The sequence below is a fragment of the Pseudidiomarina halophila genome, from assembly GCF_003987215.1.
In the GTDB taxonomy this organism is placed as follows: Bacteria; Pseudomonadota; Gammaproteobacteria; order Enterobacterales; family Alteromonadaceae; genus Pseudidiomarina; species Pseudidiomarina halophila.
Window position 1 is genome coordinate 974,858 of sequence record NZ_PIPW01000001.1, and the last position, 115,343, is coordinate 1,090,200.

Annotated in this window: 97 protein-coding genes and 1 other RNA gene (2 of these 98 running past the window's edge); 39 read left to right on the forward strand and 59 right to left on the reverse strand. The window is 50.5% G+C overall.

What is annotated here, in order from left to right:
• Together CWI69_RS04660 and CWI69_RS04665 are read right to left on the reverse strand one after the other, a co-directional pair.
• A protein-coding gene (locus CWI69_RS04660) for an acyl-CoA dehydrogenase family protein (RefSeq protein ID WP_126762325.1) crosses the window boundary here: on the reverse strand, window positions 1–582 show its 5' portion. Its footprint begins 645 nt before the window's first position; only the first 582 of its 1,227 coding nucleotides appear in the window; it begins with the start codon at window positions 580–582; its stop codon lies off the left edge, out of view.
• Between the two features lie 53 nt (window positions 583–635).
• Window positions 636–1,559 (reverse strand): LysR family transcriptional regulator, encoded by a 924-nt coding sequence (locus tag CWI69_RS04665; RefSeq protein ID WP_126762327.1) that lies wholly within the window; start codon window positions 1,557–1,559, stop codon window positions 636–638.
• A 164-nt stretch (window positions 1,560–1,723) separates the two neighbouring features.
• On the opposite strand from CWI69_RS04665, the gene CWI69_RS04670 reads away from it, so the two are divergent.
• Window positions 1,724–2,284: an FMN-dependent NADH-azoreductase gene (locus CWI69_RS04670; RefSeq protein ID WP_126762848.1), complete on the forward strand. Its 561-nt coding sequence runs from the start codon at window positions 1,724–1,726 to the stop codon at window positions 2,282–2,284.
• A 7-nt stretch (window positions 2,285–2,291) separates the two neighbouring features.
• Here CWI69_RS04670 and CWI69_RS04675 read toward each other — a convergent pair whose 3' ends face one another.
• The 12 genes from CWI69_RS04675 to sdhC form a co-directional block, all read right to left on the reverse strand.
• Entirely contained in the window at window positions 2,292–3,248 is a 957-nt protein-coding gene (locus CWI69_RS04675; RefSeq protein WP_126762329.1) for an MBL fold metallo-hydrolase, read from the reverse strand.
• Between the two features lie 128 nt (window positions 3,249–3,376).
• The gene (locus CWI69_RS04680) at window positions 3,377–4,681 is read right to left on the reverse strand and encodes a hypothetical protein (protein WP_126762331.1); all 1,305 of its coding nucleotides are present in this window, start codon (window positions 4,679–4,681) and stop codon (window positions 3,377–3,379) included.
• 141 nt (window positions 4,682–4,822) lie between these two features.
• The gene (locus CWI69_RS04685) at window positions 4,823–5,113 is read right to left on the reverse strand and encodes an excalibur calcium-binding domain-containing protein (RefSeq protein WP_126762333.1); all 291 of its coding nucleotides are present in this window, start codon (window positions 5,111–5,113) and stop codon (window positions 4,823–4,825) included.
• 110 nt (window positions 5,114–5,223) lie between these two features.
• Window positions 5,224–6,111, reverse strand: coding sequence for a DMT family transporter (locus CWI69_RS04690; protein ID WP_198678883.1), 888 nt, complete (start codon window positions 6,109–6,111; stop codon window positions 5,224–5,226).
• A 120-nt stretch (window positions 6,112–6,231) separates the two neighbouring features.
• Window positions 6,232–7,104, reverse strand: coding sequence for a succinate--CoA ligase subunit alpha (gene sucD, locus CWI69_RS04695; RefSeq protein WP_126762334.1), 873 nt, complete (start codon window positions 7,102–7,104; stop codon window positions 6,232–6,234).
• Window positions 7,104–8,270, reverse strand: a complete 1,167-nt coding sequence (sucC, locus tag CWI69_RS04700) for an ADP-forming succinate--CoA ligase subunit beta (RefSeq protein ID WP_126762336.1) — start codon at window positions 8,268–8,270, stop codon at window positions 7,104–7,106. Before sucC ends, sucD begins: the two co-directional genes overlap by 1 nt.
• A gap of 145 nt (window positions 8,271–8,415) precedes the next feature.
• Window positions 8,416–10,065, reverse strand: a complete 1,650-nt coding sequence (gene odhB / locus CWI69_RS04705; RefSeq protein ID WP_126762338.1) for a 2-oxoglutarate dehydrogenase complex dihydrolipoyllysine-residue succinyltransferase — start codon at window positions 10,063–10,065, stop codon at window positions 8,416–8,418.
• Between the two features lie 13 nt (window positions 10,066–10,078).
• Window positions 10,079–12,886 carry a 2-oxoglutarate dehydrogenase E1 component gene (locus tag CWI69_RS04710; RefSeq protein WP_126762340.1) on the reverse strand — a complete coding sequence of 936 codons (2,808 nt, stop codon included), beginning with the start codon at window positions 12,884–12,886 and terminating at the stop codon, window positions 10,079–10,081.
• Between the two features lie 101 nt (window positions 12,887–12,987).
• Window positions 12,988–13,707, reverse strand: a complete 720-nt coding sequence (locus CWI69_RS04715) for a succinate dehydrogenase iron-sulfur subunit (protein ID WP_126762342.1) — start codon at window positions 13,705–13,707, stop codon at window positions 12,988–12,990.
• Between the two features lie 15 nt (window positions 13,708–13,722).
• Window positions 13,723–15,489 (reverse strand): succinate dehydrogenase flavoprotein subunit, encoded by a 1,767-nt coding sequence (gene sdhA / locus CWI69_RS04720; RefSeq protein WP_126762344.1) that lies wholly within the window; start codon window positions 15,487–15,489, stop codon window positions 13,723–13,725.
• On the reverse strand, window positions 15,490–15,846 hold the full coding sequence (gene sdhD, locus CWI69_RS04725) for a succinate dehydrogenase, hydrophobic membrane anchor protein (RefSeq protein ID WP_126762849.1): 357 nt from the start codon (window positions 15,844–15,846) through the stop codon (window positions 15,490–15,492).
• Window positions 15,847–15,848: 2 nt separating this feature from the next.
• Entirely contained in the window at window positions 15,849–16,223 is a 375-nt protein-coding gene (gene sdhC / locus CWI69_RS04730) for a succinate dehydrogenase, cytochrome b556 subunit (protein WP_126762345.1), read from the reverse strand.
• Between the two features lie 482 nt (window positions 16,224–16,705).
• Here sdhC and CWI69_RS04735 point away from each other — a divergent pair, with 482 nt between their 5' ends.
• The 4 genes from CWI69_RS04735 (at window position 16,706) to CWI69_RS04750 (ending at window position 25,678) form a co-directional block, all read left to right on the forward strand.
• Window positions 16,706–17,986 (forward strand): citrate synthase, encoded by a 1,281-nt coding sequence (locus tag CWI69_RS04735; RefSeq protein ID WP_126762347.1) that lies wholly within the window; start codon window positions 16,706–16,708, stop codon window positions 17,984–17,986.
• 278 nt (window positions 17,987–18,264) lie between these two features.
• The gene (locus CWI69_RS04740) at window positions 18,265–19,365 is read left to right on the forward strand and encodes an efflux RND transporter periplasmic adaptor subunit (protein WP_126762349.1); all 1,101 of its coding nucleotides are present in this window, start codon (window positions 18,265–18,267) and stop codon (window positions 19,363–19,365) included.
• A complete protein-coding gene (locus CWI69_RS04745; protein WP_126762351.1) occupies window positions 19,362–22,616 on the forward strand; it encodes an efflux RND transporter permease subunit in 3,255 nt (1,084 codons plus the stop codon). The genes CWI69_RS04740 and CWI69_RS04745 overlap by 4 nt, the downstream gene beginning before the upstream one ends.
• Entirely contained in the window at window positions 22,613–25,678 is a 3,066-nt protein-coding gene (locus tag CWI69_RS04750; protein ID WP_126762353.1) for an efflux RND transporter permease subunit, read from the forward strand. The genes CWI69_RS04745 and CWI69_RS04750 overlap by 4 nt, the downstream gene beginning before the upstream one ends.
• Here the strand turns inward: CWI69_RS04750 and kdsB are convergent.
• Genes kdsB through CWI69_RS04775 form a run of 5 tightly spaced genes read right to left on the reverse strand, consistent with a single transcriptional unit; the run spans window position 25,656 to window position 31,730 of the window.
• Window positions 25,656–26,408 carry a 3-deoxy-manno-octulosonate cytidylyltransferase gene (gene kdsB, locus CWI69_RS04755; RefSeq protein ID WP_126762354.1) on the reverse strand — a complete coding sequence of 251 codons (753 nt, stop codon included), beginning with the start codon at window positions 26,406–26,408 and terminating at the stop codon, window positions 25,656–25,658. The genes CWI69_RS04750 and kdsB overlap by 23 nt on opposite strands.
• Complete coding sequence (locus CWI69_RS04760) at window positions 26,405–26,602, reverse strand: Trm112 family protein (RefSeq protein ID WP_198678884.1); 198 nt, start codon at window positions 26,600–26,602, stop codon at window positions 26,405–26,407. Before CWI69_RS04760 ends, kdsB begins: the two co-directional genes overlap by 4 nt.
• Window positions 26,589–27,602, reverse strand: coding sequence for a tetraacyldisaccharide 4'-kinase (gene lpxK / locus CWI69_RS04765; protein ID WP_126762356.1), 1,014 nt, complete (start codon window positions 27,600–27,602; stop codon window positions 26,589–26,591). Before lpxK ends, CWI69_RS04760 begins: the two co-directional genes overlap by 14 nt.
• The gene (gene msbA, locus CWI69_RS04770; protein ID WP_126762358.1) at window positions 27,602–29,353 is read right to left on the reverse strand and encodes a lipid A export permease/ATP-binding protein MsbA; all 1,752 of its coding nucleotides are present in this window, start codon (window positions 29,351–29,353) and stop codon (window positions 27,602–27,604) included. Before msbA ends, lpxK begins: the two co-directional genes overlap by 1 nt.
• A gap of 58 nt (window positions 29,354–29,411) precedes the next feature.
• Window positions 29,412–31,730, reverse strand: a complete 2,319-nt coding sequence (locus CWI69_RS04775; RefSeq protein WP_126762360.1) for a DNA internalization-related competence protein ComEC/Rec2 — start codon at window positions 31,728–31,730, stop codon at window positions 29,412–29,414.
• 41 nt (window positions 31,731–31,771) lie between these two features.
• On the opposite strand from CWI69_RS04775, the gene CWI69_RS04780 reads away from it, so the two are divergent.
• The gene (locus CWI69_RS04780; RefSeq protein WP_126762362.1) at window positions 31,772–32,290 is read left to right on the forward strand and encodes a DUF2062 domain-containing protein; all 519 of its coding nucleotides are present in this window, start codon (window positions 31,772–31,774) and stop codon (window positions 32,288–32,290) included.
• Here CWI69_RS04780 and CWI69_RS04785 read toward each other — a convergent pair.
• Genes CWI69_RS04785 through CWI69_RS04795 form a run of 3 tightly spaced genes read right to left on the reverse strand, consistent with a single transcriptional unit; the run spans window position 32,280 to window position 35,452 of the window.
• Window positions 32,280–33,506: a lipoprotein-releasing ABC transporter permease subunit gene (locus CWI69_RS04785; protein ID WP_241971028.1), complete on the reverse strand. Its 1,227-nt coding sequence runs from the start codon at window positions 33,504–33,506 to the stop codon at window positions 32,280–32,282. The genes CWI69_RS04780 and CWI69_RS04785 overlap by 11 nt on opposite strands.
• Window positions 33,503–34,201 (reverse strand): lipoprotein-releasing ABC transporter ATP-binding protein LolD, encoded by a 699-nt coding sequence (lolD, locus tag CWI69_RS04790; protein ID WP_126762364.1) that lies wholly within the window; start codon window positions 34,199–34,201, stop codon window positions 33,503–33,505. Before lolD ends, CWI69_RS04785 begins: the two co-directional genes overlap by 4 nt.
• A gap of 6 nt (window positions 34,202–34,207) precedes the next feature.
• Window positions 34,208–35,452 (reverse strand): lipoprotein-releasing ABC transporter permease subunit, encoded by a 1,245-nt coding sequence (locus tag CWI69_RS04795; RefSeq protein ID WP_126762366.1) that lies wholly within the window; start codon window positions 35,450–35,452, stop codon window positions 34,208–34,210.
• Window positions 35,453–35,595: 143 nt separating this feature from the next.
• Here CWI69_RS04795 and mfd point away from each other — a divergent pair, with 143 nt between their 5' ends.
• The 7 genes from mfd to CWI69_RS04830 all read left to right on the forward strand — a co-directional run bounded on the left by mfd (window position 35,596) and on the right by CWI69_RS04830 (window position 44,344).
• Window positions 35,596–39,069: a transcription-repair coupling factor gene (gene mfd, locus CWI69_RS04800; protein ID WP_126762368.1), complete on the forward strand. Its 3,474-nt coding sequence runs from the start codon at window positions 35,596–35,598 to the stop codon at window positions 39,067–39,069.
• Window positions 39,070–39,079: 10 nt separating this feature from the next.
• A complete protein-coding gene (locus CWI69_RS04805; protein ID WP_157984240.1) occupies window positions 39,080–40,216 on the forward strand; it encodes a CsiV family protein in 1,137 nt (378 codons plus the stop codon).
• 22 nt (window positions 40,217–40,238) lie between these two features.
• Window positions 40,239–40,733 (forward strand): MarR family winged helix-turn-helix transcriptional regulator, encoded by a 495-nt coding sequence (locus tag CWI69_RS04810; RefSeq protein WP_126762371.1) that lies wholly within the window; start codon window positions 40,239–40,241, stop codon window positions 40,731–40,733.
• Window positions 40,702–42,501 (forward strand): ExeM/NucH family extracellular endonuclease, encoded by a 1,800-nt coding sequence (locus CWI69_RS04815; RefSeq protein WP_126762374.1) that lies wholly within the window; start codon window positions 40,702–40,704, stop codon window positions 42,499–42,501. Before CWI69_RS04810 ends, CWI69_RS04815 begins: the two co-directional genes overlap by 32 nt.
• 69 nt (window positions 42,502–42,570) lie before the next feature.
• On the forward strand, window positions 42,571–43,116 hold the full coding sequence (locus CWI69_RS04820) for an RNA polymerase sigma factor (RefSeq protein ID WP_157984241.1): 546 nt from the start codon (window positions 42,571–42,573) through the stop codon (window positions 43,114–43,116).
• Window positions 43,113–43,508 carry a hypothetical protein gene (locus CWI69_RS04825; protein WP_126762378.1) on the forward strand — a complete coding sequence of 132 codons (396 nt, stop codon included), beginning with the start codon at window positions 43,113–43,115 and terminating at the stop codon, window positions 43,506–43,508. Before CWI69_RS04820 ends, CWI69_RS04825 begins: the two co-directional genes overlap by 4 nt.
• Window positions 43,508–44,344: a PDZ domain-containing protein gene (locus CWI69_RS04830; RefSeq protein WP_126762380.1), complete on the forward strand. Its 837-nt coding sequence runs from the start codon at window positions 43,508–43,510 to the stop codon at window positions 44,342–44,344. The genes CWI69_RS04825 and CWI69_RS04830 overlap by 1 nt, the downstream gene beginning before the upstream one ends.
• 63 nt (window positions 44,345–44,407) lie before the next feature.
• Here CWI69_RS04830 and CWI69_RS04835 read toward each other — a convergent pair whose 3' ends face one another.
• Window positions 44,408–44,863, reverse strand: a complete 456-nt coding sequence (locus CWI69_RS04835) for an Hsp20 family protein (RefSeq protein WP_126762382.1) — start codon at window positions 44,861–44,863, stop codon at window positions 44,408–44,410.
• A 212-nt stretch (window positions 44,864–45,075) separates the two neighbouring features.
• Between CWI69_RS04835 and CWI69_RS04840 the strand changes: the two genes are divergently transcribed.
• On the forward strand, window positions 45,076–46,434 hold the full coding sequence (locus tag CWI69_RS04840) for an alkaline phosphatase (protein ID WP_241971029.1): 1,359 nt from the start codon (window positions 45,076–45,078) through the stop codon (window positions 46,432–46,434).
• Window positions 46,435–46,455: 21 nt separating this feature from the next.
• On the opposite strand, the gene asnB is transcribed toward CWI69_RS04840, so the two are convergent.
• From asnB to CWI69_RS04860, 4 genes are all read right to left on the reverse strand, one after another.
• Window positions 46,456–48,471, reverse strand: coding sequence for an asparagine synthase (glutamine-hydrolyzing) (gene asnB / locus CWI69_RS04845; RefSeq protein ID WP_126762384.1), 2,016 nt, complete (start codon window positions 48,469–48,471; stop codon window positions 46,456–46,458).
• A 21-nt stretch (window positions 48,472–48,492) separates the two neighbouring features.
• Window positions 48,493–49,557, reverse strand: a complete 1,065-nt coding sequence (locus tag CWI69_RS04850) for an aspartate/ornithine carbamoyltransferase family protein (protein ID WP_126762386.1) — start codon at window positions 49,555–49,557, stop codon at window positions 48,493–48,495.
• 125 nt (window positions 49,558–49,682) lie between these two features.
• Complete coding sequence (locus tag CWI69_RS04855) at window positions 49,683–51,122, reverse strand: sodium:solute symporter family protein (RefSeq protein ID WP_126762388.1); 1,440 nt, start codon at window positions 51,120–51,122, stop codon at window positions 49,683–49,685.
• Window positions 51,115–51,588 (reverse strand): hypothetical protein, encoded by a 474-nt coding sequence (locus tag CWI69_RS04860; protein WP_126762390.1) that lies wholly within the window; start codon window positions 51,586–51,588, stop codon window positions 51,115–51,117. The genes CWI69_RS04855 and CWI69_RS04860 overlap by 8 nt, the downstream gene beginning before the upstream one ends.
• 131 nt (window positions 51,589–51,719) lie before the next feature.
• Between CWI69_RS04860 and CWI69_RS04865 the strand changes: the two genes are divergently transcribed.
• Both CWI69_RS04865 and CWI69_RS04870 read left to right on the forward strand, forming a co-directional pair.
• Complete coding sequence (locus CWI69_RS04865; RefSeq protein WP_126762392.1) at window positions 51,720–52,130, forward strand: 2-amino-4-hydroxy-6-hydroxymethyldihydropteridine diphosphokinase; 411 nt, start codon at window positions 51,720–51,722, stop codon at window positions 52,128–52,130.
• Window positions 52,127–52,858 (forward strand): SDR family NAD(P)-dependent oxidoreductase, encoded by a 732-nt coding sequence (locus CWI69_RS04870; RefSeq protein WP_126762394.1) that lies wholly within the window; start codon window positions 52,127–52,129, stop codon window positions 52,856–52,858. The genes CWI69_RS04865 and CWI69_RS04870 overlap by 4 nt, the downstream gene beginning before the upstream one ends.
• Window positions 52,859–52,921: 63 nt before the next feature.
• On the opposite strand, the gene acnA is transcribed toward CWI69_RS04870, so the two are convergent.
• Window positions 52,922–55,603: an aconitate hydratase AcnA gene (acnA, locus tag CWI69_RS04875; RefSeq protein WP_126762396.1), complete on the reverse strand. Its 2,682-nt coding sequence runs from the start codon at window positions 55,601–55,603 to the stop codon at window positions 52,922–52,924.
• A 231-nt stretch (window positions 55,604–55,834) separates the two neighbouring features.
• Between acnA and CWI69_RS04880 the strand changes: the two genes are divergently transcribed.
• Both CWI69_RS04880 and tesB read left to right on the forward strand, forming a co-directional pair.
• A complete protein-coding gene (locus tag CWI69_RS04880; RefSeq protein WP_126762853.1) occupies window positions 55,835–56,707 on the forward strand; it encodes a sensor domain-containing protein in 873 nt (290 codons plus the stop codon).
• Between the two features lie 75 nt (window positions 56,708–56,782).
• Window positions 56,783–57,649 (forward strand): acyl-CoA thioesterase II, encoded by an 867-nt coding sequence (gene tesB, locus CWI69_RS04885; RefSeq protein WP_126762398.1) that lies wholly within the window; start codon window positions 56,783–56,785, stop codon window positions 57,647–57,649.
• A 328-nt stretch (window positions 57,650–57,977) separates the two neighbouring features.
• Here tesB and CWI69_RS04895 read toward each other — a convergent pair whose 3' ends face one another.
• The 8 genes from CWI69_RS04895 to udk form a co-directional block, all read right to left on the reverse strand.
• Window positions 57,978–58,439 (reverse strand): hypothetical protein, encoded by a 462-nt coding sequence (locus CWI69_RS04895; protein ID WP_126762402.1) that lies wholly within the window; start codon window positions 58,437–58,439, stop codon window positions 57,978–57,980.
• A complete protein-coding gene (locus tag CWI69_RS04900; protein ID WP_126762405.1) occupies window positions 58,436–58,762 on the reverse strand; it encodes a hypothetical protein in 327 nt (108 codons plus the stop codon). Before CWI69_RS04900 ends, CWI69_RS04895 begins: the two co-directional genes overlap by 4 nt.
• Before the next feature lie 328 nt (window positions 58,763–59,090).
• On the reverse strand, window positions 59,091–59,459 hold the full coding sequence (locus tag CWI69_RS04910; protein ID WP_126762407.1) for a hypothetical protein: 369 nt from the start codon (window positions 59,457–59,459) through the stop codon (window positions 59,091–59,093).
• Between the two features lie 12 nt (window positions 59,460–59,471).
• Complete coding sequence (locus CWI69_RS04915) at window positions 59,472–62,210, reverse strand: RHS repeat domain-containing protein (RefSeq protein WP_126762409.1); 2,739 nt, start codon at window positions 62,208–62,210, stop codon at window positions 59,472–59,474.
• Window positions 62,201–64,186: a hypothetical protein gene (locus CWI69_RS04920; protein WP_126762411.1), complete on the reverse strand. Its 1,986-nt coding sequence runs from the start codon at window positions 64,184–64,186 to the stop codon at window positions 62,201–62,203. Before CWI69_RS04920 ends, CWI69_RS04915 begins: the two co-directional genes overlap by 10 nt.
• Window position 64,187: 1 nt before the next feature.
• Window positions 64,188–64,757, reverse strand: a complete 570-nt coding sequence (locus CWI69_RS04925; RefSeq protein WP_126762413.1) for a hypothetical protein — start codon at window positions 64,755–64,757, stop codon at window positions 64,188–64,190.
• A 153-nt stretch (window positions 64,758–64,910) separates the two neighbouring features.
• The gene (locus tag CWI69_RS04930) at window positions 64,911–66,155 is read right to left on the reverse strand and encodes a NupC/NupG family nucleoside CNT transporter (RefSeq protein WP_126762415.1); all 1,245 of its coding nucleotides are present in this window, start codon (window positions 66,153–66,155) and stop codon (window positions 64,911–64,913) included.
• 27 nt (window positions 66,156–66,182) lie between these two features.
• Window positions 66,183–66,815: a uridine kinase gene (udk, locus tag CWI69_RS04935; RefSeq protein WP_126762417.1), complete on the reverse strand. Its 633-nt coding sequence runs from the start codon at window positions 66,813–66,815 to the stop codon at window positions 66,183–66,185.
• 176 nt (window positions 66,816–66,991) lie between these two features.
• Between udk and CWI69_RS04940 the strand changes: the two genes are divergently transcribed.
• The 4 genes from CWI69_RS04940 to CWI69_RS04955 all read left to right on the forward strand — a co-directional run bounded on the left by CWI69_RS04940 (window position 66,992) and on the right by CWI69_RS04955 (window position 73,499).
• A complete protein-coding gene (locus CWI69_RS04940) occupies window positions 66,992–69,778 on the forward strand; it encodes a M16 family metallopeptidase (RefSeq protein WP_126762419.1) in 2,787 nt (928 codons plus the stop codon).
• A gap of 126 nt (window positions 69,779–69,904) precedes the next feature.
• The gene (locus tag CWI69_RS04945) at window positions 69,905–71,029 is read left to right on the forward strand and encodes an S-(hydroxymethyl)glutathione dehydrogenase/class III alcohol dehydrogenase (RefSeq protein WP_126762421.1); all 1,125 of its coding nucleotides are present in this window, start codon (window positions 69,905–69,907) and stop codon (window positions 71,027–71,029) included.
• Between the two features lie 14 nt (window positions 71,030–71,043).
• Complete coding sequence (gene fghA / locus CWI69_RS04950; RefSeq protein ID WP_126762423.1) at window positions 71,044–71,892, forward strand: S-formylglutathione hydrolase; 849 nt, start codon at window positions 71,044–71,046, stop codon at window positions 71,890–71,892.
• 89 nt (window positions 71,893–71,981) lie between these two features.
• Complete coding sequence (locus tag CWI69_RS04955; RefSeq protein WP_126762425.1) at window positions 71,982–73,499, forward strand: putative bifunctional diguanylate cyclase/phosphodiesterase; 1,518 nt, start codon at window positions 71,982–71,984, stop codon at window positions 73,497–73,499.
• Here the strand turns inward: CWI69_RS04955 and CWI69_RS04960 are convergent.
• The gene (locus CWI69_RS04960; RefSeq protein ID WP_198678886.1) at window positions 73,474–74,397 is read right to left on the reverse strand and encodes a GGDEF domain-containing protein; all 924 of its coding nucleotides are present in this window, start codon (window positions 74,395–74,397) and stop codon (window positions 73,474–73,476) included. The two genes, CWI69_RS04955 and CWI69_RS04960, sit on opposite strands and share 26 nt — an antisense overlap.
• A 66-nt stretch (window positions 74,398–74,463) precedes the next feature.
• Here CWI69_RS04960 and CWI69_RS04965 point away from each other — a divergent pair, with 66 nt between their 5' ends.
• The gene (locus CWI69_RS04965) at window positions 74,464–77,349 is read left to right on the forward strand and encodes a ligand-binding sensor domain-containing protein (protein WP_198678887.1); all 2,886 of its coding nucleotides are present in this window, start codon (window positions 74,464–74,466) and stop codon (window positions 77,347–77,349) included.
• 20 nt (window positions 77,350–77,369) lie between these two features.
• Here the strand turns inward: CWI69_RS04965 and CWI69_RS04970 are convergent, their stop codons facing one another.
• Complete coding sequence (locus CWI69_RS04970; RefSeq protein WP_157984242.1) at window positions 77,370–77,804, reverse strand: SixA phosphatase family protein; 435 nt, start codon at window positions 77,802–77,804, stop codon at window positions 77,370–77,372.
• A 158-nt stretch (window positions 77,805–77,962) separates the two neighbouring features.
• Between CWI69_RS04970 and CWI69_RS04975 the strand changes: the two genes are divergently transcribed.
• Genes CWI69_RS04975 through CWI69_RS04990 form a run of 4 tightly spaced genes read left to right on the forward strand, consistent with a single transcriptional unit; the run spans window position 77,963 to window position 82,534 of the window.
• On the forward strand, window positions 77,963–78,217 hold the full coding sequence (locus tag CWI69_RS04975; protein ID WP_198678888.1) for a hypothetical protein: 255 nt from the start codon (window positions 77,963–77,965) through the stop codon (window positions 78,215–78,217).
• Between the two features lie 20 nt (window positions 78,218–78,237).
• Complete coding sequence (locus tag CWI69_RS04980; protein WP_241971031.1) at window positions 78,238–78,945, forward strand: ABC transporter ATP-binding protein; 708 nt, start codon at window positions 78,238–78,240, stop codon at window positions 78,943–78,945.
• A complete protein-coding gene (locus CWI69_RS04985; protein WP_126762433.1) occupies window positions 78,942–81,293 on the forward strand; it encodes an ABC transporter permease in 2,352 nt (783 codons plus the stop codon). Before CWI69_RS04980 ends, CWI69_RS04985 begins: the two co-directional genes overlap by 4 nt.
• 29 nt (window positions 81,294–81,322) lie before the next feature.
• Window positions 81,323–82,534 (forward strand): efflux RND transporter periplasmic adaptor subunit, encoded by a 1,212-nt coding sequence (locus CWI69_RS04990; protein WP_126762435.1) that lies wholly within the window; start codon window positions 81,323–81,325, stop codon window positions 82,532–82,534.
• A gap of 104 nt (window positions 82,535–82,638) precedes the next feature.
• Here CWI69_RS04990 and CWI69_RS04995 read toward each other — a convergent pair whose 3' ends face one another.
• The 3 genes from CWI69_RS04995 to CWI69_RS05005 all read right to left on the reverse strand — a co-directional run bounded on the left by CWI69_RS04995 (window position 82,639) and on the right by CWI69_RS05005 (window position 83,932).
• Window positions 82,639–83,019 (reverse strand): thiol-disulfide oxidoreductase DCC family protein, encoded by a 381-nt coding sequence (locus CWI69_RS04995; RefSeq protein WP_198678907.1) that lies wholly within the window; start codon window positions 83,017–83,019, stop codon window positions 82,639–82,641.
• A gap of 77 nt (window positions 83,020–83,096) precedes the next feature.
• Window positions 83,097–83,225: a DUF3149 domain-containing protein gene (locus CWI69_RS05000; protein WP_126762439.1), complete on the reverse strand. Its 129-nt coding sequence runs from the start codon at window positions 83,223–83,225 to the stop codon at window positions 83,097–83,099.
• Between the two features lie 11 nt (window positions 83,226–83,236).
• Window positions 83,237–83,932 (reverse strand): OmpW/AlkL family protein, encoded by a 696-nt coding sequence (locus CWI69_RS05005; RefSeq protein WP_126762441.1) that lies wholly within the window; start codon window positions 83,930–83,932, stop codon window positions 83,237–83,239.
• Window positions 83,933–84,112: 180 nt separating this feature from the next.
• Here CWI69_RS05005 and CWI69_RS05010 point away from each other — a divergent pair, with 180 nt between their 5' ends.
• Window positions 84,113–84,607, forward strand: coding sequence for a DUF4199 domain-containing protein (locus tag CWI69_RS05010; RefSeq protein WP_126762443.1), 495 nt, complete (start codon window positions 84,113–84,115; stop codon window positions 84,605–84,607).
• Between the two features lie 24 nt (window positions 84,608–84,631).
• Here CWI69_RS05010 and CWI69_RS05015 read toward each other — a convergent pair whose 3' ends face one another.
• A complete protein-coding gene (locus CWI69_RS05015) occupies window positions 84,632–84,811 on the reverse strand; it encodes a hypothetical protein (RefSeq protein ID WP_126762444.1) in 180 nt (59 codons plus the stop codon).
• A gap of 119 nt (window positions 84,812–84,930) precedes the next feature.
• Here CWI69_RS05015 and CWI69_RS05020 point away from each other — a divergent pair, with 119 nt between their 5' ends.
• Window positions 84,931–85,827 (forward strand): LysR family transcriptional regulator, encoded by an 897-nt coding sequence (locus tag CWI69_RS05020; protein WP_198678889.1) that lies wholly within the window; start codon window positions 84,931–84,933, stop codon window positions 85,825–85,827.
• Here the strand turns inward: CWI69_RS05020 and CWI69_RS05025 are convergent.
• Complete coding sequence (locus CWI69_RS05025) at window positions 85,824–86,132, reverse strand: DUF6768 family protein (RefSeq protein ID WP_126762448.1); 309 nt, start codon at window positions 86,130–86,132, stop codon at window positions 85,824–85,826. The genes CWI69_RS05020 and CWI69_RS05025 overlap by 4 nt on opposite strands.
• A gap of 219 nt (window positions 86,133–86,351) precedes the next feature.
• Between CWI69_RS05025 and CWI69_RS05030 the strand changes: the two genes are divergently transcribed.
• Window positions 86,352–87,284, forward strand: a complete 933-nt coding sequence (locus CWI69_RS05030) for an ATP-grasp domain-containing protein (RefSeq protein WP_126762450.1) — start codon at window positions 86,352–86,354, stop codon at window positions 87,282–87,284.
• A 69-nt stretch (window positions 87,285–87,353) separates the two neighbouring features.
• On the opposite strand, the gene CWI69_RS05035 is transcribed toward CWI69_RS05030, so the two are convergent.
• Together CWI69_RS05035 and CWI69_RS05040 are read right to left on the reverse strand one after the other, a co-directional pair.
• Window positions 87,354–88,709, reverse strand: a complete 1,356-nt coding sequence (locus CWI69_RS05035) for a diguanylate cyclase (RefSeq protein WP_126762451.1) — start codon at window positions 88,707–88,709, stop codon at window positions 87,354–87,356.
• Window positions 88,710–88,853: 144 nt separating this feature from the next.
• Window positions 88,854–89,879 (reverse strand): zinc-dependent alcohol dehydrogenase family protein, encoded by a 1,026-nt coding sequence (locus tag CWI69_RS05040; protein ID WP_126762453.1) that lies wholly within the window; start codon window positions 89,877–89,879, stop codon window positions 88,854–88,856.
• A gap of 238 nt (window positions 89,880–90,117) precedes the next feature.
• On the opposite strand from CWI69_RS05040, the gene CWI69_RS05045 reads away from it, so the two are divergent.
• Window positions 90,118–91,167, forward strand: a complete 1,050-nt coding sequence (locus CWI69_RS05045) for an NAD(P)-dependent alcohol dehydrogenase (protein WP_126762455.1) — start codon at window positions 90,118–90,120, stop codon at window positions 91,165–91,167.
• Window positions 91,168–91,282: 115 nt separating this feature from the next.
• On the opposite strand, the gene ssrA is transcribed toward CWI69_RS05045, so the two are convergent.
• The 5 genes from ssrA to CWI69_RS05070 all read right to left on the reverse strand — a co-directional run bounded on the left by ssrA (window position 91,283) and on the right by CWI69_RS05070 (window position 95,246).
• Window positions 91,283–91,642: a transfer-messenger RNA gene (ssrA, locus tag CWI69_RS05050) on the reverse strand.
• Between the two features lie 66 nt (window positions 91,643–91,708).
• Window positions 91,709–92,362 carry an isoprenoid biosynthesis glyoxalase ElbB gene (gene elbB, locus CWI69_RS05055; RefSeq protein WP_126762457.1) on the reverse strand — a complete coding sequence of 218 codons (654 nt, stop codon included), beginning with the start codon at window positions 92,360–92,362 and terminating at the stop codon, window positions 91,709–91,711.
• A gap of 55 nt (window positions 92,363–92,417) precedes the next feature.
• Entirely contained in the window at window positions 92,418–92,828 is a 411-nt protein-coding gene (locus CWI69_RS05060) for a VOC family protein (protein WP_126762459.1), read from the reverse strand.
• Entirely contained in the window at window positions 92,825–93,928 is a 1,104-nt protein-coding gene (locus tag CWI69_RS05065) for an oxidoreductase (protein ID WP_126762461.1), read from the reverse strand. The genes CWI69_RS05060 and CWI69_RS05065 overlap by 4 nt, the downstream gene beginning before the upstream one ends.
• Window positions 93,929–94,094: 166 nt before the next feature.
• Window positions 94,095–95,246: a peptidase C39 family protein gene (locus tag CWI69_RS05070; protein ID WP_126762463.1), complete on the reverse strand. Its 1,152-nt coding sequence runs from the start codon at window positions 95,244–95,246 to the stop codon at window positions 94,095–94,097.
• 115 nt (window positions 95,247–95,361) lie between these two features.
• On the opposite strand from CWI69_RS05070, the gene purM reads away from it, so the two are divergent.
• Entirely contained in the window at window positions 95,362–96,408 is a 1,047-nt protein-coding gene (gene purM / locus CWI69_RS05075) for a phosphoribosylformylglycinamidine cyclo-ligase (protein WP_126762465.1), read from the forward strand.
• Entirely contained in the window at window positions 96,405–97,043 is a 639-nt protein-coding gene (gene purN, locus CWI69_RS05080) for a phosphoribosylglycinamide formyltransferase (protein WP_126762467.1), read from the forward strand. The genes purM and purN overlap by 4 nt, the downstream gene beginning before the upstream one ends.
• Here purN and CWI69_RS05085 read toward each other — a convergent pair.
• A complete protein-coding gene (locus CWI69_RS05085) occupies window positions 97,040–97,744 on the reverse strand; it encodes a DUF3108 domain-containing protein (RefSeq protein ID WP_126762468.1) in 705 nt (234 codons plus the stop codon). The two genes, purN and CWI69_RS05085, sit on opposite strands and share 4 nt — an antisense overlap.
• Before the next feature lie 166 nt (window positions 97,745–97,910).
• Here CWI69_RS05085 and fadE point away from each other — a divergent pair, with 166 nt between their 5' ends.
• Complete coding sequence (gene fadE, locus CWI69_RS05090) at window positions 97,911–100,367, forward strand: acyl-CoA dehydrogenase FadE (RefSeq protein ID WP_126762470.1); 2,457 nt, start codon at window positions 97,911–97,913, stop codon at window positions 100,365–100,367.
• 66 nt (window positions 100,368–100,433) lie between these two features.
• On the opposite strand, the gene CWI69_RS05095 is transcribed toward fadE, so the two are convergent.
• Together CWI69_RS05095 and CWI69_RS05100 are read right to left on the reverse strand one after the other, a co-directional pair.
• Complete coding sequence (locus CWI69_RS05095) at window positions 100,434–101,066, reverse strand: peroxiredoxin (RefSeq protein ID WP_126762472.1); 633 nt, start codon at window positions 101,064–101,066, stop codon at window positions 100,434–100,436.
• A gap of 32 nt (window positions 101,067–101,098) precedes the next feature.
• A complete protein-coding gene (locus tag CWI69_RS05100) occupies window positions 101,099–101,995 on the reverse strand; it encodes an MBL fold metallo-hydrolase (RefSeq protein WP_126762474.1) in 897 nt (298 codons plus the stop codon).
• Between the two features lie 188 nt (window positions 101,996–102,183).
• Here CWI69_RS05100 and CWI69_RS05105 point away from each other — a divergent pair, with 188 nt between their 5' ends.
• On the forward strand, window positions 102,184–103,743 hold the full coding sequence (locus CWI69_RS05105) for an AbgT family transporter (protein WP_126762476.1): 1,560 nt from the start codon (window positions 102,184–102,186) through the stop codon (window positions 103,741–103,743).
• Here the strand turns inward: CWI69_RS05105 and CWI69_RS05110 are convergent.
• The 3 genes from CWI69_RS05110 to CWI69_RS05120 are packed head-to-tail and all read right to left on the reverse strand — an operon-like array spanning window position 103,731 to window position 107,609.
• Entirely contained in the window at window positions 103,731–104,933 is a 1,203-nt protein-coding gene (locus CWI69_RS05110) for a multidrug effflux MFS transporter (protein ID WP_126762478.1), read from the reverse strand. The genes CWI69_RS05105 and CWI69_RS05110 overlap by 13 nt on opposite strands.
• A complete protein-coding gene (locus CWI69_RS05115) occupies window positions 104,930–106,675 on the reverse strand; it encodes a bifunctional metallophosphatase/5'-nucleotidase (RefSeq protein ID WP_126762479.1) in 1,746 nt (581 codons plus the stop codon). Before CWI69_RS05115 ends, CWI69_RS05110 begins: the two co-directional genes overlap by 4 nt.
• Before the next feature lies 1 nt (window position 106,676).
• Window positions 106,677–107,609, reverse strand: a complete 933-nt coding sequence (locus CWI69_RS05120; protein WP_126762480.1) for an isopenicillin N synthase family dioxygenase — start codon at window positions 107,607–107,609, stop codon at window positions 106,677–106,679.
• Window positions 107,610–107,780: 171 nt separating this feature from the next.
• Between CWI69_RS05120 and CWI69_RS05125 the strand changes: the two genes are divergently transcribed.
• Both CWI69_RS05125 and argE read left to right on the forward strand, forming a co-directional pair.
• Complete coding sequence (locus tag CWI69_RS05125) at window positions 107,781–108,368, forward strand: outer membrane beta-barrel protein (RefSeq protein ID WP_126762481.1); 588 nt, start codon at window positions 107,781–107,783, stop codon at window positions 108,366–108,368.
• A 50-nt stretch (window positions 108,369–108,418) separates the two neighbouring features.
• Window positions 108,419–109,588, forward strand: a complete 1,170-nt coding sequence (gene argE / locus CWI69_RS05130; protein ID WP_126762483.1) for an acetylornithine deacetylase — start codon at window positions 108,419–108,421, stop codon at window positions 109,586–109,588.
• Here argE and rnhB read toward each other — a convergent pair.
• Window positions 109,585–110,151: a ribonuclease HII gene (gene rnhB, locus CWI69_RS05135; RefSeq protein ID WP_126762485.1), complete on the reverse strand. Its 567-nt coding sequence runs from the start codon at window positions 110,149–110,151 to the stop codon at window positions 109,585–109,587. The genes argE and rnhB overlap by 4 nt on opposite strands.
• Window positions 110,152–110,230: 79 nt before the next feature.
• Between rnhB and CWI69_RS05140 the strand changes: the two genes are divergently transcribed.
• Window positions 110,231–111,769, forward strand: coding sequence for an AbgT family transporter (locus CWI69_RS05140; RefSeq protein WP_126762487.1), 1,539 nt, complete (start codon window positions 110,231–110,233; stop codon window positions 111,767–111,769).
• A gap of 3 nt (window positions 111,770–111,772) precedes the next feature.
• On the forward strand, window positions 111,773–112,558 hold the full coding sequence (locus CWI69_RS05145) for an SDR family oxidoreductase (protein ID WP_126762489.1): 786 nt from the start codon (window positions 111,773–111,775) through the stop codon (window positions 112,556–112,558).
• On the opposite strand, the gene CWI69_RS05150 is transcribed toward CWI69_RS05145, so the two are convergent.
• Complete coding sequence (locus CWI69_RS05150; protein ID WP_126762491.1) at window positions 112,555–113,703, reverse strand: energy transducer TonB; 1,149 nt, start codon at window positions 113,701–113,703, stop codon at window positions 112,555–112,557. The two genes, CWI69_RS05145 and CWI69_RS05150, sit on opposite strands and share 4 nt — an antisense overlap.
• A 121-nt stretch (window positions 113,704–113,824) precedes the next feature.
• On the reverse strand, window positions 113,825–115,343 hold the 3' portion of the coding sequence (locus CWI69_RS05155) for a dihydrolipoyllysine-residue acetyltransferase (RefSeq protein WP_126762493.1). It continues 98 nt past the right edge of the window; 1,519 of the gene's 1,617 nt are visible here — the last part of the coding sequence; its start codon lies beyond the right edge, outside the window; it ends in the stop codon at window positions 113,825–113,827.

Sequence of the window (115,343 nt, forward strand, 5' to 3'; positions counted from 1 at the left end):
TCCAGCATCAGTAAGACCCATTACAATGGCAAATTTAGCATCCGGATGACCTAGCCCCGTCGACCACCATTTGCGGCCATTGACGACCACGTCATCGCCATCAGCCACAATCGAGGTTTGCATATTCGTGGCGTCTGAAGAGGCAACGTCCGGCTCAGTCATGCAGAAAACTGAACGTATTTCACCGGCCAGCAAAGGTTGTAACCAACGCTCTTTTTGCGCGGCGCTGCCAAAGTGGTACAGCACCTCCATATTGCCGGTATCCGGAGCATTGCAGTTAAATACCTCCGGCGCGAGCAGACTATGACCCATGACTTCTGCCAAAGGTGCATACTCAGTGGTGGTCAGACCCGCACCAAGTTTCGCATCCGGTAAAAACAGGTTCCATAACCCCTGTTCCTGCGCTTTCGCTTTTAACTCGGCAACCACCGGTGGCACTTGCCAATCCCGCCAGTTACCGTCCGGGTTGAGGCGTCGGATCTCTTTATGGTAGTTCGCTTCAATTGGTTCGATGTTTTCTTTTATAAACTTAATCAGACGCTTACGGTAATCAAGAGTCTTATCGCTGGGGCTAAAATCCATCTTGTTTCTGGCCTTTTTCAAACAATCGTTTAAACGATTGTAGAGAGCATTGCTTATCCGATCAATAACGAACGTTGCGCAAGCGCAGGAATATGCTCCACCATGTAATCAATAAATACCCGCACGGCAGGCAACAGCCCGCGCCGATGAGGGTAAACCAGGTGCATAATGCCAACAGGTAACTGCCAGTTCGGCAGGACACGCTGCAACTGCCCTGCCGCCACTGCGTCAGCACACAGGTAATTCGGCAGTGCAACTAAGCCTTCGCCCTGCACCGCCGCTTCACGCAGCACTAGCATGTCGTCAGTAATCAACCGCGGATTGAAACTAATACTCAGCTGCTCGCCGTTCTCAGCACTTAGCGGGTAAGTATAACGCCCACTGGTGTAATGTAATGACAGATGCGGAAACTGCAGTAAATCCAACGGATGTTGCGGTGTGCCGAAGCGGGCCAGAAGTGCCGGAGCGCCATAAAGCGTGCCGGGAGAGTCCGCCAGTGGGCGGGCAATCAGACTTGAATCTTCAATAGACGAGCGTACGCGCAAAGCAACGTCGATGCTCTCATCAATGAGATTGATCGGACGGTTAGTCACCGTGAGTTGTACGTTCACCTCAGGATAAGCCTGCATGAAAGGGGGTAACAGCACGGTCAGCAAACTCTGGCTCAAGGCATAGGGTGAACTGACATTTACCGTGCCACGCGGGGTTTCACGGACCAACTGGGTCACCTGTTGCGCTGCCTCCGCGGCGCTCACCAAAGCTTCGCAATGGATAAGAAAAGCCTGACCAATATCAGTCAATTTTAAGCCTTTGCGCGTGCGATGTACCAAACGAATGCCCTGCTCATCTTCCAGTTCCGTTAACCGTCGACTGACCGTTGATTTGGGCATTCCCAGCTCACGCGCACCTGCGCTGATGCTGCCGGCAGCGACCACGCGGGCAAAAATTAAGTAGTTGGTGAGATCGGGTAATGACATGGTGAACTCCGCCCTGGTAGCCAAGTGTTAATGGCCAGCTAAAAGTAACTACCTTGTTCCGTTATTGGAACGATAGTTTCCATTATAACCATCTACCACCATTTTTGGAACTTGATAGACTGCCTCCATATGAAGAACACAGCGCACCCAATTTGGAGTTTATGATGAACATTTTGCATTTAGATTCAGGTTTATTCTTAGAGCAGTCGGTCAGCCGCAAGTTGAGTCAGCAGATCGTAAAACGGATCAGCGGCGAACAGGATCAGGTCGTTTACCGTGATTTGGTCAACAGTCCGGTTCCACACCTCGATGCTGAAACCTTGTTAGCTGAGCATGACCCATTGGCGCAAACCCTGCTGGACGAACTCTTTGCCGCAGATGTGGTGGTCATTGGCGCACCTATGTATAACTTCACTATTCCAACCCAGCTTAAAGCCTGGCTTGACCGGGTGTTGAAGGCGGGCGTCACTTTTAATTACACGGAACAAGGTCCAAAAGGCCTGCTGCAAGGCAAGAAAGTTTATCTCGCCTCAGGTCGTGGTGGTATTTACAGCAAGGGTGAAGCTGCAGCAATGGACCATCAGGAAAGCTATCTGCGTCAGGCATTAGGCTTTATTGGCCTGACCGATGTACAGATCATCCGTGCGGAAGGGGTTAATTTAGGCGAACAGCCCCGTCAGCAAGCTCTGGCAGCCGCTGACGAAGCTATTGCGCAACTCGCTTAAGTCCTGCTTATTCGATCCGGGTGGTATAGTTGGCGGGTACCCAACGGTATCCGTCAGCTTCCGCCTTCATGCGACCAATCCCCGGAAAGGAAATATGCGCCCCGGCAATCCAATGGCCTTCTTCGGCGATACGTTTAAATAGTTTTAGCCGCTGCTCACGCGCTTGTTCAGGGTTACTGTCGTAAGCGATAGTCACCTCTGGATGAGGGAACTGTACCGCAGCCACATGTAAGGTATCCCCCCAGATCACCATGGTCTGGTCATTACTTTCAACATGGTAAACACTATGACCGGGCGTGTGGCCAGGAGTTGGATTTACCACAATACCCTCATGTAGTTGCTCACCGTCGGCAAATGTTACAAATGCATCTGCGGCTTGATAAGGAGCAAACAGACGCATTGCGTTTTGGAAACTTCCCCGGCGCTCTTCCGCAACTTTTGCCATTTCGTCTTCGTTCAACCAATAATTCGCGTCACGCTCGTGGGCATAAACCGTAGCGTTAGGGAATGCCCGTTGCTCGCCATCAAGCAACCCACCAATATGGTCACCGTGCATGTGAGTAATATAAATTGCATCGATGTCAGCCGCGGTATAACCCGCCGCTTCAATATGATCCTTTAACTGGCCTAGACTCGGACGCACGCCACTACCGATGCCGGTATCGACAAGGATCAAATGCTCACCGGTGTTGACTAAAAATCCATTGATCGAGCCTTCAACGGGCGACGTTAAATACTCTTTCGCAAGTGCCGCGTTGATTTTATCTTCATCCCAATGCAGCAACCGGGCTGCAGCCATGTCGCTGGTACCATCGTTCAGTGCGGTAATGCGAAACTCTCCGACATTCATGTGATAGTAGCCAGGAGCCTGACTAACAGTGTGATCATCTGCCGCAGTTGCAGCGCTTAAAGTGGCACAGCTAAACACCAAAAGTGGTGCTAAAATTTGCTTTGCATAACCCATAGTTTTTGTCTCCTTCACTGACAAAAAGATCTGAAAAGAATCTGCCAAACGTTGATTACAGATTCATTAGGTATGGCAACAGGCTGAAAATAGTTCAACTTATTTCACCACTCAGCGGCAGAAATTAACTAGGGAGCAATACCGGTCACCGCGGGTAACTGCTGGTAACGCAGTTCAACACGGGTACGCAGCTGCTCAGCAAAGGCTTCATCGGTCAGCTGCGCCAGTAATTTGAAGTACAGCTGATACGTATCAGCATAAGGGTCTTCGGCAAGTTCCTGCACGTACATATACCAGAGGAAGAAAAGCCCGTGTGGATACTGCAGTTTAATCTGCTGATCAATATCCGCTGCCCACAGCAAGCCACACGCATAGTGCACCTCGAATGTATCCTCACTTGTAGCGCACTTTTGTTTTGCGCCCTGCAGGCGATGATTTAAATACACACCATTGGTGCGGATTGTACGTAGATAGCTCAGTGCCATAAATTCTGCTGCCCCTTCATGAATCCAGGCCTGCTCGTTGCTGAATTGCCCGGCCTGATACAGATGGGCGAACTCATGGGCAACAAACCACAAGGTATCCTCAACAAAATAAGGTGCGGTCACGCGTTCAGCCATGCTGTGCCCGTACCAGTGCAACAACATTTGATTACCGATCACCCCACCCTGATAGCCAAAGCGGCCGTCAGTTGTTGGGCTAAATGACGCCAGTAGCATAGGGCGTTCGGTTAAGTGCGGCATCCGTTGATTGAAGTAAGCGGTAAGCGGCGGTACGTCCTGACGCAGGCGTTGCTTCAGCGAGGCGGGTAAAATAGGGTCAATAATGGTTTCAAAACCATTTTTCGCTGTCGCATCTGCAGCCTGAGGTCCAACATAGACCACCTGCCCGTCACTGGCCGATTCCTGCCAGTTCAGCTCGCCGCGAACCGCTTGCTCGGGTAAACGAATATAATCGCTTAGCGGTGCTTGCATGGTGAAATTATAGGAAAACGCCAGCGCACTTGAGCAACTTTGCGGACATACCTTAAACCGGCCAGTAAACCAGGCGGTGCCACCGTCACTAAACGTTGAAAACGGCGCGTAATCCTTGCGCAATGCAACATAGGTGGGATCCAGTTGAAAGGCGACGCTGTTAAATGCTTGCCCGTCAGAGCGCGCCACATACTCGTTGCCGGTTTCGCTATCAACGGCGAGATAATAATTTGGCTCGATAGGTGCCCATCGTTGTAATCTTGAAGTGTCTGGATTGCGGATAAAGGTGACCCGCTCGACCGGCTCTTCAAAATGATACGCGACAAACCATTCGTCTTGTTCTGTTTTACTTACTTCAACCTCAACAATTGCTTTTGAATTGGCATCCATCCAGGCAGCAGCAAGCCAAATACCTATGGCGCATGCCAACAAAACAAGGAGAACAAGTTTTTTATGCATTACGAAAACCCAGGTTTAATGTTCAGATTAAGCATACGTCGTCAGTTGCGCTCTGCCCAGTAAAAAAGTGTTAACTTGAGAGGATTTCAAAAATGGGAATCGGTAGTCGTCGCAATGCGTTGGCAGAACTGTTCATACCAACTATTCTGGAGCAAAATGCTGTTCGCAAGGAATGCCGTTAGCGTTATCATCCAGCTGCGTCTCGGGGCAGTTACTCAGAAAGAACATGGCCTCGTCGCGGGAGCGCATTTCGCTACAGAACCTGCGGCCATCGCAACGATACTGTGGATCGCGTTTAAAAACTGCCCCCTGCACACCTTGCACAATCTCTTTTATGAAACCGCGTTCCTCGCCCTTTTCGGCCGCCTCCTGATTCAGATGATAATTCCAGGCCGCCAGCGCCAATATCGCTAACAAAATCCACTTTTTCATTATTGTGTCTCCGCAGGACAACTTTGCTTGTGGTAAGTTTTAGTTAGTTATTCTTTTAAAATCTAGCGTAGCGTATTACGAGAAATAGTAAAACTATGAATAAAGGTGAGTTATTTTGTTTGTCTTTTGTTGGATCTGCTTTTGATCACCACGAAAATACTCAAAAGGATGACCGCGCTGGCAATAACAAACCGGCTTTCGATGGGTTCATTAACAAACAGGATACCGCCTAACGCAGCAATAATGGGCACACTTAACTGACCTACGGCGGCGGTGGTGACGCGCAGATGCGGAAGTACTTTGAACCAGATAGCATAACCCACAGCCGAGGTTAGTGCGCCCGACGTTAAAGCTAAGACAACTGCCGGCAATGACCATTGCTGTTGCCATTCGATGATGAACAGCACCGGCGATGCGAGCAGCACTGCGCGATAAAAATGAATCCTGGTATCAAGTAAGGGTGTCGGTGACCCGCGACCTAGGGTGCTATATGCGCCCCAGGCGGCTCCGGCCAGCACCATGGCAAGCAGCGAGACCACGGATACCGGCGCAGCCAATTGCGGCCAGACCAAATAGACGAACCCTGACAAGGCACAGGCTACACCCAGGATTTCCACCACTGAATAACGCTCACCACGCCAGGCCGAAATCGCCAACATACTAAACTGCACGGCGGTAAACAGCACCAGTGCGCCAACGCCAGTCGCTATACCTACGTATGCGTAAGCGAAGGCCAGCGCATAGGTGACCAGCCATAGCGCTCCCCACCAGGATAACGAAGCCTGTGTTTCAGGCCGCAGCTGTTGCACAGCAATCTGCTTGCGCCGCGTAAAGAAAACCAGCAATGCCAGCACCATGGCTCCACTGACCAGGCGCAGCAAGGTAAACCGTGCCGGATCCATTTGGTATTCCGCGAGCGCCCAACGACACAATACTGAATTGCCAGCAAAGGCGACCAAGGCCAACAAGGTAAGGCTAAGTTTGGTAAATCCTGCCACCTGAAAAATTCCTTTGAAAACTCGTTAAACGGCTTGCGCAGACAAAAAAGGCACTGACGTTGCCGACAGTGCCTTTTCAATTGCTATCCTATTACGGAAAAACGTGCGGATAAAAAACCCTTACCAACCCGTTTTTTCGCGCAACGCTTTGCCGATTTCAGCCAGGCTACGTACGGTTTTTACGCCAGCAGCTTCAAGTGCAGCAAATTTCTCATCAGCAGTACCTTTACCACCAGAGATGATGGCGCCTGCGTGGCCCATACGTTTACCCGGAGGTGCAGTAACACCAGCGATGTAAGATACAACAGGCTTGGTTACGTGATCTTTGATGTACTCAGCAGCTTCTTCTTCTGCGGTACCACCAATTTCGCCGATCATAACGATAGCTTCAGTTTCTGGATCTTTTTCGAACAACTCAAGGATGTCGATAAAGTTTGAACCAGGAATCGGGTCACCACCGATACCAACACAGCTGGACTGGCCGAAACCTTCATCTGTAGTTTGCTTAACCGCTTCATAAGTCAGGGTACCTGAACGTGAAACGATACCCACTTTACCTTTCTTGTGGATATGGCCAGGCATGATACCGATCTTACACTCATCAGGCGTAATGACACCCGGGCAGTTCGGACCAATCATGCGCACGCCTTTGTGCGTCAGATATTCTTTCACGTACAGCATATCCAGGGTCGGAATGCCTTCAGTGATACAGACGATAAGCTCGATACCTGCATCAGCAGCTTCAATGATGGAATCTTTACAGAACGGAGCTGGTACATAAATAACTGATGCAGTCGCACCAGTTGCTTCTACCGCTTCGCGAACTGTATTGAATACCGGTAATCCAAGGTGCGTTTGACCGCCTTTACCCGGAGTTACACCGCCGACCATTTGTGTACCATAGTCAATTGCTTGCTCAGAGTGAAATGTACCCTGGCCGCCAGTGAAACCCTGGCAGATAACTTTGGTGTTTTTATCGATCAAGATAGACATTATTGACCTCCTGCCGCAGCAACCACTTTATCTGCAGCGTCAGACAAGCTCTCTGCTGCGATAATGTTCAGGCCACTTTCTGCTAATTTCTGACGACCAAGTTCTGCGTTATTACCTTCAAGACGCACAACTACTGGAACTTTAACGCCGACTTCTTCTACTGCGCCCATGATGCCTTCAGCAATCATGTCGCAACGGACGATACCGCCGAAGATGTTAACCAACACGGCTTTTACAGCGCTGTCAGACAGGATGATTTTGAACGCTTCGGTAACACGCTCTTTCGTCGCACCGCCACCAACATCGAGGAAGTTTGCCGGTTCGCCACCTGCAAGCTTAACGATATCCATGGTACCCATGGCAAGGCCTGCACCGTTGACCATACAGCCAATGTTGCCGTCAAGCGCAACGTAGTTCAGTTCCCACTTAGCAGCTTGCGCTTCACGCTCGTCTTCCTGCGACGGATCGTGCATTTCTTTGATTTTCGGCTGGCGGTATAGCGCGTTGCTATCGATATTGATTTTACCGTCGAGACAATGCAGGTTGCCTTGCTCGGTGATCACCAACGGATTGATTTCGAGCAGTGCGAAGTCGTACTGTTCGAACATCTTCGCCAAACCTAAAAAGATTTTGGTGAACTGCTTCACCTGGTCGGGATTAAGACCTAACTTGAAACCAAGCTCACGACCTTGGAACGGCTGTGCGCCAACGGTCGGGTCAATCACTGCTTTCAGGATTTTTTCAGGTGTCTCTTCAGCAACTTTTTCAATCTCAACGCCACCTTCAGTTGACGCCATGAACACGATCTTACGTGTTGCACGGTCAACGACGGCACCGAGATACAGTTCAGAAGCGATATCGGTCAGGCTTTCAACCAAGATTTTTGATACTGGCTGACCGTTAGCGTCTGTTTGGTACGTTACTAAGTTTTTACCTAACCAGTTGCTCGCGAACGCGTGCACGTCGTCAAGGCTGGAAACAAGTTTCACACCGCCCGCTTTACCGCGGCCACCGGCGTGTACCTGGGTTTTGACAACCCAACGATCACCGCCAATTTTCTTGGCAGCTTCAACGGCTTCATCCGCAGTGTCAACTGCGTAGCCTTCAGATACTGGCAAACCGAACTCTTTAAAGAGTTGTTTGGCCTGATACTCATGCAAATTCATGATGATCTTCCGATTCGTTTGAACAACAAAAGCAGCGTCATGCTGCTTACCCGAAAATTCGCGCGTATTTTACAGTTTTGCGCGGCAAAAAGACAGCCGCAAGCGTGAATGTAACAAGATTACGACGCTGCGGCTGTGCTCAATGTTAAATGTCCAACAGCAAACGCTGCGGATCTTCTAACAATTCTTTGATGGTAACCAGGAAGCCAACTGACTCCTTACCATCTACGATGCGGTGGTCATAGGATAATGCCAGGTACATCATAGGTAGAATCTCAACTTTGCCATCCACTGCCATCGGCCGGTCCTGGATCTTATGCATGCCCAGGATTGCACTTTGCGGTGGATTCAAAATTGGTGTCGACAACAATGAGCCGAATACGCCACCGTTAGTGATGGTGAAGTTACCGCCTTGCATGTCATCCATGGTCAGTTTCCCGTCACGACCTTTCAGTGCCAGGTCGCGAATACCATTTTCAATATCAGCGATGCTCATCTTGTCCGCATCACGTAATACCGGAGTAACCAGCCCGCGAGGAGTAGATACCGCGATGCTGATATCGAAATAGTTATGGTAAACGATATCATCGCCATCAATTGAGGCGTTGACTTCCGGGAAGCGTTTCAAAGCTTCGGTGACGGCTTTTACGTAGAAGCCCATGAAACCTAAACGGGTGTCATGACGCTTCTCAAACTCGTCTTTGTATTTCTTACGCAAGTCCATGATCGGCTTCATGTTGACTTCGTTAAACGTGGTCAGCATTGCAGTCGCGTTCTTCGCCTCCAACAGGCGTTTGGCGATCGTTTTACGCAAACGCGTCATAGGTACGCGCTTCTGATCGCGATCACCGGCTGCGGGTGCACTGCTTTCGCTCTTCGCGGCAGCTGGTGCTTCTTTCTTACCGCCGTCTTTAACATGTTTCTCAACGTCTTCTTTGGTCACGCGACCGCCTTTGCCAGTGCCTTTAACGTCAGACACTTTCAAATTATTCTCAGCCAGCAAACGACGCACTGCCGGACCAGCAACTTCTTTGTCGCTGGCATCGTCTGAAGATTCAGATTCTTCTCCAGAGTCACCATTCTCCGTAGTAGAACTACCGCCTACGTCGTCGTCAGCGGCGCCTTCGCCGCCCGCTTCAACAATACCGATAACGTCGTCGGCACCAACTGTAGCGCCCTCATCCTGCTTAATTTCTGCAAGTACGCCATCGGCAGGAGCTACTACTTCCAGCACAACCTTGTCGGTTTCGATATCGACCAGATTCTGGTCGCGGGTGACTTTATCGCCCGCTTTAACGTGCCAGGTAGAAATTGTCGCATCGGCAACAGATTCTGGTAGTTGCGGAACTTTAACTTCAAGCTTTTCACCTGAACCTGCTTTCTTGTCAGACTTGCCATCAGATTTCTTGTCAGATTTGTCGTCAGACTTTTTGTCAGACTTCTTGTCAGATTTCTCATCAGACTTCTTGTCAGACTTGTCATCAGATTTCTTGTCAGATTTGTCATCAGACTTTTTATCAGACTTGTCGTCTGAATCATCTGACGAGCCATTACCGTCACCTTTTTCAAGTTTGCCGATAACTTCGTCGGCACCGACGGTAGCGCCTTCTTCAGCGATGATTTCGCCGATTACGCCATCTTCAGGTGCGACAACTTCAAGCACCACTTTGTCAGTTTCAATGTCGACCAGATTTTGATCGCGAGAGACTTTATCTCCTGGCTTTACGTGCCAGGTAGCGACTGTTGCATCAGCAACAGATTCAGGTAATTGTGGAACTTTTATATCAATAGCCATGGTCAATTATCACCTATTTAATGGTTAGCGCGTCATCGACTAATTTCTGTTGTTGTTTGTTATGCTCAGAGAGATAACCCACTGCTGGTGCGGCAGATGCTTCGCGACCAGCGTACGTCAGGTCTGCTCCTTTCGGAATTGCTGCACGGAAGTGGTGTTGGCTACTGTACCAAGCACCCTGGTTCTGCGGCTCTTCCTGACACCAAACAAAATCTTTCACGTGTTTGTATGCTTTCAGAATTTCTGCGACTTCTTCTGCCGGGAACGGATACAGCTGTTCAATCCGAATCAATGCAACATCCCCGGTCTCGCGCTCACGACGCTCTTTCAGGAGATCGTAGTACACTTTTCCGGAGCAGAATACCACGCGTTTGACTTTCTTCGCTTCCAGCGCATCGATCTCAGCAATCGCGTTCTGGAATACGCCGTCACTCATATCTTCCAGCGATGAAACAGCAAGCGGATGACGTAGCAATGATTTCGGCGTCATAACAATCAACGGCCGGCGAACCGGACGTAAGTGTTGGCGGCGCAGCATATGGAACACTTGCGCTGGCGTAGTTGGCACACAGACTGACCAGTTATGATCTGCCGACAATTGCAGGAAACGCTCAAGTCGGGCTGAACTGTGTTCCGGCCCCTGACCTTCGTAACCATGCGGAAGCAACAGCGTGAGTCCACACAAACGCCCCCACTTTTGCTCGCCGGAGCTTAAGAACTGGTCAATGACCACCTGAGCACCGTTCACGAAATCACCGAACTGCGCTTCCCACATCACCAATGCTTTTGGCTCTGCTGTAGCATAACCATACTCAAATGCTACGACCCCGGCTTCGGATAACACCGAGTCGTAAATTTCGATTTGGCCCTGACCTTCGCGAATATTATTCAGCGGCATATAGGTCGAAGCGTCTTTTTGGTTGTGTAGCACTGCGTGACGGTGGAAGAACGTTCCACGGCCGGAGTCCTGTCCAGTCAGGCGAATATGTACACCCTGATCAACCAGCGATGCATATGCCAGAGTTTCGGCGAAACCCCAGTCAGCTTTCTTCTCGCCTTTGGCCATTTTCAGACGTTCGTCATAAACTTTCTTCACCCGCGAATGCAGCTTATGGTCTTCTGGTACCGTGCTCATTTTCGTACCAAGTTCTGTGATCTGCGTTTTGCTAATCTTGGCGTCGTATTCAACGTCCCATTCATTACCAAGATACTCAGACCAGTCACTTGAGTGCGATTTCATCTCGCGGAATTCATCGACCACGATCTCACCTTTATCCAACAAGTCGCGGTATTCGCTGACCAGGGACTCTTCGCGGTCTTCGTCAATAACTCCAGCTTTAACCAAACGCTCAGCATAAATACTGCGCGCAACGGGGTGTTTTTTCACCTTTGCGTACATCAGTGGCTGCGTTGCACTCGGTTCATCGGCTTCGTTGTGACCATGACGGCGATAGCACACGAGGTCGATCATGACATCGCGTTTAAAGGTATTGCGGTAGTCGATAGCCAATTGCGTAACAAATACCACAGCTTCCGGATCATCAGCATTGACATGAAAAATAGGCGCCTGAACCATTTTCGCAATATCAGTACAGTATTGCGTCGACCGGCTATCTTCACGCTTAGACGTGGTAAAACCGACCTGATTGTTAATCACGATGCGAATTGAACCGCCCACCTGGAAAGCACGCGTCTTCGACATGTTAAAGGTTTCTTGCACAACACCCTGACCAGCAATTGCGGCGTCACCGTGGATGGTGATAGGTAAGACTTTCGCACCGTCTTTATCACCCAGTCGATCCATTCGAGCGCGTACCGAACCCATAACCACCGGATTCACAATTTCCAGGTGCGAAGGATTAAAGGCAAGGGCCAGGTGAACATCGCCACCAGGCGTGGCAAAGTCAGACGAAAAACCCATGTGATATTTAACATCACCGGAGCCTTTGTTGGTGCCGTGTTTACCCGCGAACTCGTCAAACAAATCCTGCGGCTTTTTACCCAATACATTCACCAGCACGTTCAGACGACCGCGGTGAGCCATACCGATGACGGCTTCTTTAGTGCCCTGTTCACCCGCGCGGCTCAGCAGCGCTTTCAACATTGGCACCAGGCTATCACCACCTTCCAGTGAGAATCGCTTCGCGCCCGGGAACTTAGAGCCAAGGTACTTTTCAAGACCGTCAGCTGCGATCAGCTCTTTAAGAATTTTCTTTTGATGATCCGCTTTAAATTCTGGTTGGCCACGCATACCTTCGAGTCGTTGCTGAATCCAGCGTTTCTCTTCAGTCGAGACAATGTGCATGTATTCAGCACCAATTGACCCACAGTAGATCTGCTCCAGAAGTTTATGGATTTCTCCCAACTTCATGGTTTCCTGACCAACCGCAAGTGAGCCAACGTTGAATTCGGTGTCGTAGTCATCCTTCGATAAATCGTGATGCTCTAACGACAAATCCGGAACCTGTTCTTGTTTCCACAAATCCAGCGGATCGAGATTGGCATGTTGATGACCGCGGAAACGGTACGCATTGATAAGTTGCAATACGCGCACTTGTTTAAAATCAGGAGCGCCGGAAACAACCGTACCTGCTTGCTTAAATTTATTTTTAGCAAGGGTCCGGAATTGTTCACGAATTTCACTGTGTTTGGTGTCCTGGCCGCCGCCTTCACGAGGCAACTGATCGAAAAACTCGCGCCACTCATCACCAACTGCATTAGGATCGTCGAGGTAAACTTCAAAAAGCTCCTCAACATAGGCCATGTTACCACCAGCCAGGTGGGAGGATTCTAGCCAGGCTTGCATTACGCCATCTTGCATCGCTGTTCCTTCACACTCGTTTATAAAAAAATAGCCATCCGAGCTGGATGGCTATTTCGATACAGCTCGGCCATTACTATAGCAAAATCAGCGCGATTAAACTAAACCGCGCGACTCAATAGCATGGATTTGATGTGTCCAATAGCCTTTGTAGGGTTCAAACCTTTCGGGCAAACATTGACGCAGTTCATGATTCCGTGGCAACGAAATACGCTGAATGCATCGTCTAACTCGCTCAGACGCTCATCGGTCGCGGTATCGCGGCTATCAATTAAAAACCGATAGGCTTGCAACAGACCTGCTGGACCAACGAACTTATCCGGGTTCCACCAAAATGATGGACAGGATGTAGAACAACATGCACAAAGAATACATTCGTACAAACCATCCAACTTTGCCCGCTCTTCAGGCGACTGCAAACGCTCACGCGCGGGTGGCGTTTTGTCGTCATTAATCAGATAAGGTTTGATTTTTTCGTATTGCTTGTAAAACTGTGTCATGTCGACAATTAAGTCACGAATGACTGGCAACCCTGGTAGTGGACGAACCACTACTTTCTTGGCACCGCCCTTTAGGGCTGACAATGGCGTAATACATGCTAAGCCATTTTTGCCGTTCATATTCAAACCGTCAGAACCACAAACACCTTCACGGCATGAGCGACGGAATGCCAACGTCGGGTCTTGTTCTTTCAATTTCAACAAGACATCCAGCACCATCATGTCACGCCCTTCTTCCACTTCAAGGGTGTAATCTTTCATGTAAGGCGCGTTATCAACATCCGGGTTGTAACGATAAACTGAAATGTTCAACGTCTTCATCGTTTCCACCTAATTTTAGTAAGTCCGCGCTTTTGGCGGGAATGCTTCACGCAACTTCGGCTGCATATTTACTTCGCGGGTCGTCATTGACTCATCCGCCGGACGGTAAACCGTATGTACTAACCACTTCTCGTCATCACGATCAGGGTAGTCAGCGCGACTATGAGCGCCACGGCTTTCGGTACGGAAGTTCGCAGCTACTGCCGTCGAGTACGCAGTTTCCATGAGGTTATCAAGTTCTAAACACTCGATACGTTGCGTGTTGAATTCTTTACTGGTGTCATCCAGGCGTGCATTTTTCAAACGTTCACGAATAGTTTCCAGCTCTTTCAAACCTTCCGCCATTGAGTCGCCTTCACGGAATACCGAGAAGTTAAGCTGCATGCAGGCTTGCAGATCTTTCTTGATCTGTACCGGGTCTTCGCCGTCTTTGTTGTTTTCCCAGCGGTTCAAGCGGGCCAATGCAGCATCGATGTCTTCTTCAGTCGCATCACGTGCTTCAGTGTTCGCAGCCAGAGCTTCACCAAGGTGCAGACCGGTCGCGCGACCAAAGACCACCAGGTCAAGTAGCGAGTTACCGCCAAGGCGGTTGGCACCGTGGACAGATACGCAAGCAATCTCGCCGCAGGCAAACAAGCCCTGAATTGGCGTGGTGTTGCCTTTGTCATCGACCTGTAATGCCTGGCCATGCACGTTAGTTGGGATACCACCCATCATGTAATGACAGGTTGGAATGACTGGAATAGGCTCTTCCGCCGGGTCGACGTGGGCAAAGGTCTTCGCCAGGTCACAAACCCCTGGAAGACGACTTTCAAGCACATCGCGACCCAGGTGATCAAGTTTCAACTTGATATGAGGACCATCCGGGCCTTCACAACCACGGCCTTCACGGATTTCGCTCATCATGGCGCGCGCAACAACATCGCGGGAAGCCAAATCTTTCGCATTCGGAGCATAACGCTCCATGAAGCGTTCACCGTCTTTATTCAGCAGGTAACCGCCCTCACCGCGACAACCTTCGGTCACCAGTGAGCCCGCGCCGGCAATACCGGTCGGGTGGAACTGCCACATTTCCATATCCTGAACAGGTACACCGGCACGCAATGCCATACCGATACCGTCGCCAGTATTAATGTGAGCATTGGTGGTCGACGAATAAATACGCCCAGCACCACCAGTGGCCAGAATAACGGCTTTTGCTTTGATGAAAAATACTTCACCGGTTTCAATATCGAGCGCCGTAGTACCTACTATTGCGCCGTCTTGGTTTTTAACCAGGTCGAGTGCAAACCACTCGGAAAATACCGTTGTTTTGTTTTTAATGTTTTGCTGGTAAAGCAAGTGCAACAATGCGTGACCTGTGCGGTCTGCTGCTGCAGCGGTACGTGCCGCCTGCTCGCCACCAAAAGCTTTCGACTGACCACCAAATGGGCGCTGATAAACCTTACCATTTTCAAAGCGTGAAAACGGCAAACCCATGTTTTCCATTTCTAAAATAGCTTCGGGACCTGTCTTACACATGTACTCGATGGCATCCTGGTCACCGATGTAATCCGAACCTTTGACGGTATCGAACATGTGCCATTCCCAGTTATCTTCGTGGGCATTACCAAGGGCAACGGTGATACCACCTTGTGCCGAAACAGTATGCGAACGAGTTGGGAACACCTTCGACATCAGCGCACAACTCATGCCGGATTCAGAAATTTGTAATGCTGCTCGCATACCTGCGCCGCCAGCACCGATGACTACTGCATCATATTCAAGTGTTTTTACGCTCACTTACACACCCTCCACAGGCCACACTACGAGTAAACCGGCGAGCCAGTACACGATGAGCGCGACGCTTACTACGAATTGAATGAAAGCTCGTAAGCCAGAAATCTTGACGTAATCGGTGATCACCTGCCAGATACCAATCCAGCCATGGATTAACACTGAGGTTAACGCCAACATAGTAAAGATTTTCATGCCGAGGTGAGCAAATAAATTGGTCCAGACCGCATAATTCAGCGTGTCTGCGGAAACCAGAAAGCTCACCATGAAAATCGTGTACAACGCCATAATAATGGCGCTTGCGCGTAACAGAACAAAGTCATGGGTTCCGCTACGACCGAATGTTCCTGCTGCCTTTACCATTTTCACCATAACCACACCCCCGCCAATACAGATAGTACGATGCCCAGCACAAATGAAATTTGTGCGGTAATACGACCGGAAACGAGCTCTTCAAAATAGCCCATGTCCATTATCATGTGCCGTATACCGGCGACCAGATGATAGCCAAGTGCGGTAAGGATGCCCCAGAGGATAAACTTAGCAATGAAGCCGGTGAACAATTCATGCACCATTGCAAAGCCTTCCGCTGATTGCAGCGAAGTTGCCAATGCCCAAACGAGCAGACCCACGGAAATCAGCATGATAAGACCAGAGATCCGATGAAGGATTGAACTGATCGCTGCTGCGGGTTGGCGAATAGTCATTAAATTTAAATTTACAGGTCTTTGTTTTTTCACGATTGTTGTGCCTTTAGGAAAAGCATTTTAAACATGCTCGGAACTTCAAACATCCTCGTCCCATGCATAACTTGCTATAACTTCTATAACGCGTTGAAGGTTAAGAGGACCCTGTTAGATCGCCGCCAAAGTATATAAGCCATAGCCTTCAATTACAATTCTCCATGGCCGACTTTCCAAGAAAAACGTTAATTTTTCCGGTTTAGATCAACAGACTGGAAAGTCGTTGTTGATGCAACCCTACCTTAGTCGTATACACAGAAGTTCTTCAAGCAAGTATAAACTTAGCAAGAGACACGATAGACTGTGCACAGTGTCATCCAAATGCCACATTGATGCGTAATCATGGCAGTTTTACTTGACGGAACGCAGGGTTTTGCAACCAATTAAACAGCTGTTTGAATTGACAGCAGCGGTAAAGATCAAGTAAATTCTATCGCCCTTTTTAGTGATGAAGCAGACTCAAACAAGGAGATTTCCTTATGGCTGATCGTAAAGCCACCCTGCAGATTGACGGCCAATCCATTGAGCTACCAGTGTTATCTGGTACAGCCGGCTATGATGTAGTTGACGTGCGTACTCTAGGCAAACACGGTTACTTCACCTTTGATCCAGGCTTTCTGGCCACCGGTTCTTGTGAATCAAAAATCACTTATATTGATGGTGAGAAAGGTATTCTACTGCATCGCGGATACCCGATTGATCAGCTGGCAACACAAGCGGATTATCTCGAAGTATGTTACATGCTGCTTCATGGCGAAGCGCCAAACGCAAAACAATACGATGACTTTAAGCAGACCATTACCAAGCACACCATGGTGCATCAGGGCTTGCATAACTTCTTTAATGGCTTCCGCCGTGACGCGCATCCGATGGCGATGTTGTGTGCAGTGACGGGAGCGCTGTCATCGTTCTATCACGATGACCTTGATATCCATGACGAGAAACAGCGCCGTCGCAGCGCGTACCGGTTGATTGCTAAGATGCCAACCATCGCCGCAATGGCCTACAAGTTCAGCATTGGTCAGCCGTTTGTTTATCCTAAGAACGACTTATCCTACTCAGAAAACTTCCTGAACATGATGTTCTCGGTACCTGCTGAAAACTATAAAGTGAATCCGGTGATTGCTAAGGCAATGGATCGTATCTTCACCTTACATGCTGATCATGAACAAAACGCGTCAACTTCCACTGTGCGTTTAGCTGGCTCTTCTGGTGCCAACCCTTATGCATGTATCGCCGCTGGTGTCGCTTCACTTTGGGGCCCTGCCCATGGTGGCGCAAACGAAGCTTGCCTGCGTATGCTGAAAGAAATCGGCAGTGTCGATAATATTCCAAAATACATTGATAAAGCGAAAGACAAAGATGACCCGTTCCGGTTGATGGGCTTCGGTCACCGTGTTTACAAAAACTTTGACCCACGCGCAACAGTGATGCGGGACAGCGCGCACGAAGTCTTGAAAGAGCTGAACATCAGCGATCCATTATTGGATGTCGCAATGGAGCTCGAGCGTATTGCGCTGGAAGACCCGTACTTTGTTGAGAAGAAATTGTACCCGAATGTCGATTTCTACTCCGGCATTATTTTAAAAGCCATTGGCATTCCTACCAACATGTTTACCGTGATTTTCGCATTATCACGGACCGTAGGTTGGATCTCGCATTGGCATGAAATGATGGGTGAAACGAACCAGAAGATTGGTCGTCCGCGTCAGCTTTATACCGGTGAAGCACAACGCGAATTTACACCTATCAAGCGTTAACTTAGCAACTTTCACCACTAGTTAGTCAAAAAGCACGCTTCGGCGTGCTTTTTTTATTTCCACGCATCACAAATGTAACTATTTGTTACATTCACGCCCCTAGCATTAGCTCTATCCATTTGTTTTTTATAGCTTTATCGTTTTCAGTTTTTGTATTTTTAAAGTTGGCACACAACCTGCATAAACTTCTACATCTTCGCCAACGTCTTAAGCATTAATAACGAAACGAACAGCGAATAGCGAACATTGATTGCAAGAGTAAATACAGGGACCAAATAATGACTACCAAACCAGTACACATCACCCCACGTTTTGTCGGTCTGACCGCTTTAATTCTGACTTCAAGTCTGTTGCTAAACGGTTGCGGTCAGGCCGACGCCTCAAATCAAGCTGCTACCACCGAAGAAGAGGTGGTGGTCCGTATCCCAGTAGCGACTGAGCAGGTCGTACGCGGCGCAATTACCTCGAGTTTTAGAACAACAGCGACTCTCGAAGCGCGCGACGAAACTGACATTATCAGTAAAGCTAACGGGATTGTTGAAGAAATCTATGTCGAAGAGGGCCAGCAGGTCGAGAAAGGTCAGCTGTTAGCCAAACTCCGCGACGAGGAATATCGGATTCAACTGGCCCAGGCGCAAGCCGAGCTGAATAGTATCGAGCAAGAGCTGCGCCGCGTTAAAGATATGGCGGAGCGCGATATGATCAGTGCCGATGCCTATGACAAATTGCGTTATCAGGCTGATTTGTTGCAAGCGCGCTACGATATGGCCAAATTAAATCTCACCGAAACCGAGATTCGCGCACCTATTGCCGGAGTTATCGCCAGCCGTTATGCAAAAACCGGCAATATGATCAGTCAATATCAAGCCAAGAAACTTTTCCATATCATCGCCCTGGATGAACTTGAAGGAAATGTTTACTTACCGGAACGTGAACTGCAATTTGTCGCTGTCGGCCAAACTGCGCAGCTACGTCTAAGTGCCCTGCCGAATCAGGTCATCGAAGCTCAGGTCGAGCGCATCAGTCCGATGGTCGATACCCAATCCGGCACCTTTAAAGTTGTGCTGAAAGTAAGTAATCCTGAGCTTAAGTTGAAAGCCGGTATGTTTGCCCATGTCAGTCTGCATTATGCGACCCATGAAGATGCCATTACGGTGCCGCGCTACGCTGTACAAAGCCTTGACGGTCAGCACTCGGTATTCACCGTTGACCAGGAAGGTGTCGCCCATAAAGTTGACGTGCAATTAGGCTTTGAAGATGAAACCCATGTCGAAATTCTCGATGGTGTACAGGCGGGTGACCAACTGGTCGTCAGTGGTCAGGCCAACCTCAAAGATGCGGCGCTGGTTGAAGTTATCAAGAGTGAGCAGCAGTCATGAGTTTAGCCCGTTTAGCAGTGCGGCGGCCTGTGACGGTCGCCATGTTTACCCTGGCAGTCCTGTTATTCGGTATGGTGTCGCTTGGTCGTATCCCGGTCACCCTGCTCCCTGATCTGGCCTACCCAACTCTCACCGTGCGTACCGATTATCCCGGTGGCGCCCCCGGTGAGGTTGAGCAACTGGTCAGTAAACCGGTAGAAGAAGCATTAGGTACGGTTAAAGGTGTGCGCCGTATTGAGTCGATTTCGCGGGCGGGACAAAGTGACGTGCTGCTTGAGTTCGCCTGGGGCACCAATATGGATATGGCCAGCCTTGATGTGCGCGAAAAAATGGACCTGGTCAACTTACCTCTCGATATCGAAAAACCAACCCTGCTTCGCTTTAACCCAGCCGAAGAGCCTATTTACCGGTTGACTCTGGGCTTCGATACCGTCGAAGAACCTAATGTTGCTGAATTAAAACGCCTCCGCACCTTCGCCGAAGAAGAACTCAAACGTCATCTTGAAAGTATTGAAGGCGTGGCATCCGTGCGCCTCGGTGGCGGCCTTGAGGACGAAATACAGGTTTTAGTGGATGAGCAGCAAGCGACCCAGCTGCAAGTTCCGATGAGCCTGATCATGCAACGTCTGCGCGAGGAAAACATCAACTTGTCCGGCGGCCGCCTGGAAGCACAGCGGGCCGAATACCTGGTGCGAACGCTAAATCAATTCCAGAATCTGGATGATATTCGTGGTATTTATATCGCGACCCGGAATGATCGCCCGATCCTGTTGCGTGATATCGCCTCAGTCGAAAACAGCTACAAAGAACGCGATTCCATCAGCCGTATTGGCGGCCGTGAGGCCGTCGAGGTTTCTCTTTATAAAGAAGGCGATGCTAATACGGTGCAGGTATCTAAAGCGATTCAGGCGCACCTGCAGCATCTGCAAGCCAGTAAGCTCATTCCTGACCTGTATCAGATTGAATCCATTGCCGATCAAGCGGTGTTTATAGAAGCTGCAATTGCCGAAGTACGCGATGCAGCCATCATCGGTGGCCTGCTGGCGATGGTGATTATCTATCTGTTCTTACAGAGGTTGTGGCCCACCGTCATTATTTCGTTAGCCATTCCGGTATCTATCATCGCCACTTTTAACCTGATGCATGGCTATCAGATTTCACTCAACATGATGTCGTTAGGCGGTATCGCGCTGGCGGTAGGTATGCTGGTGGATAATGCCATCGTGGTACTGGAAAACATTGCCCGTCACCGCGAGGATAAAGCTGAAGCGGAAGCCGCTGAAACCGGCACCACTGAAGTGACTGGGGCCATTATTGCTTCAACACTCACCACCATGGCGGTATTTTTTCCACTGGTTTTCGTCGAAGGTCTGGCCGGGCAGCTCTTTGCTGATCAGGCACTCACGGTAACCTTCTCATTACTTGCGTCGTTATTCGTCGCATTGACCCTGATACCGATGTTGTCCGCGAAACAACGCAGTGCCGATGCCAGCATTACTGACCGTCAGCACTTCCCGGCGGCACAGAAACGTCAGGGCTGGCGTTTCTGGGTCATGACCCCGTTGTTGCTGATTTTCCGTTGGCTACCGCTATTTATCGTCGCTGTTATCACCCTGGCGTGGCGCAGCCTCGGTAAACTCCTTGGCTGGATCGTGACACCTGCACTGCGCGGGTTCGATTGGGGCTATCAGCGCCTGGCTGCAAGCTACCAAAAGCTGCTTAGCACCGCATTGGCCCATGCCAAATTAACCCTGGCGGCAATTGTTGTCGTTGCTGCAGCTTGCTACGCGCTGGTTCCGCTCTTGCCAGTCAGCTTATTGCCGAGCATGGCGCAGGGTGAGTTCTATGTTGAAGTTGAACTGCAACCCGGTGCCACCATTTATGAAACTGACGCAGTATTAACTGGTTTTGCCAGCTACCTGGCGGCCCAGCCGGAACTTGCCGACACCGTCGAACGGTCCTACAGCATTGCCGGCACCGGTAGCCTGTTAAACGCAGCTCCGGGTCAAAATGGCAATCAATGGGGCCGTTTTAACGTGGTAATGAAAGACAGTAGTGACGTCTTTGCTGAACAGCGCCTGCAAAATGAATTACGTGAGTATGCGCAGCAACTACCTGGGGTGGAAATTAAGTTTGGCCGCCCTGAGTTATTCAGCTTCAGTAGCCCTATAGCTATTGAAGTGACGGGCTATGATATCCAGCTATTGCAACAGGCTGCACAAAGTATCGTTGGAAATCTGGCCCAACATGACCAGTTTGCCGATATCCGTATGAATATGAGCGAAGGCCAGCCGGAAATCGCTATTTACTTTGATCATGCCCGCCTGGCTCAGTACGGCTTAACCAGCGCGACAGTATCTGAACTGCTGGCAACCAAGATTGGCGGCCGGGTGGCGACACAATTCAGTCTGGATGATCGAAAAATCGACATACTGGTGCGTAGTCAGGCTGGCGATCGTGACTCTTTGCAGGATCTGCAACAGCTGGTAATCAATCCGGGCTCTGCCCGCGAGATCCCGCTGCAGGCTGTCGCGGAAATCAAACAAATTATGGGTCCTAGCGAGATCACCCGCATCGATCAGCAGCGTACAGCAGTGGTGCAGGCAAATCTGGCTTATGGTGATTTAGGCAGCGCCGTTACTCTGGCTCAGCAAGTTGTTGCCGACACGCAGCTCCCTCTGACCATCAAAGCCAACGTTGCCGGGCAGAGCGAAGAAATGCAACGCTCATTCCAGTCATTACAGTTCGCGCTATTACTGGCGATATTCCTGGTCTATCTGATTATGGCATCGCAGTTCGAGTCCCTGCTCCACCCGTTCTTTATCTTGTTCAGTGTGCCGCTGGCAGGAGCAGGTTCTGTACTTGGCCTTTACCTGGTTGGCACTGAGCTGAGTGTCATCGTGTTTATCGGCTTAATTATGCTAGCCGGTATTGTGGTCAATAACGCCATCGTGCTGGTCGATCGTATTAATCAGCTGCGGCAGCAAGGCAGCGGCCGTTACGATGCTGTCTTCCAGGCCGCCCAACAACGCTTACGACCGATTCTAATGACCATGTTTACCACAGTGCTCGGTTTGTTGCCTCTTGCGATTGGCTTAGGTGAAGGCGCTGAAATTCGGGCGCCAATGGCAATCAGCGTCATTGCCGGGTTGTTATTCTCCACCCTGCTGACATTGTTCTTCATTCCTTGTCTGTATTTGCTGGTAGATCGCAAACAGGTCAGTCCGGCAGTTGCGGAGAGCACGTCATGAATGCTGCAAAGTTAGGTGCGACTTTGGCGCAATTCGCGTTGCGCCGGCCGGTAACCATCTGCATGGTGTTTTTATCAATGCTGCTACTTGGCGCAATTAGTTCGCGTCTGTTGCCGCTGGAGAAGTTTCCCGGTATTGAAATCCCGGAGATTATGGTCACCGTGCCTTACCCCAACTCGACTCCGCAAGAAGTTGAGCGCTTAATCACGCGGCCGTTGGAAGAAGCTCTGGCTACGCTGAGCAACGTAAAGCGTATGCGGTCTTCGTCAAGCAGCGATAACGCCCAGATTTCCCTGCAATTTGAATGGGGCGAAGACGTTAACGCTAAGGGTATCGAAGCCCGCGAAAAGGTCGACGGTATCTTGCATTTACTGCCCGATGATATTGAACGGGTGCAGGTACTGCAATTTAATACCGAAGACATGCCCGTGTTTCAGCTGCGGATCTCCAGTCAACGCGATTTAAGTAACGCTTACGATCTGCTCGACCGCAGTCTGCGTCGCCCGATTGAGCGCGTCGACGGCGTCTCGCAGGTCACGCTCTATGGTGTCGACAAGCAACATATTGTGATCCGTCTCGAACAGCAGAAGCTGTTGCAGCATAACTTAACGGCGGCAGACATTACTGCCCGTCTGCAACAGGCAAATTTCGCCCTGACCGCAGGTTATCTGGAGAGTCCGAACGAACGCATTCTGGTGAATCCGGTGGGCGAATTCCAATCGGAATATGAAATCCGTAACCTGCCCATCACCAGCCAGTTGAAACTTAGTGATATCGCCACGGTAAGTCGCGAAATGCCGCGCCGGGTGGATGGGCGCCATCTTGATCAAACCTATGCTATCGGCATGGATATCTTTAAAGAGTCCAGCGCCAACCTGGTGGATGTCTCAGCACGGGTGATGGATGTGGTCAACGAGATCCGCAAGGATCCACAGTTCAACGGCATCAACCTTTATGTCATGAATGACACCGCCGACGGCGTTACCACTTCGCTTAACGATCTGTTGATGGCTGGCCTGCTTGGTGCCCTGTTGTCTTTTATTGTGCTGTATTTATTTCTGCGCAATATCGTTATTACTCTGGTGGTCGTGCTGTCGGTCCCTATTGCCATCTGTATCGCCCTTGGCGGTATGTATTTCCTGGGCTACTCACTCAACGTGCTGTCGTTGATGGGTCTCATGCTGGCCATCGGTATGCTGGTGGATAACGCGGTGGTCATCACCGAAAGTATTCAACATGAGCGTGAAGCTGGATTTGATGCCGAAGAGGCTACCTTGCGCGGCGTCGGTAACGTTTCCATGGCGGTCATTGCCGGTACTTTAACCACCGCCATCGTATTTTTGCCCAACATCTTTGGTAAAAAAATCGATCTCACGATTTTCCTTGAGCACACCGCGGTCGCTATTTGCCTGTCATTACTGGCATCACTGCTGGTGGCGCAGACCCTGATCCCACTGCTGGCGAGCAAACTCAACCGGGCAATGAAGCCACGGCGCAAGGCGGAGCATTCGAAGCCGTCGCGCTACCGCAGGTTGCTCGAGTGGAGTTGGCGCCATCCGCGCTGGACGGGCGTGTTTGCAGTTGCAATTTTAGCCAGTATTGCGGTGCCTTTTGTTGGTGTTAGCGGTGATCAGGAGCCGCAGGGCTTCAACGATCGTATGTTCATCAACTACAACTTGCACCAGCAGTACAACCTCGCTGAAGTGGAAGATGAAGTAGCACGCTTCGAGGACTTTCTGTACCAGAATCAGGACGCCTTTTATATCGATGCGGTCTACAGCTATTACACCCCTAGCTACGCCATTTCGACGGTGCTACTCAAACCTGATCGTCCGATCAAACTGAGTGCATTAATGGATCAAATGCGTGAGCAATTTCCGAAAATGCTGCGCAGCGAACCGCAGTTTGGCTTTGGTGGTGGTGGTGGTGAAGGTGTGCGGGTAACGCTCACCGGCCAATCCACCGACGTGCTGGAAGGTCTGGCCGAGCGTTTTGTGCCCGTGATTGCCGGTATTGAAGGACTTACAGACGTACGCAGTGAGACCGAAGCTGGTCAATTTGAATATCTGGTGCGGATTGATCGTGAACGCGTGCATCGATTAGGGCTAAGCAGTGCACAAGTCGCACGCCAGGTAGCAACGGCCTTGCGGGGACAGCGTTTACGCTCGTTCCGCGGTGACCCAAATGGCGAAATCCCGATGCGCGTTGCCTTCGACAAAGAGCTGGAATTTTCACTTGAAGCCTTACAGAATCTACCAGTGATGCAGCACCAGGGACGTGTGGTGCCATTGCATGCTGTTGCCTCATTCGAAGTACAACCGCGCCTGGGTGAAATTCGCCGCCTGGACCGGCGCACCTCGCTGGCGATTCAGGCCAATTTAAGTGACGAGCTGCCACTTAACGAAGCGCGCGACAAACTCAACGCCGCGCTGGGCCAGTTGAGTTTGCCGGACGGCTACACCTGGAGTCTGGACGGTAGTTTTCAGCGTCAGCAAGAAGCGGAAAACGTGATGTTGGTCAATACCCTACTCGCCGTAGCACTGATTTATATCGTGATGGCGGCGCTGTTTGAATCGGTGTTGCTGCCGACGGCAGTGATTACCTCACTGCTGTTTTCCATCGTTGGCGTATTCTGGGCGCTGTTTTTAACCGGTCAATCGATCACGGTGATGGCAATGATCGGCATCCTGATTCTGATGGGAATTGTGGTGAACAACGGCATTGTCCTGGTGGATCGTATTAATCAGTTGCTGGCGGAAGGCTATGAACTGCGGGAAGCGGTTATCGATGGTAGTGTCAGCCGTTTACGTCCGATCTTAATGACAGTCGCAACCACTGTGCTTGGCTTACTACCCTTAGCTTTTGGTACCACGCAAATTGGCGGTGATGGCCCACCCTACGCCCCCATGGCAATTTCGATTATCGGTGGTTTGCTGCTATCGACCCTGACCAGTTTGTTTCTGGTGCCTTATGTTTACGTTCGCCTGCTTTGGTGGCGGGAACGCTGGCACGCTCTTAAACAGCGCGCCAGCACTATGGTTAGTCGAGTGATTGCTGGTTAGCCCGATCCAGGTCGGCTGGTGTATCAATGCCAGCCGGCGGATTGACAATGGCTTCGGCGACATGAATACGCTCGCCATACCAAAGCACCCGCAACTGTTCGAGTGATTCAATTGCCTCGAGTGGGCTGGGTGCCCACTCGATGTAGCGCCAGACAAAACCAGCACGGTACGCATAAATGCCAATATGGCGTTTATAAGCGGCGTGCTCGCCCATGCGCTCCTGTGGGAATGCGTCACGCTCATAGGGAATAGGCGCTCGTGAGAAATATAAGGCATAACCGTTGGCATCGGTCACCACTTTCACCGCATTAGGGTTCTTCACTTCTTCCAGATGACTGATGGGCACGGCGAGAGTGGCCATATGTGCCGCCCGCTGATTCATTAAGTTATCGGCAACCTGACGAATAATTTCTGGTGGAATAAAAGGCTCATCCCCCTGCACATTGACCACGACGTGATCATCAGCAATGGCCAGGTAGTCGATAACTTCAGCTATTCGCTCGGTGCCTGACTGGTGATGTGCAGCAGTTAGCATGGCGCGGCCACCAAAAGCTTCAACCGCATCGACGATGCGTTGATCATCAGTAGCAACAATCACTTCTGCCGCACCTGCGGCCGCTGCTCGTTCATAAACCCGTTGGATCATCGACTTTGAGCCGATCATCGCTAACGGCTTACCGGGTAAACGTGTGGACGCATAACGCGCCGGGATAATTACGGTAAAACTCATTTGGGAATTTGCTCCAAATCCTGGGTGCTCAGTTGCCGTGCTTCACTGGTCAACAGTATAGGAATTTCATTACGTACCGGAAAGGCCAGACGATCGCCGCGACAGACGAGCTCTTTGCTTGCTGGTAACCAAACCAAGCGGCCCTTACACAGCGGACAAGCCAGTAAAGCCAGAGTGCGTTCATCCAGTGGCATGCTTAAACTCCTTTATCTTCACTTCCAGCTGCTGCCAGAATGCATCAGGTAAGGTTGCGCTGACAGGTAAATAATAGCAATGCTGATGGGCAAAACCACGCCATTTGGTTGCATCCTTTTCAGTCATCAGCAGCACATCATAGGCCGAGAACTGGGCGAGATCAGCAGCAGTAAACTGGTAATGGTCCGGATAGTCACGCGTCGAAAATGAACGTGACTCAAGATTTTGCACGGTTGTGAAAAAACGTTGTGGGTTACCAATTCCTGCCAGGGCCAGAGTTTTTCCTGCAGGCAGTGTCGCCACTTCAGCGTCATCCGTTACCCGCCGCCATGCTTTCGCGGTTAAGCTCATAGGATAGCTATGTGCTCTAGCGCCACGCAAAAACCCCTGATCGGTTTTATCACTACCGTTAAGGATAACCGCGTCAACCTGCTGCAACCGGGCAGCAGGTTCACGCAACGGTCCTATCGGTAACCGCCAGCCATTACCTAAGCCGCGTTCAGCATCCACCACAGCAATTTCGAACTGCCGGGGTAGTGCGTAATGTTGCAGCCCGTCATCGCTGATAATCACCGTGGTCTCAGGGGCTTCCTCGAGCACCCGGACAGCGGCCGCACGACGATCAGGCGCGACTATGACAGGTACCTGGGTACGTTGGGCCAGTAACAAGGGTTCGTCGCCGCAGGCTGCAGCCGGTGTTGTCCGTTGCACGCGCAACGGAAACGGGCCTTTGCCACCATAGCCGCGGGCAATAATCGCCGGGCATTCGCCCTGCGCTTTCAGATGTTCTACCAACGCGAGGGTGACGGGCGTTTTTCCGGTCCCGCCCACACTGATATTTCCCACCACGATAACCGGCACTGGCAAGGGTTTTGCAGGACGCAGCCGGTAGCGCCAACGTCTTAGCGTACTTAACACCACAAACACTGCGTGCAGCGGTAGTAACAACCAAAGGTATGCTGGTACATCTTTGCGATACCAGACACGCTGCAGAGCCATTAACTAAGCTCACCACTGAATTGCAGACTATAGAGCTGATAATAGGCACCTTGCTTATCCAGCAGTTGCTGATGACTGCCCCGTTCAATCACTGCACCATCTTCCAGCACCAAAATTTCGTCAGCTTTTTCGATGGTGGATAAGCGGTGCGCGATCACAATTGAGGTGCGATCCTGCTGCAGTGCTTGCAGCGCGCTTTGAATATGCCGCTCGGATTCGGAATCCAGCGCTGAAGTAGCCTCATCAAGAATCAAAATCGGGGCGTCACGCAACAACGCTCGCGCGATCGCAATACGTTGACGCTGACCACCAGATAGCATGACACCGTTCTCACCGACGGTGGTGTCTAAGCCATTTGGCATATTATCGGTAAATTCGGTCACATAAGCCCGCTCTGCAGCAGTACGGATGTCATCCAGAGTGACTTTGCCATGCGCACCATAGGCAATATTGTTGGCGATACTATCGTTAAACAGGGTTACGTGTTGTGACACCAGGGCAAACTGCCGGCGCAATGACTTCAAGCGATAGTCATAGATATCCCTGTCGTCGAGCTTAATGACACCTTCCTGCGGTGTATAAAACCGCGTCAGCAGGTTCGATATCGTTGATTTACCGCTACCCGAACGCCCCACCAGCGCCAGGGTTTTACCCGGCTCAACATGGAAGCTGACATCTGCCAGGGCCGGGCTTTCAGTGCCGTCATAGCTAAAGTTCACATGCTCAAATTTAATATCACCTTTGGCACGATCAACATTGCGTTTGCCCGTGTCAGCTTCGGCATATTCATCCAGTACACTGAAAATACTTTGCGCGGCGGCAATCCCGCGCTGGAAATCACTATTCACCGTGGTTAGCCGCTTCAGCGGCTGTAATAACATAATCATCGCGGTAAGCAAAGTGGTAAATGCACCGGCAGAAAGTTGTGCCAGCATGTCGGGGAAACTCGCCAGCACCAGCACCATAGACAAACTAAAGGATGCTATTAATTGAATTAATGAGGTACTCAGACTTTGCGCATTAATCAACTTCATATTCTGGTTGCGGGTAATGTTGTTAATGGTCGAGAAACGTTTTGACTCACGTTTCTGGCCTTCGTACATGACCACCACTTTGTGCCCGTTCAACATTTGTTCAGCGGTCGTGGTGACATCACCCATTGCTGTTTGAATGCGGCTGGAGACCTTACGAAAACGTTTTGATACCACCGCGACGATTTTTGCAATCACCGGGCCCACCAATAAAAACACCAGCGACAGTTGCCAGCTGTGATAAAACATCAGGCCCAGCAGACCAACGACGAAGGCACCATCACGGATCAATATCAATACTGCACGACTGCTGGCTTCAGCTACCTGTTGAGTGGTGTAGGTGATTTTTGATAGCAGATCGCCGGTGGAATGACGGTCATGAAAAGATACCGGCAGTTTCATCATGTGATCAAACAGCTGCTGGCGCAGAGTTGTCACCACCCGAAAACCGACCCAATTGAGAAAATAGGTGGAAACGAAGTTAAACAGCCCGCGCAAAATAAATATCACCGGCACAAAAATCGCACCGTACAACAGAATTTTTGGATTACTCTTGGTCAAGCCATCGTCAATTAACGTCTCAATTTGTGAGAAGAAAAAAGTATCGACAGCGGCATAACCAATCATTCCGAAAATAGAAAGAATAAAGGCTGCGCGATAGGGTTTTATATACCCCATTAAGCGACGGAACGTCTTTTGTTTTACAGTCTCTGCATTCATGCGTCAGATTCTACTGGCAAATAATGCAATCATTCTAACCGTTTTCTGCTCTCACTGGCTAGTTTCTGCGAACGGAGGACGCGGTTTCAGCGTGAGGGTCAACATCAAACCAGCTGCCAAACTGCTGTGCCAGAGGTTGTCTGGCATGCCAGCGGGTACCATCGGTCCATAGCGTGATTTGCCCTCCGCGGGCCGTGTCCAGCAGCGTAATGCGATGTTCAGCATAGCGCGCGGCAACGTCTGGGTGGACCTGACCATAAGGATTGTTGCGTCCACGGCTCGCCAATGCCAGTGAGGGTTTAACATGCCGAATAAAATACCCCTCGGATGAAGTTTTGCTGCCGTGGTGAGGAACCAGCAGAATATCTGCGGTTAACGGTGCCAGCGTAGCCAGCAATTGCCGTTCCGCCGACTTCTCAATATCACCAGTTATCAGAAACCTTACCGAATCGAACTGCAGTAACAGGACACAGGAGGAGTTATTGTGGCGGTTACCAACGCCAGACTCATCCCGCGGATGCAGTACCCGCCAACTGACCTCACGCCAGACGCCACTTTGTCCTGCGATGCAAGGTGTACCGCTGGATCCGCCATACCACCGCAACCGGGAATAGCGTTGCTGCAAACGGCTATAGCCGCCTTCATGATCACGGTCGGTGTGGGTGATGAAAGCCAGTTCAGGACGCAAGCGTTTAGCTTGCAGAAAGGGCACAATAACGCGATCCGCCATCGCTACCGAACCGTCCCAGCTGGCGCCGGTGTCGATCAGCAGCGCATGCCCCTGACGTTGCAGCACCAATGCTGTGCCTTGTTCAACGTCCAGCACGTTTACCAGCAACTGCCGCGGCTCCGGCAGCGCAGCAACCACCAGCTGCCCAAACAGAAGCGTCAGTAGTGCTATTCCACGCCAGCGCCAGGCTAACGGAACAATAACTATTACCACAGCAGCAACTAACCACGGCCAATGGGGTAAAGCTGAAGCATCCAGCCACTGCCAGGGATGTTCCGCCAGCCAATTCAGCAATGGCCAAAGCTGGTTAAAGGGCCATTGCGCCAACAGGAATATCTGTTCAGCAACAGCAAGCTGCCCCAGTGCGACTGCCAGTACGCCAAATAATCCCAGCGGCAAGACCCAAAAACTTACCAGTGGTACTACAACCAGATTAATCAGTGCCGCGGCGACGGGTACTCCAGCAAACCATAGTGCCATCAAAGGCCAGAACAGTAGCGTCATCAGCCATTCAAAGCGCCACCACTCACGTAGCTTCGCCCAGCGTCCGCGATAGCGGCGCCAACGCCAGTTCATAAATACGATCGCTGCAACAGCGCTCACCGATAGCCAAAAGCCAGTCGTTAACGGCGCCATAGGTTCAACCAACACCACCACTGTTGCCGCACGCAACAACAGCCGCGGTGGACTCGCCCGCCAACCGAGTTGTTTATGCAGCAATACTACAGTTAACATCAGCACCGCACGCAAGGTGGCAATAGCGAAACCCGCCAGCCAGGCATAAGCAAAGGCAACCAGCAGAGCTACCCACGGTGCGTAATGCCACAAGTTACTCAGATCGCGCCGGCGCCGACTGCGAATAACTACGGCAATACTGTGCCACAGAAAAAGCAGCGCAAAACCGGCCACCAATGACAGATGTAAACCAGAAATCGCGATTAAATGCGCCAGTCCCGTTTGCTGCACTGTGGTCCACGCGTCTGGCGACATTTGATAGCGCTCCCCCACTAGCAATGCCAGCAGAGGTCCGCGTTGCACGACATTAGTCAGCGCGGCGTCAACGCCACTTACCAACCGTTGTCGCCAGCTGACCTGACCTTCAAGGAGCTGCCCGGAGCGGATGGAACCAAGGACGCTAATTCCCTGTCCAAGCAAGTAGCGATGATAGCTCATGCTACCTTCGTTGCGAGTGCCCTGCGGGTGTCGCAGCCGCACACTAAACCGCCATGTTTCACCCTGTCGAGGTAGCCGTTGAGGCGCATCGGCGTGAGGTTGATACCATTGCAGTCTGGCTTTAAGCTGGGGCTGTAGAGGTTCATTCTGAAGTTGTCGTATGCTGCCGATAATTCGCCAGTACCCCGGTTGGTAGTGGCTCACCGCAGTAACATTCACTACAGCATCAATGGTTGTTTGAGTCCACTGATCATCAATAACCATGCGTTGAACGAAATAGGCGTTGCCAGTGCCCCATAGAATGCCGCACAATACGCACCCTATGAGTCGGGTTCGCAACTGCTGGCAGCTGCTCAGCATGAAACAGACGAGCGCCAGCCCGGCCAATAAGAACCAATGCCAAACATCGGTAACAGCTGATAAACTAAAGCTTAGCGCGAAGCCAATAAGGAATGCGCACAACGACCGATCCATGGATGTTGTACCTGTAACGTTGCAATGACGAGTTTTTAAGCATGCCGAGAAAGTTTTTCCAGCGCATCATGCCGGATCACGATGCGATCAAAAACAGTCGCAGTCTAAAAGTATTTGGAAAATTACTGCACGATGCGAATCTTTGGCACCTGAACCGCCGCTCGGCCTCAGGCGCGTTTGCTATTGGCCTATTCTGTGCTTTTATTCCAGTTCCTTTTCAAATGCTGCTAGCCGCTGCAGCAGCGATTCCGTTTCGCGTTAATCTGCCGCTGTCAATTGCCCTGGTCTGGGTATCGAACCCGATCACCATGCCACCCTTATTTTATTTTTGTTATGTGGTGGGTACCTGGATTATCGGTGCACCCTCGCAACCATTTCACTTTGAGCTTTCCTGGCAGTGGCTGGGGCACAGCATCGCCACCATTGGTCCGGCATTTTTACTAGGTTGCCTGGTTCTAGGTACGCTCGCCAGTATTGTCGGCTACTTCGTTATCCGCTTGTTGTGGCGCCAGTCAGTTGTAAGCGCGTGGCGCGCAAGAGCATCGCGAACTAAGCGCTAATTGCTTTCACAACTTCAACCCGGGTTGCCTGCCACGCGGGATACAATGTCGCCAGCAAACTTAACACTAAGGCCACGGCGCACACCCAGACCACATCCAGCGCATGCAACTGAACTGGAATGCGATCAACAAAATAAACATCGCTGGCAAGCAGGGTATTGCCGGTCAAGGATTCCAGCAGTGCCAGCAGTGTTGGCAGGTTCCAGCTCAGCAGGATGCCAGCCACGGCACCAAAGGAAACTCCCAGCAAGCCATTTTGCAGTCCCTGTAAAACAAAAATTTTGACCAGACCACTGCCGCGCATGCCCATGGTGCGCAACACGCCAATATGGCGTTGTTTTTCCTGCACTGTCATTACCAGCGTAGAAACGATATTAAAACAAGCCACCGCTAACACCAGAATTAACACCAGGTACATCACCGTACGTACCATCTGGATATCGCGGTACAAATGACCCTGCGCCCGCATCCAATGATCCAGATACACATAATCGCGCAGCTGGTAACCGATTTCATTGGCAATCCGTTCCGCGGCAAATAACGCACTCACTTCTAATTCGACACCGCTAATGCCGTGCTCCAAACCAGTCAACTCACGGGCAGTAGTAAGGTTTACATAGCCCAGTTGGTGGTCGACCTGGCCACCAAATTTAAAAGTTCCGGCCAATGTCAGAGTCTGCCGTTTGGGCGCCTGAAAACCCTCTTCCGAAGCCACCACCAGAGTCAGTTTATCGCCTTGTGAAAGCTCCAGTCGTTGCGCGAGATCGGCACCGAGAATAATAGCCCCTTCCTGTTCGAGTGCCTGCCAGCTGGCCGGACTCATGTAATCCTGAATCGCATGCTCGCGCATTGGATCAACACCGGTGAGCTGTACCCCAACAAATTCACGACCTTTTTGCACCAGACCCTGGGTTCGGATAACCGGACGTGCACTTACCACTTCCGGGTGCTCAGCAGCTAATTCGAAGATGGCCTCGGGATACTGCAGATGTCCTTCTACCGCCGTAAACTCAATGTGCGGAACCAACTTTAAAAAACGTTGTTGCAGTACATCGGCAAAACCATTCATGACACTCAAACCAGCAATAAAAACAGCGCAGCCTAACGCTATGCCAACGGTGGATGAAGCTGAAATAAAAGACAGAAAACGACTGCGCTCGCGACCCCGTCGAAAGCGTCTGGCTAACTGCCATGCCAACCGCCAACCATGCATCATTTAGCAGCCCCGGCTGTCTGCGGGACAATTTTACCGTGGTGTAACTGCACTTGTTTCGGTAAAGCACGGGCTATTTTCTGATCATGGGTAACGATAACAAAGGCCGTACCAAACTCGCGGTTGAGTTCAAGCATCAGCGCCATCACCTGCCGTGCCGTTTCATCGTCAAGATTGCCGGTAGGTTCATCCGCCAATACCAACGCGGGGTTATTGGCCAATGCCCGGGCGATAGCCACTCGCTGCCGCTCGCCCCCTGAAAGCTCTGCTGGCCGGTGTTGTCCGCGATCCGCAAGACCAACCCGCTGCAGCAGCTGGGTTGCCCGCTGACGCGCCTGGCTGGCGCTTTGCCCGCTGATTAGCAGCGGCATCGCAATATTCTCAAGCGCATTAAATTCCGGCAATAAATGATGAAACTGATAGACAAAACCTAAGTGCTGATTGCGCCAGTCCGCCAGCATCCGGGGGGACCATTTCGCCAGGTCGTTGCCGCGGAACAGGATCTGTCCGGTACTTGGTTTATCCAGTCCGCCCATGCAGTGCAGCAAAGTACTTTTGCCGGAACCTGAGCTACCGACGATCGCCAGCAACTGACCTTCATTAAGTGCTAAATTGACGCCCTGCAGTACTTCCAGGTTATGATTGCCGTCCCAATAACTTTTGCCTACCTGCTCACAGGTCAATAACTCTGTAGCCATAAATTCCTACTCGTAGCGAAGTGCGTGCGCTGGCAGCACATGACTGGCCTGCCAGGCAGGAAACAAAGTTGCCAGAAAGGTCAGCAACAACGCGGCGAAAACCGTCGCACTAACCTGCCAGACATCGACAACCACCGGCAACCCGGCAGGACCGGCAAAACTCAAGTCGACTCCCACCGCGCGTAAAATATCATTGATGAACCGGCTGATTAAAAGTCCCAGACCAAGACCGATTGAGCTGCCAATCACCCCGGTTGTCAGCCCCTGAAACATGATCATACGACGGATTTTATATGGCGCCAGCCCCATGGTATTCAAAATTGCGATATCACTGCGTTTATCCTGTACCACCATCATCAGCGACGAAACGATGTTGAAGGCCGCGACCGCGATGATTAATCCCAGCATCAGGTTTATCATACGTTTTTCCATACTGACTGCGTCGAACAGGTGGCCATAACTTTCCCGCCAGCTCTTAACCTGCAACCCGTCCTGTAGCTCTGCCTGCAACTGGGCCGCGGCAGGCAATGCCTGAAACGGATCAGCAAAGTAGTAGCGTACCCCAGTTACGTGGTTTGGCGCCATCCGCAATATCCGTGCGAGATCGGCACCATTCATGACCACTAAATGCTCATCCGCTTCCGACTGCATTCTTACCACACCAACCACAGTAACCAGCCGCTGTGCCGGCAACAGTCCCAGGGGCGTATAAATTCCCCCTCCTGCGGCAATTAAGCGGATCTTTTGTCCTGGCCAGACGTTCAACTGCTGCGCCAGACTGTAACCCAGCACCACATGATAACTGCCGGCGCGCAGATCGAGTTCGCCCGTGCTTAAATGCTGTCGCAGTGGATGCAACTGAATCGCACTGCCCGGGCTCTCGGGGAAGATACCCTGCACGCTCACTGCCTGTAACTGCTGTTCACTTTGCACCACGCCTTCACTGGTAACCTCAGGCACCACCGCTTGTTGCCCGGACTGTGGAGGAAGCGCTTCGAGCAGACCCTGCCAATCAGCAATACCACCAGTTTCATCAGCCGCCTGAGTCACTTCAAGTTGTGGCACCACACTCAGAATGCGGTTTTTAAGCTCAGCTTCAAAACCGTTCATCACCGAACCAACGATAATCAAGGCTGCCACGCCAAGGATCAAACCGAACAAGGACACCCGTTGAATAAACCGGGTGAATCGCTGACCATAGCGGGCGCGGGTGTAGCGTAAGCCAAGAAATAGAGATAACGGTTGGAACATAATTTTTGCTGTGCGTCTCTGCTGTCAGTGGTCCCTGCACGCGCGCAAGGTTGCGCTGCAAGCATAATGAAATCTGCGCACTGATCCAAGTCGGAGTTTCAGGTATACTTTGAACCACTTGAGAAGTTAACGAAGCAGGACCCATGAGCAAGGCATCGATCCTAACCCCACCACGACCACCATCAGCACGCACAGATATCACCTGGCATGGCCTCGCCGGCAGCAGCATTGCCTATGCGCTGGCACGGCTGATAGACCAGTATGACCGGCCTGTGCTTATTGTCACGCCAGATGCACCGCAGGCGCATCGGCTCGAACATGAGATCAGTTACCTCAGTGCCAAGGGCGATCAGGTGTTGGTATTCCCGGACTGGGAAACTCTGCCGTACGATAGCTTCTCACCCCACCAGGACATTATCTCTGAACGCCTCAGCGTGCTGGCTAAGTTACCCGGTATGCATGACGGTGCCTTGATTGTTTCATTAAATACCCTACTGCATCGCATCTCACCAACGGATTATGTGAGTGGTCAGGCACTGCAGGTAGAAAAAGGACAACAACTCGACGGCCACCGCTTGCGCCAGCGCCTTGAGCGCGCGGGCTACCGGCACGTGAATCAAGTCATGGAGCACGGTGAATTCTGTGCCCGCGGCTCATTACTTGATCTGTATCCGATGGGTAGCACCTCCCCCTATCGGATTGACTTTTTCGACGATGAAGTGGATTCCATCCGCACCTTCGATCCCGATACGCAACTTTCGGCTGCTGAGGTGGATGCCATCGACTTGCTGCCGGCACATGAGTTTCCGACCACGCCAACCGCAATTGAAGGCTTTCGCGCCCGCTACCGTGACTTATTTGACGCCTCTAACGAGCGTGATTCCATCTACTATCAGGTGTCACAGAATCAGTTTCCAGGCGGCATCGAATACTATTTGCCGTTATTTTTTGAAACCACCGCAACCCTGTTCGACTACCTGCCCGAGGACACTTTGTTGGTTACCTTTGGTGATCTGCAGGGCAGTCTTGACCATCTCTGGCATGATATTAATCAGCGCTATGAACAGCGTCGTTACGATCGCTTGCGGCCATTACTGCCGCCGCAGCAGCTGTTTATGCCCGTTGATCAGGTGCATCAGCGCTTCAAAGAGCTGCCACGGGTGCGCGCCTTCGTACCTGACGACAAGCCACAGCCCGGCCGGCAGGAGTTTACCACCGCCACCATCGGTGAGATCGCACTAAATCATCAGCTGAAAGACCCCCTGCAAGCATTACGCAAGAAGCTGACCGAGCTGCACCAGGCCAATTACAAAGTCGTTTTTGTTGCTGAGACCGCAGGCCGACGCGAATCATTGCGTGATTTACTGGCGCCGCTGCAACTGGAAATGCAGGAGCTTGACCATTTAACAGCAATCCATGATCACCCTGCCCGTACTGCGATTACGGTAGGGCCGTTAATCAATTCATTTATCCTGCATGACGCCAAACTAGCCGTCATCACCGAGACCGAGTTACTTGGTAACCGCATTGCTCAGCGCCGCCGCCGTGACCAGAAAGCGACGGTCACCAGTGAACAAATGGTACGTAACCTGGCCGAGCTTCGTGTTGGTCAGCCTTTGGTACACATCGACCATGGTGTGGGTCGCTATCAGGGGCTTCAGACCATTGAAACCGGCGGCATGACCACCGAATTCGTCACTATCGAATATGCCAATAACAGTAAACTTTATGTTCCTGTAGCCTCGCTGCATGTGCTGTCACGTTACAGTGGCGGTGAGGAAGCCAGCGCCCCACTGCACAAACTTGGCAACGACACCTGGGAACGCGCCAAACGCAAAGCCGCGGAAAAAATTCGTGACGTGGCAGCGGAATTGCTCGACGTCTACGCCCGGCGTGAAGCCAAGCCTGGCTACCACTATCAAATGGAACAGAGCGATTACCAACGCTTCGCCAACAGCTTCCCCTTCGAAGAAACGGACGACCAGCAACAGGCCATAGGTGCAGTACTTGCGGACATGCAATCAGACCGTGCCATGGACCGCTTAGTTTGTGGTGACGTTGGTTTTGGCAAAACCGAAGTAGCGATGCGCGCCGCCTTTGTCGCGGTCAATGATGGTAAGCAAGTGGCAGTGCTGGTGCCGACCACCCTGCTGGCTCAGCAGCACTACGAAAACTTTAAGGACCGCTTTGCCGACTGGCCGATCCGGATTGAAGTTCTGTCGCGGTTTAAAACAGCAAAACAAACTCAGCAAATTCTCGCCGATGCGCAAACGGGCAAGATCGATATCGTCATAGGTACCCACAAGCTTCTGCAGGGCACTATCAAATTTAAAGATCTGGGCTTACTGATTGTCGATGAGGAACATCGCTTTGGCGTGCGGCAAAAAGAAGCGATTAAACGACTGCGCTCCGATGTAGATATTCTCACCCTGACCGCTACCCCGATTCCACGCACCTTAAACATGGCCATGAATGGCGTGCGCGATCTCTCGATCATTGCCACCCCGCCGGCCAAGCGTCTGGCGGTGAAAACCTTTGTCCGGGAATATGATGCCCCCACTATTCGCGAAGCAATACTGCGCGAGATTTTACGTGGTGGGCAGGTCTACTTCTTACACAATAATGTCGAGACTATTGAAAAGACCGCCCGTGAACTTGCTGAATTAGTTCCTGAAGCGCGCATCATCACCGCGCACGGCCAAATGCGTGAACGCGAACTGGAACGCATAATGTCAGACTTTTATCATCAGCGCTTTAATGTACTGGTGTGTACCACCATCATTGAAACCGGCATCGATGTTCCCACTGCCAATACCATTATCATGGATCGCGCCGACCATCTGGGATTAGCCCAGATGCACCAGCTCCGCGGCCGGGTGGGACGCTCACACCATCAAGCCTATGCCTATTTGCTTACGCCACATCCGAAACGGATGACCAAGGATGCGCTGAAACGACTGGAAGCTATAGCGCAACTGGAAGATCTGGGCGCTGGCTTCATGCTCGCCACCCATGACCTGGAGATTCGTGGCGCCGGTGAACTGCTGGGTGATGACCAAAGCGGGCAAATCGAAACGATTGGCTTTACTCTTTACATGGAAATGCTGGAGCAGGCGGTACAAGCCTTGCGCGAAGGCAAAGAGCCAGCGCTTGATACCTTGCTGCAAGCACAGAGCGAGGTTGACCTGCGGGTTCCGGCGTTATTGCCCGAACACTATATCGCCGATGTTACGCTGCGTTTGAGTATGTACAAGCGCATTGCCAGTGCCGAATCAGCGGACGACCTGCGGGCACTGCAGGTTGAAATGATTGACCGTTTCGGGCTGTTACCTGACGCCGCGAAAAACTTGATCCGCATTACCGAATTACGCAATCGTGCGGGCCGGTTAGGTATACGAAAGATCGATGGTGGTCCACTGGGGATCAGCATTGAATTTGCCCAGGACACAAAAGTACGACCGGATTTCCTGATTGCGCTGATTCAGAACTCGCCGCAGGATTACCGCCTCGAAGGTCCCGCACGTTTACGTGTTCTTGTTAAAATTGAAGATACTCAAGCACGGCTGAAACTGGTAGAGTCGTTGCTAGATGATTTTGCCGAAAACATGCAGCGTTAAGGATAGAAAAATGGCCGCAGATTCGCTCTGGCAGCGATTACATCAGCTCAGCAAAACGACCCTCGTGCTGGCCGCCGTGATTGGCAGTCAAGCCGCAGTGGCCCAGCAACAGCCAGACCCTGACACCTGGCGCTGGTTCGAAGTCGAAGTTTTGGTTTTTGCTCACACCAATAGCCAACCCGTAGCTGAATCATTCAGCTGGCAAGGTCCGTCTGCGCCGGAAAACGTCCAATACGATTTTTTAACCCACTATTTTGCGCCTGATATTCATCCGGCAATAGTGGCTTTACCTGAATGTAAAGTTCCCGGTGTCATTCCAACCTTCGACCCCGACGCCGTTTTATGTGCCCGACCGCTAGAGCTCAGTCAGTGGTTACCAATGAACTGGCACCGTCCGGAACGCGCCATCGCTTTACTTGATCGCGCCCCTGAACAAGTGGTTGATGGCCCTGGTGGCGACGTAAATAAGGCCACAAATGTCTTCCTAGGACAGGAAAAACAACTGCAATTAAGCGAAATGCGCGAGCAAATTGTCCGTCGTGGGGTTGGCAAACCCTTAATGCATTTGAGCTGGTACCAGCCCGTATTCGGTATTAATCAAAATTATAAAGTGCGCTTATTCGGCGGCGTTAACTATGGCAAAACTTACGCCCCAAGCGGCTACCCTTATGCAACTGACCAAGATGAGTTTTTGGCCTTTGAAGCCGAAGCTGACGCGGACGCAGAAGCCCCGCTTACTAAACGTCTGGCGGAACTCGTACAACTACAGCAGCAGGCAGCGTTACACTTTACCGCGCGTAATGACGACCAGCCACTGGCTCCACCGCCACTACTGCAACGACCGGATACACCAGAGGCGGTGTGGCAGCTCGATGGCACTATGCATATTTATCTGGTCGGCAATTATTTACATATTGCCAGCGATCTCGAATTGCGCGAACCACAGCAGGTGCTATGGCGACCGGCATCTCTTGCAGCGCAAGCGGAACAGGCACTGCAGGGCGATAACAGTGGAACCTTCTTACGCAGCTTCAATTTAGAGCAACTGCGGCGGGTGATCAGTCATGAAACCCATTATTTTGATCACCCGAAACTCGGACTCGTAGTACAAATACGACGCACCGACCTCTCCGCCCCTCGCTTTTAGTTGCCGGCGGAGGACCATTGTAATGGAAAAATACGAAGAGCTGTTACTGGCATTGCGCAAGGTTATTCGCGCCACGGATCTGTATTCCAAGCAACTGCATAAATCTACCGGACTAACAGCTCCGCAATTGCTTATTTTGCGCGAAGTTGCGCTGGCCCCTTCAGGAATTACAGCAAGTGCAGTGGCGCAGAATATTACCTTGAGCCCCGCTACTGTCAGTAATGTTATTGATCGGCTGGAGCAACGGCAGCTCATCCACCGTGAGCGTAGCACTCAGGACAGACGCCGGGTGGTACTTTCCCTGACACCACAGGGAGCGGAACGTTTAAGCGCCGCCCCCCGCCCGTTGCAGGAAGATTTTATCAACAAGTTTCAGGCCCTCGCGGATTGGGAACAATCACAATTACTTGCAGCCATGCAGCGCATCGCTGCCATGATGGATGCCGAACGGCTTGATGCCGCGGACGTTTTAGAAGTAGGAACCTATGCAAAACACCATTTCCCCCAAGATGATTAAACTAAGCTTCCCGTGGGCCGCACTGCTGGCGTTGAGCCTGAGCGCTTGCACAACCAACCCGACCCCGGCTCAGGTCGCAACGGCGCCACAATGTGAGGCCTCGGTGAGTATCGCAGCTGTGCAAGGCGAGGCTATGCAGTCACCGTTAGTTGGCCAGGAGGTGGTGGTTATAGGTACTGTTACTGCAGCCTGGCAGCAGCCCGACCAACTTGGCGGTTTTTTCATCCAGCAAACCATTGGTGATGCCAGTGCCGGACTTTTCGTCCAGGCCAGCACTCCCCAGGTGACGGCCGGGGACCTTGTTGAAGTCTCCGGTGTTGTGGGCGAACAGCAACAACTGACGCAACTCGATAACGTAAGTTCTGTCCGCAACTGCGGACAAACAGAGTTACCGCAGCCACGCGAGCTGAGGTTGCCTGTCGCTGATAAAGCCATCTTTGAGCAGCTCGAAGGTCAGTACGTTCAGCTACCACAGCAACTCGTAGTCAACGGCACCTATCTGCTGGGCCGCCATGGTAGTTTCGATGTTGCCAATGAGCGCCTCTATACACCGACTCAGGTCGTTGCACCGGGCGCACCCGCGCGGGCTTATGCCACTGCGAATGAATTGAAGCGCTTGCTTATTGACGACAATCAGGCGCCCAATCCGGCAAGCGTCCCGTATCCAGCGCCGCAACTGGCCGCCGGCAATAGTTTACGTAGTGGTGATGAGGTGTCGAATGTGGTCGGCATCCTCAGTGAATTCAACGGCAGCTACCGCATCCAGCCGACTGCGCAACTTGAGTTTCATAACACCAACCCGCGTCCACTCGCCCCAGTTCGTAGCGACGATTCCAGTGTACTGCGTGTGGCTACCTTCAACGTGCTGAATTATTTTAACGGTGAAGGCTCTGAGCGCACGTTCCCAACCGAACGCGGAGCGGAAACTGCAGCTGGCTTCGCCCGTCAGGAAGCTAAAATTATTGCCGCGTTAGCGGCGCTGGATGCTGATGTTGTCGGTCTGATGGAGATCGAGAATGACGGCTACGGTGAGCACAGTGCAATTGTCAGACTGACCGAACAGTTGCGCGCTAAAACTGGCGCGCCCTGGCAGTTCGTACAAGCTGCAGAACAAGGTTTTGGCGGCGCAGCCATTACCAATGGTCTGATTTATCGCAGTGATCGGGTAACGCCATTAGGCAAGCCGCTAACCATTACCAAAGGTCCTTTCAGTAACCGCAGCCGCTATCCCCTGATTCAGCGCATGCAAGCTGAAGGTACTGAAGAAGCGTTCGTCGTTGCGGTGAATCATTTCAAATCCAAAGGCTCTTGCCCGCGTGAAGCGGACCATCCAAATGCCAATCAAAATGATGGACAGGCCTGCTGGAACGCAGCCCGGGTTGAGTCGGCGCAACTCCTCGTTGAGTTTATGGAAACTGAGCCGCTACTGGCGCGCACCCCAGCTCAAATTCTGCTCGGCGATTTTAACGCTTATGCTAAAGAAGATCCTATGACCCTGATGGAGGATGCCGGGTACCATAACCGGGTCGAGCATTTCGAGCCATCAGGCTACTCTTACGTTTATGATGCACAGGCCGGAAGTCTTGATCATTTATTGGTTTCAGCTGCTTTACATGGTCGCGTCCTCAATCAACAGCATTGGCTGATCAACGCCGATGAGCCGCCAGCGCTAAGCTATAGAGGTTACCAGCAGAACCCTGACTGGTTCGCAGTCAATCCTTACCGTTCATCAGATCATGACCCGATCATCGCCGATATACAATTTTAACTGATCCGCTTGTCACATCTTAGTGTCCTGTTGCATCTTATAGCGTAGATACGTTGCAACAGGATGCGCATGGCTAAAATAGGATTTGCTCAATCAGTTCCCGCAGGTACCGTGAAAGGCGCGCAACGCGGCCGTCGTGACTGCCAGCGGGTGATTTTTGAGACTTACCAACCCGCCGTGCAGCGTCTGCTTCACGGTATGTCCCGCGATGCTGAATTGGCACGCGACCTTACCCAGGATGTATTTATCCAGGCGTTTGACAAGCTGATGCAACTGCGCGACGCAAGTGCGCTCGGAGGCTGGCTGAAGCAGCTGACAGTGAATACCGCTCTGTCACACTTTCGTAAGCCACATCATCTTGCCGTGGCAGAACACGAAGAGTTGAACCTGGACGCCCAGGACTGGCTTAGTCAGAGCGATTGGTTGCAGCAACTCAACAACATCGAACAACTGCTCGCAGTATTAGACGACCATGAGCATCAACTGGTGTGGTTGTATTTGATTGAAGGTTACAGTCACGATGAACTGGCCGAAAAGTTTGCCATCAATGCAGCAACAGTGCGCCAACGCTACCATCGGGCTTTAAAGAAATTACGTGAGAGGAGTCAGTCATGAAAGCTGCTAAGCATCAGTCGGAACTAACAGCCGCTGAGCGGGCCTTGCAGGAACGCCTCAAGGACTATGCGGAGCCCATTCAGCCAGTAACCTGGCAAGAGATAAGCGCTCGCCAGCAGGCAACAATAGTTGATCAGACACCTCGTCGCCGCTGGCCGCTCTGGCTTGCACCCGTTGCAGCTGCAGCAGCAGTGGCTTGGTTATGGGTGTTACAACCACAACAAATAACTCAGCCGACGGTCTACGACACACCGATGTTACTTGCCAGCAACTACAGTCTGGATGCGCTCGATCGCCAATTACAACAGGCTTATATTCAAAATGCCGATGAAGCGCGAATCAATGAACTTTGGCAGCAACGTGAGCGACTCACGGCACAGGAGATACAGTAATGAATAAGTTTCAGGTTCTAACCTTAAGTGGCGCTTTAGCACTGGGGCTGATGGGCTCCGGAGCAAGCTTTGCGCAAGAACAGGAAGCCCGGGATCATGCCAGAGCGGCCGCTGTGGCTGCCGCTAAAGCGGAAGGTAAAGCTGAATCGGTCACCCTGGAGGAGCCGACGCGGAGTTACTTTGACTGGGGCGCAATACTTAATCCAGACGGCCGGGTAATGTCGGTACGCAGTGATTCAGTAGCGCAAGAAATGGGTATTGAGGTTGGCGATCACATTTTGAAAATTGACGACCAGGTATTAGCTGAACAATCCCTGCAGGATTTAGTGAGCTATCTCGAAACACTGGAACATGATCACAGCTTTACTGTAACAGTGCAGCGCAACGGCCAGAAGAAAACCTTATCCGGACGTGTGAAAGCAACCGTGATCCCCGGCTGGCGACTTGAGGTCGATGTGGCGCAAACCGTTATTGATAAAGCAGATGAAGCAAGCTGTGGTCGCGTTAGTGTATTTGTGACACCACCGCAGGCACGGGATTTATACCCCGCTTATTTCGTCCGTATCGATGATGATAATGTACTTACCCGTCGCCCTATTGTGAAGTTGTCACCGGGCAAACATACGGTGGAGATACACGAGCTGATCGATGATCCCTGGGTACGCCGCTCACGCAGCATCAATCATCCTAAGAGTATTGAAATTGATGTCGAAGCCGACACTACCTATTACCTCGCTGCGCGCTTCGTGCGCGACAAACGCCTCAGTACCGTCAACGAAGAGTACTGGGAGCCGGTGGTCTGGCGCGAAGTCGAGCAAGAGTGTGAAAGTAATTAAAGCACAGAAATATAAAAGGGCAGCTCAGCTGCCCTTTTTGTTGCGCTAACTTACTTCGCGGACTTACTTTGCAGAATCTTCCAGCAAGTTCAGCGATTTGCCGATTTCGATTTTCCGAGGTTTCATCGCCTCCGGAATAACCTTCTCAAGGCCTACGGTTAACAGACCGTTTTCCATTTTCGCGCCTTTCACTTCAACATGATCAGCCAGGTTGAATTTGCGCTCGAAGCTACGGAAGCCAATCCCCTTGTGCAGGTATTGCCGTTCTTCGTTTTCATCTTCCTTGCGGCCCTGGATTTTCAGCATGCCATTCTCGACTTCGATGCTGAGTTCGTCATCGGAAAAACCAGCTACGGCCAGCGTAATAGCGTAGCGATTCTCGCCAATAACTTCGATATTATAGGGAGGATAGCCGCCTGCTGCGTTGCCGTCCGCGCGCATTGCGGAGTCCAGCAAACGTGCCATGCGATCAAATCCAATGCTACTACGGTAAAGTGGTGATAAATCTATAGTTGCCATAATCATTCTCCTTTGGAAGCAATGTTTAGTTGTATCGGGACTCTCTCTGAGACGTCTCCGACACTTAATAAATAGTGCCACTAATTTACTTTTCAAGAGTTCATCGCAAAACAATTTGCATCCATCTTGTGTCATGCGCATGTCACCTTCGCTATGGTATCATCCGCCCCATCTGACCGATTTCGTCATCATTTTGTTTAGGAGTATGGATAGTGTTTCGTCGTACCTTATTGATTGCCAGTATGGGAATGTTTTTAAGTGCTTGCGGGCAAAATTCAGCGACTTCCGCGAAAGTCGAGCAAGCAAAAACCCCCTCTGCACCGCCGAACATTATCTTTCTGATTGGTGATGGTATGGGCTTCGAATTCATTTCAGCCTATCGTTACGCGCTAAGCCAACCTGGCCAAGCGCTGGCAGCGACACCTTTTGATGAGATGCTGGTTGGTGCGGCAACAACCTATCCGGACGATGATACCTGGGTCACTGACTCAGCAGCGAGCGCTACGGCTCTGGCAACAGGCGTGAAAAGCTATAACGGTGCCATCGGTGTTGATAGTGAGCAGCATCCGCAACAAACTATGATGGAAAAAGCCCGCGAGTTGGGTTGGCACACTGGTGCCATCTCAACGTCACAAGTGACCCACGCCACGCCAGCTTCGTTTTTCACCCATCACCCGTCACGGCAGATGTATAACGAAATTGCCGACTCCTTTGCCAGCACTAAGTTTGGTGACAAGTGGAGTTTCGATGTGCTGTTGGGTGGTGGTATGAGTTACTTTAACCGCGCCGACAAAAACTGGTTACCTGAGCTGTCCCAACAGGGTATGCACATCGTCACTGACTATCAGCAATTAGCAAACACACAAGAACTACCCGTGCTGGGCCTGTTTGCCCCGGTGGCGCTGCCCTACGCGATAGATGCCCAACCACGTCTGGCACAGCTGACCCGGAATGCCTTACGTTTGCTAGGTGAGGCTCAGGCAGAAAGCGGCAAGCCCTTTGCCCTGATGATTGAAGGCAGCAAAATTGACTGGTGCGGGCACGCGAACGATATCGCCTGTGCGATTGGCGAAGTTAACGACTTTGCTCAGGCACTGCAAGTCGCTAAAGACTTTCAGCAGGAACATCCTAACACCTTGATTGTAGTCACAGCAGACCACTCTACCGGCGGCCTCACTTTGGGTCAGGGTGGTGTCTATGAATGGCATTCTGATCGCGTCATGGCGATCGAGAATTCACTCGAGGTGCTGGTTCCGGAATTGCTGACACGTTCACGTGATCAGTGGCGTGATTATCTGCAACCGCGTTTGAATCTTCCGATGAGCGACGCGCAGTGGCAACAACTGCTCGAGATTGAACTTGCCGGTAGTTTAGATCGCAGTGCGCATGAAAAGATCCTGGAAAAAGCTCTGGTCGCCTTAATCAGCGAAGTCACCCGCACCGGCTGGACGACGACTGGCCACACCGCTGTGGATGTGCCCATTATGGCAACGGGTCCTTACGCGGAGCAACTGCGTGGCTATAAAGACAATACCGAGATCGGTAAGTTATTGCTGCAAATCGTGCGTTAGCACGACTTGCAGCCGCAAGGATCAAGCGTGCCAGTCAAGCTCTCTGGCACGCTGCGCAGCCATTGCCGGAACGTCCGTCTTCACAAAGTGATGATGCATGATCTGCACCCCCAGCATGTGATTAATAACAGCATCTAACTGGACCTTCTCGTCAATACTGACTTCATCGGATTCGTGTTTTGCAAAGGTGCGTTGCACCTCCTCAAAGTCAAGTAACCCAGCCTCTTCAACCGCCTCTTTTGAAAGGAACTGCTCGGCCAGCTTTTCCACCGCTTTCCATTTCTTCGGATCGGTGTGTGCCGGCGGTGCCATAAAGGCGAATTTTTCACGTTTATAGAGAGTTTCTGGTAACAATCCTTTCATCGCTTCGCGCAATACGTACTTCTCTTTATTACCTTTAATACGCAAATGTGGCGGCACGGTGAACGCATATTCGGCGAGGTGATGATCAAGAAACGCCGGACGTGCTTCCATTGAGTTAGCCATATCGACGCGATCCCCACCCCAGGTCAGGATTTGCCCTTCGAGCATGGTTTTGATCCAGACGTACTGGGCACGATCCAGTGGATGCCGTCCGATAAGCATGTCTTCATCAAGGGTATCAGCAATGGCTTTACCCGGATCATAATCTTCCACCGCGCTACGACGGTCTTTGGCGATCAGTGGCAAAGCAACACTGGAGACAGACAACCACGGCTGCACACAGCTAGGGGTAAAGCCCATCTTGGTATTAAATGCTGCGCTGACATACTCTTCGCGCGCCAGCATGGCGCCTTTAACCAGCTTATTGTTCTTTTCCAGTAGCTCCTGCCAGGCTTTCCGCTCACCTTCAGGAAGATGATCAAGACCGTGCAGGAACATGTCTTTACGAAACGCAGGATAGCCGGCGAACAACTCATCAGAGCCCTCGCCAGTTAACACAACTTTATAGTCGGCCTGATTTACTTGCTGACTCATCAGGTATTTAGCTACGCCCAGGGTGTTATAAATCGTGCGCTCGGTGTGCCAGATGGTTTTCACGAAATGATCGTATAAATCATCCGCATTCAATCGCATGATATGATGATCTGCGCCAGTCGCCTCAGCCATTTCCTGCGCGATTGGGGTTTCATCGTATTCGCTCGAGTCAAAACCTATGGTGAAGGCTTTTACTGAGGTCTGGGTTCCTGCCGCAGATAAACCTAGAATTGCGCAGGAGTCGATACCGCCGGACAGATAACAGCCAACCGGCACGTCCGCCGTTAAACGGTGTTGCACCGCCTCCAGCAAATGCTTGCGGACACCGTCGATGTACGGCTGTTCATCGACTTCATCGCCAGGATACTCACTTTCCTGAGGGAAGTTCACATCCCAGTATTTAATTTCAGAAAGCTCAAGTTTACCTTCTTTGCGTTGCACTTTTACCACATGTCCCGGTGGCACCTGATGAATACCTTCAAAAGCGGTTGAGCCTGGCACCATCACTTGAATCAACTGATGAAACAGCCCTTCCGAAGAGAACTTGCGCTTCACTGACGGGTGCGCGAACAGTACTTTCAATTCTGAACCGAAGACCACGCCCTCATCGGTATGGGTGTAATACAAAGGTTTGACACCAAAACGATCCCGCACCAGATACATACTGTCTTCTTTCTGGTCATAAAGACCAAAGGCAAACTCACCGCGTAAGTGCTTCAAAGTCTCTTCAAGCCCCTCGCGTTGATACAGATGCATGACTATTTCAGAGTCACTCTTGGTACGAAAACGCGCGCCCTGTGCAGTTAAGTCGGCACGGATACGTTTGAAGTCATAAAATTCGCCGTTATGCGCGAGCATTAAGTTCCCGTCTGCGGAAACGAACGGCTGACGCGCGCGCTCTTCGTTTAAATCGATGATGGTCAGCCGGGCATGGCTGAACCCCACACCCGTGTTATCTACAATTTTATAGCCAAAACCATCAGGACCGCGGTGGTGCATGATAGCGGCCATGTTAACGAGTGTTTGCGCATCTGGCGTTTCGCTCGGGCGCTGATTAAAAATTCCTGCAATACCACACATTTTGCTTAATCCTCGTAAGTTTTATACTACATCCATCACGCGTTCTGCGCGTTCGACCATACAGGTAAGCAACGCCATGCGCAGAAAAACTGCGCCACGAGCCTGGCTGAAATACCAGTTGTGCGAGGTATGATCGAGTGCTGTCGATAGCTCCTCACCACGCGCTAATGGATGAAGAATAATTGCGTCTTCCTTAAGGGGCGACTTTTCGGTTAAATGGAAGGCATCACCATAGGTACTGAAGGTATCGCCTTCCCACGAAATCGCGTTGATATAGACAATGTCAAGTTCCGGCAGAACGTCGTCAAGTTCAGTTTCTGTGCGAACACTGAGTCCCCGCGCCTCAAGTTCTTCGCGTTGGCCATTATCAAATAGATCGTCGGAACTGGCTTCATCATGAATAATGACCAGTTCGTCTACCGCATGCGGAAATACCGACAAACATTTTAAGAAGCTACGTATGGTGCGCATTTTACTGGGCACGCCAATAATTCCGATCTTCACCTTCTCGTTGGATTCTGGATCAACCAACTCGGGTCGCCATTTGAATATGGCATACATATCGGCAAGCGCCTGGGTAGGATGTTCATCAATGCCGTTGCCGGCATTGATAATAGGTATGCGCAAGGCATCCATCATCTCAAATAATGAGTTTTCATTGTTGTCACGTAGTACCACGCAATCGCCATAATTGTTGAACATTTCGGCGACATCAGCCAGACACTCACCTTTGGCGATGCCGGTAGTCGAGCGATCGGTAATCGACATAATGTCACCACCGAGGCGGTGCCAGGCACTCTCGAACGATAACCGCGTGCGTGTACTTGGCTCATAAAAGGCACTGATCAGAATTTTATTCTGCAGCGGCGAATTAAAGCGTTTCGGGTTGCTTTCAATTTTTGCAGCTAACCTGAACAACTGCTTCATGGTGTTTTGATCAAACTGATCACCGGAAACAATGTGCTGCTTGGCAAGCTTAACTAAAAAATCGCCGTCTTCCTGAATTGCCCTAAGCAACGCTTTTGGATGCGCATCCCCATAGACATCAGGACGTTCACGTTCAAACGAAACGTCATTTATGTTCATATTGAATTACCATATTTGTTTAGAAATGAAATCTTTTAGCCAGAGCCCAATCAGGATCACCGGAGCACATGCAGTCAACACTAAGCAAACCACCACAAGGGTGCTAAATGCAGTTAAACTCATGCTCATGCTGAGTGCTCCTCTTGTTCATCCAATTGCTGCCAATCAAATTGCCGCTTACTTAATAATAGTCCCAAACCACAGATAACGGCGGAAACAATGCACGACAATAACGCGGCCACATAAAAACCGATAATAAAATAGCCGGCCAGACCACTAAGTGTACCCAACGTCATTGCCGCCGCTGCGTATTTGCCACTTAGCCCCCGATGATAAAGACCCAACACAATAGGAAAAATGGTGCTGGCAACAAAAGCACCGGCAAAATTAAGCAGCGCGCCCAAAGTCGCAATTTGGGGCAGACAGAACAACCAGGTCAACACACCGAGTCCCAGAATGCTGTACCGGTTGAAGTGCATTAAATGTTTATCACCGGCGTCGGGTTTGAGTTTCTTATGGTAGATATCACGGGTGACTAAATCGGATGTTGCCGCCAGTAATGAGTCCAGACTTGAGGCCAGTGCCGAAAACACCACTATGAAGACCACCACGGCCCCGGCTTTACCCAACACTTCTGCAGCAACCATCGGCCCCACCATGTCGGCGCTTGGCGGAAAAATACCCAGCTGCGGCGCTGCCAGCGCAATGAAGCCGGTGACGATCGGTATGGGCAACCATAATAAACCACCAAGTAAGTAGGCTTTAAAGGCCACGCTACCTTTAAACGCCAGCGCACGCGACCACCACACATTAGAATGGAATATTTCGCCGAGCCCGAAAAATATATTGTTAAATAAGAACATGATCGCCGCAGGAAAGAGTAAATCAAGCAGTTGCGGATGGTTGTTCTGCACTTCGGTATGAATCGACTCGAGACTCACGGTATCAATCAAGAACCACGCAATCAGTGCCACACCGAGAATAATGATTAACGCTTGAATAAAGTCAGTCGCAATTACCGCTCGCAGGCCGCCGAAGAGCGTATAGCCTACACAAATGATCAAAATAGAAGTCATGCCAATATGGTAATCAAGACCGCTTAAGGCCTCTAACAGGATGCCACCCGCCATACCCAGGCTGACTAACCAGCCAAACGCATAAACCACAGAAATAATGATAAAGGCCCACCAGGCTGGCTGACCGTAGCGCAACCGCACAAAGTCGCCGGAGGTATAACCGTTAGGCATTAACCGCTTGATCCGGGCCGCCAGCGGTGCGAACAGAATCAGCCCCAGAGCAGCGAATGAATAGCCAACCATGCCCCAGATGCCAAACTGGTAGGTAAGCTGTGGCGCTACCAGCGTTGTGTTACTGGTGACCCAGGTCGCCATAGCCGTCGCCGATGCCAGGGCAAAGCCGACATTCCTGCCGGCCAGAGCAAAGTCTTCATGGGTTTTATTAGCGCGTCCGAGATACCAGCCAAATAGCACCCAGGCCAGGCCAAATATCACAACCAATGTGAGTCCTAAGGTGCTTGAAAGTGCAAAGCCACTGGTTTCAGTCATGCTTCACCTTTGCGGTTGAGTCGTGACGGTGGCGGCGATGCAAGGTAACGATCATCACCACAAGCAAGGTAAATAGCGCCAGCCCGGTAAAAAATAAACTATATGCCTGCCAACGCGGGTAGTGCTTAACCTTAACAGAGATCACGTTACTGGAGATTTCAGCACTTGGTTTCAGACGGAAATAATAATCGCCATCACTAAAGCCCGTCAGAGTCATTTTTTCAAAGTCACCAAACCAGGCGAACTCGGTGCTAATTTCACTGAAATCACGGACTGTACTTTGCTGAACGATCATTCCCGGCTGGGGGACCTGATCAAGCTCGACCACGAAGTAACCTTCGCGACTGGTTTCCTGAGCAGATAAGGTGAAATGGGTTTTGCTATCTTGCGCACCAGCGGGCCGCGCCAGCAGCGTGATGAGAAACAACAGAGCGATTTGACTAATAAAGCCGTAACGTTTCGGCACGATTCCTTCCTATAGCTCTTTGTTTCTAGGCTAGCAAGCTAACAAAATCATTGCAACTTGAGGGATCTGTCTTTCGGGTTCAGGCGTATCAAGGTATGCTAAGAGCAACTAAAGGAAGGCGGTAAAACCACATGGTTCATGTTTTTTTATGCAGTATGGGCGCCAATATCGCTCCTGAGACGAACTTTCCCCGAGCCAAAGCACTGATCGATGGCATCGGTCAGGCAACGTACTCCACAGCGGCCTACACCCGGCCTGTTGCCATTGATACCGAACATGACTTTCTTAATGCGCTGTTCATCATTAAAACCAAACTTAATATGGACCAGCTTAAATCTGAATTTAATGCCATTGAGGAAACTCTGGGCCGCGATCGTTCGGATCCACGGAGCAGTGAAAAAGACCGTCCTATGGATATTGATATTCTTGGCGAACTCAGTCAGCAAGAAGCTGATGCCGCGTGGCAGCAGGTACCTGACTATCTGCAAGAGATGTGTGCGAGCCTGAAACCTGTCGCCCGACAAATGGAGTTATCTGCATGACCTCAGACGCAACTACAGAACATCAGCCGGTCGCATTGATCACAGGCACCGGACGGCGATTTGGCTTTGAGCTGGCTAAAGCATTACTGGCCGAAGGTTACCTGGTACTTGCCCACTATAATTCGTCGCGCGATGGCGTTGCTGAGCTTGAAGAGTCAGGTGCGCTTGGCTTTCAGGCTGATTTAACCGACCAGCAAGCGATTGAGAAACTGATTAGCGAGGTCCGGCAAAGCACCCAACGCCTCGATTTGCTGGTGAACAACGCATCATGTTTCTTCGACAACGAGCGAGTCAATGCCGATCCACAAGCTCTCGCAGCAGTATTCCAAGTGCATGTTCAAGCCCCTTATCAACTGATTAACGGGCTGAGTGAATTGTTGGCAGCCAACGGCAACGGCGCGGTCATTAACATCACTGATATCTACACTGACAGCCCATCGACGGACTATATCGCCTATTGCGCAGCCAAAGCCGGTTTGGCCAATCTGACCCAAAGCTTTGCCAAGCAACTGGCACCTCAGGTACGGGTGAACGGCATCCAACCCGGCCCTATTCTGTTTTTGCCTGAGCATGACAGTGAGCATCGCGATAAAGTACTTGCCGAGACACCACTACAGGTCGAAGGCGGACTTGAGCCTATGATTCAGGCGGTGCGCTTTTTGCGTGATAATCCCTTTGTTACCGGTGAGTTCATTAAAGTTGATGGCGGCCGGGCATTGCGTATTTAGCAGTTAGAATTAGCCATAAAAAAAGCCAGGCTATGTAGCCTGGCTTTGCGTTCTGAGTACCGGTTAAGCGTCCAGCATCTGGCGCAATACATAATGTAAAATACCGCCATTTTTGTAGTAATCCAGCTCGGTATTGGTGTCGATACGACATTTCACGTCGAATGTAACCTTAGAGCCATCATCTTTTTCTGCTGTTACTTTAAGCATTTGACCCGGCTTGAGCGTTTCATCGATACCCTCAATAGATATCTTCTCATGGCCGGTCAGACCCTGAGCTTCCACACCTTGCTCATTTTCGAACTGCAGTGGTAACACGCCCATACCGATCAGGTTGGAACGGTGAATACGCTCATAACTTTCAGCGATGACCGCTCGTACGCCCAGTAAGGTTGTACCTTTTGCTGCCCAGTCACGACTTGAGCCGGTACCGTACTCTTTACCTGCCAATACAACCAGCGGGGTATTTTCTTTCTGGTACTTCATCGCGGCGTCGTAGATCGACATCTGTTCACCGGACGGCACGTGAATGGTGTAACCACCTTCGACATTATCAAGCATCTGGTTTTTGATACGGATGTTGGCGAAGGTGCCGCGCATCATCACTTCGTGATTACCACGACGTGAACCATAGGAGTTGAAGTCATTCACTGCAACACCGTTCGCTTGCAGGTATTTACCGGCAGGAGAGTCAGGCTTGATTGAGCCCGCTGGTGAAATATGGTCGGTGGTAATCGAGTCAGCAAATACCGCCAGCACACGAGCGTCTTTGACATTGCTCATGGCCTTGAGGGGCTTGTCGATTTCAGTGAAGTAAGGCGGATTCTTCACATAGGTTGAATCATCGCTCCAGTTGTATGTATTACCTTCACCAATTGGGATACCACGCCATTCTTCGTCGCCCTTGAATACTTCACCGTACTCACGACGGAACATCTCACCATCAACGAAGCTCACCGCTTCGGCAATTTCTTTGCTGCTCGGCCAGATATCTTTCAGGTATACCGGATTCCCCTGTTGATCTTCGCCCAGCGGATCTTTGCTGAGGTCAATACGGGTGGTACCAGCTAACGCATAAGCAACGACTAAAGGTGGTGAAGCTAACCAGTTGGCCTGCACCTCTGGATGCACACGGCCTTCAAAGTTACGGTTACCGGAAAGTACCGAAGATACCGTCAAATCACCCTCTTTTATCGCCGCACTAATCTCATCCGGCAGCGGACCTGAGTTACCGATACAGGTGGTACAACCGTAGCCCACCAGATTGAAACCAAGCTTATTCAGTGACGAGGTAAATCCGGCTTTGTCGAGGTAATCGGTAACAACTTTCGAGCCCGGCGCCAGAGAGGATTTCACCCACGGCTTGCGCATTAAGCCTTTTTCAACGGCTTTCTGGGCAACCAGACCGGCAGCCATCAATACACTTGGGTTCGAGGTGTTCGTACAGGAGGTAATTGCCGCAATCACAACATCACCGTGAGACAAGGTGTAATCTTTGTCTTTCACCGGTACCTTCTTGTTTTTCTCGTCAGCTTGTCCTGATTGCTCAAGAATAAGATCGAAGTTAGCGCCAAGTTGCGGCATACCAACGCGATCTTGTGGACGTTTTGGACCTGCCAGCGAAGCTTCGACGGTGCTTAAATCTAATTCCATCGAATCAGTGAACACAGGCTCTTTACCTGTTTCACGCCACATACCTTGTGCCTTGCTGTAAGCCTCGACTAAATCGATAGTTTCCTGTTCACGACCTGACAGCTCAAGATAGCGCAGAGTTTCCTGGTCAACCGGGAAAAAGCCACAAGTAGCACCGTATTCCGGCGCCATATTGGCAATCGTCGCACGGTCAGCCAGCGGCAGATGATCCAGACCCGGGCCGTAGAACTCAACGAATTTACCTACCACACCTTGCTTACGCAGCATCTGGGTGACAGTTAAAACCAAGTCAGTCGCGGTGACGCCCTCCGGCAACTTGCCGGTAACGCGGAAACCAACAACCTCTGGGATCAGCATCGAAATCGGTTGTCCCAGCATGGCTGCTTCGGCTTCGATACCGCCAACACCCCAACCTAACACGCCAAGACCGTTAATCATGGTGGTGTGCGAGTCGGTGCCGACCAGTGTATCTGGTACTACAAAGGTTTTGCCATCCTGCTCTTTGGTCCAGGCAACTTTTGCCAGGTACTCCAGGTTTACCTGGTGGCAGATGCCCGTACCCGGTGGCACAACGCGGAAGTTTTCGAACGCGCTCTGGCCCCAACGCAGGAACTGATAGCGCTCAAAGTTGCGCTCCATTTCGATACGCACGTTCTCTTTGAACGCTTCAGGGGTGGCGAATTGGTCCACCATAACCGAGTGGTCAATAACCAAATCTACCGCCGACAATGGATTAATTTGTTCCGGATCCTGGCCTGCTTTGGCCACAGCATCCCGCATTGCTGCTAAATCAACAATTGCCGGTACGCCGGTAAAATCTTGCATCAGTACCCGCGCTGGCCGGTACTGGATTTCCCGATCAGATTTACGCTCTGCTAACCAATGCGCAATCGCGTCAATATCATCTGGAACAACGGTTTCACCGTCTTCGTTGCGTAACAAGTTTTCCAGTAAAACTTTCATTGAGGTCGGTAATTTATCGATATCACCGATGTTCTTAAGTTTCTCTGCAGCCTTTGGCAAGCTGTGGTAATGATAGGTCTTACCGTTTACTTCTAACGTGCTTAGCGTACTCAAGCTGTCGTTGCTCGACATGGCTTACTCCTTCTTAAAACGATACATCCTCTAAGCTTAGCCGCAAAATCGCGGTTCAGCCATTGCCTTTGCTTATATTCACTATGGGATGTTACATCACAAAGATCAACTCACTAACGTGCTGATACAATGATAGTTTGCCCGCTCTTCGCAATTGCAGCTGATGATGGTATAACCTTAGGTATAATCACGCATTAAGTGCACCCCACTATGCCACACCCCAAGATCGAAATGTTTGAGGCCCTAGGCCAGTATATGGACCTGCTCATGGACGCCATCTGCGTGGTCGACCCGGAGGGACTTTTCGTCTATATCAGCGCCGGCGGCGAACGCGTGTTTGGCTATTCGCCAAAAGAAATGATTGGCAGGTCAATGTTCGATTTTATGCACCCGGATGATCACGACAGGACCCGCGCCCTTGCCGCAGAAATTATGGCCGGACAAGGCAAGGTTGATTTTGAGAACCGCTATCTTCGTAAGAACGGCGAAATTGCCCACATCCTCTGGTCGGCGCGTTATTCGGAATCGGATAACATCCGTATTGCCGTGGCCCGCGATATCACTCACCAACGTAAGATAGAAACCGACCGGGAACAGCTGCTGCAACGTCTAGAGCAACTTGCACTATATGATCCGCTCACTGGGCTGCCTAACCGCAGCTATTTCTACACCCGCGCGCAACAGGCGCTTGCCCAATCAACCGATATTGCTGTTGCCTACGTTGATTTAGATCGCTTTAAGGAAATTAACGACCAGCATGGTCACGCAGTTGGTGATCGGGTGATCCGTGCGGCTACGCAGCGATTACAACAAAACGTGCGCAGTCACGACACTCTCGCGCGAATTGGTGGGGATGAATTTGTGGTGTTGTTTGAACGGGTACAAAATCAGAGCGACGCTCTGGCGATTGCCAATAAGCTACTCACCGCGCTCGATCAGCCCATCGAACTGCCAGAAGGCAAGTTCTGCATCAACGCAAGCGTTGGTATTGCCCTCGCCGGATTACACGGTAATGATCTGGAATCATTGCTGTTACGCGCCGATGACGCGATGTACCGGGCTAAACGTCTGCCAGAGCAGCAGGTGATGTTGGCATCAACTTAAAATTCTTACAAAGCTTTTGATGTGATTGCCAGGCGGCTTATAATAGAAGCCCTAGCTAACCGAAAAGGAACAACGATGAGCCAGGTATTGCAGGATTTGCTTGATTTACTTCGCTTGGAAACAATCGACCAGGGAATCTATCGGGGTCAGAGTCAGGATTTAGGCTTTGGCGCGGTCTTCGGCGGCCAGGTCATCGGTCAGGCGCTCTCCGCAGCTAAGGAAACCTTGCCTGAAGATCGCAAGGTACACTCGCTTCATTCCTACTTTTTACGCCCCGGCAATGCGCAAAAACCTATCATTTACGATGTCGAAAATGTTCGTGATGGCAAGAGCTTCTCGACCCGTCGGGTAAAAGCTGTGCAAAACGGTAAGCCTATCTTTTACATGACGGCATCGTTCCAAATTGATGAGCCAGGCTTTGAGCACCAGGACACCATGCCTGAAGTTCCCGGACCTGAAGGCTTAGTTTCTGATATTGACATCTACCGCGAACACGCAGAACTGATTCCAGAAAAGATCCGCAATAAATTCATTTCGGAAAAGCCGATTGAAATGCGTTTTGTTACGGCCAACAATCCGTTCAAGCCAAAAATTGATAAGCCCAAACGCTACGTCTGGATCCGTGCCAACGGCGCCATGCCGAATGACTCACGGGTGCACAAGTACCTGCTCGCTTATGCTTCTGATTTCAACTTTCTGCCAACCGCTTTACAGCCGCACGGCGTAAGCTTCGCGCAGCCGGACATGCAAATGGCCACCATTGATCATTCCATGTGGTTTCATAAAGATTTTCGGCTGGATGATTGGATCTTGTACGCAATTGATAGTCCGGTCGCCTGCGGTGCCCGCGGCCTGGTGCGCGGTCAGTTCTTTACCCGCGACGGCGTGTTAGTTGCCTCCACCGCGCAAGAAGGCGTGATGCGTAAGCATACGAGAAAGTAGCGCGCCACCAGTTCACGACCTAAGTAATAATAGTCAGTGTAATCGCCATTGGCATAGGTGCCAAGCAGTTGACCGTCCTGGCTGTAATAGCTGTACCACGCGGCGGCCGTGAGCGTCGTAGGTCGTTCCACTGACACTGTGGCAACTGAGCATCCATTTCGAAGATCGACTGGATGATCATATAGACCTACGAAAAGTTGGCTGACACAGAGTATTGAACACTCTTATTAATACCGGTGACGTGGAGTTGTAATCACTCCTTTTTAAAGCAAAGGCTGAAACAATATCAGGAAAACAACCAAAACCTTGAAAATTAGTCTGCTGAAGATTAATCTAATTCCTGATAATCCGACAAAGCGAATTCTGGTTTCTTGGTATCATTAAATAAATCAGATAAAAAAACTAAGGTATAAGGAGCAGCTCCTACAAAGATACTATGTTTCTTCCCAAAGAGCTGGAAAGTAAAGCCACAGATACCCTTGTTACCAAAAGTTGGATGAATGTGAAACACAAAGCGTTTTGGATTTAAATGAGATTTCACAGGTATCTCAATCACATCATTATCCACTCCATCCGCACCCTTCGACACCACAAGACTTCCTTCCTCCCGTCTATCATCCAAATCTAACATATCGTTAGCCAACGTTATCATTTCCCCTGATGACATTGAGAACACTATGCTGTCTATTTGCTGAACCGGGTCTAAGTAAATACGGAGCGACTCGAGCTTTCCATTCAGCACTGACACTAGCTCTTCTTCTATTTCTCTGTTGACATCAGCGTTCATCACGGGTTCTCTTTTTTGGGGTAGTGTAATGTCTCGTGCGTTTTACTTCCATTAGCTGGCACTTCAATTCTTGCGCCCTTTTTATCAGTTGCAGGCCTTAATCTCACGCCATTTTCCGCTACCTCATGCCCCCGATCATTGGTCTTTGACTTGCTTCCCCCCAAAACTTCAAAGTCTTTCTCTGGATCACCTGTTCCACCGTTATCTTTAGAAAGTGGTCCACTATTGTGTCTATTTCCTTGATCGTTAACTTTTTCATCTTGTTCACCCACATAGTCATCAGGCAAATTTGATGGCGATTCATTAAAAACAGCGCCAATCACCATCCGAGCAAGCGATAGCGCTCGCCCAGTTGGCGTCGCTCGAAGCGTTACGCCCGCCGCAACAGAACGTGCGGCGGCTCTGCTCGCAAACTGTCCCCGACCTATTTGCCCACTTGAAAGCGCACGCGTATCGGCCAGTTCAGCTCGTGAGAATGGGATGGGCTCTGCACCATCCGGATCCACATACTTATACGGGTTGATATTCGCATACGCGTAGCGGTTAAAACTATGAACATCACGGAACCCAACCGGGTCATTCGAATGTTGCCTCTACCGTGCAAGAAGGCGTCATGCGGAAACATGCCAAGAAGTAGGCATTGGTCGGTTATTTTTAATCATAATAGAAAGGTACTTTGGTGACACTTATTATAATACCTTTTTCAACATTTCTCTCAACTCCAATATATATGTCATTTTGTACATTAATTTCTTTTACATACTCTTTGTTATCCATAATCACTTGTATCTGCAATATTGTTTTGTTTTTTAATTTAAATTTAAAAGAATCAACGAAGCCTAAACTAAAGTCGGAGACTGCACTTTTTGAATGCCAGAACTCAATTTCATTTGCGAATATGGTAACGCTTTGACCATTAAACCCATCTTGAACATCGACTGTAACAGAACTAAGTTCAGAAGCCTTTGCAGAATACGATATTATCATTATGAAAATTAACAAAGTGATTGAGATTTTTTTCATTATTATTCTCCCCTACTGGTTGTTGATATGAATTATATCTATTTGAGTCTTGCTTATTTCCAGGCTGTTACTAATTCTTGATTGTAACATTAAACCACCTGTCATATGACTTAGACCAGCAGCATGCCCAAACTCATGAGCAGAGGTTCTATTAAATTGAGGCTCAGTTAATGTGTTTTTTAAGTTTATTGTTGAGCCTTGTAGAGAACCTAGGACTCTATCATTAGGAAAGACAGAGCTATCTTGTATATTTATTTCATGTCGCCCATCTAAAGGGGTATCTGGAGAGCCAATATCTATAGAGGCACTTGTGGACCAACTAGCATCTTCTGAGCTTCCTGAAAATGAAGACTCAATCTGAGTCTTCATTTGTGATGCTAACCCTGATAATTGCTCACTAGAAAGAGTTCCTGTTCTATCTATCATCACACCAGTGAATTCTATTTTAGTTTCTTTTATTTTTTTTCCATCATCTCTTATTACACTTTGTTGCTTTGATTTAATCTCTCGACCATCGGGATCTACATATTTGTATGGATTGTTACTTACATACGAGTATCTATTAAACGAGTGAACAGGATTCTTAGCTACATACCCAACCGGGTCATTCGAATAAAACCGCCCAATGTTGGCATCGTAATAGCGTTGCTGCATATACACGAGGCCAAGGTCATCATCTTCGACGTGTCCGGTGTAGCCAGGTGCATCGCTTTGCGTGCTGTCGCTGTAGCGCGCCACCATTTCACGACCTAGGTAATAGTAGTCAGTGTAATCGCCATCGGCGTAGGTGCCAAGCAGTTGACCGTCCTGGCTGTAATAGCTGTAGGTGGTGCTGCCTGATACGGTTTTCGCCACGCGGCGGCCGTGACCGTCGTAGCGGTAGCTGATACCTCCTAAGCCGCTGATTTGCCCAGCGCGGTTAAAGCTAAAGCTGCGCTGACCGTTGCTAATCACATTGCCGCGGTTATCGTAACTAAAGTTACGCGCGGTGCTGCCGCTGATATGCGTCAGTCGCTTAGCGCTATCGTAATGATAGGTGTCGCTGGCACTGCCAAGCAATCGCGTCAACAGGTTGCCATTGCTGTCGTAGCTAAAGCTACCCTGTCCCCAATGACCGTTGGCTGCGACTAAGCGGTCAAGGCCGTCGTAACTGAGTCCTGTGACGCTATGGGTGCCATTGACGCCATCGCTGATGCTTTGGATGTTATTGTTCGCATCATAGGTGTAGCTCAAGTTGACTACGTGGTCGTAACCAAGAACCTCACGCTTGCTCAGTCGCTGTTGGCTGTCGAGGGTTTGCCACAGCGTCAGCCAGTTCGCTGTATCGTAGCCACGCAAAATACCATTGGCATAATAGCTCGCATTAGTGGCGTAGCTGCCCGCTTGCGTCGGCTCGCCATACGCGTTCGGGGCATAGCCCACGACACGGCCCGACGGATAAATAGCCGACACTCGGTGTCCAGCAGTGTTGTAGCCATAGTCGGTAAGAAACTGCAGGCCATCAATACTCAGTTGTTCACTCTCAAGCAAGCCCAGCGTGTTGTAACCGTAAGACCAAATCGCATTGCCAGCAGTTAATTGCGTGAGCTGCCCTTGTGCATCAAAGGTGTATTGGCGCGTCGGTGTGGCATCAGGAAAGCTCTGCTGACGTATGTTGCCGACATTGTCGTAAGTGTATTTAATTTTTCGGGTGGAATACACGCTACTTGCATCACAACTGGCGGTGCTGCCATTCGCGCCCGGTGCCTCCCACAATAAATCGCCTACCGCGTTGTAGTAATAGGCGGTCGCACCCACATCATCACGCACCACTTTACACAGCCGCTGCTGGGCATCGTAGCGGCGGTACTCCGTACTGCCGCCTTGACTGATACTAACGGGTTGGTCAAACAGGTTATAACTGAGCGTGGTGGTCACCCCTTCTGGCGCGCTTATCACCGTCGCTAGTTCTTGCTCGGGTACGCCGAGCCCGCGATAGGTCGTCGTGGTACTGTAACCGCGGGCATTGGTTTCCCGTACCCGGTTACCACTCAGATAGCTATAGCTCGTGCCCTGATTAGTCACCGTATTGCGCACCTGCCGCACCCGCTGCAAGCCATCGTAGCTGGTGGTATGCCCCGCACTCAGACTGGTGGTGCGACTTGGATACGACACAAAGGTTGGCTGGTTGTACGCATCAAAACGCTGGCGCACATAACGGTTTATCTGCGTGCTAAGGTCTTGCTCACGGGTCAGCACCGGGCGCAACAGCGCATCATGCTCAATCCGTTTTTCATAATTACCACGGGTGTGTGTTTGCACCAGATAGCCGTTTTCATCGGTGTAGCTCATCGTCGTTGCTAACCATGGGCTCGGCGGGGTGATACTGGTCACACGCCCTAACACATCATAGCTGTACTGCGTGGTCACGCCATTAAAGTTGGTCACCGCCGTCACTTCACCGCGCGCGTTCACCGTTTGACTGGCACTTACTGTGCCACTGCCGTAGCGTTGCGGTAAGGTAATGCTGGTGGGAATACCGCGCACATAGTTGTTAAACTCAACAAAGCGATTCGGGACATTCCAACTCTCACGCTTTAACAAGCCACTGCTATGATGAGTTTGCGTGCGCTGCAACACCCCAAACGAACTCTGCTGATACGGCAATAACGGCGTACTGCTGCTGGCACTGTAATAATTTTGAGAGCTGACACTGGTCCAGTTCACACCATCACTTGAACGCTCTGTCTCGGTAGGTAAATTTAGCCCCACGCATAGGTGTCATGTTGATAGCTGGTGCGGGTATAACGCGAACCTTGTGCGCTTTGCTCGTAAATCAGCTCAGGTTTGCCGTATGCATTGTAGTCATCATAGCTGGTGGTATAGCTGCTTAACGCGCCGCCGTCATGGGTCTTCAGCGTCTGCGAAGCGACATAACGGTGATTGTTATGCATCGCTTCATTAGCGAACTTGCGTACCGGTGAACATGTTTGGAAGGCCAGTGGTGGATACTCTTGCGGCTTGCACGATTCGAACCGAACACTGCCACTTTTCGCAACGATGTCGTAGTGCGTCACATTCGAGCGCAATAACGTACTACCGTTGGTGTCATACCAAAACGTTGCGACCTGCTGTCCTTCGAGTGCTGTATAACTACGATGAAACACATGCACCGCACGACTGCCATCTGGACCCTGCACGGTGGTCGAGCGCAAGTCCATCAAGTCATAGCCCGTGGGCGTGAACGGGAGACCGGTGAGCGCCTGTGCCGGCGGTGTCGCCAGCGTCGATGTTTTCGGTGAGCCCGCATTTTGCGAATAACTGTAATGCCACGTCAGTTGTTCGTTATTAAACGTGAGCGTTTTTTGCATAACCGCCATCGACGAGAAACAGCGACTATTATTTGGTAGTTTTTGTGAGATCCCAAACTGCGTCAACTGCTGACGTAGAGTGAAGACCGCGCCGTTAGGGTGCTCCAACGTTGAATCTTTCGGTGGTAAATTAAGCACCTGACAGTCGTTTTGCATCGTGCCGGCTTGATAGCCACCAAAATCCGCAAAGTTCAAATCAAACTGCCAGCGCTTCCCATCAGGACGAATCACATCCGTTAAGATATCTTTGTTAACTTGGTCAAATCCGTCAAATTCAATCGTATAATCATAGTTCCAGGTTTTTCCATCAGCGGCAATCTGGCTGATACGCTCACCCTGACCACCTTGCTCATAAAAGAATTCAATCTCGCGCCCATCACTCGCTTCTATCCGCAGAAGTTTTTCACCATAAATCGCAGGCGCAATATACGCGTGCGCCGGCATGGTCGTTTCTTCATAGGTATAGTTCACCCAGTTCCCAAAGCGGTCCTCAATTCGACTGACCTGCACATTTAGGGTATAGGTTTGCATAAGTACGGTGGTCGGGTAATCAGGGTTGAGCAATTGCCCCTCCTGATCAACAGCAATGAAGCTTGCGGGGACCAGCGCAAGCACATCTAGCGTGTAAACGACGCCCTCAGGAGAGGTCACCACAAAACCATAACGGTCCGTCAGACAGCTGATTTTCCAGTTATCGGCCAGGCGGTCGGAGTTCGTTCCATTCCCCTCTCGCAACTTCTGATTCGTCTGCCCTGGAATGTTCAGTATGTCACCGCTCCAATAACTCGACGCCGCCACCGTGGCAAATTGGGTGTCGACATACATCGGCGTAATTTGGCCATTACATCCCGGCACATGACTCAACCCTTTACGCGTTTGCATCATGTAGTTCATGTCGTATTCAAGCGTGGTCGTGGTGAGACTTGGCAATTCCAGCGACCAGTCGCCAAAATGCAAATTGTTGGCAAAGTTGTTTTTCGAACCCCAGTACGAACGCCGAACTTCAACCGGTAAAGCACTATTCCCCCGAAGTGCAACATCAACATGCTCAAACTGAATCGCGCCTGAGTTTAGATCGACCCGCTCACCAAAGAGCTCTGTGGTCTCCGGAGTGATATGTGGGGTGACCTCCATTCGTGACAGCGCCACCTCTGTAGCAAGTCTGTCGTTGCCATTAGTGCTCGCGGTCGATAACAAACTAAAGCTGGAGCTCGTAGGACGTTGATTCTTTTGCTTACCCTGATGTTGATCAAGCAGGAATGCGGAAATCGCTTTGACTTCATCGTCACGCTCAGGCTTGCCTTTAGCAGAGACCAGAGGAGCGCTAAGTAAACTTCCCGAGAAAACAGTGACGACAAACAGATTGAGGAGGCGCATCTTAGTAGTCCTCACTTTTACCAAACGGGCGGTACTGCGACTGCAGGGTGACACTCTGATTGCCGTTGGTTTCGGCAATCACGCTGCCGAGAATGTCCTGATGCACAAAGGTTACCCCATAGGGGATTTGTGAGAACGTTGTAATGCTTTGGGTTTGCACCGACGTCGGTTCATCGAGAACAAAGCTACCGGCTAAAAGCAAGGTTTCCCCATCAGAAAAGGTAGCCGTTGCGATAATTTCCTGCCCTGCGAAACCCGCGGCTTCAACCGGATTAATGCGCCAGTTAAACGACTGATAGAGCATTTCAGAAGCACAGACTTTATGGTCTAGCTGCCTTTTCAACCGCTGAGCACGGATAACAGCTAACATGGACTGTGTTTGGACTGCATCCGGTTTCGACGATGCAGCAAGCACGAGCTCTTGTGCGGGGGTATGCGTTGGCGTGCACATCCATCCTTGTACCATCACCGCACCAGAGGGGTCGGTGGTGACATCACCAATGGCGCCAAGCGCACCTGCCTGTACCTGTGCACACCACAAGCAACCGGCAATGAAGATCCTTTTCTGCATAACACTATCCTTAACATATTTTATCATCGTGTTATTTTATTGATACCACTTGTTAACTTTGCTAATCAATTATTTTTTCCGCTAGGCTTCAGTTCGCTACATACAAAAAAGCCCGCAAAAGCGGGCTTTTATCTCATCAGGGACAGTCTTATGCTAAGAGATGCTAAAGAAGAAGCCAGCGATGGCGGCGCTCATCATATTCGCCAGGGTTGCCGCGAGCAATGCGCGCATGCCGAGCCGGGCGATATCGTGGCGACGGCTTGGCGCCATACCACCGAGACCACCGAGCAGAATGGCAATCGACGAAAAGTTAGCGAAGCCACACAAGACGAAGGTAATGATTACCTGGCTATGGGCACTGAGCTGATCTTTGTAATTGACGAAGTCGAGGTAGGCAACAAACTCGTTGATGACCAGCTTCTGGCCAATAAAGCTACCCGCGAGCTGGGCTTCATCCCAATTTACGCCAAGGACATAAGCGATGGGCTGGAACACATAACCAAAGAGTTCCTGTAACGATAAGTCCGGATAACCAAACCAACCACCGACCCAACCAAAAATACCGTTAATTAAAGCGATTAACGCAACGAAGGCAATCAGCATCGCACCAACATTGATGGCAAGCTGAACACCACTGGAAGCACCTGCAGCGGCAGCATCGATGACGTTGACCGCACGGTCTTCGACTTCAATGTCGCCGGCTTTCTGGGCATCAGTACCATCAATAATATTTTCAATATCTTCGCGCGGCTTATCCAGCTCTGGCATGATCATTTTCGCCATCATCAGGCCCGCCGGAGCTGCCATGAAGCTCGCTGCGATCAAATACTTTAGCTCAACCCCAACTCCGGCATAACCTGCCAGCACTGAGCCCGATACCGAACACATACCACCCACCATAACGGCAAATAACTCTGAGCGCGTCATGCTGCGAATAAACGGACGTACCATCATCGGTGCTTCGGTCTGACCCACGAAGATGTTGGCCGCTGCGGACATAGATTCTGGTCGGCTGCTGCCAATAACTCTATGCAGTGAGCCGCCGAGGATCTTGATGATCCATTTCATGATGCCGAGATAATAAAGTACGGAAATTAACGAGGAGAAGAAGACAATAACGCTTAAAACCTGAATCGCGAACACAAACCCAAAGTCAGAAGACGCCAGACCACCGAACATAAAGTCAATACCGGCACCGGTGAAGGCGATAATTTTCGCAACGCCGGAGGCAACTGCGTAAAGCACATCCTGGCCAAAAGGAACGTATAGAACGAAAGCACCAAGGGCAACCTGAATTGCAAATGCACCGCCTACTGTGCGCCAGCGTATATTTTTGCGACTGTTCGAAAATATGAAAGCAATAAGAAATAAAATGGCGATGCCGAGAAAACTATTCATACGTGAGACCGTTGTTGTTGTTAGTTCTTACTCCGCCAGTAACTGACGGATTTTCGATTTTATAAGGTCAATGGCAATCTCATTCTGACCGCCGCGAGTGACTACCAAATCAGCAAATTGCTTAGATGGCAGAATAAACTCGAAGAATGCTGGGCGAACCGTTTCCTCATACTGCTCGGCGACGGACTGGATAGTTCTGCCCCGTTCTTCTACATCTCGAGTCATACGGCGCAATAAACACACATCAAGAGGTGTGTCCATAAACACCGAGATATCGAATAACTTACGCAAATGTGGATCGTGGAGCAACAAAATCCCTTCCACCATGATCACCCGACCCGGCTGAACCTTAATGGTTTCCGTGGTTCTTGTATGGCTTTTGTAGCTGTATTGTGGCATTGCCACCGCCTGACCATCGCGAAGTTGCTCCAGATGTTGCACCAGTAGCTCGTGTTCAAACGCAGACGGGTGATCGTAGTTCGTCAATTGCCGTTGCTCGAACGTCAGATGGCTTTGGTCACGGTAATACGCATCTTCCGCAAGTATCGCAATACCATTGCCTCCCAGTTCAGCAACGAGCTCCTGGTAGACAGTTGATGCGAATAGACTTTTACCTGACGCTGAGGCACCAGCGATGGCGATGATGGTCGTTTTTCCCACGCGAAAATTCTTCATTTGCCTAATAATAGCCGGCAATTATCCTTGATCCATCCGGTAATTGGAAGTGTTGTAAGCACTAGACCAATCTTGTTACATTTTTTTGCTCTTCACACGATTACAACAACACCCCACTGCCGTATTATCAGAGTGTTAAAAACACAAAACGGAAGATAGCTATGCGATTATCGAAGACTTTAACGGCCATGGCCGTTGCTACAGTTCTGCTTGGCGGATGCCAGGCAACCGCACAACAAACCTCAGCGAATAACGCTGTCACAATGCAACAACAGAATTTACCTGATGTTGATATCAGCTACGAAACCTTCACCCTCGATAATGGCTTGACCGTTGTCGTGCATGAAGACCGTAAAGCCCCCATCGTTGCCGTCAACGTCTGGTATGGCGTTGGCTCAAAAGATGAAAGCGAAGGCCAGACAGGTTTCGCGCATTTGTTCGAACATTTAATGTTCAACGGTACCGAAAACTACGATGATGAGTACTTTGGCCCGTTCGAGCGTGCCGGGGCGACCGACATGAACGGTACCACCAACAGTGACCGAACCAACTATTTCCAAAACGTTCCTACTCCAGCGTTAGATATGGCGCTGTGGATGGAATCCGACCGTATGGGCCATTTGCTAGGCGCGGTAACCCAGGAAAAGCTTGATGAACAACGTGGCGTTGTACAAAACGAAAAACGTCAGGGCGAAGCCCAGCCGTATGGCCGTGTATTCGGTTTCCTGGCCGAACAAACGTTCCCTGAAGGTCACCCCTACTCGTGGTCAGTGATCGGTTCAATGGAAGATTTGAATGCAGCATCACTTGATGACGTGCATCAATGGTTTAACGACTACTACGGTGCCGCGAATGCGGTTGTGGTGTTGGCGGGCGACATCGACGTTGAAACTGCCAAACAGAAAATGAACAAGTACTTCGGTGATATCGAAGCTGGCAAACCACTGAAAAAACTCAACAGCTGGGTTGCTAAGCGCGAAGGCACCAAGCGTGCAACGATGGAAGACAATGTTCCGGCAGCACGTCTGTATAAGCTTTGGAATACCGCGGAAATGGGCACAGCAGACTCAGATTATCTAGGTTTGTTGGTTGATATTCTTGCCAGCGGTAAGAATTCACGTCTGTATCAGCGTCTGGTTTATGATGAGCAAATCGCCAGCATGGTTTCAGGCTTTAACTACGAGCGTGTACTGGCCGGTCAATTCTTCATTATTGCCGATGCCAAGCCAGGCGTAGATATGGATCGTATCGAAGCGATCATCGATGAAGAAGTTGCAAAAATCATCGCGGAAGGCCCAACCGCAGAAGAACTGGAGCGTACTAAGTTCAGTACTGTTGCCGGTTTCGTACGTGGCGCCGAGCGTATTGGCGGCTTCGGCGGTAAATCAGATATTCTGGCTGCCGGTGAAGTTTACCACGGTGATCCGGGCTACTATGAGCAGTCAATGGAACACCTGAAAGAAGCAACCCCTGCAAAAGTTCAAGCTGCTGCAGAGCGCTGGTTAAGTGATGGTGCCTTTGTCCTGAACGTGGTTCCACAACCTAATTACACCACTATCGAATCACAAGCCGATCGATCAGAGTTGCCAGAAGTTGGTGAATTACCTCAACTTGAACTGCCAGAACTGACTACCTTTACCTTGTCAAACGGTTTAGAAGTTGCTTTGGCCGAACGTCATGACGTACCTACCGTACAAATGCGTCTGGTTATCGACAGCGGCTATGCCTCAGACTTCGGTGGCAAAGTCGGTACCGCCAGCTACACCATGAGCATGTTACGTGAAGGTACCACCTCGCGTGATAGCCTTGAATTAAGCAAAGAGCTTGAGTCACTAGGTACCAACCTGTATGCCAGCGCCAGCCTTGATAACTCAACGGTAAGCATGGATACCCTGGTCACCAGCCTGGTACCAAGCTTAGACATCATGGCCGATGTGTTGATGAATCCGGCATTCTCAGAAGAAGAAATCGAGCGTAAACGTGGTCTCTGGATTGAAAGTATCAAAAAAGAGAAAGCACAGCCTACCTCGCAAGCCTTCCGCGTGTTGCCGCAGTTGATTTTCGGTGATAACCACGCCTACAGCGTGCCGTTCACTGGCTCAGGTACTGAAGCATCAATCCAATCACTAACGCGTGCTGATCTGGTCAACCACGCTGAAACCTGGTTACGTCCGGACATTTCACGGTTAGTGATCGTTGGCGCCACCACCGAAGCTGAAATTAAGCCGTTGCTTGAAGAGTACCTTGGTGCATGGACCAGCCCTGCCACTGCCGCTCCAGAGAAGCAATTCACTGCAGTTGAGCCACAGCAGGAAGCGCGCGTGTACCTTATCGATCAACCAGGTACTCCGCAGTCGACTATCATTGCTGGCCATTTAGCGCCATCAAGCAATGTTGATAACGCTGAAGCCATTGACGTGATGAACACCATTCTTGGTGGTAGTTTCACCAGTCGTCTGAACATGAACCTGCGCGAAGACAAAGGTTGGTCTTACGGTGCACGTTCAAGTTGGTACGCAGCTGATGAAGCAGGCATGATGCTGGCAACGGCTCCGGTTCAAACCGACAAAACCAAAGAATCGATTCAGGAAATCCTGAAAGAATTTGAAGGTTATTTAGGTGCCAACCCGGCAACCGCTGACGAACTTGAGAAAGTCATCTCGAACAAAACGGCGAAGCTCCCAGGCGCTTACGAGACCAAAGCAGCATTGCTTGGTTCTATCGTAAACACCCTGGAAAAGGGCAAGGACATGACCTGGTTGGAAAATTACGGCCAGCGTATTCGTTCACTTGAAGTCGATACGATTCGTGATACCGCAGATGACGTATTACGTCCTAACGACTTGACGTGGGTTATCATCGGCGACCTGAGTCTGATTGAAGACGAAGTTCGCTCATTGAACCTCGGCACAGTTACTAAACTGGACAGCGACGGTAACGCGCTGTAACACCAGTTTTTTCATCTGCTTTAAGCCGCTCCACGTGAGCGGCTTTTTTTTTGGTCTTTTTGGTATCACAGCACGTAGGGTGTACCATAGTTACAGGTTGTACTAACAAAATAGAAGGATAACTTGATGGAAATGATGAAAACCCGAGCAGCTGTGGCGTGGGTGCCTGGCGAGCCGTTAAGTATCGAAGAAGTTGATCTGATGCCACCGCAAAAAGGTGAAGTATTGGTACGTATCGTTGCTACCGGTGTTTGCCATACCGATGCCTACACACTGTCCGGAGCAGATCCTGAAGGGATATTCCCGGCGATATTGGGTCACGAAGGTGGCGGTATTGTCGAAGCTGTAGGTGAAGGTGTCACTTCGGTCGAAGTGGGCGATCATGTTATTCCATTGTATACCCCGGAATGTGGCGAATGTAAGTTCTGTAAATCGGGCAAAACCAATTTGTGCCAGGCAATTCGCAGTACCCAGGGTAAGGGCCTGATGCCCGACGGCACCACGCGTTTCTCAAAAAATGGCAAACCTATTTATCATTACATGGGTACTTCAACTTTTGCTGAACACACAGTGGTACCGGAAATCGCGCTGGCCAAAGTCAGTAAAGAAGCGCCGCTGGAAGAAGTTTGTCTGCTTGGCTGTGGGGTCACGACGGGTATGGGTGCGGTGAAAAATACTGCCAATGTTCAGCCAGGTGACACTGTTGCTGTTTTTGGTCTTGGTGGTATTGGTTTATCGGTGATTATCGGCGCTGTTATGGCCAAAGCAAGCCGCATTATCGCCATCGACATCAATGAAAGTAAGTTTGATATCGCCCGTAAATTAGGCGCGACCGATTGTGTGAACCCGAAGGACCACGACAAACCCATTCAGGAGGTCATTGTTGAAATGACCGATGGCGGCGTTGACTTCTCGTTTGAATGTATTGGTAACGTGAAAGTCATGCGCTCGGCGTTAGAGTGCTGTCACAAAGGTTGGGGTGAGTCGGTCATTATCGGCGTTGCGGGTGCGGGCGAAGAGATCTCAACCCGTCCCTTCCAGCTGGTCACCGGCCGCGTATGGCGTGGTAGTGCGTTTGGTGGGGTCAAAGGACGCAGTCAGTTGCCTGACTATGTGCAGCGCTACTTAGATGGTAAGTTTAAACTCAGCACCTTCATTACTCATACCATGGGACTCGAGGATATCAACAAAGCCTTTGACTTGATGCATGAAGGCAAATCGATTCGCTCGGTTATCCATTACGATAAATAACAAGGGACTTGGATATGACGCAAGCAAACTTAAAACTAGTGAGCAGTGTACGCTGTTTTGAAGGCGAACAACGGCGTTATGAACATGTATCCGAAACGCTAAACTGCACGATGCAGTTTAGCGTTTACCTGCCGCCGCAGGCGCTGCGAAAAGATCGTGTTGCAGCTGTGCTTTGGCTATCCGGCCTTACCTGTACCGACGAAAACTTTAGCAGCAAAGCCGGCGCCCAACGGGTCGCGGCCCAGCTTGGCCTGGCGCTGATTATTCCTGACACCAGTCCACGTGGTGAAGAGGTCGCGGATGATGACGCGTATGACTTTGGTAAAGGCGCAGGTTTTTATGTAAATGCTACCGAAGAACCCTGGGCCAGACATTATCAAATGTACGATTACATCACCAAAGAACTGCTTGATGTGGTAACAGATGCCCTCCCCCTGAATGGTCGTATGAGCATCAGTGGTCATTCCATGGGGGGACATGGCGCGCTTGTTATGGCGTTACGGGAAGATGCACGCTTCGCCAGTGTCTCAGCCTTTGCCCCGATCGCCCATCCCAGCGAATGTCCGTGGGGCCACAAAGCTTTTGGCGGTTACCTTGGTTCGGATCGCGAGCTATGGCGTGAATACGATGCCGTAGAACTCATCCGTAGTGGCAAAAAGTGTCCACCCTTACTGGTTGATCAAGGCGGTGCCGATAACTTTCTGGCGGAACAGCTCAACTTCTCCACCCTTCAGGATACCGTTGAAAAGTATCACCTGGTCGCCCAACTACGGCTACAGGAAGGCTACGACCATAGTTATTATTTCATCGCCAGTTTTATCGAAGATCATCTTAACTTTCACAAAACGTATTTAAAAGGTTAAAAAATTGGTAATTTCTGTACTCCTTGCTATGGTTTTATTTAAATAGCTCCGCCTCCGCGTTGCTATTTTGCAAAGGAGTACAGATAGTCATGTCACCGCGCAGTGCCGCCGCATTTATTGCCATCGTTTATTTGGTTCTAGGCTTAGTTTGGATTCGGTTTTCCGACCAATTCTTACTTGCCATTGTTGCCGACTCAAATTTACTAACCGAATGGCAAACATTCAAAGGCTGGACCTACGTAATCGTCACTGCCGGTATTCTTTATTTTCTATCCAAAATGGCCTTAGACCGCGAACGTAACCTATCAGAAAGAGACAGCCTGACACGTTTGCTCAACCGTCACATGTTCGGCCGGGAGCTTAGTAGTGAAATCGAATTTTGCCGGGAAAACGAACAAACACTGGTACTGGTCGTGCTCAACCTGGATGGCTTCAAACAGTTGAACAGCACTGCTGGCAGCGATGCCGGTGACCGCTATCTGCAAAGCATTGCGGTGCTGCTGCGCGACCATTTTAAACAACGGGTTCTGCTAAGTCGTTTTGGCGGTGATGAGTTTGCGGTGGCAATGCCTGCAGTCAGTTGGCCGGATCAGGTTTTGCCGCAAGTTCAGCATCTGCAACAACTGATTCAAGCTAAAAGCATTCCCGAGCTACCTGATTCCGCCTTAACCGCCTGTTTTGGCATCGCGCGCTTTCCGGCAGACTCAGGTAATAGCGAAGACCTTATCGAGGCAGCACTAACGGCACTGGAAGAAGCAAAATCTATGGGCAGTAACCGTCTTCGTGTGTACAAAAGTGAGTACGGAGAACATGCCTCTAAACGCACTAAGCTGTTATTTGATCTGAAAGCGGCAATTGCTAATAAAAAACTTTCAGTCGCCTATCAACCGCAGTTCAAACTCGATGATCAAAGTATCAGTGGCGTCGAAGTTCTGGCCCGCTGGCATCACCCGGAAGCAGGCTTGATTCCTCCTGATATTTTCATTCCCTTGGCTGAGCAACACGGTTTAATCTCTTCAATCACGGATTTTATAATGCAAACTGCTATCCGTGAATTGCTCGATGCCGACCTGCTCTATCAACGCATTCCGCGCGTTTCATTTAATGTCTCAGCGGCTGACTTTAACAATCAGACGAGCGCACAAAGATTCTTGCACAATTTGGCTGACTTACCGGGCGACTTGTCTGTGGTCGAACTCGAACTGACGGAAACCTCGGCCCTACTCAATCTTGAAGGGGTGAAAAAAGTTTTAAATGTGCTCCGTGAACGCGGCGTGCAGGTTTCATTAGACGATTTTGGTACGAGCTATTCATCGTTAAGCACGTTGCGCTTGTTACCTATCCAGGAGCTTAAAATTGATCAAAGTTTTGTGCGGGACATTGCAACAAATGCGCACGACGCGCGCCTGGTGAAAACCATTTTAGCAATGGCCAGTGCGCTCAATTTGCGGGTGGTAGCTGAGGGTGTGGAGAGTCACCAGCAGGCGCGTTATCTGGAGCAGCAGGGCTGTCAGGAAGTACAAGGTTTTCTGTATGCAAAACCTATGGGATTGCAGTCCCTTAAATCTTTCGTTCATAATCTCAGTGCGTCAGCTGCTCAACAGTAATCTGGTTTTTTCCCGCGCGCTTGCCTTGATACATGGCACTATCGGCCACTCGCAAAATTGACTCAACGGTGCAAACGCCGGTTTCGGCAAGTTGTGGGTCTGCGCAGTGGCAGATGCCAATAGAAACACTTAATTTCCAGTCATGTTCGGCACTGACTTTTAATGCTTCGCTGCGTACCCGTTCCAGAATCACGCGGCTATCTTCTAAGGTCGCGCCCGGATGTATAGTTGCAAATTCATCACCACCTATGCGCGCAACAAAGTCAGTACCGCGCACGGCGGCACAAAGAGCATTAGCAATACTCTGCAAAGCACGGTCACCCTGGTCATGACCGCGCGAATCATTCAGACGTTTAAAGTTATCGAGATCAATAAGCGCGACGCTAAATGAATGATGGCCTTCTTTTAACGCTTCAATGTCACTTGCGAGCTCCTGATAAAACGCCCGGCGATTGCCAACGCCAGTCAAAAAATCAGTCAAGGCTTGCTTGCGTTCGAGTTCAAGTTGGCGCCGAATTTTTTCTTCTGTCTCACGATTCTGTGTTGCGTCACGAATAAAGGCAATGGCAAAGGATTCTTGTTTAACAGTGACATGACTCAACATGATATCCACGTGAAAGGTGTCGCCCGTTTTGCGCTGGCCAAGAAAACGGAAGCCACGCCCCATAGGTCGGCTGCTCTGGGTGTTAAAGAAGTGATTTACATGGAATTTATGTTGCTCACGCATGCCCTCAGGTAGTAACGTGTCTAAAGAAGCACCTAACAACTCATCATGCTGATAATTGAACATAGTGGCGGCCAGCTGATTCACCAGAACAATCACCCCCTGTTGATTGACAACAAGAGCGGCGTCAGGAATTATCTCGATAAGCTCGCTGAGATCGCGTTCATCTTTCATAGCAGTAATTTTTTTGTTTTTTGACTCTGTTGCCAAGCTTAATGGAACTCGACACGAATGCCCATAGTGTACACAAAAGTAATTGCGGGAATTATAGCGGTAATTTTTTCTATTACAGCGGGTGCCACAGAACCTGAAGCGCCGCCCCTGAGCGATCGTGCGATGCGAGTCTGGACCACTACCGACGGTCTGCCTCATAATTCGGTCAACCACATCACCCAGGATAGTCTGGGGTATCTTTGGATAGCCAGCTGGGAAGGACCAGTTCGCTTTAATGGCCGTAGTTTTGAACTGTTCTCACAAGCCACAGGGCTGCCCGACCCAGGCTCGCTCTACGTCGCAGAAAATCCTTTTACTAAGCACCTTGTTTCAACCGGAACACGAGGCGGTGTAAGCTATTTTGAAAGCTCGCCAACCGGCGGGCGGTGGCTGCCGCAACCACGTGTCTTTGACCGCGTCGATTACGCACTCTTTACTTCCCCCAACTGTACCTGGTACGCCACCATCAATACTGGCGTCATTCGTGAGTGTGACGGCATTCGGACCCAATATGCAGAACCGGAGGGGTTGCCCAGCGCTGCAGTATTGGAGCTGGAACAAGACCTGCAGGGCAGAGTTTGGGTCGGCACGGACGAAGGCGCAGCCTACTACGACGCAGAACTTGATGCGTTTCGTACCCTTGAAGAACTCCCCAACGGTTATAGTTTTGGTATTGTCGCGACACCCGACAACCACATCTATGTGAGTATTGACCGCGAGATTTTTGTAATCGACCCGGCCCAGCTCAGCGTCGAAAAATGGCCGACACTTTATCCCAGCACCATCACCGAACTCTATCAGGCTCCGGATGAGACCTTTTGGGTTGGTACGCATGAACACGGACTGACGACCTTGACTTCTGCCAAACCACAAATGATGTCGGTCACAAATGGCCTGCCCAATAATCATATTCTGAGTATTTTTATGGATCGGGAGAATACCCTCTGGGTGGGCACGCACCGTGGTCTGGTTCAGTTTCGGCAAGCGCAATTTCATAGCCACCGTGCCGAAGATGGCTTGGGGTATGACTATGTTCGTGCCATCGCCCAAACTGCTGATGGCGCTATCCTGGTCGGCGGCCTGGGCGGGGTTAAACAGATTCGAAACGAAACTGTGCTACCGCTGGGGACAACCAGTAAAGTTAGCAGCGAGAGTATTCTGAGCTTTGCCATCGACCGCGACGAACGCCTGTATATAGGTACCTTTACCAATGGTCTCTATATCATCGAGAACGGCAAACAAATCGCTCATTATAATGAAATGAATGGATTTCCCGGCAACGACGTTCGGGGTTTGCTACTGGCCAGCGACGGCTATTTGTATGCCGCGACTTCCGGTGGTGTACTACGCAGCAAGATCAATGCCGATGGCACCCTCCAGCGTCCCAGCTTTTTTGGTGCCGATGACGGCCTGCCAGATGAGATTATTTATGCCATCCATGAAACTCGCAGCGGTGAGATCCTCATCGGCAGTATGCGCGGCTTATCGCGCCTTATAAATGGCCAAATTGAACGTATTGATGTCAGCTCAGTCAGCGATGCTGAGTTTATTTTTGGCTTCCATGAGAATGCCGCACATATTTACGTAGCCTCTGACCGTGGTCTGTTGGTTTACACCAAGGCTAAGGACACCTGGCAATTATTCGATGACGACAACGGACTGCCCACCATCAAGTTCTTTGACGTAACCCGCGATCACGAAGGCAACCTCTGGCTGGGATCGGGGCGCGGCTTAATCTACGTTGCCGCGGATGATTTCGATATTGCATTAAATGATGACGATCCGGCCACCCCATTAGCTCACACCTTTTATGACAACCATCAGGGCCTGGCCAGTGCGCAAATTAATACCGGTGGCCCGCCCATGTTAGTCGCGAAAAATGGTGACCTTTGGGTTGCAACGTCCCGCGGCATCGGCCATTACATTCCGGAACAAAGCCAGTTTATCCGCCAGACACCGCCGCAGCCGGTGATTGAACGCGTGACGGCAGATGGCCGGGCTATTTCGCAGAACACCTACCTTGATGCCAGCACCCGCCGCGTTGAATTCAAGTTCGTTGGTTTAGGTTACCAGTACCCGGAAAGTATTCGCTACCGCGTGCAACTGGCCGGCTACGATAAGGACTGGGTTGAACCGACCGGCTCCCAGTTGACGGTCTCGTATACGGAACTGCCGCCGCGCGCTTTTATTTTTCAGATACAAGCTGCTTACCCTAACGGTGAGTGGAGCGATGCAGCAACTTTTACCCTGCACAAACTACCCACCCTGTGGCAGCGTCCAAGTATTTGGGTGGCTGCCGGGCTGGCTTTAGCGTTGCTGATTGCGGTAGCGCTGCGACTGCGCGTGTACACGATTACCCGCAGCAAAGAACGCTTGCAACGATTAGTGAAAGAACAAACCCAGACGTTACAACAGCTCGCCCATCAGGACAGTCTTACTAAGCTCGCCAACCGTCGGGCATTTGACGAACTGCTGCGACAAAAAGTGGCACAACACGGCGGACAGCAGCCGCTGGCGCTTATTTTGATGGACCTCGATTATTTCAAAGAAGTGAACGATCGCTATTTGCACACCACAGGTGATCAGGTGCTTAAACGCGTGGCTCAGATTATTAAGGAATCAGCCCGGGAGAGCGATATGATTGCGCGTTGGGGCGGCGAAGAGTTTGCCATATTACTATCGGGCGCTCACGCAGCGAGTCTCGAGGCAATTTGTGAACGTATTCGAATAGCAATCATGCAAGCAGATCTGCATGACTTAGTTAGCAACTTGTCCATCACCAGTAGTTTCGGCGGCGCGTGCTATGTGCCAGGAGAAACTGCGGCCAACCTGATCCGTCGCGCTGATAAAGCGCTCTACCGGGCCAAACATGGCGGTCGCAACCGCACTGAAATTGCGCAATCCGAGGAGTAGCCGCGCATCATGCGGCTGCCCTATTCCTGCACAGGTACCATTAACCGAAGCAACTGTGGCTTACCCTGGCGAAACTGAACTACAAACACATCGCCGTAATCCTGCTCGGTAAGATCTTCTACTTCAATATCCAATGCCCGGACGATGCCAGGCACTGTATTACTGTGCCCTACGACCAACACGTCCTGTTGCGCGTCCCGCAACTGCGCCGCCAAGTTTTCACCATCCCCGGCACGATAATTCTTAACTTCCAATCCATGCTGCTGTGCCAACGGCGAAACTGTCTGTTCGGTTCGTTTATAGGGGGTGCTGTAAATGGCCGAGATCTGTACTTTACTAAGCATTTCCGCTAATGCCTGCGCCCGGCGTTGGCCTTTTTCGCTTAACGGCGGGTCGCTCTCTGCGACCGCTTTCTCGGCATGTCTTACAACGATGATCGAAAAGTCCTGTGCCATGACTGAGCTACTCCCTAAGACTCCAATACATATCAAGGTTAATACAGTTAACAGGCGACTCATAAAAATCCGCTCATTTTTTTAATTGACACCATTTATCGGTGCGCCTAAGGTCTTAATGTTGTTCTACTTTTCTACTAATAACAAGGATAAAAACTATGGATCATCAAGGTTTCGACAGCTCAAGTACCGTAAGCGTCGGTGAATGGATGCTGACATTATTTCTCACATTCATCCCAATTGTGAATCTAATCGCTCTCATCATTTGGGCCTTCTCAAGCGGTACTAAACCCTCAAAATCAAATTGGGCCAAAGCTACGTTATTGTGGATGCTTATTGCAATAGTACTTGGTTTTGGAATGGCCATGCTTGGTGTTGGCTTCGGCATGATGGGGATGAACAGTTATTCGTAACTATAGCCAAGTGTAAATTTGTGGCAGCCCCATTACTGAGCGCCAAGGGAATTACCAAAGTTTACCCCATGGGGGATGTCGAGATTCACGCATTACGCGGTGTCGATCTCGAGCTCATCAGCGGTGAACTCGTAGTTTTGCTTGGCGCTTCGGGCTCAGGAAAGTCTACTTTATTAAACATCATGGGGGGTCTTGATACCCCAACCTCCGGCGAGTTGTACTACCTCAAAACCCCACTTCACCAACTAACGCAAAGTCAATTAACGCGTTTTCGTCGTGACCATGTCGGTTTTGTTTTCCAATTCTATAACCTCATTCCAAGCTTAACTGCACGGGAAAATGTGGCTATGGTGACTAATATTGCCAGTCATCCAATGTCACCGGAAGAAGCTCTTGAGCGGGTCGGCCTGACCAACCGAATGGATCACTTTCCCTCGCAACTGTCTGGCGGCGAACAACAACGGGTAGCAATTGCACGAGCTATTGCGAAACGTCCGGAGATACTTCTTTGCGACGAGCCCACAGGAGCTCTTGACTCTAGCACCGGAGGCTTAGTTTTAGACGTTCTGCAACAGATCAATAGTGAACTAGGTACAACCACTGCCGTGATTACCCACAACGAAATTATTGGCTCAATGGCGGACCGCGTTATTCGATTATCAGATGGTGCAATTACCTCTGATCATCGTAACCTGGAAAAAGCTCCTGCCAGGGACCTCCGCTGGTGAACATCCACACCATTTTGTTCATTAAGCTCTTGCGCGAGTTCTGGCAATCGCGAGCTCAGTTATTCGCAATTGCAATCGTGATTGCCGTCGGTGTCATGGTGCTTTTGACTATGGTCACATCACGCCAGACACTTGAGCGTTCTCAACGCGAATTTTATCAAGACCATCAGTTCGCTGATATTTTTGTCGATCTGACTCGAGCGCCAAATTCACTTTTGCCGCGGATCCAGGAATTGCCGGATGTCGCACTTGCAGAAACTCGGGTACAAAGTTCTGCACGTATTTACGTTGATGGCTTTTACGCCCCCATTCAAGCCCTCCTGCTTTCGCTGCCTGAGCAACGAGAACCGTTATTAAATCAACTGTATCTGTTAAGCGGACGACATGCCCTGGCCCTCGACGAAGTGGTCATTGCTCGTCCTTTTGCTGAGGCCCATGAGCTCAGTTTAAACGACGAACTGGAAATCGTTCTCAATGGAACGCGCTCGAGCTATCGAGTCGTTGGTATAGCTCTCTCACCCGAGTTCATTTACCAACTTGGGCCTGCCGACATAATGCCTGATTATGAAAGATATGGCGTTTTCTGGTTAAGCGAAGATGCCCTGGCCGGACCGCTAAATATGCTTGGAGCCTTCAATCATGTCAGCCTCAGACTTCAGCAACAGGCCGATATTGAGACCCTCATATTGCAGTTAGACACACTACTTGAGAGCTACGGTGGTCGTGGCGCATACCGTCGGGACGACCAAGCCTCGCATAGCTTTATCAATGAAGAACTCAATCAGCTGCGTATAAATTCTATTTTCCTACCTACTCTCTTTCTTGGTTCTGCAGCATTTTTGCTTTATATCTTCACCCAACGGCAAATCCATACCCAACGCCAGACCATTGCCATCATGAAGGCATTTGGTTACTACCAATGGCAGGTCATGGTTCATTACTTAAGTTTCACCGGACTAATAGTAATGGTTGGCGTCTTCTTAGGTAGCTTGCTCGGTTATTGGTTAGCGGATCGCATGGTACAGCTTTACAGCTACTACTTTTCTTTTGTCAGCTTAAAAGCAAAGATTCAACCCTCAACCCTGGCAATAGCTTTTCTTGTCACGCTGTCCGCAGGATTATTGGGCACAGCTTATGGTGTTTATAACGCGGTTAAAATTCCCCCAGCTCAAGCCATGCGCCCGCCGAATCCAACAGCTTTTCATAGCAGTCGATTTTCGCGTCTTCTTTCCATTAGCTGGTTGAGTCAAGGGGCACGTATTATTCTTCGCAATCTATCGCGATATCCCTTGCGGACCTTTTCTTCAATCTCGGGGGTCGCTCTTTCCGGTGGGCTCTTAATGTTTGGTAGTTATCAGTTCAGCGCCATAAACGAGATACTGAATCGCAATTATCAAATTGAAAATCAAATGGATTTAGTGATCCATTTTGCTCAAATCACCGATGCAGATGGCCTGCACTCATTAGCTGCACTACCTGGGGTGGGCTATCTCGAGGGCGTCCGGAGCGTGCCGATCCGATTACACCACGGACGCAGAGTGGAAAGCACGGTGCTGACTGGTTTCAGTCCCAACAGCGAGCTACGCAACCTGGCTGGTCTGGAGCGTCTGCCTGATCACGGATTGGTCATCACCGACCATTTAGCCCGTAAACTTGGTATCGAGCCCGGGATGACCATTGAGACGGAAGTTATTGCAGAGCGCCGTATCACTTTTGATCTACCTGTGGTTGCGGTCTCAGCTGAAGCGATTGGGATTGGTGCCTACATGGCGCTTCCGGCATTAAATGAGATGCTACTCGAAGGAGGAACTCTCACGGGCGCCTGGCTATTGATAGACGATGAGCAACAAACAGAACTCTACAATGCCCTTAATGATATGCCGAGAATTGCAGGTTACACTCACCTGCGCGAGGCGGAACGAAAGCTAAGTGCCTATATTGATGCCACAGTGCTCGCGGCAATGGGAATTATTTTCTTACTTGCAGGCTCCATGACCTTCGCTATGGTCTATAACAACGCACGAATCGCCTTAGCTGAGCGCGAGCGTGAATTGGCAACCTTAAGGGTACTTGGTTACAGTCATGGTGAGATTGCGCGAATTCTTTTTGGTGAACTGATTATAGTGGTTGTCGTAGCTATTCCAGTTGGATGGCTGTTGGGCTCTCTTTTTGCGGTTGCGATGAGTGCCATGATGAGTAGTGAAATGTTTCGTATCCCATTCATTGTCAATCGGCAGGTTTTTGCGCTATCTGCACTTGGAGTACTGTTAGCTACTGCATTTGCTATTCTTTTGATGATACGGAAACTAAGAAAGATCGATCTAATTGCGGCACTTAAATCTGAATAACTTTTCGGCAAATTACCGGAGTCACTGCAATGCCTACGCGTAAATCTCAGAAATGGGTCAAAGCTTTGCCATGGCTAGGCTTACTCGCCATGATTGTAATTTTGCTCATTGCCTTGCAACCAGCACCAGTAAAAGTGGCTGTCACCGAGGTTTATCAAGGTCCCCTGGCAAATAATATTCATGATGAAGGACGGACACATTTGCGCGACACGTACAAAGTGTCAGCTCCGATTGCAGGCTATTTACGGCGAGTGCTCCTGGAACAGGGCGACCATGTGTCCAAAGGCGACACACTTTTCGTCATCGAGCCCACACCAACGCCCTCGTTAGACGCGCGCACCCGTGAGCAGGCTACGCAAACGCTCAGAGCAACTGAGGCTCGCTTACTTGCAGCTCAGGCCAACCTTGAGACCAGTCTAACCGAAGCTCAGTTAGCAACGAAAGAGCATCTGCGCATTGCCCAACTCTATGAGTCTGGCTTAGTCTCAGCAGCTGAAATTGATCGCGCCCAAACATCACTGCTGCGCGCGCAGGCTAGCGTTCGATCCGCGCAAGCGGCAGTAACCGTTGCACAAGCCGAAGTCACTAACGCCAAACTGGTACTTGAAGTGACTGAAGGTGAACGCAGTAAAAATGACAACCAGGTGCTTGTTGTGCCGGCCCCAATAGACGGTACTGTCCTAACGAGATTCAGATGTTGCGAGGGTGTGCTTTATGCTGGTGAAGTGATTGTCGAGCTGGGAAACCTCGAGCAACTTGAAGTTCAAGTTGACTTACTTAGTAACGCAGCCGTAAAAGTTCGGCCTGGGATGGCTGCATGGATCACGCAATGGGGCGGCAATACGCCCTTGCGAGGAATGGTGCGGCGGGTCAACCCAACTGGATTCACGAAGGTCTCAGCATTGGGCATTGAAGAGCAGCGCGTAAGTGTTTTCATTGAGTTACAGGAGTATTCGCCAGACCTGGGAAATGATTATAGAGTCGAAGTCACAATCACTCTCGAACAGGTTGATGAAACCATAGCCGTTCCAGTGACAGCTCTGTTTCGGGAGAACAACTCATGGCAGGTATTCGTGCTGGACGAGAATAATAAGTTAAGCTTGCGTAACGTCGAATTAGGCTTTCAAAGTGGTATCTACCGACAAGTTCTAAGTGGACTTCAAGACCACGACTTGATCGTTAATCATCCCAGTTCTGAACTGCAAGATGGACAGTACGTCAGACGTTTTAACGATGACTAGACCAACCTCAGCTACACGACCCTATGTATGGGCGCTGAAACCTTCCATGCTTTTATTTTAGATGACGTTTAGTGCGTGTATTCATATGAACAGCAGTGACTTCATCATTCATCGAGTGAGCAAGATAAGCAACGCTCTTTGCCGGTGATGAGTTTCGACAGACGGTCACGGTGTTTAGCAAAACCAAGATAGCCTTTGTCAGCAAGCCAACGCACTCCAGGCCAACGCAGCGGCGCGATAAGCCAACCGCGACCGACCGCTGACCAGGCAGCATAAGTCACATCTAGCCCATAAATCATAGCACCGCTGGGTGTGCGGGCATGCAAAATACGGTTGGCCTCAGCGACATCAATATCTGGGAAACGCGCTGCAAAGTCTTCGTCCCAAATACTCTCGAACTGAATCTTTCCGTGCTTATCACGGCTTTTAAGATGACGCATTTCGCGAACACACAGAGGACACCCCCCATCGTAGAATAAAATCAATTTAGCTGACAAAGGCTGACCTCCGTTACGAACTTCTCGTCACTCATTGTTCGTTACGGAGGCCAGGAAAACATTGATCACGACGATTCGGATATTTTTGAGATAAAGTAAATTGCGTAAAAGACACAAATACCAATCACTATAGCCAAACCCGTAAACGAAAAAAATATAACCGGATCAGAGAAAAACTGTTTCAGCAGTTGCATGGTCTGTCCTCCTAGAACCGATAACGGATCCCCAACATGGCAACAGTTGGATCGATGTCTACAGCTACGGACTCAATGGTTGTGCCATTGATACGGACATCAGCGACAGTATCAATTGCCATTCGGCTCACCATCAAATGTAATCCCCACTGCTCCGTCATGGCGATATTTACCCCTGCTTGCAAGGCATAGCCCCAGCTGTTTGATAGCGCTAAATCCACATCATCATTCGCAGTCACCACAGCGAGATCCGTTAATACACCAGCTAATTCAGGACTGATCTTCTCTTCAAAAAAAGTGGTGTAATTAACCCCAACTCCGATGAATGGGTCAACTCGCTCAACACCAACGTCAAAGTGGTACTGCGCGAGCAGCGTTGGTGGCAAATGCTTGGTTTCACCAATCTTTAATCCAGCGAGGCTGCCGGTACCATTGATCTCATGTTTGAATGGTGTCGCCGCAATAAGCTCCAGACTCCAATTTTTATCTAATGCATAGTCAAAGGTGATACCCAACTGTGTGTTTTCGTCAACGGTGACGCCGGTACTACCGCCGGTCATTCCCGCAACACTTTCAATAACCGGTAATGATCCGCTATCATCATTTGGCATGACACCAATGGCACCAACATTGACTGAAATATCGGCGGCCGCAGGCCCTGCAAAACCCAATACCGCCAGACTCGCTACTAACAATGATTTTTTCATACAGCACTCCTTGGTTAATATCCCTATATTTTATAAGGTTATAACCAGTAAACCTTGATCCTGATCAAGTTTCTGACCGCACCAGCAGAACATTTTCTTTTGGCGCATTTGCGGCTACTATTTGCTAAAGGGCAACAAAGAGTCATGCTGCATCGACTCATAACAGGAAGGGAAATTGCGATGCTAAGAGAGCTCAAATGGGGTGTACTATTTGCTGGGGCGTTATTGCTATGGTTGCTTATCGAGCGGGTAACGGGTCTGCATGGCGAGCATATTGAGTACCATCGTTACTTTACCAACCTGTTTGCGATTGTTGCGGTCGTTATCTATGTGCTGGCGCTACGCGATAAACGTTCGTCAATGCCTAATCAAGAAATGCAATGGGCTGAAGGTTTCATTAGTGGCTTGATTATCAGCGTCGTGGTTGCGGTATTATCACCACTGCTACAAATTATTGCGCATTATCTGATTTCGCCTGATTTCTTTAGCAATATGCAAGCCTTTGTCATCAGTGAAGGCATGATGGAACCCGAAGCTGCGCGAGATTATTTCTCGCTGGAGTCATACATGATCCAGTCCGCCCTCGGCGCACTTTTGATGGGGGCTGTTACCAGCGCGGTCGTTGCATTTTTCCTACGTAAGAGAAATCAAGCCCCCGAGCGGCATAACACATAACCGCCGCTCAGGTGCTGAAGTGAATCAAGCTGCGCAGCACTGGGGCTGTTCTACGCAGCAAGTGAGTTTAGCCAGCATTTCGTCATAGCCATGAGGTTTAATCAGCGGCTGCCGTGGGGCGGCCACTTTGTAGTTTCCCTGATGAACCATAGTGCCCTGGGCAACGCCGGCAAGTGCTTTTAGGAAGTCTTTTGAAAATTTCATCTCGTTCTCCAAATAAGTGTTGGTTTGTGAAAGCAAGATAAGTATATTGTTTCCATCGGATATTATTAGATGGCAAATTGGAAACTTATTGTTTCTATATGGCAACAATGGTGCTTACGATGCTAGAACGTTTCGCCGATATGGCAGTATTTGCTGCAATTATGGAGACCGGCAGTTTTACCCGTGCTGCGCAGCAACTGGAGCTCTCCAAAAGTGCTGTGAGCAAGGCCATTGCCCGACTGGAAGAACAGTTACAAACCAAACTCCTCATCCGCACCACCCGAAAACTGTCGCCAACTGTTGCAGGATTAGACTTTTATCAACACTGTCGCGAGATTGTGCAAGAGGCTGATCTTGCCTATGAACACATCGGTGCGATGCGTTCGGTCCCGAGCGGTCGCGTGACCCTGACCGCACCAGTGAATTACGGTGCTACCCGCATCGCGCCATTAATGCCAGAACTGCTGGAACGCTATCCTGAAATCGATATTGATCTGCAACTGACGAATCGCCTGGTTGATCTGGTCGATGAAAAAGTCGATATCGCGATTCGTTGCGGGGCACTGAAGGATTCGAATTTCTACTTTCGTAAGGTTGCGCCTTTATCTATTGTGTTGGTTGGTTCGCGCGGTTACTTTGCCCGGCACCCAAAACCTAAGCATCCTGACGAATTGAGCTATAAAGCGGGATTGCATCAGTGCATTACCGACAGTGCGCGCGTCACCGATAAGCAGTGGCGTTTTTATAACGATGGCGAGTTGCTGCAGGTGACCGTGAATGGTCGTTTTGCGGTGTCTGATAACCGTGCTATGCGCGCGGCGCTGCTAGCCGACCTGGGACTCGCCTATATGCCCAGCTATTCATTGAACGAAATGATTACTGCGGGTGAGATTGAAACGGCACTTGATGATTTTATGCCACAACCGGTTCCGGTGCATCTACTCTATCCCGAGCGCAAGTACACCACGGCCGCAGTGACCGTGGTGCTGGATTATCTGCAGCAACGTCTTAGTTAGGTATTTTCCTGCATACGCTGAGCCAGCCTTACTTCCATGCGGCGGATTTCGTTTGCCGTATGATTGCGCCCCGTTTCCAGGAAAATCCAGATTTTAGTCGCAACCTGAGCATTGAAAACCAATAGCAGCAAAATCCCCCAATACACTTGTTCATCGGCTGAGGCAGTGAAAAATTCGTATCCAGTCCAGAAAATGAATACGGTTAAGACGATCGCCAGTAAATAAGCCACTTTCATGACCCAGCTGAAGCTCGAGGTGAAACCAGCTTTTAAATAGCCGGTCAGCCCTGTGTCATCGGTTGCCATCTCTCAGTTCTCCTGTGTTGCTGTCTGTGTGGATAGTTCCACCTGACACTTGAACAATCAATATAGCCCACAGCACCAAACAGAGTTAGTTCAGGGAAATAAAATCAGGCTCGCTCGTTCGATAGAACTACATCGTCCAAGTTATAACCCAATACTATTGATCGATTGCTGCCGGCAAGCTGTAATGACAGGCTAAGAAAATCCAATCACGAGGTACACATGAGAGACATCGTTATTATCCACGAGAATGATGAATGGTTAGTCCCCCTGCGGGAAGAATTGCGCCAACGTGGAGTAACTGCCAACGAATGGTTTCTCGACAGCGGCCCTGTTCCCTTTACGCAAACTCCAGCTGATGCGGTGTACTACAACCGTATGAGTGCATCGTCACACACGCGTGGCCATCGCTTTGCCCCGGAGCTTACTAAGGCTGTGCTGACCTGGCTGGAAAACCATGACCGCACCGTGGTGAATCCAACTCAGGTACTGGCGCTGGAAGTATGTAAGTTGTCGCAGTACGCCGCTTTGCAGCGGGCCGGACTCAAGGTACCCAAAACTCATGCTGTGGTCGGTAAAGAGCATCTTATTGTGGCTGCAGAAGTTTTCGATCAGTGGCCACTGATTGTGAAACCCAATCGCGGTGGCAAAGGCCTGGGCGTACAACGCTTTGACTCAATAGCGGATCTTACAGCCTATCTCGAACGCGAAGACCTCGACGAGCCATTAGACGGCACCTGGCTGTTACAGGAATACATTCAGCCACGTGAACCCTTTATCACCCGCGCGGAGTTTGTTGGCCGGCGTTTCGTGTACACGGTACAAGTGAATACTGAGGATGGTTTTGAGCTCTGTCCGGCTGACAATTGTTCGATTGAAGACCAATTCTGTCCTACCGACCAACAGTCAAACAAATTCACCATTACCCAGCGTTTTGACCAACATGAGATCATTGACGCACTGGAAAACTTTCTGCATCAAACAGGCATCGATGTTGCTGGCATTGAGTTTATCGAAAATGCTCAGGGCGAATTATTTGTGTACGACGTGAATACCAACACCAACTACAATCAGCCTGCTGAGCAACGCGCCGAAGTGTCGGATACGGGAATGGGTGCGTTAGCAGACTACCTCATCGGCTTGGCGTCGAAATAGCGCCTTACGCCGATGAACTGGAGTGATATTTTATGGCGTGCATCAGCCAAAACAGCATACGCCGCACGCTCAGCTTTGCGTTTTCTTGATGCTTAACTTGTTTTCATACATGCGCTCATCTGCCAGTTTTAACAGCGCTGCTTTATTCTGACCGATCTCTGAACTACACGCACAGCCGATGCTGAGTGACGGATAGAGAGTAACCCCCTGAGCCTGGACGCTCTGGCTTTCGACAAAGTTTCTTATTTTCTCAATAATCCCATCGACTTGTTTCTGGTTTCTACACCGATTTAAAATCACCAAGAATTCATCGCCCCCCATGCGGGCCACGATATCTGATGCACGCACCGCAGCTTCTAAACCATTGGCGACCAGCTTCAGCATTTCATCGCCAGCATCGTGTCCGTGGGTATCGTTAATCTCTTTAAAACCATTAAGATCGATAGCCAGAACACAAAAACTACTGCTACGATAATTTTCACTAAGCAGACGATGCAGATATCTAAGCGCAAAACGACGATTGTATAAGCGCGTTAGAACGTCCTCGTTCGCACGATGCCGTTCGGCCCGGTAAAACGTCCACAATACGAATACACTGAAAAAGAGCAGTATATAGATACCAATCAGGCTCCAACGCTCTAGCTCCATCAAGTAGTTCTGCTCTTGAGTCAAATTCGATTCAAATTTCGCCGCGATCCACCACTCACCATTAGGGATGATGACAACACCTTGATAATCGGCTTTTTGAAAAGTCTCAGCGGTTCCCTCAAAGATCTCACCTTCACGGCCTGTTCCATTGCGTCCTCGAATAGCAATGTCGGCATTTTTAATTTGGAAAATTCCTGCAGACGACATCAAGCTTTTGTAATCGATAACCACACTTAAAGATCCCCAGTAATCTTTATTAGCTGGATAATCCGTAAATACTGGTACCCGTGCAATAATTGCCTGCCCGCCCTGGAAAAGTTCCAACGGGCCGGCGATATAGATATCTTCAGATCGTCGCGCAGCCTGAACGGTCTCATATTGCGAAGGCACGGTTCTAAAATCCAGACCTATGGCTTTTTCATTACCTTCAATAGGGTAGTTTTTTTCAACAATGTCGTTAGGCGCCATGCCAACATTGCGAACATTTTCAGCCCGATCGAGTAAACGGGTACTGATTTCGTGAAAGTTATCTGAAGATGCTTGAGGGTCAATATTAAAAAGGGTCGCCAGACTATCGACTAAAAACACGTCACGGAATAACGCCGATTCGAGCTTAGATTTTGCCAGTAGAACTTCCGAACGCAGGTTATCATTCGCATCTTGCTTCAATCGTTCTTCAGTTAACACCACCACCCAATTGGCAAGCCCCCAGACCAGAAACAGTCCGGCAAGGAAAACGATAATGATAACGGCTGCTACGCGTTTGCGAATGATCAAGCTTCTATCCTTAAAAACCGTTCAAACTGAAATGTTGAGCCGCTACTACGACCTAACTCGCATCTTAATGAAACAACAAAGATTCGGTGAACGCAAGTAAACGGCTTAACCGATTTAGAACCCGCTAAATACAGCCCCAATACTTTAATTCGGGAATTTCAGGCAGATTTTGCCGAAGTGCTTGCCTGCTTCTTCGTAACGGAAAGCGTCTGCCAACTCTTCGAGGGCAAAAGATTTATCCACCACAGGTTTTACTCCATTAGCATCTAAAGCTCGCACCATATCTTTCTGATGCTCGCAACTGCCTACGATCAAGCCTTGTAACCTTGCCTGCTTCGCCATCAGCTTAGCGGTCGGCACTTCACCTTCGGCTCCGGTCAACACCCCTATCAGTGCTATATGACCGCCAATAGCGACCGCGTTAATAGATTGCGGCAAAGTACCAGGGCCACCGACTTCAACAACATGGTCAACCCCACGACCGCCGGTTAGTTTACGGACGGTTTTGCCCCACTCCGGGTCCTTTTTGTAGTTGATCAGATGATCGGCGCCAAGCGTTTTATAGCGCTCCAGCTTCGCATCCGACGACGAGGTGGCAAACACCGTTGCGCCAAGGCTTTTCGCCAACTGGCAGGCGAAAACAGAGACACCGCCACTGCCAAGCACCAATACCGAGTTGCCCGGCTTAATATTGCCGTCTACCACCAGCGCTCGCCAGGCCGTGAGTCCTGCCGTGGTCAGGGTTGCGGACTCGGCATGGGTATAGTTGCGCGGCTGATGGGTAAAGTAATTGGTGGGTCGTACCACCACTTCGCGCGCATAGCCATCAATCCCATCGCCCGGGGTTGCGGTAAAATCAGCGACACGGGCCACGCCTTGTTGCCATTGCGGGAAGAAGGTCGACACCACATGATCGCCTACCGCAAACTCCTCCACTCCTTCGCCAACGGCTTCCACGACTCCGGCACCGTCCGACATCGGAATGCGGCCATCTTCTGGTTTCATGTTCCCAGTGGCCACGCCGTAATCGTGATAATTAAGCGAGCTCGCCTTGATTCGTACGCGAACCTCGCCAGGGCCAGGCTGACCTGGGTCATCAAGCTCCGCTACCTGAATATTATCCAGCCCAAACGGTGCTTTAAGTCGTAATGCTTTAATTTTATCAACCATAATCGTAATCCCTCAGCTAAATGGTGAGTGTATTGATAGTCCTTACCTATTAAGGTTGGATCAAAATCGGCAGATTTAAAGGGGCTGGCCGAAAAAGCTTCACATTTAACCGGATACAGCGATGCGAAACAGAGGTTCACAATCAGGGGGTTGAAAACTGGTTAAGCAGATTTCAAATAGCCAGCTAGACTTATTGATTATCTGAAAGCTAACTTTTGAACTCAGTAAAGGAGAATTTATGAAAACTGTAGGCTATGCAGCGCATTCCGCACAGGACGACTTAACTCCGTTTCATTTCGAGCGCCGCGACTTACGCGACAATGACGTGGCAATTGAGATCCTGTACACCGGCATCTGTCACTCTGACCTCCACCAGTTACGCAATGACTGGGAGATGAGTGAATACCCGATGGTCCCCGGCCATGAGATTGTCGGCAAGGTGATTGATGTCGGTAAAGACGTGAAAAACTATAAAGTTGGCGACAATGTCGCCGTTGGCTGTATGGTCGACAGCTGCCAGGAATGCGATCAGTGTGAACATGGTGAGGAACAGTTCTGCCGCGAAGGAATGACGCAAACCTACAACAGCCCTGATCGAATCAACGGCAAAATAACCTACGGCGGCTACTCCAAGCACATCGTAGTGCGGGAAGAATTTGTGCTGTCGGTATCTGACAAATTAGATATGAAACGCGCGGCACCTATTCTCTGCGCGGGAATCACCACCTTTGCGCCGCTGCGCGACTTTGAAGTAGAAGAAGGCAGCAGAGTTGGCGTAATCGGTCTTGGCGGTCTCGGTCACATGGCAGTCAAGTTAGCAAAAGCAATGGGCGCTAAAGTTACCGTACTGACCCATTCAGAAGGCAAGGTCGACAAGGCCAAAGAAATGGGCGCAGACGACGTTGTGCTTTCCACCGACGAAGACGCAATGGAAAACGCTGCGAACAGCCTGGATCTCATTATCAACACGGTTCCGGTCAAACACGATTTAAACCCCTATATGCCGTTACTGGATGTCGGCGGGACATTGGTAGTAGTTGGTCAGGTCGGCCCTGTCGACGAACTTAACACCATGCCCATGGTATTCGGTAATCGCGGCGTTTCCGGCTCGTTAATCGGCGGTATCCCCCGTACTCAGGAGGTACTCGATTTCTGCGCCGAACATGACATCCATCCGAAGTGCGAAATGATCCGCATGGATGAAATCAACGATGCCCTGAAGCGCCTGGAAAAAGGCGAAGTCGCGCACCGGATTGTGATTGATATGTCGACTTTAGAGGCGGATTGAGGGTCTTCGGAAGCGGCTGGTTTGACCCGTACTAGAAGTACGGGCTACCGGGATACCGGTGGCAACCCGCAGGCATAAAAAAAGCCGCTCGTTTGAGCGGCTTTTTATCTGGAATTGGTGGAGCTGGCGGGAGTTGAACCCGCGTCCGCAATACCTACATCCTCGGTACTACATGCTTAGTCTGTCATTTAGTTAATCACCAAGTCGCCGACAGACAGGCTACTTAAGGTGACGATCCCGATTGGTTTTAACGCTTTGGCTACGGGCGAAGCCTCCACGCGAGTCTACTTTGGGGTGAACCGACTGATCCTAGTCTCGCAGACAAAGCGCTAGGGGTCGGGCGTAGCGGGTTATTAAGCCGCTAGTGCGTAGTTGTCGTCGTTTGCAACTATTAGTTTGAGGCTTTTTACGAGGCCAGCCTCACCTCGGCATGCACCTTGGGTTTCGTGTATCCCGTCGAATCCATATCAGCCCCAGGTCTTTCTTTCAAAATCGTGCTTACTATACATCAGACAGCACTTGAGCGCTATAAGTTCCGTGCTCACGCTGCCATATAAAGAACTTTTTCTACCAGCTTACTGATGCCCTTCTCGGCATCGACTAAATTCTCAGCCAGCATGTAGGCTGGCGTCGTTACGACCAAGCGTGAATCATCAGAAACGATGTCATCGACCGGGCATTCTACGTGAATTCCGCCCATTTTCTCAATCGCACCAGCCACTTCCTTATCATTACCAACGGTGACGCGTACGCCTTTGCCATAAATATGCGGCAACAGTACTGGAGCAATGCACAAGTACCCTGCGGGTTTATTGGCTTCGGCAAAAGCTTTACCTATAGCCAGTACTTCTTTGTTGACCTTCATATCGGCGCCGTTTTCAGCAAAATCACAGAAATTTTTCGCGACACCAAAACCGCCTGGCAGCATCAGAGCGTCAAACTCCGCGGCATTCAGCTCGCTCAGTGGTTTAACGTTGCCCCGTGCGATCCGCGCCGCTTCTGCAAGCACATTGCGCTTCTCACCGGTTTGCTCGCCGTTGAGATGGTTCACGACCTGCATCTGCTCCATATCAGGCGCGAAACACTGATAACTGGCTCCACGTTTACTAATGTGCAGCAAGGTCAGGACGGCCTCGTTAATCTCAGCACCATCGAATACACCTGAACCTGAAAGTAAAACGGCTACTTTTTTCATGACTTATCCTTTGTTGCTCTGATACCTGAATATATGGCGGCGTCGGGAACGATTTTCAAGCCCCATGTTTAGGATTATAGACCACTTCCCACAGGTGCCCGTCCGGATCTGAGAATACGCCACCATAACCGCCCCAGAACAACTTGCGCGCTGGTTTTACCACCGCGTCTGCTGGTAAGTCCGACATTATGCTGTCGACCTCTTCAGCGGTGGCAACGTTATGCGCCAGCATAACTGCGGTGCGATCGGGCGTACCTTTTTCAACGCCGCAGTCGTGAGCGATACTGTCGCGTTCCCACAGTGCGAAGGTGAGCCCACCAGCCATTTTAAAGAAAGCCACGGCACCGTGATCAAATTCAGTGCCGATAATGCCTTCAGTCGGCAGGCCCAGCACGTCACGGTAAAAGCCGACGGCCCGTTCCAGGTCGTCGACGCCTAGCGTGATATAGCTGATCGCAGGGGTCATGAACTTTGCTGCTCTTCGCGCCAGCGCATTTCATTTTCAAGGTTGGCGATGGGCTGCAGCATGGCAAAATCAAGTTCGTCCGGCTTATCCCCGTCTTTTACTTTGTTGACGAACTGCGGATCGGCCAACGCTGCTTTACCTAGTGCCAACAATGCTCCTGGGTAATGGGCTGCCATTTTTGCGTAATTGGACGCGTCGATACCACCATTGACGATGAGCGGAATGCCGGCATCGCGTACGACTTCGGCTAGCGATCGTGTGCTGTCTTTCAATGCCGGACGATTTGCCTCGTTGTCGGTCGTGTGAATGTAATCGATGCCCGCATCGGATAACGCCTGTACCAGCCAGGTAAAGCCTTCTTCACCTTCAGGCCACTGGTAATCAGGATCGGTAATGGTGATTTGTGACAAACGAATGCCCAGCACAAAATCATCTGCAACCATTTCGCGGGCGGCTTTCACTACATCCAGTACGAATTGTGCGCGGCGGCGCATGTCACCACCCCACTTGTCGTCGCGGGTATTAAAATGGGTACTCAACAATTCGTTCAACAGGTAACCGTTGGCAGCATGCAGTTCAACACCATCAAAACCGGCTTCCGCAGCGTTGCGAATGCCATGCAGGAAACCATTGAGAACCCGTTCAAAGTCGCTTTCATCCATCGCTTTTGCGTCTTGCCAGGCCTCCTGATCGCCATACAATCCCAGCGGTTTACCGACGGGTTTTTGGTCGGTAATACCCAGTGGTTGCTTGCCAAAGCGGTTAAATTGCATTTGGGCACCGACATGCATTAGCTGTGCAATAATTTTTGCACCACTTTCATGCACCTCACGAACAATCGGGCGCCAGGACTCGCCTTGCAAGGCATCGGCCAGTCCCGGTTGGTTCTCATAACCCTGGCTCGCATCCTGATCAGGATAAATACCTTCGGTGATAACCAGCGCAAAACCACCTTCGGCATAACGCTTGTAGTGCTCTTGCATCAAATCACTGGCGCGACCATTAGACTGCGCACTTACGCGCGTCATTGGTGCGACGGCAAATCGGTTCGCTAGCTTCATGCCAGCAAATTCTATACTCGAAAACTCTGAATCAAACATAGCATCCTCGTTCTGGGGAAAATGATGTCAGGGATACGAGCGGGCTGTGCATGCAGATCGAAATAGATACTATTTCTTCCATGAATGACCGGCACCGCAACGTGCGTTTTCTAAAATCTACTTTCTAATGTTACTTAAGTAACGCTAAGGGAGTTCGGGATTTTGATCAAGTCGTGGTGTCAGGTCGCGACAAAACCAGTGCAGCTTTTTGTTTACGCCGGCCAAAGCCAAAAGCGCGGCGGAAGGTCGCCAGCGGTATAGGTAAGTATTGGCGTTCGGCTGCCGATTGCCAGGGTAGCGCGTCTTGATCGGGATCATTGATATAGACGTAATTTTCATCAGCGGCGCAAATCACCACCCAATGCGGCGCCTTGCTCTCATCAAACACGTAGGTGCTAATGAGCGCAACCACGACCTTACCCTCAGCAAGATCTGCTATTAAGTGAGCCAAACTGTAGTCACCTGTTTCAATAGGGACATTTGCCGCTTTCAATGCGGCGATATCGGACTCCTGGATGCGCGCCATGATTTGCTTTTTATCCGCACTGCGTACAGAGTCCATCAGTAACGGGCCGTCATGACTTACATGCAATACCACATGCATACCACGGCGAATGGCGGCGCGCGCCAGCCCGTGAGGTCCACACCCACCGTGACCAGAGGTCATAAAAATGGTGGTGGCTTCCCGCCAGATCTCCAGCTCCTCGTGATGCGGATCGCGCGACGGAATATCGAAATAGGCCATGGCCATCAGTAAGCTCGCCGGACCACAGGTAAAGTCGGTGGTTTGGGTTCGGTATGGAACCAGACGTTGACCGCCATTATCACCAGCCGATGGCTCAAAACGCGGTAAAAGTTTCTGCAACACCAGCGCGTCACTGTCGTCTTCGTAATACTCCGGACGGATTTCCATGTCGTAATACCCGGCGCCGTGATAAAGCGAAAGAGCAGCGTAGTTATCGATCTTTACTTCCAGTCGCATAAACAGGCAATGACGTTCGTCGGCATCTTCTTCGGCGGCATCGAGCAACACTTTGCCGAACCCACGCTGGCGGAACTCAGGCAACACCGCCAGTGAGTAGAGCCGCGCCAATTGGGTCGCTTGCCGGTACAGGACAATGTAATACCCCACCACCCGATCGCCCAGCTGGGCAACCTGAAAGTCACCGATACCCTGATCGATGAAGCGTTTGAAGCTACGCCGACTGATTAGATCGGTGGTAAAACTCGCCTGTTCGATGAGTTCGAGAGCGTCAAGATGGTGTCGGTTGGCGCGAACAAGTGTTAAAGCTTGTGCAGCGCTTTTAGTAGTAGCCATGGCCGTAGCGTCCTAGCGCTGAGGTGAGCGAATTGCGTGTGTATTATATCGCAGTATTGCCATGAAAGTGGTAAACTGTCGCGCAAATTTTTAGCATTAGCTGAGGACCTCTCCCGTGAGCGATCAAAAACCTTCTTTGAGTTACAAAGATGCCGGTGTCGATATCGATGCAGGCAATGCCCTTGTTGACCGTATTAAAGGTGTCACCAAACGTACAAAGCGCCCCGAAGTCATGGGGTCGATTGGTGGTTTTGGCGCGCTCTGTGAGTTACCGACCAAATACAAGCAACCGGTTCTGGTTTCAGGCACTGATGGGGTCGGCACCAAGCTGCGCCTCGCCATTGACCTTGGCAAACATGACACTGTCGGTATCGATTTAGTTGCTATGTGCGTGAACGACCTGATCGTGCAAGGTGCTGAGCCACTGTTTTTCCTGGACTATTACGCCACCGGTAAGCTCGATGTTGATGTTGCCGCAGATGTCGTAACAGGTATCGGTGAAGGCTGTGTGCAAGCAGGCTGCGCACTTATCGGTGGGGAAACCGCCGAGATGCCGGGAATGTACGAGCACGGTGATTACGATATCGCTGGTTTCTGCGTTGGTGTGGTCGAGAAAGAAGAAATTATTGACGGTAGTAAAGTCGCCCCTGGCGATGCGCTAGTGGCCTTAGCTTCCAGCGGTCCGCACTCCAATGGTTATTCGTTAGTGCGCAAAATTATCGAAGTCAGTGGCGTTGATGTAGCGACGGAAGAGCTAGACGGCAAACCTCTAGCGGATCATTTAATGGCTCCGACCCGGATCTATGTAAAGTCGGTACTTAAAGTACTGGAGCAGCACAGTGTGCATGCCATTTCGCACATCACTGGCGGCGGCTTCTGGGAAAATATCCCACGCGTATTGCCAGCTGACGCCAAGGCCATCATCAGCGACAGTAGCTGGGAATGGCCTGCAGTATTTAACTGGCTACAGCACAACGGTAACGTCACGACCAAAGAAATGTACCGCACCTTTAACTGCGGTGTCGGCCTGATCATGGCCTTGCCACAGTCACAGGCGGACGCGGTAGTCGAGTTGCTTCGTGAGCATGGTGAAGATGCCTGGGTCATTGGCGAAGTAGCAGCCCGCCAGGCCGATGAAGCACAGGTAGAAATCGTCGAATGAAACGAATTGTCGTACTGATTAGTGGCTCAGGCACGAACATGCAAGCCATTGTTGAGGCGTGCCAGACGGATCGCATTGACGGCGAAGTTGTCGCTGTGATCAGTAACAAAGCTGATGTTGGCGGTCTGGAAAAAGCCGCCAACGCGAATATCCCGACAGCGGTTTTGTCGCACCGGGAGTTTGACAGCCGTGAAGCGTACGATGCCGAACTGTTAAAGCTAGTCGATAGCTTTACCCCTGACATTGTCGTTCTGGCGGGTTTCATGCGTATTTTAACGCCGGAGTTTGCCCAGCATTACCATGGTCGCATGCTCAATATTCACCCGTCATTACTGCCTAAGTATCGTGGTATCAACACCCATCAACGGGCGTTAGACAATGGTGATACAGAGCATGGCGTCTCGGTGCATTTCGTAACTGAAGAACTCGACGGTGGCCCGGTGATACTGCAAGCGGTGATTCCGGTATTCCCGGAAGACACGGCAGCCGACCTGCAGCAACGGGTACACAGTCAGGAACACCGGATTTACCCATTAGTGGTGCAATGGCTTTGCTCTGAGCGATTAAAACTTACTGACAAGGGTGCTGTGCTTGATGGCAACCTTTTAGGCCCGCAAGGCTACGCCCCAGACTAATCAAGAGTTTCAAGCAATAAGGTGGCGACCTCGTCACCTTCTTTGCGTTGCTGCATTTTTACCAGCACATAGTCCAGCTCAGGCGCGAACCAGTAATCGGTTTCACGTTTGTTGGTCTTGCGTACGCGCTTCACTTTCAGCGCTTCCACTTCACCGTAAGGTAAGTTCAGCACCTCAAGCTCGCCCCGCGCAAAACGTTGTTCATCATACTCACCTTTATCATCGACAATGCGATAACTGAATTCATCCGCATCACTGTGTTGCAAGTCATAGCGCAATTGTTCCAGCATACTGGCTTCATCCAGCAATGCGTCATGCCAGGTGATTGGCAAAGGCGCTTCCGCCGTTACCTCAATAACTTGTTCGCTGGCGTCATCAAACCGCACAGAAATACTCTTATTACTGCCGGTGCCACTGCGCTTAAAACGGAACTCTATGGGTTCAATCCAGCCGTCAACAAACTCAAACCTGGAATCATAGCGACGCACGTCCGAGAGAAACAAAAACGAGATCTCTGTTTCATTCTGCAACAAGTAAATGCCGTCCTCTTGTTGGGTCAGTTTACGCGTTGCCTCGCCATAATTTGAACCACCCCGCTGAACCTCGTAACGCGCATCATAAGTATCTAATTCTGCACCAAATACGGGCGCTATGAGCAACCCTGCGAGGGGCACTGCCAGCCAATGGACTACTGCTTTCATGACATCTCCTGTGCTTTATTTCTGAGCGAAAAAGTGATCGCTTACCTCAATCTGACCTTATACCAGTTAAAAAGTGCAATATCGCTTGAAAATCTAACGCAAATTGTCTAACCTCAAAGGATAACTTTACTGGTCAGACCTCTAACCACAACGACGGAGTATCATTATGAGTGTCGCCTTATGGATCATCGCCACCCTGCTTGTTTTCGGTGGCCTGCTTTACTACCGCACTTCGTTGCTGGTCACTAGCCTTGGGTTAGTTGGCATGTTTGCTATCGGTAGCTTGTTCGACATCGTCGGACCGGTTCTATGGATCGTGTTAGCCCTTATTCTGTTGCCTTTAAACATTACCCCATTTCGTCGTCGTGTGTTGAGTAAATCATTACTTAACATGTACCGCAAAGTTATGCCGGAAATTTCCGAGACCGAAAAAGACGCCATCGACGCCGGTACCACCTGGTGGGAAGGTGAACTGTTCCGTGGCGCACCAAACTGGAAAAACTTGCACAGCATTCAGAAAGCCGAGCTGAGCGCTGAAGAACAAGCGTTTTTGGATGGCCCTGCTGAAGAAGTCTGCAAAATGCTGGACGACTGGGAAGCAACCCATGAGCTTGCGGATATGCCGGAAGAAGTCTGGCAGTTTCTGAAAGACAATAAATTCTTCGCCATGATCATCAAGAAAAAGTACGGTGGTCTGGAGTTTTCAGCCTACGCCCAATCACGCGTTCTACAGAAGCTCTCTGGCGTCAGCACCATCCTGGCAAGTACCGTTGGTGTACCTAACTCATTAGGTCCCGGCGAACTGTTGCAACTCTATGGTACTGACCAGCAGAAAGATTACTACTTACCACGTCTGGCGACTGGTGAAGAAGTCCCCTGTTTTGCGTTAACCAGCCCGGAAGCCGGTTCAGATGCAGGCTCAATTCCCGACACTGGTATTGTCTGTAAGGGCGAATGGGAAGGCAAAGAAGTTGTCGGTATCCGGCTTAACTTCAACAAGCGTTATATTACCCTCGCCCCTGTTGCGACAGTTATTGGTCTGGCATTTAAAATGTACGACCCTGAGCACCTGCTCGGTGACAAAGAATCACTGGGTATCACTGCCGCGCTGATTCCACGCGATACCAAAGGCGTTGATATTGGCCGTCGTCATTTCCCGCTTAATGTGCCATTCCAGAATGGCCCTATTCATGGTGAAGACGTGTTCGTACCGCTTGATTTCATTATTGGTGGTGCAGATATGGCCGGTAAAGGCTGGCGTATGCTGGTTGAGTGCCTGTCCGTCGGCCGCGCCATTACCTTGCCATCTAACAGTGCTGGCGGTGTGAAATCTATCGCCCTCGCCACCGGTGCATATGCCTATATCCGTCGCCAGTTCAAATTGCCTGTGGGCAAAATGGAAGGTGTGCAGGAAGCCATGGCCCGTATCGGCGGTAACGCCTATCTGATGGACGCGGTGACTACTTTGTCGACCAAAGGTATCGACCTGGGCGAGAAGCCATCGGTAATTTCTGCCATTGCCAAGTATCACATGACGGAGAAGCTCCGCGAGAGCATGGACGACGCCATGGACATTCATGGCGGTAAAGGTATTTGCTTAGGTCCGAACAACTATCTCGGCCGCGGGTATCAGGGTGTGCCTGTAGCTATTACTGTGGAAGGTGCGAATATTCTTACCCGCAGCTTGATGATCTACGGTCAGGGCGCGATTCGCTGCCACCCTTATGTCCTGGAAGAAATGTTGTCTTCTGCCGAGCATAATGCTGAAGGCCTGAAACGCTTTGATAAAGCCATTTTCGGTCACATTGGCTTTGCCATGAGCAACTTTGTGCGCTCTCTGGCACTTGGCCTGGGTGGGCATCATTTAAGTAGTACGCCCTACACTGACAGCACTAAACAGTATTACAAACAGATGAACCGTTTCAGTGCCAACCTGGCCTTGTTGTCTGACGTTGCCATGGGAGTTCTTGGTGGTTCATTGAAGCGTAAACAGCGTATTTCAGCGCGTTTAGGCGACATGCTGAGCTATCTTTATATCGGTTCGGCAACCCTGAAGCGCTTTGCCGACGAAGGTCGTCAACACGACGACTTACCGCTGCTCCACTGGGCGATGCAAGACAGCTTGTACAAGCTCCAGGAAGCGCAACTGGCGCTACTTGATAACTTTGGTTTTGTTGGTAAAGCCATGCGCGTCATCATGTACCCGTTCGGTCGCTTCGTAAAACGTCCATCGGATCGTTTGGATAGCAAAGTCGCGAAGATCTTACTGAAGCCGAACGCCAGTCGTGAACGCCTTGGTAAAGGGCAATTCCTGTCACCGGAAGGCCAGTTTGGTTATCTGGAACAGACTTTGCGCGACATCATCGAAGCTGAGGCATTGCATGACCGTGTTCAGCGTGCTGCGAATGAACGTATGCCGTTTATCTTTTTGAATAAAGTGGCAGAAATCGGTAAAGAATTAGGCGTACTAAGCGATGACGAAGTCGCCCTGCTTGAGCGTGCCGAAGAAGGTCGTCTGCGCGTGATTAACGTTGATGATTTTGCCCATGAAGAACTCATGGCAGGTAAAGCTGCGCACCAATGGGCGGTAAAAAATCTCTGTAACGATTCAGACAAAGCTTAACCGCTGAAGCTATTGAAAAGTAAAACGGCGCCAATTGGCGCCGTTTTTTATTGTATACACCGAAGACTAATCTTTAACGCTAGTGAAGCGCAAGTAAGGTTTCACCGTTTTGAAACCTTGTGGAAATTTCTTCTCTGCGTCAGCCATAGAAACCGTCGGTGGAATGATCACATCACCGCCAAGCTCCCAATCCGCCGGCGTCGCTACGCCATGCTTATCACCTGTCTGGAGCGCATCGATGACGCGTAAGATCTCAGCAAAGTTACGACCAACACTCATTGGATAGGTCATGGTTAAACGGATTTTATGATTCGGGTCGATAATAAACACCGAACGAACCGCTGCAGTTTCACTTTCACCTGCATGAATCATCTCGTACAACTCAGCAACTTTCTTGTCTTTGTCAGCCACAATCGGAAACTTCAATGACGTATTCTGAGTCTCGTTGATGTCGTTGATCCAACCTTTATGCTCTTCTACCGTATCCGTCGACAAACCTAACGGTTTTACCCCGCGCTTAGCGAACTCGTCGGTTAATTGCGCGGTACGTCCCATTTCAGTGGTGCAAACAGGGGTATAGTCCGCCGGGTGGCTGAAGAAAAACACCCATGAACCTTTTGCCCAGTCATGAAAATTGATCGTGCCCTCGGTGGTTTCGATATCGAAATCCGGGGCGATATCACCAATACGTAATCCCATTTCTAATACCTCTCTGTTAAAAATTCATTTACTTAAAACTTATTCGCCGGAATCTTAAAGTAACGATGACCGTCCGCTTCAGGTTCAGGCAATTTTCCTGCCCGCAAGTTCACTTGCAGTGCGTGTAACATACGATCGGGTAATGCCAATGTTGCGTCGCGCTCATCACGTCGCTTCCGGTACTCACTCTCACTGACATCACCAGCTAAATGAATATTCTCTCGTTTGTGTTCAGCAACGGTCGCCTCCCACCGTGGTTCACGACCATCTTTACCATAGTCGTGACCGATAAATAGCCGTGTTTCATCGGGCAGTGTCAAAATACGCTTCAAGGTTGTCCAAAGTTCAGCTGACGAGCCACCGGGGAAATCCGCCCTCGAGGTACCGCTGTCAGGATACATAAAGGTATCGTGAACGAATGCCGCATCTCCTACCAGGTAGGTTATCGAACCGAGGGTATGACCAGGTGACAGCCAGACGTTTACCTCGAGCTTGCCAAGCTTAAAACTATCGCCTTCTTTAAACAGGTAATCAAAATCATCTTCAGGTTTGAACGTATCAGGAAGATTGTAGTACTCACTCCATAATTCTGCGATCTCACTTACCTTGTCACCAATGGCGTTGGGCGCCTGCGTCTGTTGCTTGAGATAGCATGAAGCCATCAGATGATCCGCATGCGGGTGGGTGTCCAGCACCCAGGTAATCTTCAGACCCTGTTCTTTGGCAAGTGCCATGACCTGATCGGCACTGGAAAAGTCGGTTCGCGCCGAGCGAGGATCAAAATTCTGAACCACATCAATAAGTGCAGCTTCCCGCGTCTCAGGATCCGCCACGATATATTGAATCGAGCCTGTATCGGCTTCGTAAACACCCCATACATCGGGTGAACCATTACCGGTTGACGGACTATGTCTTACAATGTTTCTCATGTGACCTCCTTATTTCGCCTTTATCTAAAATAACGGCTCTGCTACTTCAGATCAAGTTGCGCCGTTCGATTAACGCGACGGGGTATTTAAGGAGCGCGCTGCTGCCTTCCAGCAGCGGTGAGTCCGTCATATTTTTAGTGTACAATCGCTCGCTTTGACAAAAACAACATCCGCAGGAGCAGGATCGCATGAGCAAAGCGAACTCTACCGCCCCAAAACGTGGCGCTTTTACTCGATTTCTGGACACCGTAGAGTGGCTAGGTAACTTACTTCCACACCCCATTACCCTATTCGCATTGTTTGCGTTGGGTGTCATTGTGGCCAGTGGCATCGCTGCCTATTTTGGTCTGAGCGCACAGGATCCGCGCCCGGGCGGCGAAGTTATCGAAGTGGTTAGCCTGTTTAATGCTGAGGGCTTGCAACGCATAGTTACCGGACTGGTAACCAACTTCACCGGCTTTACCCCACTGGGCACCGTACTGGTGGCGTTGCTCGGTGTTGGTATCGCCGAGCGTTCAGGTTTGCTTTCGGCTGCCATGCGCGGCCTGGTCATGAATGCTCACCCGCGGGTAGTAACCCTCGCCGTAGTATTTGCCGGGGTCATCTCCAATACCGCGTCAGAACTTGGCTATGTAGTGCTGGTACCGCTCTCGGCAATGATCTTTCACTCGCTTGGCCGCCATCCACTGGCGGGTCTTGCGGCAGCTTTCTCCGGCGTGTCTGCCGGTTACAGCGCCAACCTGCTAATTGGTACTGTGGACCCGCTGTTAGCCGGTATCACCACCAAAGCAGCTAACCTGATTGATCCTGAATATTATGTAGGTCCGGAAGCGAACTGGTGGTTTATGATCGTGTCCACCTTCTTAATCGCCGCCATGGGTACTTTTGTTACCGAAAAAATTGTCGAGCCTAAGTTGGGCAAATATAACCCTGAAGAAGCCAGCATTAATCTGAGCGACCAAAAGGTAGAGGCGCTGACGCCGGTTGAAAAGAAAGGCCTCAAAGGCGCTGGGTTAAGCTTCCTGCTGCTGGGCATTCTACTTGCATTTACCATAGTTCCGGAATGGGGCATCTTACGGCACCCGGAGACCGGCGAAGTTGCTGGCTCGCCTTTCCTGCGCGGGATCGTCGCCTTCATCTTTATAACCTTTGCTATTCCCGGCTATGTGTACGGTCGCATCACCAAGGTCATGCGTAGCGATCGTGATGTTATTGATGCCATGTCCGAATCCATGAGTACCCTTGGTATGTATATTGTGCTCGTGTTCTTTGCGGCGCAGTTCGTGGCATTCTTCGGCTGGACCAATTTTGGCAGCATTTTCGCCATTAAAGGCGCACAATTTCTGCAGGAAGTTGGCCTGACTGGGCCGTCGGTATTTCTGCTGTTCATTTTGATGTGTGCTTTTGTCAATTTGATGCTCGGCTCGGCTTCAGCTCAGTGGGCCATCACAGCACCTATTTTTGTGCCAATGCTAATGCTGATTGGCTATGCACCTGAAGTTATTCAGGCTGCTTACCGGATCGGCGACTCGGTCACCAATATTATTACGCCGATGATGAGTTACTTTGGTCTGATCTTAGCCGTTGCCGCAAGGTACAAGAAGGATATAGGTATAGGCACTCTGATCGCGACCATGTTGCCTTACAGCATCTTCTTCCTGATTGGCTGGACCATCTTATTCTTTATCTGGGTTTTCGGTATGGATATGCCGGTGGGGGTTGCCACGCCGACCTACTACACCCCGTAAGTTTCGGGGCGACGGAGAATGCGGTACAGCGCGGTAGCGGTGAGACCGCAGGCACCGATCACGTAGAGCATGCCTAGCGGTGTGATGTGGCCGACCACATTGACGACGGCGGAGATGATGCCTGCAATCAGGAATTGCAGGCTGCCGGTGACTGCAGACGCAGAACCCGCGCGTTCCTGTTGCTCGGCAAGGGCACCGGCCATTGCATTAGGAAACACCATACCGAGCGTACTAACGTAGGCGAATACAATAAACAGCACCATCCAGAAATTGGCATTGAGGGTGGCAAACACAATGGTAGTGAGCGAGATCAGCGCCAGCACTGGCAGTGATTTATTTAAGATTTTGCGGGCATCACGCCGGCGTAACAGCCAGGCATTAAATTGTGCCATACCGATAATGCCAATGGCATTGAGGCCAAAGAGCCAGCTATAGTGGGTTGGATTTAGCCCGAAATGGTCGATAAATACCAGCGGTGAACCGGTGATATAGGCAAACAGCCCCGATTGCGCAATACCGCCTGCTAACGAATAACGTAAGAAGCCGCGGTCGCGCAACACATCCCAGTAAATCGGCAAACTGCGCCGCATCCGCACCGCGCCATTGAAACTGCGCGTCTCAGGTAGTCGCACGTGCACGATCGCCATACAAGCTACAGCAAGTGCCGCGACAATAATAAATATTGCCTGCCAGCCGAACGCCTTGGTTACGTAGGCTCCCGCCAGTGGCGCTAATATTGGCGCAATTCCCATCACCAGGATCAGAAACGAAAACACCTGGGCCGATGCCTGCGGGGTGTACAGATCGCGCACCATTGCCCGTGCAATAACTAAGCCGGCACACGAACCTATGGCCTGGAAAAAGCGTAAAACAATCAGGCTTTCAAGGTTGGGAGCATAAGCACAGGCCAGTGACGATACGATGTAGATGGTTAAACCAAAATACAACGGCGGCTTGCGCCCCCATTTGTCTGAGGCCGTGCCATATAACAGTTGGCCGATGAAAAGCCCGAGGAAAAATGAAGTGAGCGATAACTCGACGCGATTCGATTCGGTACTGTAACTTGCCGCAATATCGCCAAATGCCGGCAAATACATATCAATTGAGAGTGGCCCAAACATGGTAAGCAAGGCCAACACCACAACGGTTAAATCGAATCTCGCTTTATCAGATACCGGTAACTGTGTCATTCGCCGACCGGTCGATAGCTTTGCGTGCTATGTTCACTCGGCCGTTTGATGATTTCTGTCTCGCGCGCCCAATCGACGAATGATTGGGCATAGTTGACATAGGTATCCTGTACTCTTCCGGCAGCATTTAACTCGCCAAGTAAATGCCAGCCATCCGCTCCACCAGCCAGGAAGCTGTTGGTGACCATGGTATAGCTTTGGTGCGGCTCAACCGGCTGCCAGTTGCCTTCGGTTTTCACTTCCAGCTTACTGATACGCTCGCCGTCCGCAGCTGCCAGATTGACATCGAAGCGGATCCCCGCGCCATGCGGATAAGCACCATCGGAACCGGATTCTGACAACGCATAGGTTAACGCCTGCTCGAGTACCTGTTTAACTTCGGCACCGGTAATTTCTATTTCTACCAGCGTGTTAGCAAAAGGCAGGAGGCGGTAGACATCGGCAACAGTCAGTTGGCCAGCGTTAAGGTCGGTACGCACACCACCACCATTTTGCAGGGCGAAATCGGCTTGAGGCGCACTCGCCAGAAATGCTTTTGCCACCACCGCATGAACATCAGACTGGCGCCCGATGCCACAATCAGCAATGGTCATAGGCCCCATACGTTTCATACACAGGCGTGACGCCACCGTCGCGATACCGGTCTGGGTTAACTCATCCAGACTCTCCTGGAAGCCGTCTAAAAGTTCTTGTGCAGCAGCATCTTTGCTTACCGCACTAAACTGCGGTAACGCCTTTATCTCTTCTGGCGCATCAGTACTGACAAGCATTTGCGCCTGACCACCACAGCTGGCGACGGCATCGCCACTAAAGAGAATTTGCAGTTCACCAACCACCTGACTGTACTGCCAGGCATGAGCAATACACACGGAGTCGCCATCAAGATTGGTCACCTGTTGCGGGTACGAACCGACCGTTGGCAGGCCATTTTGTCCATAGTCGCCCATCAGCGTGTGTGAGTCGCCACCAATAATAAAATCAACGCTCGAGAGTTCTGCGGCAATACGACGATCATTTTTATATTGAATATGGGTCAACAGTCCGATCTTCTCGACCCCCTGCTGCTGCAGCTCGGCGATATAGTACTTCGCAGTCGCCAATTCATCAGCAAATTCAGTGGTGGCGTCGGGTTGCGAGGAATTCTTCGTCTTAACCGCTATATCAAGTCCAATCAGACCCACTTTTTCGCCTTGTAGCTGGAAAATCGCGTAAGGCTTAAAGCTGTCCCAGCGGGTTTTTGGAGTTAAAGGTGAGACACCCACTTCAGGTCGAACGTTGGCCGCCAGAACTTCCGTACGGCAGTCCTGTGTTAACGCAAGCGCATCCAGGAAGTGCTTTAGTCCAGCATCGCCGTTATCAAATTCGTGATTACCGAGCGCGAAGGCATCAAAACAAACTTCGTTCATTAAAGCTGCGTCGGCGGCCCCTTCAAACAAGGTGTAAAACAATGTTCCTGTTATTGCATCGCCGGCATGCACAGCAAGCACGTTAGGGTTGTTGGCCCGAATAGCATCGATTTGGCTGACAACGCGAGCGAAACCACCCGTTTCAATTTGATACGCCTGACCATCTACTTGGATCACTGTGCCTTCACGTGGCAACAAGTTGGAGTGGTGGTCGTTGACGTGGGCAACGGTAAGTTCAAACTCAGTGACCTGCTGCGGCGCCTGGGCACAACCAGCCAGCGCCAGTAAGCTCGCAAATACACCTGTTCTGAAGACCTGCCGTTGCCATTGTTTCATTTTATTTCACCAGTCCTATTTCGCGTAAGCGCTCCATCAGATAGTCATCCGACGAAATTGCCTCCCAACGCTTTGGATTCTCGTCGCTGATACAGCTTGCCAGCGGGTCGATGACCACATCCGGATTAAAGTGCAGGAAAAACGGTATTGAGTAACGTGATTTATGACTAAAGGGTGCCGGCGGATTTACCACCCGGTGTGTGGTCGACGGTAATACGCCGTTGGTCATACGTTGCAGCATGTCGCCGACATTACAGATAATCGCCCCTTCAATGATGGTCACCGGGATCCAGCTGCCATCTTTAGCTAACACTTCAAGGCCAGGCTCACGCGAACCTACCAGTAAGGTTAGCACGTTAATATCTTCATGTGCGCCGGCACGAACTGAAGGCGTGCCTTCATCGACTATAGGCGGGTAATGGAGTGGGCGCAAAATCGAGTTGCCCAAATTCACTTTGTCATTGAAAAAGTCGCGCGGTTGTTTCAGGTAAACGGCGATCGCTTCGAGTACCCGTAAGCCGAGTGCATCCAGTGCACGATACAGGCGCAGAATCTTCTCTTCGAATTCAGGCAGCTCTGCCGGCCACACGTTTGGTGTTAACTGTTTGAAAGGTGGTTCACCATCAATTTCCCGGCCTACATGCCAGAATTCTTTTAAATCCACATGCTTTGCGTCTTTCGCTATCTCGGTGCCAAATGGTGTGTAGCCGCGGGCACCGCCACCGCCAGGAATATGATACTGCTTCTTAACAGCTTCGGGCAGAGCGAATAAATCGCGGCAGCTATCCAGCGCCTCTTCAATGAGTTGCTGATCAACACCATGCTTGGTTAACGCAACAAAACCATTGGTTTCATAGCCTTCCCCTACGTGTTGTGCAAAAGCGTCAAAATCTTGCTCATAGAGACTCATATCAATGTGTGGAATAGATTTCATCGGTGCCCTTTCAAAACGGTTAAAATCAGCGCTGTATTTTAGGAGTATTACCGTCTGAAAACAACGAAAAGCCGCAAAAAGCCTCGGGTAAAGCTTTAGTAAATTATCTATCTAAACTGCCAGTTAGAGCGCACACTGAGTATTCAATTAACTGCAACAAGGTTGTTTACTATGAACACGTTAAGCAAGACGATCTATTTTGGTGTCTTCACTGGTGCGTTTCTGTGCGCAGCCCCAACCTTCGCGCAAACACAGAACAACATACCGTTCGAAGCACCACAAACACGCCAGGCCTATAATTTCCTGAGTGCGGGTGTTGCCGATCACGATGACGCTGGAGACAGTATCATCATCGAAGGCAGCTATGAGTTTAATTCGCCATGGTTTGTCAGCGGTTACCTACTCGATGGCGACGATGGCCCATTTGGCAATGACCGCAATGCACAGGGGCTCAAACTGGGCCGCTACATTTGGCTGAATAACAATCTCGTGGCTGATTTTTCTGGTCGCGTCGGTCGGGTTGATTTCGGTCAGGTCGACACCGGTTACTGGGGCGTCGAAGGTAACCTCCGCACCCGTATTGATCGTTTCGAGATTTACGGCGGTCTTGGTTGGGTCGACTACACCGATGCTGGCAGCGACAGTCAGTATCAAATGGGTACGCGTTTTTACATCACTCCTGAATTCGCGGTAGGCGCGCGTTATCAGGATAGTGACTTTGGTGACGGCCTGCGCATCGAAGCGAGTTATCACTTCTAAAAAAATCAGGTATGCTGTGACCTATAAGATATCGAAAGTGGAGTTCTTGTATGTCACAGCTGCCAGCCTTTCTCACGCTCTATCGCGAGCTTGTCGCCACACCTAGTGTTTCCTGTCTTGATCCCCATTGGGATACCAGTAATAAAGCTGTCATCGATAAACTTTCAGGTTGGTTAACAACGCTGGGGTTCTCGGTTACTGTCAATGAACTCACCCGCCAACACGGCAAGTTTAACTTACTAGCGAAATTCGTTCCGCCGGGAAGTGATGGCCGGGGTGGTCTGCTGCTTGCTGGCCACACTGATACCGTGCCCTGGGATGAAGGCCGCTGGACCCGCGATCCGTTTCAGCTGACCGAAGCAGATGGCAAACTCTATGGACTTGGCAGTGCCGACATGAAAGGCTTCTTCGCTTTCGTGCTGGAGGCATTACGGGGTCTCGATTTAAGTAAGTTCTCCAAGCCTGTGTATGTGCTTGCCACCGCAGACGAAGAAACCACTATGGCAGGCGCGCGCGAGCTCGCTGCTTTTGGCGATCTGCGACCGGATTATGCCATTATTGGTGAGCCTACTTCGATGACACCAGTGACCATGCATAAAGGACATCTTACGGAGGGGATCCGCGTGACCGGTAAAAGTGGTCATAGCTCAAACCCGGCCGCGGGATTGAATGCCATCGAGGTCATGCATGATGTTATTACCGGCTTGCGCGAACTCCAAAGCGATTTTAAGAAGCGATTTAACGACGCTCACTTTGCCGTGCCCTACCCGACCCTGAACTTCGGTAACATTCATGGTGGCGACGCAGCAAACCGCATTTGTGCCTGCTGCGAGATGCATATTGACCTGCGCCCCTTGCCGGGGATGCAGATGAGCGAGCTCTATGGCTTGATTGACGCAAAACTGCAGCCCTTGCAGCAGCAGTACCCAGACGCTATTTGTCTGGAGCATTTGCATGAGGCCATTCCCGGTTACCGCTGCGATCCGGACTCTGCCATTGTTAACTTAGTGCAGCAGGTCACCGGCAATAGTGCGCAGCCGGCAAATTACTGTACAGAAGCGCCCTTTGTGCAAGACCTGGGCTGTCAGACCATAGTTATGGGGCCTGGCTCTATCGCGCAAGCCCATCAGCCCGATGAATTTATCCGCCTGGATGAAATCACGCCTGCGCAACAACAGCTTCGGAAAATTATCAGCAAGGTCTGTCTGAAGCCGGCTTAATCAAGTTCACCAAGTATCCGTTTCACCGGCTTGAAACTGCGCCGGTGGATTGGACAGGCACCGTGCTGCTGCAACAACGCCAGATGAGCTGGCGTTGGGTAGGCTTTATGGGTGGCAAATTCGTATAACGGATACAGTTCATGCCAGGCACACATCTGCCGATCACGTTCAACCTTTGCCAGAATCGATGCCGCACCAATGCAGTCGTGTAGTGCATCCCCGCCAATGACAGCGAGTGCTGGCACTTGCAACTTCGGCAGCCGATTACCATCAACCAGGACGTTTGCCGGAGCGATAGGCAACGCTTCGACTGCGCGTTGCATCGCCAACAACGACGCCTGCAGAATATTAATCGCATCTATTTCGTCAGCTTCACATTGCGCAATGGCCCAGTACAGCGCTTTCTCTTTGATTTCCTGACTCAACGCCTCGCGCTTTTTCGCTGTGAGCTTCTTCGAGTCATTAATGCCGACAATCGGCCGCGCTGGATCGAGAATGACCGCAGCGGCAACCACAGGTCCGGCTATGGGGCCACGTCCAGCTTCATCAGTTCCGCAAATCATAGTGTCTCTTGTGCTTCTTTGTTGATGGGGTATGATACTTTCGTCGAACGAATAATAACAATACTTAAAGAGGTTTCTCATGTCTGATTCATCCTCGTTACTCAACCGTATGCTCGACAAAGTCGAGAAAGTGGGTAACAAACTTCCAGATCCTGCCGTTATGTTTTTCGGCTTATTAATTATCGTCTGGATCTTCAGTTTTTTACTCTCCGACGTACAGTTTGACGCGGTACACCCTTTGACTGGTGAAAACGTAGAAGTTGCCAATTTATTAAGTGGTGCTGCCATGGCTGACTTCCTCGCCAACATGGTCGGAACCTTTATGGGCTTTGCGCCCTTAGGCGTAGTGCTGGTGGCGATGCTGGGTGTTGGTGTAGCTGAACGCAGCGGTTTTATTAATGTCGCCATCAAGCTGATGCTTAATGTCACGCCAAAACTGTTGCTGACTCCGGTGCTTATTTTAATCGCCATTGTCAGCCACACTGCGGTTGATGCCGGCTATGTTCTGGTTATTCCACTTGGCGGCGTTATTTTCTATGCCGCAGGCCGTCATCCCCTGGCTGGGATTGCCGCAGCTTTTGCCGGCGTCTCGGGCGGTTTCAGTGCCAACTTCGTGCCCTCTGCAATTGATCCGCTGTTACAGGGTTTCACCGAATCAGCAGCGAAGATCCTGGATCCATCCATTCAATTGAACCCGTTAAATAATTACTACTTCACCGCAATGTCATCGATCATCGTGGTACTAGTAGGCTGGTATTTAACCGACCGGGTTATCGAGCCGCGCTTAAGTAAAACACCAATCGATGGGGATCAGGAAGATATGCCAGCGCTGGACGATGTCACACCACGTGACCGCAAAGCGTTCTATTCTGGTGTGCTGACTATGGTGGTGGGTCTGGTTGCCTTGTTTTTTGCCGCCACTGCAGAGAATACACCTTTAGCTGATTCAACGGGCGAGCTGGCGTCCTTCGGCGCTCCGCTCATGCAAATGATTGTGCCACTGATTTTCCTGCTGTTTATCTTGCCCGGTATCGTGCACGGCTACATATCCGGTAATTTCACTAACTCGCAGGACGTTATCGGCGCAATGACCAAATCCATGGAAGGTATGGCTTACTACATGGTCATGGCATTCTTCTGTGCGCTCTTTATTAAGGCGTTCGGCGATTCCAACTTAGGTATCCTGTTATCAATCAAAGGCGCTACTTTCCTCAGTTCACTACAGCTTTCCGGCGGTGTGACCATGGTCGGTATTATCTTCCTGGTCGCCTTTATTAACTTATTCGTCGGCTCTGCCTCGGCAAAATGGGCGTTGATTGCGCCGATTTTTGTACCCATGCTGATGCAACTCGGTTATTCACCTGATCTGACTCAGGCGGCCTATCGTGTGGGTGACTCGACCAGTAACATTATCACGCCGCTTTTGCCTTACTTCCCGCTTGTTGTGCTTTACTGCCAGCGTTACGTTAAGGACACAGGCATCGGCTCGTTGGTGGCGCTGATGCTGCCGTTTACAGTGAGCTTGCTCGTGGTGTGGTCAGCATTCCTGATTATCTACTGGATGCTTGGCATTCCACTTGGTATTCAGGCTAACTACATCTATCCTGCTCCAGGTTAACCTATGACTTACTTTCAGGGTAAAAGTGTCTGGCTGACCGGTGCCTCTTCAGGCATCGGTTTAGCTCTGGCGCAACAACTTGCAGAAGCCGGCGCGCATTTGATTCTGACCTCACGACGCAGCGACGTGCTCGAACACGTGCGGACTGAACTTGTTCACCCGGAACGTCACCAAGTACTTGCTCTCGACTTAAGTCAGCCCGAGAAGGCAGCTAAGGAAGCTGCGGAGGCGCTTGGCGATCAGGTGATCGATATCTTGATTAATAATGCCGGAGTCTCGCAACGGTCATTGATTCTCGACACCGACATGCAGGTCTACCGGCAGCTCATGGAAATCGATTATTTCGCCGTGATCGCGTTAACCAAACTGGTATTACCGCGCATGGTGGAGCGTCGCAGTGGTCAGATCGTGACTGTATCAAGTGTTGCAGGAAAGGTTGGCACCAAGCTCCGTAGCGGTTACAACGGTGCTAAATTTGGCGTCATCGGCTTTATGGATTCATTGCGCGCTGAAATGCACGAGCACGGGCTGGTGGTTACCTCAATATTGCCAGGGTTCATCAATACCCAGGTCGCGCATAACTCATTAACAGGCGATGGTTCGGCACTAGGTCACGAAGACCCGGACAATGCCGGAGGTATCAGTGCTGAAGAATGCGCGCGGCGCTCATTGCAAGCCATTGCCGCGCAAAAAGCGGAAGTGGTAGTAGGATCGGGGCTATCGAAGCTAGCCCCGTTGTTGCAACGTTTTGCACCGGGTCTGGTGCGCCGCATGATCGCGAAACGTTAGTCCTTCTGCAGTTTAAAGTCGAGTTGCACTTCAACATCCTTACGCACAACAGGCTGTCCGTCTTCGTAAGCTGGTACATAAAGCCAACGTGCGACAGCCTCTTTGGCTGATTCACCAAACGCCTCGTTGGTTTGTGAAATAATCCGGATATTCTGCGGATGACCATCGATACCGACGTCGTAAATAAGCTCCACCGTACCTTCACGACCAGCTTGTGCATCTTCTGGTGGGAATGTTGGATTTACCCGAAATAAGGCTTCCTCGACACGGGGGCCGCCGAGTTCACTATTCATCGCGCCAAGGCTTACCAATGTCTCAGTAACTTTTTCAGGCTTGTCTAAACGTTCGTAGAAGCTCACTAATCGGTAGTAAGCTGCAAGTTGCAACTGGATCACCGCCGCCTTGCCCTTTGCGTCAGCCTCAACCACATGCTCTAACCTGGTGATGGCTTGCTCGAAATCTTCTTTTCCAGCGTCTTCCATGGCTGCATAAAAAGCAGTTTTGATGGTATTCGCATGGTTTTCTCCAAAGAGCTTTTTACTGTCTTCATAAAGCGACGTCCAGAGTTCTGGACGATTCTGGTTGAGTCGCAACAGCTGTTCTGCCATCGCGGTTTTTATGGTCAACACAAACTCTGGATTCTCGGCCCGTCGGGCGGCAAATATCTCGGCAAATTGCAGTTCATAGGCAGAGATTCGATCAGCATTGGCTTCCGGCATGGTTTCCAGCGCCAGCAATAGCGGATCCAGCAGTTCAATTGCATCATTTGCATATTCATCCTGATAAGACCTTACCACCAACGCTGCAAGTGCATGAGGCTGTTCCCCTACCCGCTGCTGAGAATCAAGCAAGAACAGGTAATTCAGCGCAAGATTCGCGGTATTGATATGCTCAGCACCAAAGTAATCACGGCCACGGAGGTAAGCGGCAAACGCAAGCTGCTGTAACTCCATTTTCGGTGTATTTGGGTCCGCTTGTGCTTGCTGGAATGCCTGATACACCTCCTGGAACTCTTGCTGAGGTGTGGTTTGTAGCGGCGCCGCGCTAAGCGTCGTATTCATCACCAACAAGCCTAACCCGGCAGTTAACAACAAAGGCCGGAATTTCAGGGTGAAAGAACTGGGTTTCATCGGTAATTCAGACATACTGCATGATGCTCTTGTTATTGTTATGTGAAAGCAATCTTAACCTGCGCCCTTTGGAGCGTCAAAAAAAACCCGCACAGCGGCGGGTTCTTTTATCACTGTTTAGATCGTCGTTGTGACGCTAGACCATGTGTACCAGCATTGACGTCGGATCCTCCAGGAACTCCTGCCAACGCTTGTTGAAGCGAGCGATCGTGCCACCATCAATAATACGATGATCACCTGACCAGCTCACCGTCATCAGCTTCCGTGCAACCACATTGCCGTTAGCATCGAAGCGCGGTAACTCCTGCACTTTACCGAGGGCAACAATCGCTGCTTCTGGTTTATTGATGATTGGAGTTGCAACTGTGCCTCCGATAACGCCGATATTGGAAATGGAGATGGTTCCACCTTTCATATCTTCCTGCGCAACACGACCTTCGCGGGCAGCTTGCGTCAAACGCGTAACTTCATTGGCAACATCAATCAGGCTCTTGTTTTGTACCTGTTTGACGTTTGGCACTAACAAACCAATCTTGGTATCAACGGCCATACCGATGTTGTGATCGTCGAAATAGGTGATCTCGGTACACTCATCATTCACCTGCGCATTCATAATTGGGAATTCTTTCAGCGCCAATGACAGTGCTTTGATGAAGAATGGCATCATGGTGATGCGCACGCCTTCGTCTTTGTAGCGCTCTTTCAGCTGCTTCTGCAGCGCCATCACCGCAGTAAGATCGAACTCATCTGCATAAGTGAAATGCGGAATAGTGCGTACCGACTCGGTCATGGCTTTGGCCATAGCAGCTTTGACACCGCGGATGGCTTCGGTGCGTTTACCACCGGTGGTTGCTGTTGGCTTGCTCGTCTCTGATGATGAGCTCGCTGACGTTGTCTGAGCTTGAGCCGTACTAGAACTGCGGGCTACGAACTGCTCAACATCTTCTTTCATGACCCGGCCCTTGGCGCCAGAGCCTTCCACTTTGCTGATATCGATATCTAATTCGCGGGCACGACGGCGTACTGCCGGACTGGCAACAGCTTTGCCCTGACGTGCGGCTTGCGGCACGGCAGCGTGGCCGGGTTGAGCTGCACTTTGCTCAGATTCGGCATTGGTGGCGGTGTCAGCGGCGGTCGCAGGTGCGCCAGAAGTCTCCTCTGCGTCACCTTCGACGCGAACGGCAAACAGCGGCTCATGCACTTTCGCAATGTCACCCTGTTTGTAATAAAGCTTTTCGACTACGCCGTGCTCTTTCGCCGGAATTTGCACCAGGGCTTTATCGGTCATCACATCAACCACCGGCTGGTCTTCTTCGATGACGTCACCTTCTTTAACCTGCCATTCCACGATCTCGCACTCAACGATGCCCTCGCCTATATCTGGCAGGATGAAGTCGGTGACCCGGCTGGAAGATTCCGCTTTAGCTGGTTCAGCCTTGGCGTCTTTAGTTTCCGCAGAGTTCGCTGGTTCAGCTTCCCCCGCAGTAGAACTGCGGGCTACGTCTGCGTCGTCGGCGTCTTCGGTGACCGCGAACAGTGGTTCGTGAACTTTGGCGATATCGCCCTGCTTGTAATAAAGCTTAGCCACCACCCCGTCATCTTTTGCGGGGATTTGCACCAGGGCTTTATCGGTCATGACATCGACCACCGGCTGG

What these genes read in the sequence shown, in the direction of transcription:
- CWI69_RS04715 (WP_126762342.1), bottom strand. Translation starts at nt 13,707, where the DNA reads ATGAAGACGTTGAACATTTCAGTTTATCGTTACAACCCGGATGTTGAT.
- CWI69_RS04740 (WP_126762349.1), top strand. Translation starts at nt 18,265, where the DNA reads ATGACTACCAAACCAGTACACATCACCCCACGTTTTGTCGGTCTGACC.
- asnB (WP_126762384.1), bottom strand. Translation starts at nt 48,471, where the DNA reads ATGTGTGGTATTGCAGGAATTTTTAATCAGCGCCCGAGCGAAACGCCA.
- CWI69_RS04955 (WP_126762425.1), top strand. Translation starts at nt 71,982, where the DNA reads ATGTCACCGCGCAGTGCCGCCGCATTTATTGCCATCGTTTATTTGGTT.
- CWI69_RS05100 (WP_126762474.1), bottom strand. Translation starts at nt 101,995, where the DNA reads ATGAGAAACATTGTAAGACATAGTCCGTCAACCGGTAATGGTTCACCC.
- CWI69_RS05040 (WP_126762453.1), bottom strand. Translation starts at nt 89,879, where the DNA reads ATGGTTGATAAAATTAAAGCATTACGACTTAAAGCACCGTTTGGGCTG.
- CWI69_RS04930 (WP_126762415.1), bottom strand. Translation starts at nt 66,155, where the DNA reads ATGAATAGTTTTCTCGGCATCGCCATTTTATTTCTTATTGCTTTCATA.
- CWI69_RS05065 (WP_126762461.1), bottom strand. Translation starts at nt 93,928, where the DNA reads ATGTTTGATTCAGAGTTTTCGAGTATAGAATTTGCTGGCATGAAGCTA.
- mfd (WP_126762368.1), top strand. Translation starts at nt 35,596, where the DNA reads ATGAGCAAGGCATCGATCCTAACCCCACCACGACCACCATCAGCACGC.
- CWI69_RS04900 (WP_126762405.1), bottom strand. Translation starts at nt 58,762, where the DNA reads ATGGTGATTGGCGCTGTTTTTAATGAATCGCCATCAAATTTGCCTGAT.
- CWI69_RS04990 (WP_126762435.1), top strand. Translation starts at nt 81,323, where the DNA reads ATGCCTACGCGTAAATCTCAGAAATGGGTCAAAGCTTTGCCATGGCTA.
- CWI69_RS04865 (WP_126762392.1), top strand. Translation starts at nt 51,720, where the DNA reads ATGGTTCATGTTTTTTTATGCAGTATGGGCGCCAATATCGCTCCTGAG.
- CWI69_RS05145 (WP_126762489.1), top strand. Translation starts at nt 111,773, where the DNA reads ATGACTTACTTTCAGGGTAAAAGTGTCTGGCTGACCGGTGCCTCTTCA.
- CWI69_RS04795 (WP_126762366.1), bottom strand. Translation starts at nt 35,452, where the DNA reads ATGTTCCAACCGTTATCTCTATTTCTTGGCTTACGCTACACCCGCGCC.
- sdhD (WP_126762849.1), bottom strand. Translation starts at nt 15,846, where the DNA reads ATGGTAAAGGCAGCAGGAACATTCGGTCGTAGCGGAACCCATGACTTT.
- argE (WP_126762483.1), top strand. Translation starts at nt 108,419, where the DNA reads ATGTCACAGCTGCCAGCCTTTCTCACGCTCTATCGCGAGCTTGTCGCC.
- CWI69_RS05060 (WP_126762459.1), bottom strand. Translation starts at nt 92,828, where the DNA reads ATGACCCCTGCGATCAGCTATATCACGCTAGGCGTCGACGACCTGGAA.
- CWI69_RS04870 (WP_126762394.1), top strand. Translation starts at nt 52,127, where the DNA reads ATGACCTCAGACGCAACTACAGAACATCAGCCGGTCGCATTGATCACA.
- CWI69_RS04685 (WP_126762333.1), bottom strand. Translation starts at nt 5,113, where the DNA reads ATGAAAAAGTGGATTTTGTTAGCGATATTGGCGCTGGCGGCCTGGAAT.
- CWI69_RS05115 (WP_126762479.1), bottom strand. Translation starts at nt 106,675, where the DNA reads ATGAAACAATGGCAACGGCAGGTCTTCAGAACAGGTGTATTTGCGAGC.
- purN (WP_126762467.1), top strand. Translation starts at nt 96,405, where the DNA reads ATGAAACGAATTGTCGTACTGATTAGTGGCTCAGGCACGAACATGCAA.
- CWI69_RS04710 (WP_126762340.1), bottom strand. Translation starts at nt 12,886, where the DNA reads ATGCAAGATGGCGTAATGCAAGCCTGGCTAGAATCCTCCCACCTGGCT.
- CWI69_RS05015 (WP_126762444.1), bottom strand. Translation starts at nt 84,811, where the DNA reads ATGAAATTTTCAAAAGACTTCCTAAAAGCACTTGCCGGCGTTGCCCAG.
- fadE (WP_126762470.1), top strand. Translation starts at nt 97,911, where the DNA reads ATGAGTGTCGCCTTATGGATCATCGCCACCCTGCTTGTTTTCGGTGGC.
- CWI69_RS05010 (WP_126762443.1), top strand. Translation starts at nt 84,113, where the DNA reads ATGCTAAGAGAGCTCAAATGGGGTGTACTATTTGCTGGGGCGTTATTG.
- CWI69_RS04745 (WP_126762351.1), top strand. Translation starts at nt 19,362, where the DNA reads ATGAGTTTAGCCCGTTTAGCAGTGCGGCGGCCTGTGACGGTCGCCATG.
- CWI69_RS04785 (WP_241971028.1), bottom strand. Translation starts at nt 33,506, where the DNA reads ATGATGCATGGTTGGCGGTTGGCATGGCAGTTAGCCAGACGCTTTCGA.
- sucC (WP_126762336.1), bottom strand. Translation starts at nt 8,270, where the DNA reads ATGAATTTGCATGAGTATCAGGCCAAACAACTCTTTAAAGAGTTCGGT.
- CWI69_RS04960 (WP_198678886.1), bottom strand. Translation starts at nt 74,397, where the DNA reads ATGAAAGATGAACGCGATCTCAGCGAGCTTATCGAGATAATTCCTGAC.
- CWI69_RS04670 (WP_126762848.1), top strand. Translation starts at nt 1,724, where the DNA reads ATGAACATTTTGCATTTAGATTCAGGTTTATTCTTAGAGCAGTCGGTC.
- CWI69_RS04880 (WP_126762853.1), top strand. Translation starts at nt 55,835, where the DNA reads ATGTTTGAGGCCCTAGGCCAGTATATGGACCTGCTCATGGACGCCATC.
- fghA (WP_126762423.1), top strand. Translation starts at nt 71,044, where the DNA reads ATGACGCAAGCAAACTTAAAACTAGTGAGCAGTGTACGCTGTTTTGAA.
- elbB (WP_126762457.1), bottom strand. Translation starts at nt 92,362, where the DNA reads ATGAAAAAAGTAGCCGTTTTACTTTCAGGTTCAGGTGTATTCGATGGT.
- CWI69_RS04675 (WP_126762329.1), bottom strand. Translation starts at nt 3,248, where the DNA reads ATGGGTTATGCAAAGCAAATTTTAGCACCACTTTTGGTGTTTAGCTGT.
- CWI69_RS05140 (WP_126762487.1), top strand. Translation starts at nt 110,231, where the DNA reads ATGTCTGATTCATCCTCGTTACTCAACCGTATGCTCGACAAAGTCGAG.
- CWI69_RS04775 (WP_126762360.1), bottom strand. Translation starts at nt 31,730, where the DNA reads ATGGATCGGTCGTTGTGCGCATTCCTTATTGGCTTCGCGCTAAGCTTT.
- CWI69_RS04850 (WP_126762386.1), bottom strand. Translation starts at nt 49,557, where the DNA reads ATGAACATAAATGACGTTTCGTTTGAACGTGAACGTCCTGATGTCTAT.
- CWI69_RS04940 (WP_126762419.1), top strand. Translation starts at nt 66,992, where the DNA reads ATGCGATTATCGAAGACTTTAACGGCCATGGCCGTTGCTACAGTTCTG.
- CWI69_RS05105 (WP_126762476.1), top strand. Translation starts at nt 102,184, where the DNA reads ATGAGCAAAGCGAACTCTACCGCCCCAAAACGTGGCGCTTTTACTCGA.
- CWI69_RS05020 (WP_198678889.1), top strand. Translation starts at nt 84,931, where the DNA reads ATGCTAGAACGTTTCGCCGATATGGCAGTATTTGCTGCAATTATGGAG.
- CWI69_RS05110 (WP_126762478.1), bottom strand. Translation starts at nt 104,933, where the DNA reads ATGACACAGTTACCGGTATCTGATAAAGCGAGATTCGATTTAACCGTT.
- CWI69_RS04910 (WP_126762407.1), bottom strand. Translation starts at nt 59,459, where the DNA reads ATGAAAAAAATCTCAATCACTTTGTTAATTTTCATAATGATAATATCG.
- CWI69_RS05095 (WP_126762472.1), bottom strand. Translation starts at nt 101,066, where the DNA reads ATGGGATTACGTATTGGTGATATCGCCCCGGATTTCGATATCGAAACC.
- CWI69_RS04665 (WP_126762327.1), bottom strand. Translation starts at nt 1,559, where the DNA reads ATGTCATTACCCGATCTCACCAACTACTTAATTTTTGCCCGCGTGGTC.
- CWI69_RS04750 (WP_126762353.1), top strand. Translation starts at nt 22,613, where the DNA reads ATGAATGCTGCAAAGTTAGGTGCGACTTTGGCGCAATTCGCGTTGCGC.
- rnhB (WP_126762485.1), bottom strand. Translation starts at nt 110,151, where the DNA reads ATGATTTGCGGAACTGATGAAGCTGGACGTGGCCCCATAGCCGGACCT.
- CWI69_RS05045 (WP_126762455.1), top strand. Translation starts at nt 90,118, where the DNA reads ATGAAAACTGTAGGCTATGCAGCGCATTCCGCACAGGACGACTTAACT.
- CWI69_RS04810 (WP_126762371.1), top strand. Translation starts at nt 40,239, where the DNA reads ATGGAAAAATACGAAGAGCTGTTACTGGCATTGCGCAAGGTTATTCGC.
- lolD (WP_126762364.1), bottom strand. Translation starts at nt 34,201, where the DNA reads ATGGCTACAGAGTTATTGACCTGTGAGCAGGTAGGCAAAAGTTATTGG.
- CWI69_RS04760 (WP_198678884.1), bottom strand. Translation starts at nt 26,602, where the DNA reads ATGCCACTGGATGAACGCACTCTGGCTTTACTGGCTTGTCCGCTGTGT.
- sucD (WP_126762334.1), bottom strand. Translation starts at nt 7,104, where the DNA reads ATGTCTATCTTGATCGATAAAAACACCAAAGTTATCTGCCAGGGTTTC.
- CWI69_RS04680 (WP_126762331.1), bottom strand. Translation starts at nt 4,681, where the DNA reads ATGCATAAAAAACTTGTTCTCCTTGTTTTGTTGGCATGCGCCATAGGT.
- CWI69_RS05085 (WP_126762468.1), bottom strand. Translation starts at nt 97,744, where the DNA reads ATGAAAGCAGTAGTCCATTGGCTGGCAGTGCCCCTCGCAGGGTTGCTC.
- tesB (WP_126762398.1), top strand. Translation starts at nt 56,783, where the DNA reads ATGAGCCAGGTATTGCAGGATTTGCTTGATTTACTTCGCTTGGAAACA.
- kdsB (WP_126762354.1), bottom strand. Translation starts at nt 26,408, where the DNA reads ATGAGTTTTACCGTAATTATCCCGGCGCGTTATGCGTCCACACGTTTA.
- lpxK (WP_126762356.1), bottom strand. Translation starts at nt 27,602, where the DNA reads ATGGCTCTGCAGCGTGTCTGGTATCGCAAAGATGTACCAGCATACCTT.
- CWI69_RS04975 (WP_198678888.1), top strand. Translation starts at nt 77,963, where the DNA reads ATGGATCATCAAGGTTTCGACAGCTCAAGTACCGTAAGCGTCGGTGAA.
- CWI69_RS04855 (WP_126762388.1), bottom strand. Translation starts at nt 51,122, where the DNA reads ATGACTGAAACCAGTGGCTTTGCACTTTCAAGCACCTTAGGACTCACA.
- CWI69_RS04925 (WP_126762413.1), bottom strand. Translation starts at nt 64,757, where the DNA reads ATGCAGAAAAGGATCTTCATTGCCGGTTGCTTGTGGTGTGCACAGGTA.
- CWI69_RS04820 (WP_157984241.1), top strand. Translation starts at nt 42,571, where the DNA reads ATGGCTAAAATAGGATTTGCTCAATCAGTTCCCGCAGGTACCGTGAAA.
- CWI69_RS05120 (WP_126762480.1), bottom strand. Translation starts at nt 107,609, where the DNA reads ATGAAATCTATTCCACACATTGATATGAGTCTCTATGAGCAAGATTTT.
- CWI69_RS05150 (WP_126762491.1), bottom strand. Translation starts at nt 113,703, where the DNA reads ATGTCTGAATTACCGATGAAACCCAGTTCTTTCACCCTGAAATTCCGG.
- acnA (WP_126762396.1), bottom strand. Translation starts at nt 55,603, where the DNA reads ATGTCGAGCAACGACAGCTTGAGTACGCTAAGCACGTTAGAAGTAAAC.
- CWI69_RS05030 (WP_126762450.1), top strand. Translation starts at nt 86,352, where the DNA reads ATGAGAGACATCGTTATTATCCACGAGAATGATGAATGGTTAGTCCCC.
- CWI69_RS04805 (WP_157984240.1), top strand. Translation starts at nt 39,080, where the DNA reads ATGGCCGCAGATTCGCTCTGGCAGCGATTACATCAGCTCAGCAAAACG.
- CWI69_RS04830 (WP_126762380.1), top strand. Translation starts at nt 43,508, where the DNA reads ATGAATAAGTTTCAGGTTCTAACCTTAAGTGGCGCTTTAGCACTGGGG.
- CWI69_RS04825 (WP_126762378.1), top strand. Translation starts at nt 43,113, where the DNA reads ATGAAAGCTGCTAAGCATCAGTCGGAACTAACAGCCGCTGAGCGGGCC.
- CWI69_RS04815 (WP_126762374.1), top strand. Translation starts at nt 40,702, where the DNA reads ATGCAAAACACCATTTCCCCCAAGATGATTAAACTAAGCTTCCCGTGG.
- CWI69_RS04920 (WP_126762411.1), bottom strand. Translation starts at nt 64,186, where the DNA reads ATGCGCCTCCTCAATCTGTTTGTCGTCACTGTTTTCTCGGGAAGTTTA.
- odhB (WP_126762338.1), bottom strand. Translation starts at nt 10,065, where the DNA reads ATGGCTATTGATATAAAAGTTCCACAATTACCTGAATCTGTTGCTGAT.
- CWI69_RS04835 (WP_126762382.1), bottom strand. Translation starts at nt 44,863, where the DNA reads ATGGCAACTATAGATTTATCACCACTTTACCGTAGTAGCATTGGATTT.
- CWI69_RS05005 (WP_126762441.1), bottom strand. Translation starts at nt 83,932, where the DNA reads ATGAAAAAATCATTGTTAGTAGCGAGTCTGGCGGTATTGGGTTTTGCA.
- msbA (WP_126762358.1), bottom strand. Translation starts at nt 29,353, where the DNA reads ATGAATGCAGAGACTGTAAAACAAAAGACGTTCCGTCGCTTAATGGGG.
- CWI69_RS04945 (WP_126762421.1), top strand. Translation starts at nt 69,905, where the DNA reads ATGGAAATGATGAAAACCCGAGCAGCTGTGGCGTGGGTGCCTGGCGAG.
- CWI69_RS05070 (WP_126762463.1), bottom strand. Translation starts at nt 95,246, where the DNA reads ATGGCTACTACTAAAAGCGCTGCACAAGCTTTAACACTTGTTCGCGCC.
- CWI69_RS05025 (WP_126762448.1), bottom strand. Translation starts at nt 86,132, where the DNA reads ATGGCAACCGATGACACAGGGCTGACCGGCTATTTAAAAGCTGGTTTC.
- CWI69_RS04735 (WP_126762347.1), top strand. Translation starts at nt 16,706, where the DNA reads ATGGCTGATCGTAAAGCCACCCTGCAGATTGACGGCCAATCCATTGAG.
- CWI69_RS05000 (WP_126762439.1), bottom strand. Translation starts at nt 83,225, where the DNA reads ATGCAACTGCTGAAACAGTTTTTCTCTGATCCGGTTATATTTTTTTCG.
- CWI69_RS04970 (WP_157984242.1), bottom strand. Translation starts at nt 77,804, where the DNA reads ATGGCACAGGACTTTTCGATCATCGTTGTAAGACATGCCGAGAAAGCG.
- CWI69_RS04780 (WP_126762362.1), top strand. Translation starts at nt 31,772, where the DNA reads ATGCCGAGAAAGTTTTTCCAGCGCATCATGCCGGATCACGATGCGATC.
- CWI69_RS05125 (WP_126762481.1), top strand. Translation starts at nt 107,781, where the DNA reads ATGAACACGTTAAGCAAGACGATCTATTTTGGTGTCTTCACTGGTGCG.